This window comes from Bacillus sp. NPDC077027 (assembly GCF_050269555.1).
In the GTDB taxonomy this organism is placed as follows: Bacteria; Bacillota; Bacilli; order Bacillales; family Bacillaceae; genus Bacillus.
This window is the reverse complement of record NZ_JBNNIO010000003.1, coordinates 498,466-613,808: the sequence shown is the minus strand read 5'-3', so window position 1 is coordinate 613,808 and position 115,343 is coordinate 498,466. Positions and strand designations below refer to the sequence as shown.

The following is a 115,343-nucleotide window of genomic DNA, read 5'->3' as shown; positions in this document are numbered from 1 at the left end:
TAAATCCCGGTGTATCAGCTACGAGTCCATTTGCTGTATGAATGAGCTCAACATGCCTTGTCGTATGTTTCCCCCTGCCAAGATGGGAAGAGATGTGATTTGTTTTCAGTTCTAATTCAGGACTGATGGCGTTTAGCAACGAAGATTTCCCTACACCAGACTGCCCTGCAAATACAGTAATTTTTTGATAGAAATGTGGCGTGAGCTTTTCTAATCCATCCCCTTCAATGGTAGAGGTTAAATGGACATCATAACCGATGCTTCGATAATCTTCTGCATATGCTTGGATGGTCTTTCGTTCGTCTTCTGTCTTTAATAAGTCGATTTTGCTAATGCAAATAATGGGCTTAATGTCGTTTGCTTCTACAAGAACAAGGAAGCGGTCTAAAAGTGACGTGCTAAAGGTTGGCTCTGTTGCAGAAAATACGAGAACGGCTTGGTCTACGTTACTAATCGGTGGCCTAACCAACTCATTGGTGCGCTCTTTGATTTCGAGTAAGTACCCTTCTTTATCATTGTCTGCTTGGTAAACGACATAATCGCCTACAAGCGGAGTCACTTTATTTTTCCGAAAAATCCCTCTTGCTCTACATTGAATGATTCTGCCTTTTTTTTCAGATTCATCCAACACATAATAAAATCCGCTCAACGCTTTAATAATTTTGCCCTCAGGCATAAAGTCCCTCCTTTATTCATCATCAGGATATTCTATCGTTTTAGAGCTCACTACTTTGTCATCAACCGTCACTTGATAGTAGCCCTTTTGTCCAGGTTCAATTTTAAATTTAATTGTTCGCTGGGCTGGTGCTGTGATTTTAAAGCTTTCATATAAATCTGAAATGCTGTGCTCTGCATCATCAATCGATATTTGAACATTCATTTCTTGACCTTCAGTTTCTGGCTCATATGGAATTGTGATTTTTTCAGTCACGGTTTTCACCGGTTTTTCCTTCGGTCCTAAAGAGAATGTCACCTTTACCGTATCACCTGGTTTTACCTCAGTCCCTGCTTCCGGCTCTTGCTTCACGACCTCACCTTTTGGTACATCATCCGAATAAGCTTCTTTTTCATCAAGCTTTAAGCCATTGTCTTCTAGATAATTAGACGCAGCCTGTTTGCTGTATGTGGTTAAGTCGCGCAATGTAATAGCTGCTGGCCCGATGCTGACAGTTAATGTGACTTCTTCATCTGCTGCTACAAGCTCAGTTCCCGCAGATGGCTTCTGGTTCATGACAATACCTGATTCCGTCTCATTATCATTGACTTCCTCAATGATCACATGTTTAAACCCTTTTTTCTCTAACAATTCTTTCGCATCATCAATCTTTTGGCCTGTTACATCCGATAATTCTGTTTTTTCTTTTCCAGAGCTTTGATATAACTGAATTTCGGTTCCTTCTTTTACCTTTGTCCCTATTTTCGGATCCGTTTTTACAATAAGACCCTCTTCAATTTTATCATCTGCAACCTCTATTGGTTCAGGATCAACCGTAAAACCGGCTTTTAAAAGCGCTGTTTCTGCTTTTTCAACAGTCATTCCAGATACATCAACCACTTCTACGTCCTTAGGAAAAAGAAGTCCAGGGAACACTGTTACCGCGAGGATCACTGCTGTTGTTAAAATGAATAGTATCGACGCAAGCACCCACGGCCATTTTTTTCGCTTCTTCTTTGATTTTTCAGCTTGTTTCCCTTTTTTCTTTGGCTTTTCCACTGGATGTACTGCCGTTTTTTCATCATCTGTATCTAGCGGGTGATCTTTAATGATCGGTATCGCTTTTGTTGCTTCTTGATCCTCTTCGATTTTAAACCGCTTTTCGTTCAGTCTTGCAGGATCAAACACTGTTTTTAAGTCTTGCTGCATTTCAGATGCGTCTTCATATCTATAAAATGGATCTTTTGCCATTGCTTTTAGAATGATGTTTTCAACACTTTGGGGAACAGTTGGATTCCACCTTTTCACCGATGGCGGTTCGGATTGTAAATGTTTCAGTGCTACACTGACCGCTGATTCCCCTTCAAATGGCATCCGTCCTGAAATGAGTTCGTATAACACAATGCCCAATGAGTAAATATCTGATTTTTTCGTTGCAAGTCCGCCGCGCGCTTGCTCTGGAGACAGATAATGAACCGAGCCAAGAACAGAGTTTGTATGCGTAATGGTTGCTGAGCTAAGCGCCATTGCAATACCGAAATCAGTGACTTTAATGTTGCCCATATGGTCAATTAATATATTGTGAGGTTTGATGTCTCTATGGACGAGCTGCTTCCGGTGTGCTTCATCCATCGCTGATGTGATTTGTTCCATGATACGAACAGCTTCTTTTGGATGAAGTGGACCATTGGCATGTATGTATTCTTTAAGAGTCATCCCTTCGACATATTCCATCACAATGTAGTAAATATCATCTTCTTCGCCTACATCATAAATGCTGACAATGTTTGGATGATCTAGACTTGCAGCTGATTGCGCTTCCCGTCTAAACCGCCTAATAAAATCGTCATCACTTGCAAAGTCAAAGCGCAGAATTTTAATTGCGACTTCACGATCTAAGATCATATCCTCAGCCAAATAAACATTTGCCATACCGCCTCCGCCGATTACGCGAAGAATCTGATAACGGCCGCTGATCCTTTTTCCGATCAACACTTGCTGTCACCCTCTTCTTTTTGGGAGGAGATTTCTAACAGTACTGCTGTAATGTTATCTTCACCGCCGTTGTCATTCGCTGTTTGAATTAACTCGGTTACCTTCTCGCTAGGTGCAGTCATTTGCTTCAGGATATCAATGATCTTTTCCTGTTCGACCTTATTTGACAAACCGTCAGAGCAAAGCAAGAGCTGATCTTCAGGGTCAACTTCAAATGTATGTGCGTCAATTTGCACCAAATGATCTGTTCCAAGTGCCTTTGTAAGAACGTTTTTCCTTGGATGATATTCAGCATCTGCTTTGGAAATTTCACCTGTTTTGACAAGTTCATTTACAAGAGAATGATCCTCCGTTAATTGGGTTAACGCTCCTTCTCTCATTAAATAACAGCGACTATCGCCGATATGAGCAATTGTGACCGTTTGCAGATTGACAAGCGCGCATACAATGGTTGTTCCCATTCCTTGGCATTCTTCATTAGTTCTGGCGTGTTCATATACCTGTTGATTAATGTCGCCAATTTTAGAAATAAGCCAGGTTTCTTTATCCGCTGGCTTGTTTGGAATCATTGTTTCTTCTTCCCAATATTCTTTTAAAGAAGAGACTGCCATCTTGCTGGCAACATCACCAGCAAGATGACCACCCATCCCATCTGCAACTACAGCTAGGAGTGTATCTTCTTTTGCTTCAAAAATTCCTGCATTATCTTCGTTATGCTGACGGACTTTTCCTGTATCTGTTTGAAAGGCTGCCCTTATCAACATTCGTCACCTCGTCTCTTCCTGACGCTCCTTCGCTCTAAGCTGACCGCAAGCAGCATCAATATCGTGGCCTTGCTCTCTTCTAATTGTTACGTTGACTCCACGTTCTTTTAATGTTTTTTCAAAGAGGAAGATTTGTTCTCTAGGTGTTCTGACATAATCTCTTTCTGGTACATAGTTTACTGGAATGAGATTGACGTGGCATTTGATTCCCTTTAGTAATTCTGCTAATTCTTCAGCATGCTCAACCTGGTCATTTACGCCGCCAAACAGACCATATTCAAAGCTCACACGTCTGCCTGTTTTGTTGATATAGTATTCAATAGCTTCCATTAGCATTGGTAATTTGTATGCCTTATTGATCGGCATCAGGCGACTTCTAATATCCGTATTCGGTGCATGTAGAGAAACAGCAAAGTTGATTTGCAATTGTTCATCTGCAAATTGATAAATTTTTGGGATGATGCCGCTTGTCGATACAGTGATGTGACGTGCACCAATATTGAGGCCACCGTCATGATTAATAATTTTAAGGAACGCAAGCATTTCATCAAAGTTATCAAATGGTTCACCAATTCCCATGATGACAACCGAGCTTACTCGTTCATCTGTTTCATCAAGTGCTTGCTGCACTTTGACAACCTGCGCAACGATTTCCCCAGCTTCAAGATTTCGTTTTAAACCACCTAAAGTTGATGCACAGAATGTACACCCAATGCGACAACCAACTTGTGTTGTGACACAAACAGAATTTCCGTACTCATGACGCATTAGGACCGTTTCAATTGTATAACCATCGTACAATTCGAATAAAAATTTAATGGTGCCATCTTGAGATGTTTGCTTAATAACCGTCTTTAATGTCGTGATGACAAAATAGTCATTTAGCTTTTCACGCAGCTCTTTTGAAAGATTTGTCATCTTATCAAAAGATGCTACACGCTTTTCATAAAGCCATTCAAATATTTGTGTGGCTCTAAACGGCTTCTCTCCTTGCTCTTTTAACCATTCTTTTAACTCGTCAAGTTCAAATGAGTAGATGGATGGCATTTCCGTTCTCAGTTCTTTTCTGATTTTTTGTTTTTGTTCAGTCATTTTTTATCCCTTCTTTCTCATGCTGCAAATAAAGAAACCATCTGTTCCGAAATAATGCGGAAGAATTTGCACACTTCCTTGTTGAACAAACGGTGAAACCTTCTCAGGCAGCCGTTCATTGAGAGATAGATCGGGTTCGAATTCCTGGTGTTCTTGTAAAAAAGCATGAATCACTTGTTGGTTTTCTAGTGGTTCCATTGTACATGTACTATATACAAGGGTTCCACCCTCTTTTAATAATGGGGCCACTTCGTCTAATATTGCACGCTGAATTTCAGCAAGCCGTTGGCTATCTTCTGGCGTTTTTGTGTATTTCATATCCGGTTTTCTTCTAATAACGCCAAATCCTGTGCACGGGGCGTCTACGAGAATACGGTCAAATGTTGCTTCACTAAACGTTTGCTGTAGTTTCCTTGCGTCAAGTGCCTTCGCATCAATTTGAGTAAGCCCAAGACGTTTTGCCGCCTGCTCAATGAGCTTCACCTTATGCTGATGGAGATCAAGAGACACAATGCGTCCTTCATCATTCATGAGCTCTGCAATGTGAGTAGATTTTCCGCCTGGTGCTGCACAAGCATCAAGCACTGTCTCTCCAGGCTCTGGTGCAAGTGCTCTTGCAACAAGCATTGAGCTTTCATCTTGGATGGTGACAAATCCTTTTTGGAAAAATGGTGTTGAAACGATTGAGCCTTTGACAAGTTTTAACGCATCATCTGATACGTCACCAGGCTCTACTTCAATTTCAGCTTGCATCAGCTCTTTTTGCATAGTGTCTAGATCAGACTTCATACGATTCACTCGAAGTGTTTGCTTCGGTGGTATTAAGTGAATGCGGCAAATTTGCTCTGCCGCTTGAGCACCATAAGCAGATGCCCATTCCTTTACAAGCCATAAAGGGTGACTCGTTTCGATAGATAGCCTTTCAATTGGATCTTGAATGGCTTCAAAGGAAGGGACACCCTCTCTTTGGATTGAGCGAAGCACACCATTTACAAAAGAAGAAATGCCTTTATGTCCACGCCTTTTTGTGATCTCTACTGCTTCATGCAATATGGCACGATCTGGTATCTTTTCAAGATAAACCATTTGGTAAAGAGACATTCGCAAAAGCTGCATAACCCATGGTGCCACTTTTTGCGGTTTTTTTACAAATGGCTTAAGCATGTAATCAAGCGCAAGTCTGTTTTGGAGCGTTCCATAGACAAGCTCTGTTAAGAGTCCTTTGTCTGGATCATTTAGCTCTTTTTCTTTCATGACAGACTGGAGCAGTAAATTACTGTATGCCTGATTTTGATCGAGTTTGATTAAAGCATCTAGCGCCACTTCTCTTACATTATTTTTCTTCATTCGATAACCCTAATTTCTGTCCAATTTCGATATTTGCACCTCTAAGAAAGTCTTCTCCACTCATTCTTTTCTTTCCAGCAGGCTGAACACCTGTTAATAAAAGACCTTGGTTATTACCTGTTGCAATGATAGGCCCTTCTTTGCTGAATGCCACCACTTTACCAGGTTCATCTTGCTCTTCGAGTGTTACTTTTTTGGCTTCCCAGACTTTCAAATTCGCTCCGTTACATTCAGTATAGGCAACAGGCCAAGGATTTAAGCCACGCACCTGATTATAAAGCTCTTCGCCTGTCTTCGTCCAATCAAGTCGCTCTTGCTCACGCTTAATATTAGGTGCGTATGTTGCCACTTGTTCATTTTGCGGAATAGGTGAAATAGATTGATTCAACACATTTGGTACGGTGTCTCTGAGAAGCTGTGCACCTGCTATACTCAATTTATCATGCAATGTCCCTACATTGTCTAATTCATCAATTTCTACTTCAACTTTGCTAATCATGTCACCTGCGTCCAGCTTTTCTACCATATACATAATGGTCACGCCCGTCTTCTTTTTCCCTTGTAGGATAGCGTAGTGAATAGGTGCTCCACCTCTTAGTTCCGGAAGCAAAGAAGCATGGACATTAATACAGCCAAACTCCGGTTCATCAAGCAATCTTTTTGGCAAAATCTGACCGAATGCTGCTGTGACGATGAGATCCGGTTTTAAAGCGAGCACCTTGTCAATTTCTTCATCAAGCCGTACTTTCTCTGGCTGCAGGACAGGAATACCATGTTTTAATGCTTCCACCTTCACAGGGGGTGGTGTCAAAACTCTTTTTCTCCCTTTTGGACGGTCGGGCTGTGTGACAACTCCCACCACCTCATATCCTTCTGTGATTAACGTTTGAAGCACTGGTACTGAAAAATCAGGGGTTCCCATAAATACAATACGTGCCATTTCTTTCACCCTTCCATTTCCGCGAGTTCGTTTTCTGTATAATATTGAATGATCTTTGAAGTAAATAATATGCCGTCTAAATGGTCGATCTCATGCAATATCGCTCTTGCTAAAAAGCCTTCTGCTTCTATTGTATAAGGCTTGCCTTTTTTATCAAAGGCTTTTACCTTTACATAATTTGGTCTAGTGACTGTGCCGTACACGTTCGGAAAGCTAAGACATCCTTCGATATCTGTCTGCTCACCTTCCACCTGAAGCACTTCTGGATTCACAAGGTCGATTCTTCCTGATCCATCGTCAGTATCGACGACTGCCACTCTTTTTAAAATGCCGATTTGCGGAGCTGCTAGTCCAACACCATCTAGCTCAAGCATTGTATCATACATATCGTCGAGTAGTTTTTTTAACTTTTTATTAAATTGTTCCACAGCATCAGCCTTCGTCTCAAGCACATCTGCTGGATGAATTACTACTGGTTTTACTGCCACTAAAAGCCCTCCGTTTTACATCATCATATAAGGGTTCATATCGATTGAAATGGTTAGCTTTTTCTGTTCCATTTCTTTCTGGTAATGATCTTGAATTTTTCTTAATAAATCTGTCAGTTCGTTTTCCCTTTTGTATTTTATCACGCATTGATAGCGATATCTATCTTTGATCTTAGCAATTGGCGAAGCTGATGGGCCAAGTATTCTCGTGTTGGGGGCACAGTGCGTTTTTAAAAATTGTGCGATTTTTTCAGTTACATGTGCCGCTTTGATGACTTCCTCATGCGAAACAGTAATCATAGCAATGAAATAAAATGGCGGGTAGGACTGCTGCCTGCGATGATACATTTCCTGTTCAAAAAAGGCTTCGTAGTCATGCTGCTTGGTTAGTTCAATGCTATAGTGTGATGGTGTGTAAGATTGAATAATGACAGAGCCCGTTTTCTCATGTCGCCCCGCTCGTCCACTTACCTGTGTGAGCAACTGGAATGTTTTTTCACTTGAACGAAAATCTGGGATATGAAGAGATGTATCTGCACTTAACACACCAACAAGAGTCACATCTGGAAAATCAAGCCCTTTCGCAATCATTTGTGTCCCAAGCAAGATGTCTGCTTCTTTTCTCCCAAAAGCATTTAACAGCTTTTCATGAGCCCCTTTTCTTGAGGTTGTATCCACATCCATTCTGATCACTCTTGCTTCGGGAAGAACCTTTGCTAACTCTTCTTCGACTCTCTGCGTACCCGTCCCAAAATATCGAATATGCTCACTATGACATTCCGGACACTCATTTGGAACTAGCGCTTCGTGACCACAATAATGACATTTTAGCCGTTTTTGGAAACGATGATATGTCAGCGAGATTTCACAATGTGGACATTGGGTCACATACCCGCAATCTCGGCACATCACAAAGGATGAGTAGCCTCGTTTATTTAAAAAAAGAACGGCCTGTTCCTTTCTTTCAAGTACTGCCTTTAATCGTTCCATAAGTTCTTCGGAAAACATAGAGCGATTTCCATTACGCAGTTCTTTTCTCATATCAATCAGCGAAACGTGCGGCAACTGTTGTTGATTCACCCGGTGCTTTAGAGAAAGGAGGGTATACACGCCTTTTTTTGCTCTTGCAAATGCTTCAAGGGAGGGTGTTGCGCTCCCTAATACAACTGGACATTGATGACGTCGAGCTCGTTCGATTGCCACATCCTTTGCATGGTAACGTGGCATTTCTTCCTGCTTATATGAGGATTCATGTTCCTCATCGATAATAATCATGCCTAAGTTCTCAAATGGCGCGAATACTGCGGACCTCGCACCGACAACAAGACGCACTTCTTTTCGATGAATTTTTCGCCACTCATCATATTTTTCACCTGTTGAGAGACCACTATGAAGAACAGCCACACTTGAACCGAATCGCCCTTTAAATCGTTGAACCATTTGAGGTGTGAGAGAAATTTCCGGGACAAGGACAATGGCTTCTTTTCCTCGATTCAACACATTTTCAATCGTTTGCAAATAAATTTCTGTTTTTCCGCTACCAGTCACACCATGAAGCAAAAAGGTTTCATGCCGATGTTCATTGACAGCTTGGTGGATTTTCTGAGAAGCAGCCGCTTGTTCATCTGTCAAACGAAGTGATGACGTTTGTGCGAATTCACGGTTTTTGTATGGGTCACGGTAAACCTCTTCATACGATTCAGCTAACAGCCCCTCTTTAATAAAGGATTTCAAAGTTTGCGTACTTGCACCTGTTTGATCTTGTAGATCCTTCGCTAGAAAAGATACTCCTACTTTCTGATCAAGTAAATAAGCAAGTAACGTTTTTTGTTTGACTGCATTTTTTTTCAGTTCATTGTGCTTTTCTTCCAGTTTTTCCTTAGTTGCTACCACTCGAATCATGCGAACCTTTTTTTTAGTAGATTTTTGTGAGACATGATAGCGCACCTCTAAATGTCCTTGCTGAACATGTTTTTGAATGAGCTTTAAAGAGGGTGCATCAGGTATTTGTGAATACAGAAGGCTTTGTTGCTGACCGAAAAGCTCTTTCAATGACTGCGGAAGCGCTTCTTGCGAAATGACTTGAATCTCTTTTTCATACTTTGCCTTCATTGCAGCAGGCAACATGACTTGAAGTGCTGTAATATGATAGGACAATGTTTTTTCCGTCAGCCAGTGGGAAAGCTCCAGTAGCTCATCTGTTAATACTGGTGATAAATCAAAGATATCAACAATGTCCTTGATGCTCCCGCTTTTTACATCTGATTCGACTTTGACTGCTGTCACAAACCCTTGTATTTTCCTCGGACCAAAAGGAACGATGACCCTCATTCCTGCTTTTATCATTCCTTTTAGGTGATCAGGAATTCGGTAGTCAAAGGGTCGATCAATCGCTTTTGTTGTGACATCGACAATCACTTCAGCGTAATTCATTGTGCGTCACTGCTTTTAGGTAACAATTTTTCCGCCTCAAGTAAAATCTGATAAGCGAGGTCCTTTTTGCTCATTTTCGGTATGTCTCTTGTTGTACCGTCCGCTTTAAACAGCGTGACAACATTTGTATCAGAGGCAAAGCCTGCTCCAGCCAATGTGATATTATTGGCAACAATCATGTCTAAATGTTTAGATTCAATCTTCTTTTTCGCATAAAAGGCAATATCTTGTGTTTCCGCTGCAAAGCCAACGAGCACTTGATGTTCCTTGCGCTGACCTAATTCTTTTAAAATGTCTTTTGTCCTTGTAAATTCGAGTAAAAGTTCTCCATCCTGTTTTTTCATTTTTTGATCATACGTATGAACAGGCGTATAATCAGCAACTGCTGCTGATTTGACAACTAAATCGGCTTGACCGTATGCCTCAAGTGTCGCATGGTACATGTCATTTGCTGATTCAACCTGAATGACCTTGATACCTTGCGGGACTTCTAGCGATACAGGACCAGATATAAGGGTGACATCTGCGCCCATTTCTTTTGCTGCATTTGCAATCGCATAACCCATTTTCCCTGAAGATCGATTGGTAAAGAAACGAACAGGATCAATGACTTCTCTTGTGGGACCAGCTGTCACGAGCACTCTTTTTCCTGCAAGTGGTAAATCTTTTGGTTCTTTAAAAAATGCTGTGATGTGCTCAACAATTTTTTCCGGTTCCTCAAGTCTCCCTTTGCCAATGTAGCCACAAGCCAAATAACCCTCACTTGGCTCAATAAATCGATAGCCATCCTCATATAAGGTTGCAATATTACGTTTGACTGCTGGATGATCATACATATGCACATTCATTGCAGGTGCTATCCAAACAGGGGCAGTTGTTGCAAGCAACGTTGTTGTCAGCATGTCATCTGCAAGCCCTCCTGCCATTTTGCCAATCGTGTGAGCTGTCGCTGGAGCAACGATCATGAGATCTGCCCAATCTGCCACATCAATGTGAGCGATAACTTTTGGGTTATTTTCTTTAAAAGTATCAATGTATACTTCGTTGCGGGAAAGCGCTTGGAATGTCAGCGGAGAAACAAACTCACGTGCGGATTCTGTCATGATAACTTTCACATTTGCGCCCGCTTGTACAAGTTTACTAGTGAGTGCTGCTGCTTTATAGACTGCAATTCCTCCACTAACACCAAGCAAAATATTCTTTGACTGTAACATTTGGTTTGTCCCCCTTATACTGCTTCATTTGCATCTCCATCTACAATTCAAAAAAGTCAAAACCAATCATAGTTTTGACTTTTTGAAGCATACAGTATCTGCTATGGTAGAAACGATTCGATTATTCTTGGTCTTCTCTTTCAAATGTCAAAATACCAGCATCGATTTCTTCAAGTGCTTTACCTACATACTTATAAGATTTCGTGTTTTCGATCTGTTGGTCTTCGTTGATTTGCATTTCACGCGCCCGGCGTGCAGATACAGTTACAAGTGTATACTTTGAATCTAATTTGTTCATCAGTGAGTCAATTGACGGATCTAACATGGTTTATTCTACCCCCAGCATTTTTTTATATCTTGGTGCGACTCGATCTCTGCGCAAATGCTCCGCAAGAACAATCGCTTTAATTCTTTCACATGCAAGCTCGACATCATCGTTTTCAACAACATAGTCGTATGCATCCATCATTTCAATTTCTTCTTTTGCCGCAGCCATTCGGTTTTGAATAAGCTCTTCAGATTCAGTCCCACGAGTCACAATGCGGTTTTGAAGTTCCGAAAGACTAGGCGGTGCAAGGAAAATAAAGAGACCTTCCGGGAATGCTTCTCTTACTTGAAGAGCGCCTTGCACTTCGATTTCAAGGAAAACATCTTTTCCTTCACGAAGTGTCTGTTCCACATAGTCAACAGGCGTGCCGTAATAATTACCAACATATTCCGCCCATTCTAAAAGTTTCTTATGCTTCATCATATCTTCAAATTCTTCCCTGGTTTTAAAGAAATAATCTACACCATTTCTTTCACCTTCACGTGGTTTTCGAGTTGTAACAGAAATGGAGTATTCAAATTTCGTATCTTCCTGGGAGAAAATAGCTTGTCTTACCGTTCCTTTTCCAACTCCCGAAGGTCCAGAGAGAACGATTAATAGTCCTCTTTCTTTCATAATGGCGTATTACCCCTGCCCTTCATCAATAATTTCTTCTTTTACAGAAAGTCTTTGTGCGACAGTCTCAGGCTGAACGGCAGATAAGATGACATGGTCACTGTCCATAATGACAACAGCACGGGTTCTTCTTCCGTATGTAGCATCTATGAGCATGCCTCGATCTCTTGCGTCTTGAATCATTCGCTTAATCGGTGCAGATTCCGGACTGACGATCGAAATCATCCGATTCGCAGAAATGATGTTTCCAAATCCGATATTGATCAACTTTATGGTCATCTTCTTTCGTCCCCCTGTATGGATAAACGTCTCTAGTCTCGCCTAAAGAGACGCGCTGTAAACAGCATACACAATGACTATTCTATATTTTGCACTTGTTCTTTTATTTTTTCAATAGAACTTTTCATTTCAACAACAAGCTTCGTCATGTGATGATGATTTGCTTTCGAACCGATTGTGTTCACTTCACGATTTAATTCCTGCACGAGAAAGTCAAGCTTTCGTCCGGCAGCGCCTCCATTAGACAATATCTGCTGAAATTGCAAAAAGTGACTTTTTAGCCGAGTAACCTCTTCTGTGATGTCACATCTGTCTGCAAAAATGGCAACCTCTGTTACAAGGCGACTCTCATCAATTGCTTCTTGTGTCCATTCCTTCATTCTTTGGCTAAGCCGCTCTCTATACTGGCTCACGACATCAGGAGCAAACATTTCAATTTCCTCCGCAAAAGCTTTAAGCTCTGACAGTCTGAGTTCGCAGTCTTTTTGTAACGCCTCGCCCTCTCTATCTCTCATCAAACAGAGCTCTAAAACAGCTTCCTCACAAGCCTCTTTTAATAAGGCTTCAAGCTGCACATTGCGGCTGACTGACTCTTCAACTTGAATCGCATGCTCAAGCTGAAGTAGTTCATTTGCATGCTCGATACCCGAAATATGATAGCGTTCTTCAAAATCTTTTGCGACCTTCACATATTCATCTAGCAAAGTCCAATCGATTTGAAGTGACCGACATGCAAGCTTTCCGCCTTCAACCGAAACAAATAGCTCAATTCTTCCACGCTGAACATGGTTCAGGATGATTTTTTTTAACGTATCTTCGAAATATAGAAGCGGCCTCGGTAAGCGGGCATGAACTTCTTTAAAACGGTGATTGACCGATTTTAACTCAACTGACACTGTCAGTTCTCCATCCGTTTTACTCGCTTGCCCGAATCCCGTCATACTGCGTATCATGTAAAAACACCCAATTCTTTCATATTAATAAAATGAAAAAGGTAATAGCAGACACTATTACCTCAAAATTATACCATAACGAACTATTTTTTTCTTGTCAAAAGTGATCCTGCCAGTAAAAAAGTTGGCAATGCGGACATTCCGATGATAAGGAGCCAATCAACCGGTGTGATCGCAACTGTTTTGAAGATTGGTTGAAGTGGCGGATAGTAAATCACGACAAACATAAGTAAGAGAGAAGACAATACAGCACCAATTAAATAAACATTTCCAAATGGGTTGCGTTCAAAAATTGATTTCTCGCTACGACAATCAAATACATGAATGAGCTGTGCAAGAACGAGTGTACTAAATGCAACTGTTTGGGCATATTGAAGATTGTTTGGATCGCGGTGGTAGACAAACATAAACGCTAAAAGAGTCGCAATCCCAATAAGGAACCCTCTTGATATAACTTTCCAGCCGAGTCCTCTAGCAAAGATGCCTTCCTTCATATTTCGGGGCTTTCGTTTCATGACATCCTCTTCAGGCTGATCCATTCCAAGCGCCATGGCTGGAAGCCCGTCTGTGACAAGATTTACCCATAAAATCTGTATCGGAACTAATGGCAGCGGAAGAGCAAGAATCATCGCAAATAACATCACTAAAATTTCACCTACATTTGATGCAAGCAAATAACGGACAAACTTTCGAATATTTTCATAGATGTTTCGCCCCTCTTTAATCGCCGATTTGATCGTCGCAAAGTTATCATCTAATAAAATAAGTGAGGAGGCTTCTTTGGCAACATCTGTCCCAGTAATACCCATCGCAATGCCGATATCTGCCTGCTTAATCGCTGGTGCGTCGTTCACACCATCACCTGTCATGGCGACAATATGTCCATTTTCTTGATAGGCTTTCACGATTTTTAATTTGTGTTCAGGAGACACTCTGGCAAATACATACACATCATCCGCTACTTCCGCTAGCTCTTGCTGCGTTAGGTGATCTAAGGCTTTCCCATCTAGAACCTTCCCTTGCTTTGGGAGCAATCTTAAATCTTTAGCAATCGCCTTTGCTGTTTCAACATGATCACCTGTAATCATCACTGTTTTAATGCCGGCATCTCGGCATTCTTTAATAGCACGTCTCACTTCGGGGCGCGGTGGATCAATCATCCCTTCAAGGCCAATAAATGTCAGTTCCTTTTCTGCTTGATGACAGGAAGTCACCTTCTCGTTATGTTCAACCTTCTTATAGGCAATAGCGATTGTTCTGAGTGCTTGTCTCGCAAGGCTTTTAATCGCTTCTTCCGCTTCATTTCTATGCGTTTTTGTAAAAATAGCAGTGCGCCCTTCACTCACGATATGACTAGAGCAATTCATGAGGACATCTGGCGCTCCTTTTGTTATGACATAGCGCGCCTTCTGATTTGTCTCTACGACAACTGACATCATTTTTCTTTCTGAATCAAATGGAAACTCCTCTATTATTCGAAATCCCGCTTCAATAAATTGCTCAGAAAAACCTGCTTTACGGGCAGCAGTGAGTAGTGCACCTTCAGTCGGATCACCATCAAGCCTGAGCTCACCATCTTTTTCAACGATAGAAGACGCATTACAAAGCGCGCCATATAACAGTACTTTTTGTAGTGTCGGCTGCTTATCTACAAGAACGTGTTGTCCATTCAGTGTAAAATCGCCAGTTGGATCATAACCCGTCCCAGAAATATGCCACGTCTTTCCTTCAGCCCAAATATGAGTGACGGTCATTTTATTTTGTGTCATCGTTCCAGTCTTATCTGAACAGATGATTGAAGCACAGCCAAGTGTTTCGACTGCCGGAAGCTTTCTGACGATTGATTTCTGTTTGATCATGCGCTGAACACCAAGCGAGAGCGCAACTGTCACAATTGCCGGAAGTCCTTCTGGAATAGCCGCTACCGCAAGTGATACACCTGCCAGAAACATATTATATAAGTCCTGACCTTGAATAACCCCCATGACGACAACCAAAATAGTTAGAAGTAATGCGGCGACAATGAGAATTTTCCCAAGCTGTTCAAGCCGTCTTTGTAGAGGGGTTTCCATATTACCTGCAGATTCTAGCATACCCGCAATCTTTCCCATAGCAGTGCTCATTCCTGTACCAATGACAACACCTACACCGCTCCCTCTTGTCACAAGCGTTCCCATAAATACCATGTTCGTCAAATCTCCGAGTGAGACATGGTCAGATGAAAGTGGGTTTGCGTGTTTCACAGCTGGAATGGATTCACCAGTCAGCGCAGATTCTTCAATTTCTAAACTCTTTGTTTCTAGCAATCTAATATCTGCACCAATTCGATCTCCACTCGAAAATTTAACAATATCTCCTGGAACTAAATGCTTAGAGGGTATTTTCATCCACTCTTGATTTCTTCTCACATAAACGTGCGGGGTTGATAGCTCTTTAAGTGCTTGTAGAGATTTTTCTGCCCGTCGCTCTTGATAGAAACCTAACAATCCGTTAACCAGCACGATGGCAACGATAGCAGTTGCATCAATATATTCACCTAAAAAAGCAGAGATGATCGTAGCAGCGAGCAGGATAAGCACCATAAAGTCTTTAAACTGTGCTAAAAAGACAACAATTGCTGAAGCTTTTTTTCCTTCCTGGAGTTCGTTTTGTCCATGCTTTTCCAGTCGCTTTTGTACATCTTTTTCTGACAGTCCGTCACCTATCGATGTATTCATTGTTTTTAATAAATCGGTCTGGTTCAGTTCATGCCAATTCATTTAACCTCGTCCACTCCTCTTTTGTTCTCTCTCTTATGCAGTGTTCTATAAGCCAGTTTATTCAGACTCGTCCCAAATCATGCTATAATAATAAGACTGTCTAAAGAACAAAGGTACGTTGGTTCTTCAGCAAACTTGTGTTTAAGAAAAGGGTGTATACAACATGTCATTTGACGGCATTTTTACATATGGTATGACAAATGAATTAACAGAGAAGGTCACAGGTGGGAGAATTTCTAAAATTCATCAACCTTATAAGCATGAGCTGATCTTACACATTCGAGCACATGGAGCCAATCACAAGCTTCTCCTATCTGCTCATCCAAGCTACGCAAGAGTCCAGCTAACAGGATACCACTACGAAAATCCTAGTGAACCACCAATGTTTTGTATGCTTTTGCGCAAGCACCTTGAGGGAGGATTTATTCATCGGATTGAACAAATCGGTTTAGATCGTGTCATCGTCCTTCATGTAAGGAGCAGAAATGAAATTGGGGATGAACAAATTCGCAAGCTTTATATTGAAATTATGGGACGACACAGTAATCTCATTCTTGTTGACGGAGAATCAGAGCAGATTATTGATGGTTTAAAGCATCTTTCTCCATCAATGAATAGTTATCGAACGGTCCTACCTGGACACGAATATATCCTTCCGCCTGCACAACATAAGTTGCAGCCGCTAACAGTGACAAAAGAAGATATTTTAAAGCATTTACGATTCCAAGAAGGCAAGCTCGAAAATCAAATTGTCAATACCTTCTCAGGGGTCTCTCCGCTCTTTGCCAAAGAGGCAGTGCATCGAGCAGGGCTGGCTAATCAAGAAACACTCCCAAATGTACTCCTTGAGATGTTTGATCTGGTTCGTCGCCACGCATTTACACCTCAGCTAACGAAAAAAGAGGCAAAAGAAACTTTTTATTTGCTCACTTTAAAGCACTTAGACGAGGAAGCGAGAACGTTCGATACACTCAGCGAATTGCTCGATCGGTTTTATTTCGGAAAGGCTGAGAGGGACAGAGTAAAACAGCAGGCGGCTGATCTGGAGCGGTTTGTGATGAATGAGAAGAAAAAGAACGAAAATAAGCTGAAGAAACTAAAAAGAACACTAGAGGAATCGCAAAACGGCCACACATTTCAGCTATATGGTGAACTTTTGACCGCCAATTTATATGCCATTCAAAAGGGCGACAAAGAAGCGACAGTCATTAATTATTATGACGAAAACAATGGTGAAGTCACCATTCCACTAAAAACAAATAAAACGCCATCCGAGAATGCACAGGCGTATTTCACAAAATATCAAAAAGCAAAAAATGCGGTACAGGCCGTTCAGGAGCAGATGAGACGGACAAACGAAGAAATTGTTTATTTTGATGAATTGATTCAGCAGCTTTCCTCAGCATCACCGAAGGATTTAGAAGAAATAAGGGAAGAGCTTGTTGAAGGAAAGTATTTGCGGGCAAAACAAAAACGACATCCGAAAAAGAAGAAACAGACCCCTATTCAACTTGAAACTTATGAATCATCAAATGGGTTGATCATTTTGGTAGGTAAAAACAACAAACAAAATGAGTATTTAACGACAAAAGCAGCTGCTCGTGATGATATTTGGCTTCATACAAAGGATATTCCTGGTTCACATGTCGTCATTCGAGATAAAGAACCTGATGAACAAACGCTGTTAGAAGCAGCACAGATCGCTGCGTATTTTTCAAAGGCAAGAGAATCAAGCGCAGTTCCAGTGGATTATACGAAAATACGTCATGTGAAAAAACCTAATGGGGCAAAGCCTGGCTTTGTGACTTACGACCAGCAACAAACCTTGTTTGTCACACCTGATGAGGACGTTGTTTTAAAGCTTAGAAAATAAAAAACTGCACCCCAATTGCTAGACTGTGTCTAACATCTGGGGTGCTTTTTATTGATCATGAGCGTTCTTTTCGCTGTTTGTACAGCCTTTCAAGCTCATCCGTATTTTCATGTTGGAGTAGTGACTCGATCTCTGTTGAAAGGCGTTTCGTATGCGTAGGACTTGCACCGCTAGTAGAAACTGAAATGACGATTCTGCCTTTTCTTATGATTTTAGGCATGATGACTGATCCTAATTCAGCCTGGCTCACGCAATTCACAAGCTGATGGGGCTGAGCGATTTTTGTCACCCATTCATTCACTGTTGGATCATTTGTCGCTGCCACGATCAAAAAGGCGGAAGTTAAATCTTCACGTTCAACCGATTTTCTTTTCCACACAAGCTGATGCATCGTGATTAGCTGCTCCATTTGATCTGATAGCTCAGGGCTTACCACTGTAATTCGCTTCGTTTCGGGTAGTATGGTGGTTAGTCTTCTAAATGCAATCTTTCCGCCGCCAATAATGAGTACGCTTTTTTCTTTTAAATCAAGATGAACTGGCAGCATACGTCTCTCCTGAAAAATGAAATACTCCTTTTTCGTTATCAATGGTTTCCTTCACTCGTTCAATATAGGCAGCCCTAACATGTGGATGGAAACCAATGTATCTGCACACTTTTACGTTTTTTATACGCTCTTTCAATTTAGATGCCTCTGCCTCAATCTCTTTCATTAAGATCCCCGTAAACAGAAGGTATGGTACTAAATATACAGGAGAATCATCCGCTTCATTTAAACCTGCTAAAATGTCCTGATAATGAGGCTCACACGCAGTGATAAAACAAGGAATGACCTGTGCGGATGGCTTCATCACCTGAACTTCTTCTGCAATAGCACATATATCTCTCTTCACATCAGGGTCTGAGCTCCCTCTCCCTATGAGAACGATGCGCGCACATTCATCTTGATAGCCCGCTTCTTCTATTCTAGTCACAACGGCTTTTGTCACCTCTTGATTGACGCCAATTGGTCTTCCATATGTCACCACTACATGTGGATATCGACTTTTCACTTGATGAATTTCTTCTGGGATATCCGATTTTGCATGCATGGCGGTTAAAAGAAGAAGTGGAACAATCGCAATATGTGTTGCTCCTTGCCTTACGCATGCTGCAAACCCTTCTTCAATCGATGGTTCTGTTAGCTCTAGAAAACAAATCTCTTGAATCTCTGCATCTATATGAGGCATACAGCTTCTCATAAAAGAAATAGCCTTGTCCTGCGCCTGCTTCACCCTGCTTCCATGTCCTACATAAAGCACTGCTTGTTTCATCGTTCTCCCCCTTGCCACCATTTAAGTTTTGGTTCATTATATAAGCTTTCATCTGAAAAGTCACATATCGAAGATGACCAATCTTTTCTTTACTCAAAGGAAAAGACACGATCGAAATACGTGTCTTTTCACCGAGTTTATGTCCCTTCTGCTGAGCGTGTTGGTTCAAACCAACTTAATTTATGATGGAAATTGACGACATCTCCAACGACAATGAGACTTGGATGCTCAATCCCTTCCTTTTCAACCGTTTCAGAAAGGGTGCCAACTGTACAGCAAGTTGTCACTTGGTGGCTCGTTGTTCCCCAATGAATAAATGCGGCTGGTGTCGCTTGATCTCTGCCATTTTCCAAAAGTAGCCTTTGCACTTTTTTTACATTTTTCACGCCCATATATATAACCAGCGTATCAATGCCTGTCGCTAGTGCCTTCCACTTCTCTTCAAAATGCTCATCCTTTTGATAATGTCCTGTGACAAAAGCGACATTTGAGCTGACTTCTCGATGGGTAACTGGAATCCCTGCATATGCAGCAGCAGCAATGCCAGACGTCACCCCAGGCACTACCTCATATGGAATATGATGGTCTGTGAGACACTCGATTTCTTCGCCTCCTCTGCCAAAAACAAAGGGGTCTCCCCCCTTTAGACGAACGACAACCTTGCCTTCTTGTGCATGTGTCACAAGTGATGTGTTGATGGCTTCCTGCCTCATCGTATGATGATTCGGTAACTTCCCACAATAGATCAATTGTGCGTCATGCTTGGCATGGGCGAGAATGTCCTGATTAACAAGACGATCATATAAAATGACATCTGCCTGTTGAATCGCCTTTAGGGCTTTGAGTGTAATTAATTCAGGATCACCCGGTCCGGCACCAACAATATATACTTTCCCCATCTGTATTCTCCCCCTGCTATCAGGCGATTATCTTGTTTGTTCCTTTACATAATCGACAAGAAGCTGTTTCGATATTTCTCGTTTTTGCTCTCCCGTATTGAGAACAAGCTCAGGTTTTTCAGGCTCTTCATAAGGAGAGTCGATACCAGTGAAAAATGGAATTTCCCCGCTTCTTGCCTTTTTATATAACCCTTTCGGATCACGTTCTTCACACACATTTAAGTCACATTTCACAAAAACTTCATGAAATTCGCCTTCTTCAACAAGCTGTCTGACCGTTTCTCGATCCTCTTGAAATGGTGAAATAAATGCGGTAATCACAATGTTTCCTTGCTCTACAAAAAGTTTGGCTACTTCACCGATCCGGCGGATATTTTCTTTACGATCATCGTCTGAAAATCCTAGGTCTTTATTTAAACCGTGACGAACATTGTCCCCGTCGAGAACAGTGACTTGATACCCTTGTTCAAATAAATCACGTGCCGCAGCATTCGCAATGGTGGATTTCCCTGAGCCACTAAGACCGGTTAGCCATACAATACCGCTTTTATGATTGTTTTTTTCTTGATATTCTTTTTTTGTAATCGAAGCATCATGCCATACTATATGTTGGTTGCTCATGTCATTTCCTCCTCAAGATACGGTCGTTTTCAGGCCCTGAATTAATGTTTCAATAACTTCCTTGCGGCTGAATGTACTCGGTGGCAATTCACCATTTCTAAGCATTGTTCTGACCTTTGTACCAGAGAGGATGACATGCTGACTCTTATCATGTGGGCAGGTTTTTGGTGTTGCCATTGCCTCACATGTATTGCAATAGAAGCTATGCTCAAATTTAAGTGGTGTAATGCCAATTTCTTCACTTGTGAATTGTTCAAACAACTCTTGTGCTTCATAAGTTCCGTAGTAATCGCCAACACCTGCATGATCTCTACCCACAATAAAATGAGTACATCCGTAATTTTTTCGCACAAGTGCATGGAAAATAGCTTCCTTTGGTCCAGCATATCTCATCGCTGCCGGGAATACGCCTAAAAAGACACGATCTTTAGGATAATAGCCATCTAAAAGAACTTGATAGCTTTTCATTCTGACGTCAGCTGGAATATCATCTGATTTCGTCTCACCAACGAGCGGGTTCAAGAATAAACCGTCCACTGTTTCTAGTGCTGTCTTTTGAATATATTCATGTGCGCGATGAACTGGATTTCTCGTTTGGAAGCCAACAATCGTCTTCCAACCATTCTCTTTAAAACGTCTTCTTGTTTCTTCTGGTTCAAATGTAAACTGCGGAAACGGTTTTTCACTACGTTTGATGAGTGTAATTTTCCCGCCAATATACGTATCGCCACGTTCGAATAGCTTTTTTACCCCTGGATGATTTTGATCATTTGTTTTATAGACATTCACTGCTTCTTTTTCTTTATCTGGGGTGTATTGATCCTCGACTTCTATCACACCGTAAACTGTCCCATGATAAGAAAGACGAACGATATCTCCTTGATGGATGTCTGATGCCTTTTCCTTTGAAATTGGCAGTGTGATTGGAAGTGACCAAACGATTCCATTTGCTAGACGCATCTTGTCAACAACCGCTTCATAATCTACTTGTGTTAAAAATCCTTCAATTGGACTGTAACCACCAATGGCAATAAGCTCAAGATCTGCAAATGAAATGGCATCTAGCTCAATTTCTTTGGAAACAGTACTTATATCATAATGTTCATTGATACGATTAATTAAAATTCCACCATGTGGTGCTAAACTCATTTGTTTATCTTCCTCTCAGTGTTCATAGTTATTAGATCTTAATAGTCAGATTTAAGGTTATATTCCGCCGCCCTGCTCGTGAATGGAGCTACTTTCTTTTTTGACAACCTTCATTAGGCTAATAGCGCCTATAGAGGCAAACAAGACACTTATCATGATAAAAATAGAATAATAGTCTCCCTTTAAGAACAGACTGACTAATAAGTAGGATAAGCTTAATGAAAGAAACGGAGATACGATCCATACTTTCAGCATTTTCTTCACAACTTGCTTATGAAAGATGTTAGGTCCGCTTTTTGCCATCCCAAGTCCGATAATGGATGAGGATGTAATTTGTGTTAATGGGACGGGTAAACCGAATATGGAACTAACCATCACGAGACTTGCTCCTGTACTAGATAACAAGATGCCTTCTCCTGTTTGATAGCGTGTGATTTTCTTCCCGTTTGTCTCAAGAACTCTTCTGCCAAGCAGTAGTGCACCAAGTGCCACAAATAAACCACCGTAAAGCGTTCCTTGCCCCACTGATAAGACACCCGAAGCAACAAGAGGTCCAACCGCATTTGCAACATTATTCATACCAGCTGAAAAAGCTTCCAAAAAGCCACTAATAATTAATATGATCGAAAGAATGCCTGCACTTCTTTTTGACAACTTTCTTTTTGGAAGAAGCGCCGAAAGCTTAATCATGATATAAGTGAAAGCAAATGCAAAAAACGGAATGATGATCCAAAAAGAGACAATCACTAAAATTGATTTGACAAACAACACCTTGTACGCAATGGCAACACCAACCACTGCCCCAACAGTCACTTCGCTTGTTGATAGCGGAATCGCAATTAAATTCGCTATAAATAATGATAACGCAGCAGATGCAATGATAATACAAACGATCTCAAGCGTAATCACAGACTGTGGCATAATGCCTGAGCTAATGGTTTTGACGACCTCGCCTCCACCAATGATAGAGCCTGTTAAAATACCAAATGCGCAAAAAACGAGTGCATAAATAGGTTTTTTAATCGCACCTGATCCATAGGCAATTCCCATAGAAGCTGCCGCTCCGCTTGCGCCAATATTTAGGGCGAAAAATAGACTGAATAAAATCGCGGCGATTTCCATTAATACTCTCCCTTATTCATGCAATCCACACTCCGTCTTAGCCGTACCAGTCCATCTGCCAGAACGCAAGTCTTCCGCTGTGAAGGCCGGTTGTGTACATGGTGCACAGCCGATACTTGGATAACCTTGATCATGTAACGGATTATACGCAAGTTCTTGTTTAGACGTATATCTCCAAATATCTTTCCATGTCCAATGAATGAGAGGACATACCTTTACAGATTGAAACTTTTCATCCTTATTCAAAAAATTTGTCCCCGCTCTTTTCGGTGATTGCTCTCTTCTTAAACCTGACAGCCAAGCTGGATAACCTGACAGCGCTTGATGAAGCGGAATGACCTTTCTCATATGACAGCAGCTTTGTGGATTTGTCTCCCAAAGCTCGTTGCCATGTTTTTCATTTTGCTCTTCCACAGTAAGTTCAGGTGTTTGAAGAACAATATCTAAACCTGGATATCTTTCCTTGACCGCATCAATCGTATCGTATGTCTCCTTAAAGTGAAGTCCTGTATCTAAGAAAACGATCCTCGCGTCTTTTTTCACCTTATGAATCAAATCAATTAATACAATACCTTCAATGCCAAAGCTACATGCATAAATCAGCTGATCACCATAATGTCCATATGCCCACTTTAATACCGATAGTGCCCCTTTATACGTATCGTCCGCTTGAAATGTAATGGACGGCTCTTCCCAGTTATCATAAGTTAACATTTTTTCTCCCCTTCCGGAGCATTGTAAATTTCGCACGTATCATGCTGCTACTTCAGCCGAATTTTTTCATTTTTTTCTACTTGAATGAACAATCAATGTGTTTGATCCAAAGTCCATGCTTTTCATTAGCTCTTCATAATTGTTCTGCTTCACTTCAATCCCCTCTTCCTCCTCACCATTAAAATAAAAAAACTTCCTTTCATTCCGAAAGAAAGATGAGGAAGCTCACAAATTCCTTATCTTTCAAAATAGACTCATTTTGTAGGAAGTAGCACCTTGCTCAAATAGCAGGTTGCCGGGCTTCATCGGGCCAGTCCCTCCACCTCTCTGGATAAGATTTTTAATTTGTATTAAATATTAACACAATTCAAACAAAAGTCAACCCGACTTTATTGATAGGATTAGTTTTTTATCAATTTGAGTCTTTTTTACTATTTTTTAACATGGGGTGACCTACAAAAAAGCTGTGCTATCATCGCACAGCTCATTGAACAGTTTCCTCCATCCATGTTGTGGACGCAGGATCTTGTTTCCAACGCTTTAATTTATTCATATCCGCCTCTTGAATAGCACCAAGCTCAAGCGCCACGTCAGAGAGCGTATCGTAATCTGTTAGTGTGACATACGGTATGCCTTTCTTTTCAAATGCGGCTGTCGCTTTCGGAAGCCCATATGTGAAAATTGCAGCTACTCCTAATACATCACAACCTTCTGCCTTGAGCGCATCTACAACCTCAAGCACACTGCCTCCAGTTGAGATTAAATCCTCTACTACAACTACTTTTTGTCCAGGTGATACGACCCCTTCAATTTGATTTCCTTTCCCATGTGCTTTTGGTTTACTTCTGACATAACACATAGGTAAACCAAGTCGGTCTGCCGCAAGTGCAGCATGTGGAATACCTGCTGTTGCAGTCCCAGCTACGATATCAGCCTGCTTAAAATGTGTGTCAATCACATCTTTTAATCCTTGAGCAATATCGTTTCTTACTTCTGGATATGAAAGTGTAAGTCGATTGTCACAGTAAATTGGTGATTTGATGCCACTTGCCCATGTAAATGGTTCATCTGGCTTTAATGAGACGGCTTTAATCTGTAATAAATGTTTAGCGATTTTTGTTTTCATGCATCTACCTCTCCCACTCTGTTAAAATTTGTTCATAAGCTAATGTCGGATGATGCGCTTTCGTAATGGATCTTCCGACAACAATATGAGAAACGCCCTGCTTCTTGGCGTAAGCGGGTGTTGCTACACGCTTTTGATCATCTGTTTGATCATCTGCGAGTCGAATCCCTGGTGTCACTGTCAGAAAGGCTGGTGAAATGTGCTCATGAATCCACTTTGATTCATGAACAGAGCAGACCACACCATCCAATCCACTTTCATTTGCCATTTGTGCATAGTGAAGAACCGCTTCCTTTAATGGCCGGTCAATCAACAATTCTTTATTCATCATGTCCTCTGAGGTACTAGTCAACTGCGTTACTGCAATGATATTGGGACGTTTCCTACCTGCTTTCGTTCCGCTCACTAACCCTTCAACTGCCGCTTGCATCATTCTTTTTCCACCAGCTGCGTGCACGTTGACCAAGTCTACATCTAGGGTTGCGAGTCGGTTCATTGCTTTTTGAACCGTCGTTGGAATATCATGCAATTTAAGATCTAGAAAGATGCTACAGTTTTTTTGCTTTAGTTTGTCAATGATAGGAGGCCCTTCCTGATAAAACAGCTCCATGCCTACTTTGACAAACAAAGGTGCTCCTTGAAATTGATCCAAAAAAGCAAACGCCTCTTGACCCGTCTGAAAATCAAGCGCGATGATTGGCAACCGCTTCATGCTTCCAGCTCCTTCCGATACACTCCTCGACAGATGAGAATCCATAATTTGATAATACAGCAGGCAGTTCTTCGATGATGTCTGGACATACGTAAGGATTCACAAAATTAGCTGTCCCAACAGCAACTGCACTTGCACCCGCAAGTAAAAATTCCAGCACATCCTCTGCATTCTGAACGCCGCCCATCCCAATGATCGGGATATTTACCGCTTGACTTACTTCATAGACCATTCTGATGGCGACAGGTTTTATAGCAGGGCCTGATAAACCACCTGTTTTATTCGCTAAAATAGGTTGGCCATTTTTTAAGTGAAGACGCATTCCGATCAATGTGTTTATCATCGTAAGACCATCTGCACCAGCCGTTTCTATGGCTTTAGCAATCTCTACAATGTTCGACACATTTGGTGATAGTTTCACATAAACTGGAACAGTCGAAACTTCTTTAACTGCCTTTGTAAGCGTGGCAGCCATTTGCGGTTCAGTCCCAAAAGCGATACCGCCTGTCTTCACATTCGGACATGAAATGTTGAGTTCAAGTGCATGAACATTTTTAGCTTGGCTAATATGCTTTGCGACCTCTACATAATCCTCTATTTGTGAACCTGCTACATTTGCAATAATCGGTGTATTAAATTGTTCAAGCCAAGGCAGCTCATTCTCAAGAACACCCTTTAGCCCTGGATTTTGCAGTCCAATGGCATTTAACATACCTGCGCCTGTTTCTGCTACCCTTGGTGTCTGATTCCCGAATCTCGCTTCAAGTGTTGTGGCTTTGATCATAATGCCTCCAAGAACAGATAGATCATAAAATGAAGCAAACTCTTTGCCAAATCCAAAACAGCCAGAAGCAGGGATAATCGGGTTTTTTAACGATAAGCCCGGTAGTTCAATGTTCAACATTATAATGCCACCTCCTCAGCTTTAAACACAGGTCCATCGAGGCAAACTTTCACATACGATTTTTCGTGCTGATCCGTATGGCACACGCAGGCAAAGCACGCTCCGATACCGCAGCCCATTCGCTCTTCCATAGAAATATAGACAGGTTTATTGGGATACGCTTCTTTTAATGCTTTCAGCATTGGTGTAGGTCCACAAGAAAGAAGGGCATCAAAGTTGATTTGCTCCTGCTCAATTACATTTGTCACAAATCCCTTTGTTCCGGCAGTCCCATCGACTGTCGCAATAAATGTTTCACCAAGCGTTTGAAATTTCTTCTCATAAAACATGTCCTTTTCCGATTGGAAACCAAGAACATGTTTTACCTTGATGCCTTTTTTCGTCAGTCGTTTTGATAGCTCATATAATGGTGGAACACCGATTCCTCCGCCGACTAGAAGGGCTGTTTGCCCTGGCTTTACAACCGATGTGTCATATCCATTGCCAAGTGGTCCTAACACATCGACCTCATCACCCACTTGCTTTAGAGAAAGGAGCTTTGTGCCCTCTCCCTCAGCGCGGAAAATAATCGTTACTTCTCGTCTTTCCATTTGAATATTTGCAATACTGATCGGTCTTCTAAGTAAAGGTGTCATCGATTCGCTGACCTTTAAATGTAGGAACTGTCCAGCCGTTTGAAAAGATTCAACAAGGTCGCCTTTTAATGTCATTTCGTAAATATGGTCGGCGATCTCTCGATTGGAGACGACCGTCAAGTATGCTTTTTTCATATCGTTACTGTCACCTCAGCATTTGTTTTCACTACTGGCATTTCATCTGCTCTAAACGTCATGCTTTCTAGCACTCGTAATATCGCTTCTGCTGTGTCAAGTGATGTTAAGCAAGCAACACCATTTTCTACTGATTCTCTTCTAATACGGAAGCCATCTCTTGCAGGCTGTTTTCCTTTTGTCAGTGTATTAATAACAAATTGTGCTTCCCCGTTTCGAATGACTTCAAGCAAGTTCTTGCCTTCCTCACCAATCTTGCCTACAACACTTGATGGGATGGATGCTTGTTGTAAGTAGTTCGCCGTCCCTTCCGTTGCGAGGATGTGATAGCCAATGGCATGAAATCTTCTTGCAATCTCAAGGCCTTCTTCCTTATCTTTATCTGCTACAGTCAAAAGGACAGTACCGTCTTTTGGAATTTGAATGCCTGATGCAATTAAGCCTTTATATAGTGCTTTTTCAACCGTGATGTCTTTGCCCATGACTTCCCCTGTTGATTTCATTTCAGGCCCGAGCGTAATATCTACTCTTCTTAGCTTGGCAAAGGAGAATACCGGCACCTTTACATAAACACCTGCTTGTTCCTGATGAAGCCCTTCTTCGTAGCCATATTTTTTCAGCTTGTCACCTAGAATGACTTTCGTTGCGAGGTTTGCCATTGGAATGCCTGTGATTTTACTTAGAAATGGTACGGTTCGGCTTGAGCGTGGATTGACCTCAAGGACATATATTTCTCCTTTTGATAGCACAAATTGGATGTTTAACAATCCAACAATGTTTAGACCCTTTGCTAGCTTGATGGTGTATTCAGCAATTTTAGCTTTAATTTCTTCTGAAAGTGTTTGTGGTGGATACACGGCAATTGAGTCTCCAGAGTGGACACCAGCCCGTTCAATGTGTTCCATAATTCCTGGGATGACAACCGTTTCTCCATCTGATACAGCATCTACTTCAATTTCTTTACCAGTTAAATATTTATCGATTAACACTGGATGCTGAGGGTTAATCTTAACCGCATTCTCCATGTAATGTAGTAACTCGTTTTCTTGATACACGATTTCCATTGCACGTCCACCTAGCACATACGATGGACGAACAAGAACTGGATAGCCGATAACATTTGCAATGGCGACTGCCTGTGTGACAGATGTCGCTGTTTTCCCTTTTGGTTGCGGGATACCTAGCACTTCAAGGGTCTGTTCGAACTTGTCGCGGTTCTCTGCTCGATCAAGATCTTCAAGTGAAGTGCCAAGGATTTTTACACCTCTGTTTGAAAGCTCGTCCGCTAGATTGATGGCTGTCTGTCCGCCAAATTGGACAACAACGCCTTCTGGCTTCTCAAGATCAATGATGTGCATAACATCTTCTACTGTGAGCGGCTCAAAGTAGAGCTTATCTGAGATACTAAAATCTGTTGATACGGTTTCAGGGTTGTTATTGATAATAATTGCTTCATAGCCTGCTTGTTTAATTGCCCAGACCGAGTGCACCGTTGCATAGTCAAATTCAACCCCTTGTCCGATTCGGATAGGACCAGAGCCTAAAACAACCACACTCTTCTTGTCTGTTCTCTCCGATTCGTTCTCTTCTTCATAGGTGCTGTAGAAGTAAGGTGTTTCTGATTCAAACTCTGCTGCACACGTATCGACCATTTTATAAACTGGAACGATTCCCGCTTCTGCTCTCATTTGGTATAAGTCTGCCTCTTCCATATCCCATTCTCGACTGATATAAATATCAGAAAAGCCTTTTTCTTTCGCTTCTTTTAATACGTCAAGGCTGCCTTTGTTTTCTTTAAGCTTGCTTTCAAATGCGATAATTCCTGCAAGCTTATGAAGGAAAAAGAAATCTATTTTAGAGAATTCATGAATTTGTTCAACGGTGTAGCCTCGGCGAAGAGCCTCAGCGATGTAAAACAAGCGTTCGTCGCCTGCTTTTTTAATTCGTTTTTCCACTATTTCATTTGTGATTTCTGCTTCACCTTTTAATTCAATATGATGGACGTCTGCTTCAAGTGAGCGAACTGCTTTTAGCAATGATTCCTCTAGCGTTCTGCCAATGGCCATTACTTCACCTGTTGCTTTCATCTGTGTACCTAGTCGTCTGTTTGCTGACTCAAACTTATCAAAAGGCCAGCGCGGAATTTTAGATACAATGTAGTCAAGTGCCGGTTCAAAGGCAGCATAGGTTTTACCTGTCACAGGGTTCATCATTTCGTCCAGTGTAAGACCGACAGCAATTTTTGCTGCGAGTTTCGCAATTGGATAGCCTGTCGCTTTCGAAGCAAGTGCAGATGACCGACTTACGCGCGGGTTGACCTCAATAATATAGTAGTTAAAGCTGTCTGGATCGAGGGCAAGCTGAACGTTACATCCACCTTCAATTTCAAGTGCACGGATCAATTTTAATGAGACGTTTCGAAGTAGCTGATATTCACGGTCACTAAGTGTTTGACTCGGTGCTACGACGATACTGTCACCTGTATGAATTCCGACTGGATCGAAGTTTTCCATGTTACAAACGACAATCGCATGATCTCCGCTATCTCGCATTACTTCATATTCAATTTCCTTGTAGCCTGCAATGCTTTTTTCTAGTAAACATTGTGTGACAGGACTTAACTTTAGTCCATTCTCTACAATTTCTTTTAGTTCTTGTTCATTCGTACAAATACCGCCACCTGTTCCGCCTAGTGTATAAGCTGGTCTGACGATTACTGGAAAACCGATTTGGTTGATAAATGCCAATGCCTCATCAAGGTTATGAATGATTTCACTTTCAGGAACTGGTTCATTTAGCTCATTCATTAAATTCCGGAAAAGATCACGGTCTTCGGCTTTTTGGATAGCTGACAGCTTTGTGCCAAGCACCTCGACGCCGCACTCTGCTAGAACGCCTAGTTCGGATAGTTCAACAGCGAGATTGAGTCCTGTTTGTCCCCCAAGTGTTGGCAAGATGGCATCAGGACGTTCTTTACGAATGATTCGAGTTAAAAATTCTGGTGTTAAAGGTTCAATGTATACTTTGTCTGCCATTTCTGTATCGGTCATGATTGTAGCAGGATTCGAGTTCACCAAAACGACTTCATAGCCCTCTTCTTTTAGTGCTAGACATGCCTGTGTTCCTGCATAGTCAAATTCAGCTGCTTGTCCAATGATGATTGGACCTGATCCAATTACTAATATCTTCTTGATGTCTATGCGTTTTGGCATACTGTTTCCCCTTCTTTCTCAGTCTTTTGAATCATATCCATGAATTGATCAAATAAGTAGTTCGCATCTTCTGGCCCCGGTGATGCTTCCGGGTGATACTGTACGGTAAAGGCTGGTGCTGTTTTATGTTTAAGCCCTTCAATTGTGTTGTCGTTCAGTGCAATATGTGTCACTTCAAGAACTTTATCATTGATTTCAGATACGGTATACCCGTGGTTTTGAGAAGTAAGTGTCACTCTTCCTGTCGCTATTTCTTTGACCGGATGGTTTGATCCACGGTGTCCAAACTTCATTTTTTCCGTGCTTGCACCACATGCGAGTGCGAACAACTGATGTCCTAGGCAAATCCCAAAGAGTGGAACTTTGCCGATCATTTGCTGGATCATTTCGACTGCTTCAGGGACATCTGTTGGATCTCCTGGTCCATTTGAAAGCATCATACCATCTGGTTTAAGCTGCAATATTTCCTCTGCTGTAATATGATATGGAACCACAATGACATCACAATTACGTTTGTTTAGCTCGCGTAAAATACCGTGTTTCATCCCAAAGTCAACAAGCACAATTCTTTTCCCTCTGCCTGGACTTGGATATGCGTTTTTCACAGAGACTTGGCTCACTTGATCTGTCTGCAATTGCATATGCTGAAGGCGGTTGACCACTTCATCCACATGTTCATCTGGAGAAACAAAAGCACCTTTTAAAGTTCCAGCACTTCTAATCATTCTTGTTAATTTTCGTGTATCAATTCCGGCAAGACCGGGGATCTTTTTCATTTTTAAGTATTCGTCCAGCGAATAGGAAGAGCGCCAGTTCGAAGGCTTCTCGCAAAGCTCTTTGACAATCAGTCCTTTGACAAACGGTGTAATCGATTCAAAATCATCACGGTTGATTCCATAGTTTCCGATTAATGGATATGTGAGTGTGACAATTTGTCCGCAATATGATGGATCAGACAAAATCTCCTGATAGCCCGTCATGCCTGTATTAAATACAACTTCACCGCTCGATGACTCTAAGCTACCAAACCCTGTTCCTTCAAATACTGTTCCGTTTTCTAGCACTAAGCGTCTCTTCATTTTACAAGTCTCCCCTCTTCATAAACGACCTTCCCTGATGCAATGGTCATCACTGGCCAACCTGACACTGTCATTCCGTCAAATGGTGTATTTTTACCTTTTGATAAAAAGCTATCTTTATCAATTGTCGTCTCTTTGTTTATATCAATGAGTGTGATATCCGCTACATATCCTTCTACTAGTTTTCCATATGGAAGGGAGAAAGCTTCTGATGGTTTAATTGTCATATAGTCAATTAGCTCTTTTAACGTCCATTCACCTGTTTTGACAAAGCGGGTATAAAGGAGCGGGAATGCTGTTTCAAGACCGACAATTCCAAATGGTGCAAGCGACATACTTTCATTTTTTTCTTCTTCTGTATGTGGTGCGTGATCTGTTGCAATAAAGTCTATCGTTCCATCGAGTAACCCTTCAATCAGTGCTTCTCTATCTTCTTTTCCTCTTAGAGGCGGGTTCATTTTATAATTTGTATCCAGACCAGGAATGTCCGTATCGCAAAGAAGTAAGTGGTGTGGTGACACTTCAGCTGTAACACGTATTCCTGCTTTTTTAGCATCACGTACGACCCTGACTGATTCCTTCGTGCTAATATGGCAGACATGATAATGACAGCCTGCTGCTTCTGCTAAAAGAACATCTCTAGCAATATGCACCGATTCACAAATGGATGGAATCCCATTTAAACCATTTGCTTGAGAGTATTCACCTTCATGGACACTTCCTCCATAAATGAGGGAGTTGTCTTCACAGTGAGCTACGATCGCTTTGTCTATGCTCGCTGCCTTTTTCATTGCTTCATACATCATACCTGCTGTTTGTATGCCCACTCCATCATCTGTGAAGGCGAAGGCACCCGCTTCCTTTAATGCCTCAAAATCTGTCAAGTCATCACCGATTTGTCTCGTTGTAATCGAGGCATATGGTAATACACGGATGGAGGAAGTATCATTGATTCTTTTTGTGAGCCATTCCATTTGCTCCTTTGTATCAGGTACTGGTCGGGTATTTGGCATCGCTGCTACTGTTGTGTAGCCCCCTCTTGCTGCTGCTTTTGAGCCAGTTTCTATGGTTTCCTTTTTTTCTCCGCCAGGCTCTCTAAAATGGACATGTAGATCCACAAAACCTGGTGTTAATAAAAGCCCACTTGCATCAATGACCTTTTCTTGATTTGATCCCTCTAGGTGACCAATCTCTGTAATGACTTCTCCTTCGATTCTTACATCCTTTTGTACCTTTTCTCCATTGCTTGTTAAGATGAAGCCGTTTTTAATGAGATATGACATAGACAGAATCTCTCCCTTTTTGATTTAGTCTGCTGTTTTGAAAGGCTCTTTTTAATACAGCCATGCGGACAAATACACCATTTTCCATTTGCTTAAAAATTCTTGACTGCTTTGCTTCTACTAAAGAATCATCTATTTCAACACCTCGGTTAACAGGTGCTGGATGCATAATAATTGCATGCTTTTTCATTTTTGCTGCTCTATCTTTTGTCAAACCATACGTCGTTAAATAGTCAACATGTCCGATTTTTTCAGCATGTCGTTCATGCTGGATTCGCAAGAGCATGACGACATCTGATTGTTGAATCGCTTCATCTACTTCGACATATGTGCCATGAGGATTGTGTTCATCTTGAAGGTAAGAAGGACCTGAAAAAAGTACTGTTGCACCAAGCCGTGAAAGCACTTCAGCATTAGACCTTGCAACTCTGCTATGTCTCACATCACCATGAATGGAGATGGTTAAGCCTTCGAATCGCTCAAACTCTTCATAAATTGTGAGCAAATCAAGCAATGATTGTGTCGGATGCTGCCCACATCCATCTCCTGCATTGATGATTGGAATGCCAACCTTACCAATCAGATCCTGATAATATTCATCTGCACGATCTCGGATCACACATGCTTCTACACCAATGGCTTCTAAGGTTTTCACTGTGTCGTAAAGCGTTTCGCCTTTTTGAACTGAAGTGCTTGTGCCGTCTAAATTTAAGACGTTCATGCCTAGTTTTTTTTCAGCGACTTCAAAGCTAAAACGTGTTCTTGTACTTGGTTCAAAAAAGAGATTGGCTACAAATGCGCCGTTTAATCGATTTTCCTGTTTGCCATTTTTCAAGGCTTTTGCTTCTTCAATCAGGTCTAAAATCTCTTCCTTAGACAAACTGCTCATTGTCGATAGATGATTCATTTTTCTTCCCCCTCTAGTTTTCATACACTTTCAGGTTCAAAAAAACCCCAAGCCTGATCAGCTTAGGGTTCTCCAAAATAAGCAGCGGCATTTCATGCACTTCTGCTCATTCCAGAACCCTTGTCAGCCTCACTGGACTTCTTTTAAAAGGTTATGTGTATTCGATTCGTTTGACTTGTTTCCATCTGCTGCTATGTTTTTTGGCAGGATGAGATTGAGCAAGACACCAGTTATTGCTGCGAGTGCCATGCCAGATACTGTGAGATTGATTTGTTTAATTTTGATAAAGGCCCCTCCGATTCCGATGACAAGGATGACTGAGGCGATGATCAGATTACGTCTTTCTTCAAAATTCACTTTATTGTCAATCAGGATTCTCAGTCCACTTGAAGCAATGATGCCAAACAGGAGGAATGAGACACCTCCCATTACTGCTGCAGGGACGGTACTGATTAATGCTGAGATTTTCCCAACAAAGCCGAAGCAAATGGCGAACACTGCTGCTCCACCGATGACGAAGATGCTAAACACTCTTGTAATGGCCAAAACTCCGATATTTTCACCATATGTTGTAGTTGGTGGCCCTCCGATGAGAGAAGCAATGATCGTTGCGGCACTATCTCCTAAAATGGAGCGATGTAAACCTGGCTTTTTGATGAAATCTTGTCCTACGACCTTGCTTAACACCACTTGATGACCGATATGCTCTGACATTGTTACAAAAGCGACCGGAACCATTGCGGTGACGATGCCTAATGTTATCGTTGGCGTATAATCGGCAAACGGTACAACAAAGTTTGGTACTTCAAACCACTTGGCATCAACCACTGGCTGAAAATCGACGATTCCCTGTGTTAATGCGAAGAGATATCCACTAATGATTCCGATTAAAACAGGAATGAGGCTGAAAAACCCTCGCAAGAAAATCATACTAACGATTGTCACAAGCAGTGTAAACCCTGCTACACTTAGATGTTTGAGGCTGTATACTAGCTCCGTTGCATTTGAGTCAGCATACATGGCCATGTTTACTGCCGTTCCTGCTAAGCCTAGTCCAATGACGATAATGACTGGTCCGACAACGACTGGTGGCAAAAGCCGCATGAGCCAACCTGTACCAAGCCATTTGATAAATAAAGCAATCAGCGCATAAGCAACTCCAGCCATAAAGGCTCCAACCATTGCCGCGCCAGGTCCGCCTGTAGCTTTGACATTCAAAATCGGGGCGATAAAAGCAAAGGACGATCCTAGATAAGCAGGAATTTGTCCTCTCGTAATGATTAAGTAGACGATTGTTCCTATTCCACTTGAAATTAATGCAACCGCTGGACTCATGTCGATAATCTTTGGGACAAGAATTGTTGCACCAAACATTGCGAACAAATGCTGTAAGCTGAATGAAAGCCATGTGAATGGTTTTGGTATGTCTCGAATGCCTAGATTGGCTTTTTGCTGACTCATGTTTTTCCTCCTAGTTGTTCTTTTCTATCAAAAAAGCCTCTTTGCGAGTATGCGCAAAGAGGCCCAGAAAAGCAACACACTTATAGTAGGTGTGCGTTCTCGTATGTCCTCTTTGCAAACTCTCTGGAATGCATTTAAAAAGGTTTATTTTTCATATATGGCGACAAGGTCTTGTTGATCGACCTCAAGTAGCTGAACCATCACAGTTTCTGCCTTTGAGGTGGGGATATTTTTCCCGATGTAATCCGCTCTGATTGGCAGTTCTCTATGCCCTCTGTCAACAAGGACTGCAAGTTGAATGGAGGAAGGTCTTCCCACATCGACAAGCGCATCCATCGCAGCTCTAACCGTTCTACCTGTAAATAGTACATCATCGACCACAATCAGTGTTTTGTCATTAATATCGGCCGGAATATCCGCACCCTTGACAAGCGGGTCTTGATTTTCTGTCTTTTTCGTCAGGTCGTCACGATATAGTGTAATATCGAGTTCTCCGACTGTCACAGGATTCCCCTCAATTTGTTCAATGCGCTCTGCAAGGCGCTTGGCAAGATGTATACCTCTTGTCTTGATTCCAGCAAGGATGACATCCTTCATTCCCTTATTGCGCTCAATCATTTCATGCGCAATTCGAGTGAGAGCTCGTCTAATCGCTTGTTCATCAAGAATGACTGCTTTTTGTTCCATCTTATACACCTCTTTTTGACAAGTAAAAAGCCCCTTCTGCAAAGGGCAGAGAGGGGCGCTCATTTGTGTGCAAACACACAAATTGATCCGTCATCCTTCTCAGCCTCTCTGGACTGTGTTAAAGAATCTCAATTTCTTCATTTATTATTTCAAAAAAAGAACTGGCTGTCAATCGTTATTTCTTAATGTATCGATAAAATCCTGCATATCTTTAGGCATCGGTGCAGAAAATTCGACATATTCTCCTGTACGAGGATGATCAAATCCAAGAACACCTGCGTGTAGCAATTGTCCATTGAAATCAACCGTCTTTCTTGGACCGTATTTCGGGTCGCCTGCAAGCGGGTAGCCAATATACTTCATGTGGACACGAATTTGGTGGGTTCTTCCTGTTTCAAGACGACACTCTACGAGTGTTAAGTCTTGAAAACGTTCAAGCACATCAAAGTGAGTCACAGCATTTTTAGCATTTTCATTTGTGACTGTCATGCTTTGGCGATCTTTTTTATCTCGACCAATTGGCGCATCAATCGTACCTGTATCATGTTGAATGATGCCATGAACAAGTGCCGTGTATTTTCTAGTAACGGTTTTTTCAACTAATTGATTGACAAGTGATTCATGTGCCATATCATTTTTAGCTACCATTAAAAGCCCTGACGTATCCTTATCAATGCGGTGGACAATACCTGGTCTCATCACACCATTAATACCGGATAAGTCCTTACAATGAGCCATAAGTCCATTTACAAGCGTACCTGTCACATGACCTGGTGCTGGATGCACAACCATTCCACGCGGTTTATTGACAACAAGTACATCCCCGTCTTCATAGTAAATATCCAAATCCATCGGTTCTGCTTCAACATCAAGCACTTCTGGCTCTGGTACATCTACTTGAATATCATCTGTGGGTTGAACTTTGTAATTGGCTTTTACTTTTTTGCCGTTGACCTCGATGACGCCCTCTTTGACCCATTGCTGGACTTGAGTTCTTGACCAATCAGGTTTAGCTGTACTTAAGAATTTATCAATCCGTTCACTTTTTTGATCTTCTGGAACGGCAATGTTTAAACGATTCATGTAGTTGTCTCCTTATTTTTCTTTCCATCTAAAAGCATTTGAATGAAGAGCAGAATGACTCCTACACAAAGGGAAGAATCTGCAATATTAAAGATTGGGTAATGGTAATTGCCAAATACGAAGTGCGCAAAATCAACTACTTCTTGACGAAACACGCGGTCGATGAAATTCCCAATCGCCCCTCCGAGCATCAGGGCAAGAGCTACACCTAAAAGCTTGTCCTGTTGTCCATGACGCTGTAAGTAATACACGATACCTACGATAACAACGAGTGTGATCACATAGAAAAACCACATTTGTCCTTGAAGAATTCCCCATGCAGCACCAGAATTACGATGCGATGTAATATAAAAGAATCCATCAATCACTGGGATTGATTCTCCAATCATCATATTTTTGGCAATCAGCCATTTTGTCAATTGATCTAAACAAATAATAACGAATGCGATTATGTAATAGAACACACACGTTCCTCCATCTTCATACTTTGATCTTTAAGCATTTTATCAAGAAATCAGTGTGGAGTAAAGAAACTTTAGCTGACAGACAAAAACCTTCCCTACATGTGGAAGGCTTCATGATGAGGATCATTCATTTCATGGGGATAAGACGGGAGCGCTTTTCGTTCATATTGTTGCTGATACAAGAAATCATCAATCTTTCTGGCTGTAGGTAAAATGCGCATTTGTTCAAGTGACATCATTTGTCCTGTCACTTCACATATGCCGTATAGACCTTGCTCCATTTTTGCTAGTGCAAGTGTTACGTCCTGCAATTCTTCTTTCATATGATACAGCAGTGTTGTCTTCTTATCTTGATTCACCATCATCACATTCTCTGTAGGCGAACGAAATGATGCGTATTCAAACAGCCTTGTTTGAAGCTCGTCTTTCATTTGAAGGAGTTCCATGTAAATCGTGTCTAGGTCGCCATTCATGCCTTTCATTCAACTCCTGCCATGTCGTGATAATCATATTGTTACCTTGTACGTTTACTTTAAAGCACATAAGATTTTTCCTTTCGTTCTAAACGCTGTCAGTTTAAATAAGAAAAAGCGTCTGGCATAAGCCAAACGCTTTGATCGTATTTATTTCTGGAAAAATTGTAAACAAACGCTGATGTCATACAATGTTCAGCTTCATTTTAAAGATTTTCGTTTTGGTAATATTTCTCCACAATTTCTGCGTTCTTCAGTGACAGTGTTGGATACTTCGGATTTGCACCAACATCTTTAGAGATCCTGCGAGAACGTTCGCAAAGCTCACCTTCAGCTTTCTTAACGACAATCTGGCCAGAAGGATACTCAGATGCATCTTCTGTCGCGCTATTCGCATCAAGAACATTCAATTCAGAGATGATAAAGAGCAGTTTGACATCTTCTTTTATTGAAGAAAGAAGTGCTTTTACTTCCTCTGTCGCATAAAGGGTTACATTTGCTTCAAGTGAACGACCAATTACCTTTTCGTTACGTGCATTTTCGAGTGCCTTCAGCACATCGTCACGCACTTCCATAAAGCGGTCAAATTTCTCTTCTGCCATTTCAGCATTTGGAACTTCTAATCCATTAGGCATATCTGTCAGTTGTACACTTGGCTCATCTACAAATGTAAGATGGCTCCAAATTTCATCTGCTGTATGTGGAAGGATTGGTGCTGTCAGCTTCACAAGTGCCATTAACGTTTCATAGAAGACCGTTTGCATCTTGCGGCGATCTGGATGGTCCGCATGCTCGATATACACCACATCTTTTGCAAAATCAAGATAGAATGAGCTGAGTTCGATTGTGCAGAAATTGTGAATCGCATGATAAACGACAGCGAATTCATAATCGCCATATGCTTTTTTCACTTTATCAATTAGTTTGTTCAATTTCACTAAAATATATTGATCCACTTCACGTAACTCATGAACCGGTACTGCATTCGTTTTCGGATCAAAATCAAATAGATTTCCATGAAGGAAGCGGAACGTATTACGGATTTTACGATAGACTTCAGCCACCTGCTTCAAGATGTCATCTGAAACTGGGTGATCTGCTTGATAATTAACAGAAGAAACCCAAAGTCTAAGAATTTCAGCGCCTAGTTGTTTAGCTACTTTGGCTGGTTCAATGGTATTTCCTAATGATTTACTCATTTTACGTCCTTCTTTATCCAAAGTCATTCCATGGCTAAGCACTCCTTTGTAAGGTGCTTTTCCTGTGATAGCTACAGAAGTCGATAAAGATGAGTTGAACCATCCACGGTATTGGTCAGAACCTTCAAGATAAAGGTCTGCAGGGCGAACAAGGTCGTCACGTTCCTCTAGTACTGCTTGATGTGATGAACCAGAATCAAACCATACATCCATGATATCTTGTTCTTGTGTGAATTCACCATTTGGACTACCTGGATGTGTAAAGCCTTCGGGAAGCAGTTCTTTTGCTTCTTTTTCAAACCAAATGTTTGAGCCATGCTCTCTAAATAATTGAGATACGTGCTGAATGGTTTCGTCTGTGATGATAGGTTCACCGTTTTCAGCATAAAACACTGGAATTGGCACTCCCCATACACGTTGTCTTGAGATACACCAATCACCTCTGTCACGTACCATATTAAATAGTCGTGTTTCGCCCCATGCTGGAACCCATTTTGTTTCCTTGATGTTTTCAAGTAATGCTTCTCTAAAATCTTTAATTGAAGCAAACCACTGAGCTGTTGCACGATAGATGGTTGGCTTTTTCGTTCTCCAGTCATGTGGATAAGAGTGTGTAATAAATTCAAGCTTTTTCAAAGCACCTTTTTCCTCGAGTTTTTCTGTAATTGCTTTGTTCGCTTCATCATAGAATAAACCTTCAAATCCAGGTGCTTCTTCAGTCATGACCCCTTTTTCGTCTACAGGGCATAGCACATCAAGTCCATATTTTTGACTGATGATAAAGTCATCTTCCCCGTGTCCTGGTGCAGTATGAACGCAACCTGTACCTGCATCAGTTGTGACATGATCACCAAGCATGACAAGGGAATCTCTCCCATAGATTGGATGTTCAGCCACAATGTGTTCAAGGTCTTGTCCTTTCACTGTTTGGACCACCTCATACGATTCAATACCAAGTGTTTTTGCCACTTGTTCAGCAAGCTCAGATGCTACGACATAACGCTCTTCTCCAGTTGCAAGAACACTGTACTCAAGATTTGGATGAACAGCAATCCCAAGGTTTGCTGGAATGGTCCAAGGTGTCGTTGTCCAGATGAGGATTTGCTCCCCATTTTCAAGAACACCTTTTCCATCTTTTATTTTAAATGAAACGTAAATAGATGGAGAACGTTTATCCTTATATTCAATCTCTGCTTCTGCTAAAGCAGATTCACTTGATGGAGACCAGTTGACTGGCTTTAAGCCTTTATAGATGTAACCTCTCTTCGCCATTTCTCCAAAAACAAGAATTTGTTGCGCTTCATATTCAGGCTTGAGTGTGACATACGGATTGTCCCAATCTGCTCGAACACCCAATCGTTTAAATTGGTTTCGTTGCCCCTCAATTTGCTTCCAAGCATACTCTTCGCAAAGCTTGCGGAATTCAGCCGTTGACATTTCTTTACGATTGACTTTTTTGTTTTTTGTCAGAGCTGTTTCGATTGGCAGTCCGTGTGTATCCCAACCAGGTACGTATGGCGAATGATAGCCGTTCATTGATTTAAAGCGGACAATAAAATCCTTCAAAATTTTATTCAGCGCATGCCCCATATGGATATCACCATTTGCATATGGAGGTCCATCATGCAAAATAAATGTCTTTCTTCCTTTTGTTCTCTCTTGAACCATGCGATAAATGTCTTGCTCAGCCCATGCTTTTTGAATTTCAGGCTCTTTGTTTGGCAAATTCCCTCTCATCGGAAATTCTGTTTTCGGCATTAATAAGGTGTCTTTGTAGTTCATACCCATTCCTCCACATGCAAATTCTTTTTAAAGAAAACCAATAAAAAAAGCCCTTTCATCCCACAAGGGACGAGAAGGCTTATCTCGCGGTACCACCCTTTTAGATAAACAATTGATGCGTTTATCCACTCAAAAATCGTAACGTGATCTCACGCCTTTTCTTACTTCATTTCAGAAAAGGAACTAAAGGGGTGATCTCATATTCAGTGTCTCGTAATGTCAGGCTTCCACCGTCCCTGATTCGCTTTATTACGTATGTGACAACTGCGAGTGTCCCTTTCAAACGTTTGTCTCATTGTTAATTTATGATGGTATTATATGAAACATCATCCGCTGATGTCAAGGCACAGTTCTTATTCTTTTTCATCAAAGACTGCGTCTACCTCATATTCAAGTAAATGATCCCAATCATCGTTTTTGAGCAGGTCAAGTTGTGCTTCGATCAGCATTTGGAAACGAGTTCTAAAGACTTTAGACTGTTTCTTTAACTCTTCGATTTCCATTGCAATCTTCCTTGATTTAGAAAGGGCTTCATTAATAATACGATCTGCATTTTTCTCCGCTTCTCGAATAATGAGCTTTGCTTCTTTATCAGAATGACGCTTCACATCTTCTGCTGCTTCTTGTGCAATAAGAATTGATTTATTTAATGTCTCTTCAATTGTTGCAAAATGACGAAGTCGTTCATCTAGCTCGTTTACTTTGTCTTCAAGTTCGTTTTTCTTACGTAAAACAATTTCGTAATCTTTTCGTACTTGACTTAAAAACTCGTTTACTTCATCCTCATCGTAACCACGAAAGCTTTTTGTAAAGTTTTTATTGTGAATGTCATTAGGTGTTAATGGCAACTTGGCCACCTCCATTTTTCATGTTATGTCAGAAGTTCAAATGTCACTTTAAACTTGTCTTTTTTTGTCTTTCCATCAATGGTTTTTAAGCTAAACCTACCAAAACCACGTACTGATAACTGATCACCTTCACCAATTGTAAAGGACGGATCTTCTGTTACTTTCCAGTTCACCTTCACTAGACCATTTTTTACTAGCAACTGTGCTTTTTGCCGTGATTGTCTGCTAACTGCTGCACAAACGGCATCTAACCGTAGTGAAGAAATCGTATCTTCTTTGATGTCTGTATTACGCAGTTCAGGTTTTACTTGCGTGGGATCTATCTCCTCTAAAGAAACAGCGGCTCTCCCGACATGTGTGAGCTGGGCTCTGACAAAGTCAGCCACCTCATTTGTACAGATGAATTGTACCGCTTCTTCTGAAAAAAGCAGATCACCAAATTTTTGACGTTTTAAACCAATACCCATCAGCGAGCCGAGAAGCTGAGGATGTTCTATTGAAATGAACTTCTTGGCATAGTTCACCTGAAAATAAGTAAGCTCAAAATCCTCAATCCCAGCCTCTATATATTCAGGAAAAATGGCTGCCCTCTTTCGTTCCGCACCATCATATCCACCAAAAAAATGAATCTTTAGCTCATCTGAGTGCTGGATGACAGCTTCTGTAATAAACTGTTCTCTTGGATCAAGGAAATCCGTTAGCTTCATTCTGTATTGATCAAGTGCGATTTTTTTCCAGCCAAGCACTTGATCGACAAACGGCTGCTCATCTTTTCGAAAATGTTGGTAAATATCGCTCATTGTCTTCCCCTTTTTATGTAAAAAGGCTTGGATTTAGCCAAGCCCGGCAGCCGTATTAAATGATACGTTCAAGCATTTGATAGAGACCAGTTATTCCATAATTTGCTGCAAAACGAATAACAAGCAATGCAACAATTGGCGAGATGTCAATCATGCCAATCGGTGGGATAATTTTACGAAATGGTTCTAAATATGGTTCACAAATCGATGCCAAAAAGCGACCAATGCCCATTTCTCTGGCAGATGGGACCCATGACATGAAAATATAAATGATTATCGCGTATGAATAAACCGTTAATACAGTCTTTAAAATACCTAAGATATAAGCTAGAATCACTATGATTTACCACCTCTGAGGTTCTTCTTCTGTAAGTAGTTCTGATATTGTACCTGATACATCTACATTATCAGGTGTACAAAGAAAAATATTCGAGCCAATGCGCTGGATGTCTCCACCGATTGCATAAACCGTACCACTTAAAAAGTCGATAATACGTTTTGCTTGATCGTGCTGAATTCGTTGCAAGTTCACAACGACTGCTCGTCTATTTTTAATATGATCTGCAATCTCTTGTGCCTCTGCATATACACGTGGCTCACTTAACACCACTTTAGAGGATTTCTGTACGCTTTGCAAGCTGACCACATTTTGTTTTCCTGCCTGTTGACGCTGATGAAGTGCCGTCTTATCCTTTGTATCTTTTTCCTCTTGGGCGGGCTCTGCTTCTTCGTCAATATATTCGTATTCATACTCTTCGTCATCAAGAGTGAAGAAACTTTTAAATTTGTTCTTTATGCTCATGTCACACACCTCCCATTTCATTTCCAACAAGTGAAGAACCAATGCGAACAAATGTCGCGCCCTCTTCAATTGCAATTTTAAAATCATTTGACATGCCCATAGATAAATGCTGACAAGGTGCATTTTCTTGGTTTAACTGTTTCACTTCTGTACGAAGTTCTTTTAACATTCTAAAGCATTTTCTCACAAGGTCTTGATCATCAGTATATGGAGCCATCGTCATTAGCCCTGCGATTTCAATTTGTTGAAAATCAGCAAGCTGTTTGATAAAAGGAATGACTTCTTCACTCATCATTCCATGCTTTGATTCTTCAAGTGATGTGTTCACTTGTACAAAACAGCGAACCGGACGATCTGCTCTTTTTTCAATTTCCTCTGCTAACGATATTCTGTCTAGCGAGTGCAGATAGTCAATTGTATGAATAACAGACTTCACCTTTCTTGTTTGCAGACTACCGATGAAATGCCAAGTAATATGTCCACCGGTTATGGCTGCCTTTTTTTCAAGTAGGCCTTGATCACGATTTTCACCAAAATGCAAAACGCCAGCATCTTTTGCTTCTAACGCCCGTTCAATAGAGACATATTTCGTGACGGCAACAACGTGCACATCCTCTGGATTTCGTCCTGCTCTTTCACATGCTTCGTTTATTTGTTCATTTATTTGACTGAGATTCTCTCGTACACTCAATTGTAACTATGCCTCCTTAAAACCGACAAAAGACATCATGCGTCCTGTTTTTCCTTGATCACGTCGATGGGAGAAAAAGAACTCATCCTCACAACTTGTGCACATGGTACTTACCCGAATGTTTTCTTCTTTTATCCCTGCGTGAAGTAATATTAGTTTGTTTAGTTTTTTTAAATCAATTTTGTATTGACCTAATGAAATCGTTGAGTAAACACCCTCTGTTGAAAAAGGAAGTGTTTTCACCTGATCCATCACGTAGTCATCTACTATGTAGCAACAGCTACCAATAGCCGGTCCAATGATTGCTTGAATACGGTCTTTGGCAATGCCTTCTTGACTGCTCCACATATCGACCATTTTTTCACCAATTCGTTTGACTGTTCCTTTCCATCCTGCATGCGCAACCCCGATCAATCCATCCTCTGGGGCAAGAAAATAGAGCGGGACACAGTCAGCAAAGCAAAGGGCAAGCATGAGGTTTTTTTCAGAAGTGTATAATCCATCTGTTGCAGGTAAGGCTTCATTGTAATGAAGACTCCCCTTCCCTTGATGCTCCTTTGTTACTTTTATGATGTGATCTTCATGTGTTTGATCAGCAAATACCCATTGTTTAAGCGGCAATGCCGTTTCTTTGGCCATCAATTGACGATTCATTTGTACACTGGCAGCATCATCTCCAACATGGAGACCAGTGTTCATTGATCGATAAGAAGAGGTACTGACGCCACCATTTTTAGTCGTAAATCCAGCCAATATTTCTACGTCAGACTTGTTCGCCCAGTCATCAATGAACATAGCAGAAGGTGTTTTGAGTCGAAAGGGGTCATTTTTGTGTGTCAATGCTTGCTTCCCACCCTTCGCTTATCTCTTGATAATATCGCTCCTATTTTACCACAAGTAAAGTGCATACAGTTAGCGGGATTCATTAATATTACACTCAAATGTGCTGTTTCTTCATGATTTTTTTCAAATTGATATGAAAACGTAATCTTTTTGCAAGAAAAAGTATTGTTTCATAAGGTGGAGGTGTTAAGTAATGAAATGGTTGTTGTTTTATAGAGGCATTCATGAATGAATATTAGGATGACAAACGAACAAGAATCACATCTTCGCCAATTTTAACTATATTTCGCCACGGAACAATCATTTCCTCTTCTTTTCCGAAAAACCCCATCACTCTCCCTGTACCGCCAATAATAATGGCTTGAATTTTACCACTTGTCACATTGATATCAATATCACCGATTGTCCCAAGTTTCTTCCCACTTGAGACATCGACAACATCTTTTATTTGAAATTCAGATATACTCATCATGACAGATCAACCGCCTTTCTTTTACTACTATATGTATGATGGAAAAGCAGGCGAGCATTCCAATAGTTTCTGCCGATTACGCTTTACTGATATAAGGTCTGCCATTTTTCCACATGACATCGACTTTGAGCTCAAAAAATGAGGAGAGCATCTCACTTGTCATCATGTCATGTGTTGTTCCTTTTGCAAACACCTTTCCTTCTTTGAGAAGGAGGGTATGTTGAAACAATGGTAAAATTTCTTCCGCATGATGAGTTGTATAAAGAAGCGTTGGTGCATTTGGCTGACTGGCAATCAATTCAATTGACTCAAGGACTTGTTCTCTTGAGAGGAAATCAAGACCTGTCACAGGCTCATCTAAAATAAGCAATTCAGGATCATTCATTAAGGCTCTTGCAATCAATACCTTTTGCTTTTCCCCTTGTGAAAGAGTTTCATACCTGCGATTTGCATATTGAAACGATCCAAAAGCCTTCAGGAGATCGATGGCTTTTTCCCTGATTTCATCGGTCGGGCTTTCATAAAGACCAATGGAAGCAAACGCTCCGCTTAACACAATTTCAAACGCGTTATCATCCGGATACAATTTCCGTTCTAAGGCGGCTGATACAAGGCCGATTTTTTGTCTAAGCTTTTCACCAAGCGCTACCTTTCCAAATTCATGACCTAGTACAGTCATGTCACCAGTTGTTGGGAAATAGTATGAGCACATCATATTTAAAAGGGCGGTTTTGCCGGCACCATTTTGTCCATAGAGTACCCAGTTCTCCTTATTCTTCACCTCCCAGTTGATATCTTGTAAAATCTTTTTTCCATCTCGTTTTAGTGTGACGTGCTTTAATTCAATAGACATGAACATTTCCTCCTGTTGTCACTCGTGAAAAATCGAAATATACAATTAACTTATGTCATTCAGCATACCTTAAAATGGTTCGCGGGTAAACAACACAAAAAAGCTGCTCCAATGCAAGGAACAGCTCCTTTTTATACTATGAAATCTCGATTCGAACGCCCTCTTTAATATCTGGAAATGTATGAGGTGAAGCGAAAACAGCTCCTGGTAAAACGTCTTCAAACGGCTCCTGGAAATAAATTGAGATATGACCGAGTTCTTTAAAATTCTCGTTTGCCTTATTGCCAAGTGCAGTAATTGTATATGTGTGATCGCCAACTTGAATTGTTCCACCAAGTTTTAATGGCTCTTCTTCTAGGTGCTCAAATTCATGAATGACAGACATTTCTCTTAGTTCTTGTGGAGCAGCTGGTCCGAATAAAATAATTAACTTATCTTCTTTAAACTGCGGGACTAGAATTCCCACTTCTTTCACAACTGATTGTGTCACCATAGATCATAACTCCTCCTTCAAAACGTTTAATACATACCAAAGCTTGCAACATATGCAATGACGACTGATAGGACACCTGTAATGAGGCGGCTATATAAGACGGCGGGCACGCCGTACTGGACAGTTTCTGGTTTTGCTTCTCCTAGTGACAAACCAACTGGGATAAAGTCACAGCCTACTTGACCGTTGATGGCAAAGAGGGCAGGGAGTGCAAATTGAGGTGGAATATTCCCTAATGCAATTTGACTACCAATCAGAACACCGATGACTTGCGCAATGACTGCGCCAGGTCCTAAAACCGGGGATAGGAATGGCAATGTACATACGATAACGAGTAAGAGCAAGCCCCATATTGAACCAGCTAAAGGTGATAAGAAGTTCGCAATCAAGTCGCCTATTTTTGTATAATTGATTATTCCGATTAACATACTAACGAATGCCATAAAAGGGATGATATTTTTTAAGAGCATATCGACCGAATCACGACCGGCTTGATAGAACGTTCCTGTTACTTTTCCAATTCCTCTTGAGAATCTCATAAGGAAATTGCCTTTTTCCTGACGCGTGAAATTTTCCTGCTTCAGTTTCGAATACGTTTCTTTAAAGTTCTCTTGATCAATTGTTTCTGATTCATTAGATGAATCAGTTGAACTTTCAGAGGCACCACTACTGGATGCTTCTATAATTGTGATGTCTTTTTCTGTTACACCTGATACAAAGATGTCCTCTGTAATATGTTTAGCAAGCGGTCCAGATGGTGAAGAGGAAAGGACATCTACAGTTGGAATCCGTTTCATCGGATATAAACCGATACGCGCCGTTCCACCGCAGTCAATGACAACGCACATCATTTCATCTTCTGGAATCGAGTTTTTAAAGCCATCACATGCTTCTGTTCCTGTCATTTCAGCAATTCTTTGTGCTACTGGATGAATTCCTCCACCTGTGATTGAAACGACCTTTCTCTTTTTACCGGTTGGTTCAAGCTCAAGTCCTTTTCCCCATCCACCAGAACCTTTCGAAACAAATACTTTGCGATTTGCCATGAGTAATCCCTCCCTTATTGTGAATTCGCTTTCATTTTTCCTGCTAAATATTTTGTAATCCATTCAGTAATCACACCGCGAAGTAAGATGACAACAATACCAACTAAGAAGTAACGAACAGCGAGTTCGGACATTGAGTAGCCTGCTTCTTTGATCCCGTTTGCAATGCCTAGATAAACAAACAGTTCACCTGCGTTCGCATATGGAAAAAGTGATGTAACCGGATGAACAAAGGAAACTGCTGAATCATAGAATGCTGGTTTTTGTTTTTCTGGTAAAAAACGACCGAACGTATAAGCCATTGGATTTGTTAGAATAAGAACAGATAAAATCGGCATTAATGTATAACGCAAAATGGTGTACTTGGCCGCAAATTGAATGGCTCTATTCACACGCTCTTCCCCAATAAATTTCATGACGGCATACGTAAATGTTAGTAGGACAACAAGTGTTGGAACGATACCTGTGAAAAGACCCATGAATTGCTTTCCACCAGCTTCAAACATTCCAATAAAATGCTCTCCAAACCATTGAATCCATTCCATGTTTCATCTCCCCTTTCTTTAGTTCACATTTGTTATATTTTTTTTAGAGATGGAAAGAAGCGCCTGCTCAGCTGCCATTGAGATCGCTTGTTTCACGGCAGGCCCTTTTTTCCTTTTTTTCAAGGACTGTTTCATCATATGATGCTCGTCTAAAACAGCCCCTACATGCTTACCTTCGTATTCTTTTAATTCTTTAAATGTCGATAAGATCGAAATCCCACCAAGCACATGACACCTTTGAATGATATAAGATTCATCGACAATGATTAGTGCAATGGCACCAGGGCCAAGCTTTCGTCGTTCCATACCAGAGAACAAGTGGAATCCTTTTTTATCTTTATAATCATCCACAATGTTGTCCATGCTTTTTCTGTAATATTTAATTTGGATAAAAGATAACCCATACTGCACAATGAGAATGACGCATAATATGATGGCTAATTTCTCCATAGCATCACGTCCTTATGATTGAAATAGATGATCTTGTAATGAACGAAGCTTCCAAACCGTTGTTGCTTGATCCAACTGAACATCATCTAAAGTTAGGAATTGACCTAGTTTGATATCTTTTTTCGCCACGACTTTTCCACTAATAAGACCGATTGGAATATGTCCGTTTGTTTTCATTTCTTGATGTGTTTCAAGCACGCCTCTCACTGAGTATCCACCAATACCGTCGAGCGATTCTCCTGCTTTAATATCTTTTTTCGCAACAGCTACTGTTTCAGACACTGGTACGCCAATTGGATGAATAGAAGAGTCATGCGTCAGTACAGCTTTTGCAATCGTAACTGGTGTTTCTAGACTCGCAAGGTGGAATGGACGATAAAGTGTGTAATGTGGTCCTTTTCCAACTTTTAAGTAACGAAGCTCTTCATCAACTGGCTCAAGTTCACTTTTGACGATAACAAATACGCCAGGAGCAAGACCATTTACATATTCAACAACTCCAAAGTTGTCTAAGACACCGCCATTTTCTTTTTTATTTAATTTATCCGCAACGTTATCTAAATTCGCTTCTACGCCATGCATGCCAACTTTATCAGGCAAAAGTCCTGTAGCGTTGCTCAGTAAGTTCATTTCTGCCATGGTTTTTGTACCATCTTGGAAAGCTGCAAGCATATGTGCACTCATTTTTTTACTATCTGCTTCAGCTTTACATGTATCTGGGTTTGCTTCCGGGAAGAATGGATTATTTTTACCTTTCCCCGCAACAAGAACTTCAAGCCCCATTGTTTTTGCAAATTCGAATAACTCAAGTGTTGCCGCTGGCTCATCGCCCGCTGACCCAGAATAAACGAGTCCTGCATTTGTAAATAATTTGTGCATCACAAGGCCGATTGTGATATCTACTTCCACATTTAGAAGGACCAAATGTTTTTTTGAATTAAGCGCTTCCAAAGAAATGTTAGCGCCTACTTCTGGAATACCTGTTGCATCAACCACAACTTCAACATGATCTGATTGAATGACTTCTCGGTAATCGTTTGTGACGACCATTGCATGAGGTTTTGCATGCTGTTTGTAAAAGTTTGCCGCTTTTTCTGCTGCATCAAGATGAATATCACATACGCCTGCTACAATCATTCCTGGAATGTTAGAAATTTGAGATATGAGACCAAATCCCATTTGTCCCGCACCGATGATGCCCACTTTAATTGGTTCCCCGCTGCGTTCTCGAGCTAATAACTGTTGATAAATTGACATAGAAATCATCCTTTCAGGTGGTTTCTTCCAAAAAAAATATAGATGGATAGGAAAATATCTGAAAATTTTAACAAATGTTATAAATATTGACAAAAATCTAATTAATGTAACATTTGTGAATACGTTTATCATTTGTTATGAGTTTAGTTTAATTCAAGTGTCAACTTTGTGTCAAGCGCATTTCTATAATTTTTTTAATATTTTTGAGTCTAAAGACACAAAAAAACTGCCTATAGCTTATAGGCAGTTAATTTAATAATGCTTCTCCTGTACGTTCATCTGTAATCAAAACGTGGATGAGCCCTCCTTCAAGAGCAGCCCGTATCGCTTCAACTTTTTCCTCTCCACCTGCAACACCGATGACAAGCGGTATTTCTTTTAACTTTTTTGGACTGATACCCATGACTCGATCGTTCCATGGGTGTGGATACACTTTACCTTCTTTATCAATAAAATTATAACAAATGTCTCCAACAACACTTTTAGCTTGAAGAATATCTTCCTCACCGCTAGTCATATATGATTTCACCATCGTTGAGTGCTGTGGTACACCGCCAATCCCGACAACTGCGATGTTGGATCGTTCTCCTAGCTCAATCACTTTCTTGATAGAAGGCTGTCTAATTAAAACATCCTTGGCTTCTTTTGTATCAAGCATCACTGGCACATGCAAGAACTCACATTTTGATTTGAGTGCTTCTGTGCATCTGGCAATGATATAGTTAGCATGTATATCGACATCTTCATTGCCTACACCACCGACAAGTGGAACAAATGTGACAGATGGAAAAGGCTGTACTGATGTAAGCGTTTTCGCAATCTCATGCAAGGTCGTCCCCGAGGAAAAACCAATGATCTGTCCATCTTTCATTACTTTTATTAAAAAATTGGCAGCAGCTGTGCCAATTCGACTCTTCGTCGCTTCCCGACTTAGTGATTCAACACATACAACTTCACGCAATCCATATTTTCGCTCGATTTTTCTTTCTAATGATCCATATTGCTGACTGACTTCATCATGAATAATGATTTCCACGATTCCTGCCTCACGCGCTTTTGCTAAATATTTTGAAATGAGTGAACGACTAACCCCTACCGCTTCTGCAATCTTTGATTGGGTAGCGCCTTCTTCATAATACATATGCGCAACCTTAATGAGCAGCCTTCTTTCATCATGGAATGTCATAATAACCCTTCTTTCTTTACTTGAGTTCCTCCAGCACAAATGATATTCAAATTAACATTTGTTAAAAATAGATTAAATGAAAAAAATGACAGAGTCAATATAAAGACGCATATTCTCCTTTTCACCTGCCGCAACATATGAAAAAGCCGCTAAAACAAGTAGCGGCTTTAAAAAATGTTTTTATTCATTTGTTTGATGGCAGCTTTCTCTAGCCTTGATACTTGCGCTTGGGAGATACCTATTTCCTCAGCGACTTCCATCTGCGTTTTGCCTTGGAAAAAACGCTTGCGTAAAATCATCTTTTCTCGATCATTTAATCTGCGCATTCCTTCTTTTAGTGCAAGTTCTTCTACCCACTGGCTGTCTTTGTTCCGCTCATCACTGATTTGATCCATGACATATATCGGGTCGCCCCCATCATTATATATCGGCTCAAAGAGTGAGACTGGATCCTGAATCGCATCAAGGGCAAAGACAATTTCTTCGTGAGGAACCTCTAATACTTTTGCGATGTCTTCGGCAGTAGGTTCCTTGCTTGTCTCACTAATGAGTTTCTCTCGTACTTGAAGAGCCTTATAGGCAATATCTCTTAGTGAACGAGACACTCTAATTGGATTGTTATCACGCAAGTATCTGCGAATTTCTCCTATGATCATAGGGACCGCATAAGTTGAAAACCTGACATTGTGGCTTAGATCAAAATTATCAATTGATTTCATTAATCCGATACAGCCCACTTGAAAGAGATCATCAACATACTCGCCTCTGTTGTTAAACCGTTGAATCACACTTAAAACCAATCGCAAATTGCCGTTGACCAGCTTTTCTCTTGCTGTATCGTCACCCTCATCCTGCAGTTGTCTGAACAATATTCTCATTTCGTCGTTTTTCAATACTGGCAGTTTTGAGGTGTCGACTCCGCAGATTTCCACTTTATTTCTGGACACTTTTTTCCCTCCCTAAAGGAGCTGTTGTACAAAATTAAGTATCTCCCTGGGATGGAAAAATATGCACGGACCTACAAGAGAAAAATACGAAAAAAAGATGAGCCCTTGATACTGCAAGGATCAGACGCACAAATTTTTTTAAACCATTTTATTAAATTCTTTTTGTAATCGTTTAATAATCCTCTTTTCTAACCTAGAAATATATGATTGAGAAATGCCCAACATATCCGCAACATCTTTTTGTGTTTTTTCTTCCCCACCAACAAGGCCAAACCGCAGTTCCATGATTTGTTTTTCTCGTTCATTTAGTTGCTCTAGTGCTTTTTTAAGTAATTTTTTATCTACATTCGCTTCAATATCACGTGTAATAATATCATCGTCTGTCCCTAAAACATCAGAGAGTAACAATTCATTGCCATCCCAGTCAATATTTAGCGGTTCATCGAAGGATACCTCTGAACGAATCTTATTGTTTCTTCGTAAATACATTAAGATTTCATTCTCAATACAGCGAGAGGCATATGTAGCAAGCTTGATCTTTTTTTCTGGATTGAATGTATTCACAGCCTTAATCAGACCAATTGTCCCAATGCTAATCAAATCCTCAATATTAATCCCTGTATTCTCAAATTTCCTTGCAATGTAAACGACTAGCCGAAGGTTTCGTTCAATGAGGATGGCTCTAGCAGTCGGATCTCCCTTCGGCAATTTGCCAAGCAGTTCTTGCTCTTCATCTTTTGATAAAGGAGGAGGTAATGCCTCACTACCACCTATATAATAAATCTCATCACTTTTCAGTCCCAACTTCATAAGTAGTTTATACCAGAAGTATGTGAGTTTAAATTTTAATTTTTTCATCTTCTTCTCCCTTCTAAATTTCATTTTTACTTCGTATGATAAAAGACACAGCCGAAATTTATGACACACTTTGAATGATCTTTCCATCTAACATGTCTGGATGGACAATCGCCTGAAATTCATCATCTGCCGAGAGACCACTCAAGCTAATTCCAACGAAGCATTTCGCCGGCTGAATGACATGTGATTTTGTATAAAGTGAAACAACATCAGGTTTTAAACAAAGAAGAAAGCCGTGTTCATGTCCTACTGCTCGATATGGAACCAGTCTTAGTCGATTAAGGAGCGGAAAAGTGGTATCAAGTTGTTGCATCACTTCTACAGGATGCAGTTGCTTCATCAAATGATGAAAAGGTTCTCCGCAAATTGGCATAAGACATTCTGCTTGCACGATCATCACAGGCGTTTTTGTGATCGGATCGTAAAGCTGATTCCCGGAATCGACAAGGCCATGAAGACGAATGGTATGGTGATCGATTTGTACTTCAACGAGCACTCGTTCGTCAAACCGCCTTTTCTTTGCGCCTACCTCCCCCAATCTTTTTTTAGAGAACAGCCATATCGTTGGAAATCCAGCTATAATAAATAGCCAGCTAATCGGATCTCCAAAGCCCGAGCTTTGCGATATGAAGAGCCCATTTTGAATGATGACATTTGTTTGTAAAAAGGAATGAACCCCGATCATGCCCCCTCCCATTAAAAACGTCACAAAATAAAAAGCAAATAGGGTTTGAAAGAAGGAACGAAATCGCTGAAAGCCAAATGTCGCAAGCACGATGAAGACCGAGAATACTAGCTTCCCAAGTGGATGTGATACAAACATCGAAAAGGGTGTAAACAGCAGAAGGACAATACTAGATCCAATCAGCGCTCCCGCGATATATCGCCATTTCTTAACATTTCGTTTAAGAATAAATGCGGTTAGCATCAGTAGCAATAAATCAAAAGAAAAGTTTAAAAGCCATATCGCATCTAAATAAATGACCACCTTTTGCCCCTTTCACTTTTTAAATGATGAAAAACATTACTTGCACTCGTTTGTACCAGTATAAAACAGCATCTGTGGGAAAGTCTGTCAATTCCTGTTGGGGATGTTAGAGAACTTTTGGTGGATTATTATTGTTTTTGTCGAGGAAAGGAGGAGAGGATACTGTCACTATTTCAAACTGACAAGCCAAGAACACGCTGAGACAAGCTTTCAGCAAAAAAGCATTGTTCATTTACAGAACAATGCTTTGAAATCGTTATTTTTTTTCATTGATATACAGCTTACCTGTAGCCCTTTGTCTTGTTTCATTCCCATAATCATCACGAACGACGACCTCAATGACTGCCCCTTTTGCTTTTGCAGAAGAGGTGGCTGTCCAGTACCCTTCATATGCTCCTTCTGTCACTTCACGAATTGGTAGTTCTGTTGCATTTTGAAGCCCTGCTCTGGCATTTGTTAATGGCATATGGATGACAAATGTCGCATCGAGCTTTTTACTACTTTCAAATGAGATTTTAACTGATTCCCCCGAAGCTATTTCAATATCCTCACTTGGAGTAAGCCCTGATATGATAGGCTTATCGTAATTGACATCAATGCTGATCTTTTTGATTTTCTGATTGCCTGCAAGGTCTTTAGCGATAACTTCCAGCGTGTTTTTTCCATTACCAAGAAGGATTCTAGCAGAATACGTTCCATCTTTCACGGTTGCTTTCTTTCCATTTACAGTAACTTGATCAAGATGATCATCAGATACCTTCCCTTCTACAGTCACTGCTTCTTTATTTAATTTTTCACCAGATCGAGGTGTATCAATATTGAGGCTTGGTGCCGTTTGATCAACAAACACTTTCACCGGCTTTGATTTTTTGGTTGACCCTTTCTCAGCCACTGTAGCAGCAGTAAAGCTGTATTCACCTTCTTCAACCAATACTTTTTTCTGGAATTTTCCGTCTTGATCCGATTTTACTTTCGCAATTTCTTCTTTATCTTGATAAATCGCTACATTTGTTTCAGGTGAAGCCTTGCCTTCGATTTCGATGCTATTCTCGTTTGTGATCTTCCCGTCATTTGGTGAGGTGATTTCCGGGATGTCTGCCTCATAGTTTACAAGAGCCCTAATCATATAGTTTCCTTCCTCTTTCGGTGAAGGTGAAAAGGAACCGCTCGTCAGCTGCCAGCTTCTCTCTGCATTTGGTCCATCCTCATCTGTCGCAAGACCTGGCGACTCTGCACTTACCTTCGTCTGAATGTATACTAAGTAAAAATCACCATCGACTGTGATTGCTTGATCTTCTAAATCGACTTTTGTCCATTCACCATGACGAAGTGCAGTTGCCTTCAATGGCCCTGCTAGCTTTTCTCCTGGCGCACCATTTCTTCCTGTAGCATCATAGATTTCTACAGCGAATTCATCTCCACCTGGAGTCGGCCAATCTTCCGTCCAAAAACGGAATAATCCACCTGTCAGTTGTGCTGTTTCCTTTCCTTTTTCCAGTGAAAATTTCACCGCCCAGCCGTTGCCTGGCTCGTAAAAGGCACGCGCATTTTCTGGTGTACCATCATCATAGCCGATTTCACCAGGATAACCGATGAAGGGCTCCAGCTGAAGATGTGTTTCTACTGGCTTTGCTGTCACATCAGCCGTATAAGAATAGCCTTTAAAGCCTTTCGCGAATACCTTCACCGTATACACGCCACTCAGAGCCTCAATAGAGAACTCACCATCTGCGTTTGTCTTAACAGGCTCAATTTGTGCATCCTCGACTAGATAAACGGTCGCATCTTTCACTTTTTCTCCTGTAGCCTCATTTGTAATGCTGCCAGAAATTGTTCGTTTTTCTAACGGACTTAATGTAAAATGGGTTTCTGTTTTCTCACGTGATGCAACATGTACTTGCTGCGATTGAGATTCATAGCCATACGCTTCTGCTTTGACTGTATATTCCCCTGCCTCATGAGGAAGACTGAAAGCACCTGTCGCTTCATCTGTATACGTTGATTTCCCGCTTTCTAGTACACTTATTTGTGCTTTCATTGGGAGAACAGCAATAGATGGGGGATCAATTTCCGTTTTTTCTGCACGACTTGTATGTTTTTCCTTTTCTTTCGCAGGCTTTGCCAGTTTTGGATTGACAGGCTTTTGATCTTTTTGCGAACCTTTTTCACCATTGATAATCCCTAGTTGTTTCTTCGACTTCTGAGGTAGCGCTTGATCTGTTAACTTCACATCATCTAAATAAAAACCATCCTTTGTGACACTTCCATCGGTTTTCACATTAAATAGAATGCGAACTTTTTGACCTTGATAGTCAGATAAGTTAACTTCATCAGCGGTCCAGCGATTTGTTTTTCCAGTGTAGCGCACAGCTTGAACAGCCTCTTCCCCTTCTGGCTGAATGTACACATAAGCATAATCATAGTTTGTTTCGAGATCATGCCAATATTGATATTGCAAAAATAACTGACCAGATGCTGGAACAGAAATAAGTGGCAATGACAGATTCGCATTTGTTTGATTGTCATAGGTACCATTTAGATTTGTTGCATAGACGTTCTCACCTGAAAAAGCGTTTTTAGGTCCTGTTGTTGGAACTCCCCACTGCCACGGATCCTTCGTACCAGAACTGTACCAGCCGCTTGGCCACGATTCAAAATCCTGTGTATATCCTGTTGTAATTGATGTTTTAATTGGAATGATATATGGATCGGTCACCACATCGTTTTCTCCAAAGTCTTTAATGTGCCATTTGTATGTCAGTGATTCTCCCTCTAATTCCGGCACGTTCGCCACGTATACACCCTTCAAATGGTTGCCCTCAGTACGTTCGGCTTTTATAGCCTCCCAGTCACCATCATCAACTTGATATAAAAGGGAGACAGCCGTCACTGCGACTTTATCTTCTGCTGTGATTGTCAATGGAGTTGGACTTAAAGTAAATACTTCCTTTGGTCCATTATGTGAAAAAACAGGTGGATCTTTATCCTCTCCCTCTATCGTCACTTGCCCTTCAATGATGCCTCTGCCTTTTGTCAGCGAAACAACAGCAGCTCTAGCATCCACCAACCCTGCACCATATCCGTTGTTAGGTGAATCAGGGAATTGACTATCCGTTAAAGGCTGTGCGGTTTCTGTTAATATTTGCTCAATGTCTTCAACCGATAGATCAGACTGCACTTGACGAAGGAGTGCTGCCACAGCTGATACATGAGGCCCTGCCATTGAAGTACCATTCCATCCCCCTTCATATCCTTTTCCAGGGACAGAGGAACGAATGTTTACGCCTGGTGCCGCAAGATCTGGTTTTATTCCCCCATACGGTGAAGGTCCTTGCAGAGAAAACGAGCCCAATTTGTTTGAATTGTCTGTTGCACCTGTTGCAAAGGCTTCTTGATAGTTAGCAGGGTTAGCAATTGATCCTTCTCCACCTGGATTAAATAAATCGACATTTCCGGCAGAGAATTCAGGGAAAATATCAGCCGCTCTCCAAGCATTCATAACATCCTTATACCAATTATCAATACCTCGTCCTCCGCCCCAAGAATTATTGACGACATCTGGTGCCTGTTCAGGATGAGGATTCCCCGCTGCATCTTTTGGAGCAAGAATCCATTCCCCGGCATCTAGTAAATCAGCTTCCGTACCCCCATCATTTGAGAAAGCTTTTACAGCAATCCATTTTGCTCCAGGTGCAACACCAATTTGATGATCGCCGTTTGGTTCTGACCCAACCATTGTACCTGTCACATGAGTACCATGTTCAAGGTCATCATATGGCGTTTGCGATCCTCCCGTTGCATCGTACCAGTTAAATTCGTGATCAGGCTCATTCGGTTTACTCTGATCATAACCTCGGTATTTTTCCTTTAAAGCAGGATGATCCCATTCCACACCTGTATCAATGCTGGCAACCACTGTACCTGTACCGTCATATCCTAATGCCCATGCCTCTGGTGCATGGATTTGTGAAATATTCCATTCCACACCACCTTTTGCATTTACTTTCTTTTGTTTAGAAGAAAGCTTCATATCGATCGGGCGATGAATTTGACGGATTTCATTTGGAAGTACCTTTTCAACTTCGGGAAAAGAAGCGATTCGCTCCATCGTTTGTTTTGTCCCTGTGACTGCAAGACCATTCACAATATAATAAGAGTGAAAGTCTTTGACTTGTCCATTCTGTTTTTGTGTTTGCAAATAAGTCAAAAGAGATTCTTGTGATTCTATTGCAGTTGCTCTTAATTCTGACACAACAGCTGAGCGCTTTGCATACTGCGTTTGAACAGATGTTAGTTTTTGTTTTTTTGCTTTTATAACAGCCCCCTTAGCTGCTTTTTGAACATCAGCTTGTTCTTTCATTTTAATCAGAAAAGTAACTTGCTTTTTTTTCTGAAAGTGAGAAATAACTTTAGATGAGATTTTATCTTTTGATGTTTTTGAGGAAACAGCTACCTCCTGATATGAGGTGGTATTCGTTTTTGCTTGAACCGTCCCAAAGCTTGTCATAGTCAAGGCGCTAATCACCAATGCACTCACAAAACGATAAGCTGCTTTTTTACGAAATTTAACTGTCAATCAAACCCCTCCTCCATTTTAAAACACGTATTATCATTGATCCCTCCTTTTCATCAGATCTTTATGAAGATCAATGGTGTTCTATTTAATGTAGTCAAAGAAAATTGATTAATTTGTCACTTTTTGTATGACCCTTTCATTTTTTCTAAAATTGATTCTTTTAACTCAACCGAAGAATAAGTATATAAACCTATTCACTTGTAATAAATACCATTAACCATTACTTTTTTATTAGTTAGAATTATGTAATCCATCTATATAAAAAGGCCCCCTTCCAATAGGAAGGGGGCCTTTTTATATATGACTATCGTTTATTTCGATTTCTTAAGAAAGTTGGGATATCAAGTGCATCGTCACCTGTTTGCGTGTTTTGTCTTGGCTGAGATGTTTGTTGCTGATGATCATCTCTTTTGACTTCACGTTTTTGCGGAATTGATTGACTATGCTTTAATCCTTGATTTAATGAATTTCTTTGTGGTTTAGACACTTCAACTTCTTGCTCGATGAAACCTGTAGCAATCACTGTTACAACAATCTCATCTTTCAAATTATCATTAATCACAGAACCAAAGATCATGTTCACATCTTCATCAGAAGCAGAGGCAACGATATCAGCCGCTTCTTGCACCTCATAAAGGCTAAGGTTAGTTCCACCAGTAATATTCATAATGACACCTTGCGCTCCATCTATAGCCGTCTCAAGAAGTGGTGAAGAAATCGCTTTTTTCGCAGCTTCTGCCGCACGATTTTCTCCTGTTGCCACACCGATTCCCATAAGAGCAGATCCTTTATTCGACATGATCGTTTTCACATCGGCAAAGTCAAGGTTGATAAGCCCTGGAGTCGCAATCAAGTCAGAAATCCCTTGTACACCTTGTCTTAAGACATTATCTGCTGCACGGAATGCTTCTAACATTGGTGTGTTTTTGTCAACAATTTCAAGCAAGCGATCGTTCGGAATCACAATTAATGTGTCAACAGATTCTTTCATTGAAGCAATTCCTTCAACAGCTTGAAGTTGACGTTTTCTTCCTTCAAACGTAAAAGGACGCGTCACAACACCAACTGTAAGTGCGCCAGAATCTTTTGCGATTTTAGCAATTACAGGTGCCGCACCAGTACCAGTTCCACCGCCCATACCAGCTGTAACAAAAACCATGTCAGCGCCTTTTAATACTTCTTCGATTTGTTCTTTACTCTCTTCAGCTGCTTTTTTGCCGACTTCTGGATTTGCACCAGCCCCAAGTCCTCTCGTCAGCTTTGCACCGATTTGCATTTTTGTCTCTGCTTTTGAAAGATTTAACGCTTGAGCATCTGTATTTACAGCAATAAAATCGACACCTTGTACGTCATTTTCGATCATTCGGTTGACAGCGTTGTTTCCGCCCCCACCTACTCCGATTACTTTAATTGATGCTAGGCCGTCTATATTTGTTTCAAACTCCAACATGCTGAATCCTCCTAATCCGTCGAATCTAAATTCTATTCCCAGAACATATTAAATATTTTTTTCATTTTGCCCGGTTTTTTATTTGTCTCTTGTTGTGCTTTTTGCTTTACTTTTGGTCTTGGTTGCGCTTCTTTCACGTGCGATCCTGTAGAAACCGGCTCCATGGATGCGCCTACCTCTTGAAACGCCGCATCTGGCATCTGGAAACCAACCTGTCTGCCTTGAATTTTTGCATTGCGATAAGCAAAGTGAATAAGTCCAACCCCTGTCATATACTGAGGTTCCCTTACACCAATATAATTCGGACTCGCAATGCGCACATTGTTTTGCAGAACCGTTTGTGCCAGAGAAAGGATTCCAGGGATTGCTGCCTGTCCACCTGTTAAAACAAAACCGCCAGGCAGATCATTCACACCCATATTTATTACCTCTTCTGCAACAAACAACAAAATTTCTTCCAGTCGTGCCTCAATAATATTGGCTGCTTCAAGCTGTGTAAACGTCTGCTTTTGATCTGTTCCGATGACGGAAACTTCAAATGTTTCATCAGCTGATGCTTCATCATAAAACGCATGGCCAAATTCTTTTTTAATTCGCTCAGCTTCTTCAGTGGAAGTTCTTAACCCTATAGACAAATCCTTCGTGATGTTCTCTCCACCCAAAGGGATACTGTGAGTAGAATAGAGATGCCCGTTTTCAAAAACGGAAACTGTTGTAGATCCCCCGCCGATATCGACAAGTGCTACACCTAGATTCTTTTCATCTTTAGACAATGCTGCTGAGCCTGATGCAAGTGGTTGCAGACAAATGTCCATAATCTCTACACCAGCACGCTCTACACATCGAAGCCAGTTATGTAGAATCGTTTTTGATCCTGTAATGAGCGACCCATCTACCTCAAGTCGCACACCAAGCATTTTTTTGGGGTCTGTAATTTCATCTCTTCCGTCCACAATAAATTGCCTTGGGATGACATCTACAATGAGGTGTTCTTGAGGAATAGATACAACCTGTGCGGCATCTAGCACGCGCCTTACATCTTCAGCATGTATTTCTTTATTCTCACTTGATACTGCGACAACGCCGCTCGTATTTTGAATATGAATGTGATTTCCATTGATTCCGACAATCGCCTTTTTCAGTGGAAAGCCAACCATCCGTTCAGCCTGTTCAAATGCTTGTCTTATAGAATGAACCGTCTCATCTATATCAACAATCGATCCTTTTTTTAACCCCTCTGATGGGACATTTCCAACACCTATAATGTTAAGCGAATCATCCGCCATTTCTCCGACGATGACTTTAATATTGGATGTACCGATGTCAAGGCTGACGTAAATTTCATTGTTGTTCATTCCATGGCACCTCCTCACATATCAATACTTTCTATTCTATTATTTGCTGAACAACAATACAATGTATGTGTTTTTACAAGTGTGTAACAAAACGTAAAAAAATCAACATTTTTTATTAGGATTACTGAAAATATTCGTTACTTCGTATGTATATCCTTTTTTATGACTCACTTTTTTTCTTTTTTTCTCTAGAAGCTGTCCATTTTGTTAGTAGAATTCTTCGAATTACTGCTATATTTTGAAACAGTCTTACGCCGAACGCAAACATTCCTACTAAATACAAGTCTACACCAAGATGAACGCCCAGAAAAGCTAAACTTATTGCGAGTATAATATTAAAAAAGAAGCCTGACACAAACACCAGTTCATTATATGCCCCTTGCAGGTGTGCCCGAATTCCACCAATCAATGTATCAAGCGCTGCAAGTACAGCGAGGGAAAGATAATTTGAATACTCACTCGGTATCGTAAAATTCGTTAAAAAACCGAGCGCAACTCCTATTATTAAGCCTAGCACAGGAAGCCACATTAAGAATTTCCCTCCTTTACATCGTCAAGGGGCTTTAATCCATTTACTTGAATTGCACCATCATATGCTTTTAAATGTATTTTTTCTTTTGGTCTACTGATTGTAAGAGCAAAATTCTCCTGAGCAAATAAATCTTTAATGTCCGATACGTTCAAACGGCTATATAGCTTTTCAGCCTGACTGCTAATTATTTTAATATCAACTGTCTCACCATCTAGACTATATCCATCCATTTTTGTTGTGCCATTAATATCACGGATCACACTTGTATGAATCATTCGGTGATCATTAATCGTAATATGATCAGCTCCATACATATTCACTTCGTTAATTAACTTTTTAAACAAATCTGGAGGAATGTCTTTTACCTCTTCCCCTGTTAAATCCTTAGAAAAAAGCTGAGTGATCTTTAGTTCGATGCCGCTACCATTTACTTCTGTCAGTCCGGCTTTCTGTTTAAGCTCATTGAGCGTCTTTGTTAATTGTGTCTCTTTTGATTGATCTTCTTGATTTTGATACTTTTTGAGCATATCATCATATTTTTCAATTTCTTTTAGTAAATCCAATTCTTTCGTTTTAGACGCTGATAAATCCTCTCTTAATTCCCAAACATCACGAGTATCTCGTACTTCGGGGTTTTGTAATGAGTTAAATTGGATAGAGACCATCACGCCAAAAATAACCATTAAAACCGTCAGACTAAGCAAAGGCTTTTTTTTTCTCAACACCACTCACCTTTTCGCAGCATTATTCTTTATTTCTTAAAATAGCATTCATTTTCATGTTCTTTTTTTCAATATTAATGGAAATATGATCGCTCGTAAGTTGATCAACCACACCCCCAGCGATGTTTAAAGCTGGAATTAACACAGCTGGATCTCCAATTGCAGATATGATAAATGGCGCAGGATGCTGAACACCATCAACTGTGACAACCGGCCCATTACAATGTATGTATGAGTTATGTGTAATTCTTTGTCCATTAATTGCAACTGCTGAAGCACCGGAAATAAATAGTTCGTTTACCACATGAAAAATATGACTTTCATGAACAATGTAATTATTGACATTTTGTCCACTCGGGATATAAGACGCATCCTCTAGTGATACGTTGACTCCTTTTCCCTTCACACCAATTTCTCCTGTAAACATACGGTATTTCTCAACATCTTCCAAAACATTAAAATATTGTTCTTTTTCATTTTTCAAGTTGGATTCTGTCGCTTGTACATTTGACTGAAGACTATACAGTTTTTGTTCAAGCTCTTGATTTGTCTTCTCCTGTTTTGTTAGCTGGCTTTTTAATGAGTATTCTTTTTTCCATTGCTCTGTACGATCTACGTCTGCTCGATGTTGTTTTGTAAATTGATAAGAAAAAGAAATCAGAAACCCGAGGACAAGCATTACGATAGCGAAAATAACTGTTTTTCCTCTCAATTTCCATCTTCCTCTTTCATAGATTTAAACGTCTCAAAATAAGTAGCCACTTCCATATGAATAACTCCCTTTTCAGAGTTCTTGAGTTCTTTGACAATAGAAGGATAGCTTTTCATTTTATCTGCAAATGTTTTAATCGATGCGATCACAGTATAGCCATCATTCATATAAAATTTCACTAACCAGCGATTTGTACTGGTTGGCACATAATATACCTCAGAAATCAGTTCCTGAATTGATGCCGGTAGCTTATTAAGCGATTGAACTGCTTGTTTTAATTTATCTTGGTCATCCCAATTAACAAACAACGGTCCAGCATGACTAGGAGTGACTTCTTCAGATAAGGCCGTTCCGTTTTCAAGCAATTCATAGTACAGATTTCCTTTTTGAAGATAAGCAACGTTTGCGTATTCTTTTACTTCAATACTCACCTTATTTGGAAACTGTTTTTTAATCGTGACATTCTTAATTAGCTTGTTTTGTTTAATATGTTTTGCCGTCGAGTCTTTATTTAAATTCCAAAACTCTGTTTCTCCTTCTTTAATTTGAGACAGCTTGATTAGTTGTTTTGTCGACACATGCTCATTCCCAGTGACTGTTAAAGAGGAGATTTTGCTAATAGGTGTTTGCAAATAAACAATAATTAAGACCATGATGAAAAAAAGGAGAATAAAAGAGATCAATCGTCGATTAGCTTTCTGCTTTCTTTGTTCTTTGATTTTAGGAATACGTTCTTCTATATTGACGATCTTTTCATTTTCATGATCAGGTCGCATATATATTCTTCACCTCGTTCAAAGGTGCTTGTCCGCACTTTTGGTTAATACCTTCATTAAATATGGTGAGAAAACAAACGGCATTTATAAGATGCCGTTTGCTCACCATTATAGCATTATTCAGGAGTTAATGAACGGTTATTCAGCCCTCTTCCCCGATAATTTCTACCTCTGTATGCATTTCAACATCGTAATCCTCTTTAATTTTCTTTTGAATGAACTGAATTAACTCAATCACATCATGAGCTGTTGCTCCGCCAGCATTGACAATAAAATTACCATGCATGTCAGATATTTTAGCTCCACCAATCTGATACCCTTTTAAATTCGCCTTTTCAACAAGCTGTCCTGCATATTCTGGTAATGGATTTCTAAAAATACTGCCAGCACATGGGTGATTGTATGGTTGAGTTTCTTTACGATAGTTTTTATTTTGTTGCATTTTTTTAGTGATTTTCTCACGGTCATCCTGTTCAAGCTTAAACACGGCTTCAAGAACAACACCAGGTCTTTCCTTTTGAAGAATTGACGTGCGGTAACTAAAATTCATTTCATCTTTTGTTAACCAATCGATTGTTCCATCTTCAAATAATATACGTGCTTTCACAAGAATCCGGCTCATGTCTGATCCATGTGCACCCGCGTTCATGTAGACAGCTCCACCAATAGACCCAGGGATTCCAGCGGCAAATTCGAGACCTGAAAGTCCTTTTTTACTAATGGATGTTGCAAGCCGAACAACAGAATACCCGCCTCCGACTGTCAATTCTTCTCCATCAATTGTTAAATGGTCAAGACCTGCGCCAAGCTTTAAGACAACCCCTCTAATTCCTTTATCTAAAACAAGAAGGTTTGAACCCCTCCCAATCACTGTCCAATTGAGATGATGATTCTTTACAATATCCATAACAGCTTTCACTGCAGCGATATCTCTTGGAATAACCAGTATATCTGCAGGTCCACCAATTTTCATTGTCGTATGATTTGCAAGCGGTTCATTAGCAAGCACTTTCCCCACGTGTGCATCATTTAATTCTTTTATAATGTTCTCCATTTTGACCCTCCGCCTTACCTAATAATCCTTTAAATCAGTTTGTCAGTTCAGTTAATACATTGTATAAACGAGAGGCTGCATCTGGTACTCCAAGTTCCTTTGTCAAGCGACTCATTTCTTTTAATTTTTCGTCGTCGCCAGCAATTTTATCTATTGCGTGAAGCAGACTTTCTCCTGATAACTCTGATTCTCGCAAAACAATTGCTGCATCGTGTTTTTCAAGAGATCTTGCGTTAATCTCTTGGTGGTTGGCTGTTACGTAAGGACTTGGGATAAAAATTGTTGGAATTCCAAGTGCCGTTACTTCTGCAATTGTTGTTGCACCAGCTCTTGCCACAATCACATCAATTGATTTTAAGTATTCTGGCATTTGATGAAGGAAAGGTTTTGTCAGCATATTAGGTGCTACACCCTTCTCGTTTAATTCGTTCATTACTTTTTCATAATGTACCTCTCCTGTAATATACAGAAGCTGATAGTCTTTCGTTTTCAGTTGGTCTTGAAGCTCGACAACTGCTCTATTAATCGGTGCAGCTCCCCTGCTTCCACCAAAAACAAGCACAGTTTTTTTATTTTCATCAAGACCAAATTCGTTTAATGATTTCCCCTCTTTTATAGAGACGACTTCAGAAGCTCGTGGGTTTCCTGTAAAAACAACCTTTTCAGCAGGAAAATGAGTTCTTGCTTCTTCAAAACAAATCGCCACTTTGTCTACATACTTAGAGAGAAACTTATTTGTGATACCTGGCAAGCTATTTTGTTCATGAATAATAGTAGGAATTTTTAGCTTTGAAGCTGCATAAACCACCGGACCACATACATAACCGCCTGTTCCAATTACAGCATTTGGCTGAAATTCTTTTAAATAAGCCTTGCTTTTTTGAACACCTTTTAAAAATCGCATGATGGTTTTGACATTATCAAAGGATATTTTTCTCTTAAAGCCTGTGATTTCAATTGATTTAAAAGGAATGTTTTCTCTCTCAACAATTTTCTTTTCCAATCCATTGTCAGTTCCAATATATAAAAACTCTACATCAGGATGCAGTCTTTTTACTTCTTTAATAAATGCTAGGGCTGGATAAATGTGTCCGCCTGTTCCGCCTCCACTGATAACTATACGCATTATACCATTTCCCCTCAATATTTTTTCTTCTATCAACACAGTATAAACCCTGTTTTAAGCAACAGGGTTTCATCAAAACCTGTAAAGGAGAGTAAAAAATGAACAATTTCTATATAGAAACATCAATTTTCACTCTCCAAATATCTTTTTTGCATTTTTGCACAAAACTCAGGCTATATGATTTAATGGCAATAACTTACCTAATATCTTGAATATCTACTAACATTCAGCAACACACCAATTCCCATAAGCATCAAAGTGAGTGAAGAGCCTCCATAGCTAAGAAATGGAAGTGTAATTCCTGTCACAGGTATTAAGCCTGTCACAACTGCAATGTTAATCATCACCTGAATCGCTACCATAGAAATAATACCAACTGCTAAAAAGCTCCCATAAAGATCAGGTGCTCCAAGCGCAATCCGAATCCCTCTCCATAAAAGAACACTAAAGAGTAAAAGGATGAGTGATCCTCCGATAAAACCTAGTTCTTCAGATAGGATCGCAAAAATAAAGTCTGTTTGCGGCTCTGGAAGGTAAAAGAATTTTTGCCTACTTTGACCAAGGCCCATTCCAAATAGACCACCTGGTCCTACCGCATAAAGAGATTGAATAATCTGAAAGCCACTACCTAGCGGATCTTCCCATGGATTCAAATAAGAGGTAATCCTCTTTATTCGGTATGGCGCAGATAAAACCAGTGCAGCAAATCCACTGAGACCTACAAGTCCGAGAAATATAAAGTGAGCAATTCTCGCACCTGATACAAAAATCATCACGATACATGTTCCAACCATTACAGTACCTGTTCCAAGGTCAGGCTGTAGCATAATGATGGCAAAAGCTGAAAATACAATTCCTAATGCAGGTGCGAAACCTTTTCGAAAGGAGGTGATAGTTTTTTGTTTTTCAGATAAAAATTTTGCGAGAAACGCAATCATCGCAAGCTTCATAAATTCAGAAGGCTGAATGCTAAATGCGCCGACACCTATCCAGCTTCTTGATCCATTTCTCTCCATCCCTATGCCAGGAATGAGTACCAATAATAGAAGCAGGAAACAAATCGCAATCAATATCTTAGACCAGGTTCGCCAAGTCCAGTAGTCGACACGCATAATAAAAAACATTGCGATAACTCCGATTCCAGCAAATAAAAGCTGTCTTTTGGCAAAATAAAATGAATCATCAAATTTATACGATGCCCACACAGCACTTGCACTGTACACCATAATTAGACCAATCGTTAATAATAAAAGCGTAATGACAACAAGCAAAAAATCCGGAGAAGTTTTCTTATTAGTCAAGAGACCGACACCCCAAGCATCTTTTCATTTGGGCTGTCAGTCTAATAGAGAGACAAGCCCTTATTTAAGCATATGCACGGCGTTTACAAACATGTCTCCACGTTCTTCAAATGTTCTATGTTGATCCCAGCTTGCACAAGCAGGGGATAGTAAAATAACATCATTTTCGTCTGAAATGTTAAACGCCGCAGGTACTGCTTGTTCAACATTATCGACATGTTTTACATGATGTATTCCCAGTTCTTCACCAAGTTTCACAAACTTCGGTGCTGTTTGACCAAATGTAATGATTCCTTTTACGTTCTTCATGTAAGGCTTTAATTCATCAAATTCATTTCCGCGATCTAAACCGCCGGCTAAAAGGATGATTGGTTGATCAAATGCCGATAAAGCTTTACTTGTCGCAAGGATATTAGTTGCTTTACTGTCATTATAGAATTTTCTATTATGGATCGTGTCTACAAATTGTAATCGATGCTTCACACCACTAAATGTTGACAAAACTTGACTGATGGCTTCATTTGAACAGCCTGCATTTTTGACAACAGATATAGCTGCCAAAATATTCTCTAAGTTATGCTCTCCTGGAAGAACAACATCCTTAAGAGACATGATCTGTTCATTTAAGTAATAGATTGCATCGTCTTTAATACATGCCCCATGATCAATTGGTGTTTTCACAGAAAAGTAAACTTTTTTTGCTTTCGTTTTTTCTGATAGTCTTACGACAGTTTCGTCATCCATATTTACAATTGCAATGTCGTTTTCATTTTGATGTGCATATATTTTTTGTTTCGCTTTTTCGTATTCTACTCTAGTGTGATGATAATCTAAATGAGCATCAAAAATATTAAGAATTAAACTGATTTTCGGTCTGAAATGAACGGTGCCCATCAGTTGAAAAGAAGAAAGCTCTGTTACGATCCATTCATCCCCTGTAGCATTTGCTGCCACTTCACTTGCAACCGTTCCAATATTCCCAGCAACCAAAGTTTTTTGGTTGTCGGCTTTAAGCATTTCATAAATTAAAGTTGTTGTTGTCGTTTTACCATTAGAGCCTGTAATCCCTATAAAAGGAGCAGATGTTAAATGATACGCTAATTCTATTTCTGTCCAAACTGGAATTTGTCTTTTCATTGCTTCTTGTACCATGATATTTTCGTAAGGAATTCCAGGATTCTTAATTAAAATCGTAATTTGCTTCTCATCAAATATTGTGAGAGGATGACTGCCGCAAATCACATCTATTCCTTTTTCAGATAGACGTTTGGCAGGTTCATTTTCTTCAAAAGGCTTTTGATCGTTTACTGTTACCTTCACATCGTGTTGGTGAAGTATTGAAGCTGCTGCGTAGCCACTTTTAGCAAGCCCTAGCACTAGTACATTTTCATTTTGTAAGATATGCATCTTGTTCACTTATAACCACACCTCGATGTATATTCCTAAAACGGCAAGCAGTAAACCAGCTGTCCAGAAGGTTACAACAACTCTCCACTCAGACCATCCAACTAATTCATAATGATGGTGAAGCGGGCTCATTTTAAAAATTCTTTTTCCTGTTGTTTTAAAAGAAATGACTTGTAAAATAACAGATAATGTTTCGACTACAAATACTCCGCCAATTATAACAAGTAAAATTTCAAGCTTTGTTAATATCGCAATGGCAACGATCGCACCACCTAATGCTAGTGAGCCTGTATCACCCATAAATACCTTTGCTGGATGTGCGTTAAATACAAGGAAACCGAGCACAGCACCTGCTACCGCAACTGAGAAAATCGCCACATCGTACTGAGATTGATTCCAAGCAAGTATTGCAAAAGCCCCAAATGCAATGGCTGCCGTTCCAGATAATAAGCCGTCAAGACCATCCGTTAGGTTGACTGCATTTGATCCGCCTACAAGCATGAAGACGACAAGAATAAAGTAAGCCCATCCTAAATCAAATGTTAAATCAGTTCCTGGAATTCTAATCGTCGTTGCAAAGTTGTAATAATGGAATACGCCATAAAAAATGACTGCAATGATAATTTGACCGATCAATTTTTGTTTTGACGTAAGACCTAGATTACGTTTCATCGCTACTTTTATATAATCATCTAAGAAGCCTAATAGACCGTATCCTAACGTAACAAACAGAAGTAAAAACATCTCAGGACTAATCTCAGAAAATTTGTTGATCATAACAATCGTTGTAATCGTAATAGAGAAAATAATCATGATACCACCCATTGTTGGTGTACCTGATTTTTTTTGGTGAGACTGTGGTCCCTCTTCTCTAATACTTTGACCAAACTTCAGTCTTCTTAAAAACGGTATAAAAATCGGGGATAAAAGAACACTGATTAAAAATCCCATTAAAATTGTAAACAATATCACCTGTTCAAGCATTGTTCTTTACTCCTTCCGAATACCCATAGCCGTTTCCAATAAGAAAATAGCATTCATTATTATCATATTCACTGATATCTTTCATATGTTGTTTTTGCATAAAATGCTTCATTTCATTACACTCTTTCCGTCTTTTTAAGATTTATTTAAGTCATTAATTGCGCTGGCAGCTACTTCTGCATCATCAAAGTCAAACACATCATCACCAATCAACTGATACGTTTCATGACCTTTCCCAGCTATTAAAACTGTATCCCCCTTTTTCGCATTAGCAATTGCAAAAAAGATTGCCTGTTTTCGATTCACAAAACTGTGATAGTAAGCATCAGGCACGCCATTTTCCATGTCTTTTAAAATAGCAAGCGGGTCTTCACTTCTTGGATTATCCGAAGTGAAAACTGGTTCATCTGCGTATTTCACTGCTATTTGTGCCATCTGTGGTCGCTTCGTTTTATCGCGATCTCCTCCACATCCTATGACACAAAATATTTTCCCTTCTGTCAATTCCTTACACGTTGTTAATACGTTTTCTAAACTATCAGGCGTATGTGCATAATCAACAATAACCGGAAAATCTTGATTGTGGTTTACTAACTCAAATCTACCTTTTACACCTTCGAGTTCTTCTAAAGCACTCACAACAGTATCAAATGGCAAACCAACTGCTATTCCTACTGAGGCTGCCGCTAGGATGTTATACACATTAAACTTCCCGATAAGTGCGACAGTCATATTTTGTTTACCTATAGGTGTGACGAGGTCAAACTGTGTACCTTTTGGTCTAATTTCAATGTTTTTTGCCATCACATCTGCTTCATGTTCAATGCCATATGTCATGATTTCGGCTGCTGTCACTTTTTCAAAATCGCTAGATACCTCATCATCTGCATTCAAAATCGCGCGCTTTGGTTTTTGATGATGAAAGGCACTTCCAAGTTGAGAGAATAAAAGGCTTTTCGCATGTTTATATTCTTCCATTGAATTGTGATAGTCAAGATGGTCTTGAGACAGGTTGGTGAAAACTGCAATGTCATAGTCACACCCATGAACTCTACCAAGATGCAAAGCATGTGACGATACTTCCATAATTGCTGTATCAACTTCTTGATCAAGCATCTGTCTAAATGTTTTCTGAAGTGTCACACTCTCAGGAGTTGTATTCTTCACTTCTAGTGTTTCATCATTAATTTTCATGTACATGGTACCAATTAAGCCTGTTTTCTTTCCAGCTTTTTTCATGATTTGTTCCACCATGTGTGTTGTTGAGGTTTTTCCATTTGTGCCTGTTATACCAATAAGATTCAGCTCGTGTGTTGGCTGACCATAAAAGGCATCAGCGATTCTTGCAAGTGCTCTTTGAGAGCGTTTCACAATGATGACGGGTACACCTTTTACGTCAAGGTTGTGTTCAGCAACAATGGCAGCTGCCCCACTTTTAATCGCTTTTTCAGCATAATCATGTCCATCAACTGTATAGCCTTTTATACAGACAAAAAGACTCCCTTGCTTGACTTCTCTGGAGTCCATCTCGATCGAAGTGATTTCAGGGTTTTCATTTATCAGCTGTTTGTTCTCACTTTTAAAGTATGTTAGGAGTTCTTGTAGTTTCATTAGATATCAAACCTCTCAAATTCGTTCAAGTGTATGCCTTGTGAAAAAAACACACAGTCTATATTTTATCGTAAAAAAAAGGATACATCCAGCGTATTCATTAAGTTTCTCTTGGAAAAGCACACTTTATTATCTTTTTCTATTGAATATCTTCTTTTTCAACAAAAATAGGCAGCCGAATGAGCGTGGCTGCCCTCTGTTCATTCTTGTTTATTCGTCGTTTAAGTATATTCTGATCGTTGAGCCTTCTTTCACTTTCGTTCCAGCGGCAGGCGATTGTTTGATCACTTTGTTCCCTTTGCCTGATGCATCGATTCTCAAATTAATCAATAATGATTCAAGCTCAGAAATGGATTCGCCTACAATATTCGGTACTTCAATTGTTTTTGTGTCCAACCATTGGTATTTCTTTTCAATCTGCCCCTTTCTTTTTTGGACACCTATTTCTGGCAAACTATCTCTCATAATATGACCTACGATTGGAGCAGCTACCGTTCCACCAAATTGAATCGTGCCTTTTGGATTGTCTACCGCTACATAGACAACGATACTTGGATCATCTGCTGGAGCAAAGCCAATAAATGAAACGATATGGTTGTTTTCCATATACTTACCATCTTTTACTTTTTGTGCTGTTCCTGTTTTCCCTCCGACACGGTAGCCTTCAACAAATGCATTTCTACCTGTCCCTTGAGCTACGACACTTTCTAGCGCATATCTCATTTCTTTAGATGTCTCAGCAGAAATTACTTTCTTTTTTGCGATTGGCGATTGCTTTTTAACTACTTCTTTTGTGACAGGGTCAATCCATTCTTTTGCAATATACGGTGTATAAAGTGTTCCACCATTAACCGCTGCTGCTAGAGCTGCTACTTGTTGAATCGGGGTAACGGATACCCCTTGACCAAATGCAGTTGTCGCTTGCTCTACTGGGCCAACTCGATCAAGCGGAAATAAGATCCCTCTCCCTTCTCCCTGTAAATCGATGCCTGTTTTTTGACCGAATCCAAAATCCTTAATATAAGAAAATAATTTATTTTTCCCGAGTCGGTCGCCTAACTCAACAAAACCTGGGTTACATGAATTTTGAACAACTTCCAAAAAGGATTGTGAGCCATGTCCTCCTTTTTTCCAACAGCGAAGACGTGCACCATCTACAGTGACTGAACCTCTATCAAAAAAATGATCTCGTTTAAGGTTGACTTTATTCTCTTCCAGAGCAGCTGCTAAGGTAATAATTTTAAAGGTTGAACCTGGCTCGTACGTACTCCATACAGGTAAATTTCGATTAAAAACTTTCGGGTCAACAGATTGATAGTCTGCGGGATCGAAATCAGGGCGACTCGACATCCCTAATACCTCCCCATTTTTCGGGTTAAGGGCGATGGCAATCATTCCATCTGGATGATATTTTGCTGCAGCATTATCTAGCTCTCGTTCAATAATGGTTTGGACTTTCGCATCAATCGTCAGCTTCATATCAAGCCCATCTTTTGGAGGTGTATAGTCATCTGCTTCATCAGGCATTTTTTGACCCTTGGCATCGGAATAAAATTTCACAGATCCTTTTTCTCCTTTTAGATCACGATCATAGTATGCCTCGAGTCCAAGAAGTCCTTGATTATCAATTCCCGCAAACCCCAGTACATGTGAAAGGTAGCTGCCAAATGGATAATGTCTGATACTATCTTCGGCAACATAAACTCCTTCAAGATCAAGCTCTCTCACTTCTTTTGCTTTTTCATGAGAAATTTTTCTACCTTCCGGTGAGATACGTTCGATCGAAGTTTTTTTTGTTACATGCTTGTACGCTTTTTCTTCAGACATATTCAGAACAGCCGCAAGTTTTTTACTTGTTTCGGCAGGATCTTTAATTTGACGTGGCACAACCAAAATTGATGGTGCACTTTTGTTTGTTGCAAGCTCCACCCCATTTCGATCTAAAATGTCGCCTCTTTCCGGTTCAAAAGGGAGATTTCGACTCCATGAATCTTTCGCAAGGCTTGTCAATTTTTCCCCCATAATAAATTGAACATAACCTAACCTCGTATCTATAATGAAAAAAATGATTACCCCAAAAAGTAACACAAAAAGCAATCGTTTTCTGACTGTCACACTTGATACTCGCACGCACCCGTTCACTCCTTACATTTGGCTTGTTTCCATCATATGCATGTTTTACATTTCATAGAACGTAGCCTTATGCAAGAAAAATGAAAAAAGATCAGCAGAGCAAATCTGCTGATCTTTTTTATTGTGGATTCTTAAAGGTCACAGTGATGACTTGATCGCCTTTTATATTTGCACCTTTTTTAACGCTTTGTTTGACAGCATATCCTTGTCCATTCGTTTCAATGTGGACGCCAGCGATTGAAGCATATTGCAGGACTTCTCTTCTGGACCAGCCGTTCATATCTGGCATCTTGATCGTTTTACCGACTGTCTTTAGAAAGACCTTTTGACTTTCAGAAAATGCTGAACCTGCTTGTGGCCACTGATTTTTAATGGATAAACCATCACCGATGACAATAGGTGTGAGGTTTTTGTTCTTTGCTTCCTTTTCCGCTTGTTCTTTCTCTAAATCAAGGAAGGAAGGCATTGCTTCTTCTTTGATTTTTTGCTCATCTGATTTTTTATCATCCGTTTTTGTTGGTGCAATGTTTAAATACAGCAAACTATTTTTCATGACAGGATTAAAGATTTGTGAAACAGGTGCTGAACCCGTTTCTGTTTCTGACAATTGAGGCTGCTGAACTGCCACATAAATGAGTAGCTTCGGATCATCTTTTGGTGCCATGCCCATAAATGAGAAGACATAGTCATTTCTTCCTTGAAGATAACCACCTGCACCTCCGATTTGCCCAGTTCCTGTTTTCCCTGCAACATCAAAGCCTTTTATTTGATACGGTTGTCCTGTTCCAATTTCAGAGGATACAACTTCCCCCAAAATGTCTCTTACTTTTTTTGCAGTCTCAGCTTTAATCGGCTTACCTGCCACTGTTGGTTCGTGCTGAAGTACTGTTTTGTTTGTATTTGGATCTGTAATATGATCGATAACATATGGCTTCATCATCGTTCCGCCATTAGCAATGGCTGTTGCTGCTTCAATTTGCTGAATTGGCGTAATTGCTGATGCTTGTCCATATGCCGTGGATGCTTTGTCATATTCGTAGCGATAGTTAATTTTACTTGACGCCTCATTTGGAATATCTATTCCGGTTTTGTCGTAGAAATGAAACTTCTGCAAGTATTGTTCATATCGAGCAAAACCAAGTTTTTCCTTTGCCAATTTGGCAAACGCAACGTTAGAGGAGCGTAATACACCTTCGTGGAAATCTATTTTCCCCCAGCCATTTCCACCGTTATGGTCCTTGACTGTTCCGCCACCAACCTTATATGTGCCTGATTGATAATGATCCGAGCCGTTGTATACGCCCTCTTCAATTGCAGCTGCAAGCGTAAAGATTTTCATCGTTGACCCTGGCTCAAACGCATAAGAAATGACATCGTTATTATAGTTTGAGATATTTAATTCATTTAGGTTAAAGCTTGGTCTTTGTCCCATTGCCAGCACTTTTCCCGTCTTTGGGTCAACAACCGTTGCAATGATTTTTTTCGGTTTATACTTTTTAGCAACCTGTGACATGCTCTCTTCTAAGAAGGCTTGTATTTTTTGGTCGATGGTGAGCGTAACATCTTCTCCATCTTTTGGCGCTACAATTTCTTCCTGACTATTCGGCAATGCCCATCCACTTCTATCACTATTATAGGTGACGTACCCATCTTTTTCTTTCAAGAATTTGTTTAGTGCTTTTTCAAGACCCATGGCCCCTGACATTTCTTTTGTTGCCTCATCGAGTCTTGCATAGCCAATTAAATTTGATGCAAATACACCATTTGGATAGTAGCGTTTCGTGTCCTTTTCAAAAGCAATCCCTGGCAATTTTTGTTTTTCAATGTCTTCTTTTTTAGAAAAACTAATATCTTTTCCTGCTGTGCCAAACTCAACCTGAAACGCCCCTTTTGTATTCAGGCGTTTTAAAATTTCGCTTTCACTCATATCGATATATTTCGCTAAGGCTTTCGCTGTTTTCTCTTTGTCTACTACATGCATCGGCTTCTTTGGGTTTGCCGTCATCTTTTTATTTACAACCGCAATCAGTTTATAAACAGATGTATCCTCTGCGATGACAGCACCATTTCTGTCTAATATCGAGCCTCTTTTGGCTTCAAGTGTTTTTTTCGATTGATATTGCTCATTTGCTTTTGCCGCTAATACTTGACCATCGACTGTCCCCGTAATTTGAATGTAAATAAATCTAACAAGGATGACAAAGAAAAACAGGGCGAAGCAAATACTCGCAATTGCCGCGCCTCTGTTCATCATTTTATTCTTTTTGGGCATTCCCATATCAATCGACCTTCTTAACGTTTTTCGATATATTTAAGTCTGCCTGTTTTGCTGTTTTTATAATTCTTTCTGGCTCACTTAGCTTATCTTTCTCTTTTTGAAGCTCAGTCATTTTTTTTGATTCTGATGACACCTGCTGCTCTAGTTTTTGTACTTCAATATTGACACTGTAGACAGCAAATGCTTTTGAGATGATGAGAATTGAGCTACTCATAAGAGCCATTACAAACATGACAAGTAGTACTTTCTCGCCGAGTGTAATAGAAGCTCTTCTTCTGATAACAACCGATTGTCCTTGCTGCTCTGTTTGATTTTGCTTTGCCTCTCTTTGATAAGCCAAATTACTCATTAAGAAACCTCCTTTTCATAATCTTCTATGGTGTCATTTACTTTTTTTCTGCAATTCGGAGCTTCGCTGAACGTGCACGATTGTTATGTTCTAGCTCTTGATCTGACGCAACGATTGGTTTTCTCGTAATGAGCTTCAGTTTCGGTTCAAGTCCTTCTGGAATCACAGGTAGCCCGTGCGGAAGATCTGGAAGGGAGGACATCTCTTTAAAAGTGCTTTTACATATCCGGTCTTCAAGTGAGTGGAATGTAATGACTGAAATTCTCCCGTTCGGCTTCAGTAACTCAATTGCTTGCTGCAATGCTTCTTCAAATACTTTCAATTCGTCATTTACTGCAATTCGGATCGCTTGAAATACTCGTTTTGCAGGGTGTCCGCCTGTCCGTCTTGCCGGTGCAGGAATCCCCTCTTTAATAATATCTACGAGCTGACCCGTTGTTTCGATTGGTGCTTTACTTCTTGCCTCTTCAATTTTTCGCGCAATTTGCTTGCTGAATTTTTCTTCCCCATATTTGAAGAAAATCCGAACCAGATCTTCAAACCGCCAATCATTCACAACTTGTTTAGCTGTCAAATTGGCTGATTGATCCATCCGCATATCAAGAGGTGCATCATGGTGATAACTAAAGCCTCTTTCTGGTGTGTCTAGCTGCGGGGATGATACCCCAAGATCAAAGAGCACACCATCGACACTTGTAATACCTTGTTCATTCAGACGTTCTTTTAAATATCGGAAGTTGCTTTTTATAAAAAGAACGCTCGCTTTTGAGTCTGCGAGTTTCTTTTGAGCATGATTCAGGGCAGCGTCGTCTTGATCAAATCCAATTAATGTACCTTCTTCTGATAATTGAGATAGTAAATATGAGCTATGACCTGCTCCACCAAGGGTGCAGTCTACATATGTACCGTCTTTTTTGACGTTTAGACCGTCAACTGTTTCTTTTAATAATACTGTTTCATGTTGAAACATGATGTTATGGTCCCACCTTTTCAAATAGAAATGAATGTGTAGAAAGCTTGCTGCACAAGGGATTATTATATATCAAATCCGATCATGTTTTCAGCAATTTCAGCAAAAGAATCTTCTTGCTCTTCTGTATATTGTTCCCAGATCGACTTACTCCACAACTCAATTCGATTTGAAACGCCGATGACCACACATTCTTTTTCAAGTTTTGCATATTGGAGAAGATTTGATGCGATGTTAATACGCCCCTGCTTGTCCAGTTCACATTCTACTGCGCCTGAAAAGAAAAAGCGGGTAAACGCACGTGCATCCTTTTTTGTTAGTGGGAGTGCTTTAAGCTTCTCTTCGATCAGCTTCCACTCGCTCATGGGATAGCCAAATAAACAGTGGTCCAGCCCTCTTGTTAGAACAAATTGCTCTCCGAGGTCGTCTCTGAATTTAGCAGGGACAATCATGCGCCCTTTTGTATCAATCGTATGTTGGTATTCACCCATGAACATGATATCAGAGCCCCACTTTCTTTCCCTAACTCCCCACTATCCACCACTTCTCTCCACAGAACTTATTCTACACTGTTTTCAAACAAAAAAAAACCCTGAACTAGTCAGGGTAGGCGAAAACTTTATTTCAAATTTTGACAATTTGCTGCTGATTTTGAAATGAATATGGCATATCTTTGAATGTTTTGAAGAATTCTGGACCATATTTATTTAAAAAATACATGATATTCCAAATTCTTTCTTGCGGTGCCTGAAGTGGTTTAAGGCTATTTTCGATCCGCTCGTAGTCCCGCAAAATATAGCCTTCCTTTTCTTCTACTCGTTTTTCCACTTTTTGATAAACAAAGTTGAGCTGTTCTTCAATAAAGCGGGCATTTTTATGAAGTAATTGTTCAAAATTAGGCTCTATAAGTAGCGTTTCATGTCTTACGGTTTGATGAACTTGCTCCAGCTGCTCTTTTGCTGTTTGAATTGATTGAATAAAGCTGTCTGGAATACTTCGATCAAAGTGAGCAGCCTTCTTTTCTCCAACGCCCTTTGTCAGTACTTCTTTTAACGTAACATGTCGTTCTGGAAGTTTCTTTTCAATATGTCGTTCAAGGATAGTAATGTGCAGCCGCGGAAGGACAGGGGCCATCTTCAATTGAAGTAGCTCAAAAAGCCCTTTTAATTCTCCCCAGTAGTTGACCTCCCCATGTCCTGCCATAAATGCAAGAGTAGGTAATAAATATTCCTGCATGAGTGGACGAGTCACCACATTGTTGCTCAATCGTTCTGGATGTTTTTCTGCTTCGTTTAAAAGTTCTTCCTTCGTCCATGTCAGCCCTATTTCACTAATCTTGAAGCCTTCAGCCGTTTTCTCGATCAGAAAGCGTTCATCTTCATATTCATAAAATAAATTCGCCTGATTTGAACCAGCCTCGATAATTGGCTTGTACCCAGCATTTCTCATCTCATCCTGCTTTTCTTGCAGGCTACTTGTAACCGCATCGCTCTTTTCAATGATTGCTTTGAACAAGGGGCGTTCAAGTGGTTTAACCTGAAGATCACCCGAATTGAAAAGCACAAGACCATCCTCTTCAAAAAGGTCATACACAATCCACTCAAAGAAATCTGTAAATGTATCTGATTTGCGTAAACATCGGAGAAGCTTCGTATACAATTCATTTGTGTACTGGGATTCTTCATAGGTAGAAAAAACGTCTTTTAGCCACAATTCCGTTTTCTCTTTGTTCAACTCGGTTCTAGCTGCCGCACTCTTTTTTACAGTAGATGAACGAAGCTTTTGTTTTACAGGTTCTTTTTCTCCAGAGGTATAAACAAAATTAATTTCGTCTAAATCATGATCTTCGCCCGCCACCCAAAAAAGCGGAATAACTGGAATGCCAAGTTCAGCCTCTTTTTCCTTTGCGAACTGAATAATAGAAATGATTTTATGTATTGTGTAAAGAGGGCCTGTTAAAAGACCTGCCTGCTGGCCACCAATGACCATGACACTCCGCTCATCACGGATTTTCTCGATGCTTCTCTCCATTGCTTCTGATTCGAATTTGGCATGGTATGTTCTTAAATAGTCCGCCAAAGCTTCACGCGGGAAGCTTCTTGTCATAAGATCATCATATCTTCTTTTCCATATGTCCTCAGAATGTATATCATAATCAAAAAAAGCAGACATCTCTTTTTTCTCTTCTATATAATCACGTATGAATAAATTCTGACTTTGGATGGAAAGTTCAGTTAATTGCATATATAGAACTTCCTTTCTTCAATAAATAGTTAGTTACCCGAAAAAAGTATAGCATGTAAATTAGCTCACTCAAAAGATTTTGTTTGCTTATTTTCCAATACTTCCAAATTTCTATTTAAAAAGGATAGATGTGGGGTGTCAATTCCTAGCTCTTTAGCTTGTATTAAAAGGTAGCCTAGTATGGCGAATCGTTCTGTTTGACGATTTGCTTGAATGTCCTGAAGCATCGATGATTTGTTGTCAGCCGTTTTGGTACATATTGAAACGATATGATCCCACATCACCTCTTTTTGAGCGACTTCTAATACGATTGCAGCCTCTTCAAAAACGGTTCTCATCATATGGTAATAGGATTGGTTTGAGATCAGCTCCCCATTTTTTATATGCAGAATCGCTGTTAGTGGATTAATACAAACATTCACAATCAGTTTCTCTTCAAGAAGCTGACGCCAATTTGGTGAATAAGTCATTTGGAAATCTTCTGACATATCATGAAGCCATAATGGCAAATCAGTTTTTGCTCGCTCTCTTAACGACCCCCATTTGATTGTACCAAATCCAGTATGTTCGACAGCATCATCCTTTGTCCGCAGTCCTCCGTGTTCTACAACGCCAACGAAAAGCTGATGGGGTGACTTCCAATGCAACAAATCTAACACATGTGCCATACCATTTTGTAAAAACAACACTTGCTGCCGGGCTAACTGTGTCAGCTCAGACATGACTTCTTTTAACTGATAATATTTCACAGTCACAATGAGCAAATCATATCTACCTTTAATCGCCGCCATTGCCTGAACTCGGTACCGAGATACCTTTCCATTCGCTGTCAGCTCAATTCCATTTGCTTTAATTTTTTCTGCTTGCTCTTTTCTTTTCGTCAAAACTGTCACTTCATGTTGCTTTGATAAATAGCAAGCACACAATAAACCAACCGACCCACCACCAACAATTCCAATTTTCACAGATCCGCACTTCCTTTTCAGCATTTACTGTATCATATCAAATATTTTATCAGTTTAGTGTAATGATGCATAAAGGTGAGAAAATGCGATATATTTGAATTTTTTTAATTAAATAACTATAATAATAAGTGTAAAAACTTTTTAGGTGGATGGAATGTAAACGCATTCATTGGCGCTCACAAGAAGAAATGACGTGTGTAAGGGGGATTTATAATGACACAGGTAAAACGCCTTCTCATTAACTACAAAACATTAGAGGAGTTTAAACAATTTAAAGAATATGGCATTCAAGAGCTTTCTATGCTTGAAGAACTTGAAAGTAATATGATTGAAAATGACAGCAACTCTCCATTTTACGGAATCTATTTTGGCGATAAGCTCGTTGCACGAATGAGCCTGTACCAGGTAAATGGTTCTAAGACAACATATTTTGATCATGACCATGACTATTTAGAGCTATGGAAACTCGAGGTCCTTCCTGATCATCAGCAGAAAGGATATGGTCAGAAACTCGTTGAATTCGCAAAGTCATTTGGTCTTCCGATCCGTACAAATCCCCGTGTGAAATCAGCAGGATTTTGGGAGAAGATGGGCTTTGAAACAGTTAAATATGACATGGAACGCGACAGGGGAGAGAATCCACTCATTTGGGAGCCTGTTCATATGCAAGAAAACACAGGTGAATCCGCTTAATCATTTTATCTAAAACGCCCCTCTTATTGATTCTGAGGGGCGTTTCCTTATTTTGCGTATTCCTTCAAACTTATATTCTGCTTCACTCTCTCTACGATACCAATCAATGCCCGATAATCTTCTTCTGTGATTTTCAGTTGCCGCTTTAGACTTTCATTTTCCTCAGTTAAAGCTTTTAGTTTGCTATGTGTCTCTTTCAATTCTTCGCGTAAGTAGCTCGGTCCCGTTGGCTCATTTTCTAGCTGTTCTAAAAATTGAATGACATCCCGAAGTGTTAAATCTTTTTCTTTTGCTTGCTCTATCGTCACAGCGGTACTAGGTAAACCTGAAGAATGGATGCCAAGTTTTTTCCTTAATTCTTTTCGCTGTTTTTTGGCGAGTTCTATTCCCGCTTGATATTGTTTTCTCACATATGAATTCCAGCGAAATCCACATGCTGCCGCAGTTCTCGAAAGTGCTTTTCCTACTTCTTCAAAAGCTGATAATTGCGTTCCTCCATCTCGAATGTGCCTCAATACGACCTCTGCCAAAAGCAAATCTTCATCTTGTGTCCAAGCGTCCTGTCTTGTAATGGTCAATTATTCATCCCCTCCTGAATCTGAATACCACATCATATGCGCTTACTAGAGTAGATAGACTATTTACAGGACAGAAAGCTAAGAAAATAGACAAATAAAAAAACGCAAGGGAGATTTCCCTTACGTTTTTTTATGAATTAGTTGCTTTTTACGTCTTTGCCTTTGTAAGTTCCGCAAGATTTGCAGACACGATGAGAAATTTTCATTTCACCGCATTCAGGGCAAGCTACCATACCAGGTACTTGTAGTTTAAAATGCGTACGACGCAATCTTTTTTTCATTTTAGAAGTTCTTCTAAAAGGTACAGCCATTATTCCCACCTCCTTAAAGAGTTAAGATTCATTATTTTCTTCTAAGAGCTTCTTCAAGCCTTCCAGACGTGGATCAATTCGGTTTTGGTGTGCATCCTCCGAAATGACCGCCCAGTCATTACCTTCTTGTGGTGCAGCGCCTTTTACGTCAATAGCGTCGCAAAAGATTTGCATTGGCACTTCAAGGAGAATTTCTTCTTTGACAATAGGCGTTAAGTCAATGATATCGTCTTCTACAATCTGGACGTCTTCATCTTCTATATCGTCTGTCTTATGAAGTACAAACAGTTCTTTTGTTGAAATCGCAAATGGATAATTGACATCAACGAGCGTTCTTGAACAAGGCAGCGTCATTTCACCTGTGATGGTTAAGTCAAACGCGACTTGCTTTGATTCGATAACACATGTCCCTTTCACCTGTACAGGCGAAATGCGACGTATATCTGAATGGAGGCTAGTCAGTTCATTTAAATCAACCGTCTCATTAAATTCAAAGCTGCTTTTTGCCTTTTGATGTAACTGATAAACTGTCCATTTCAATCGTATCACCTCTAAGAGCAACAAACATGATTATAGCTTTCATCATGTTATTTGTCAATATTTTTTCTTTACAGCCATCTGCATTAACAAAGGGCTGTTTGACATCAGTTCACACAATGCCTACACTGAAAAAAATAGCATCATTTTTTTCTCTTATGCTAATGTAGCATAGACTATTTAACGATAGCAAGAAAGGCGGAACTTCTATTATGAAGGCAGTTGGTTTAGTTGTCGAGTACAATCCGTTTCATTATGGACATGCCTATCACGTGAGCGAAGCAAAAAAACAAACATCCTCCGATATAGCAGTCGCAGTTATGAGCGGATCTTTTTTACAGCGTGGTGAGCCTGCCATTGTCTCAAAATGGGACCGAACCAAGATGGCACTTGCAAATGGAGTAGACGTTGTTTGTGAGCTTCCATATATGTTTGCTGTACAAAAAGCAGAAACATTCGCACGTGGAGCTGTGTCCATTTTGGATCAATTAAAATGTGATGCACTTTTTTTCGGAAGTGAAGACGGAGATATCACCGCTTTTAAGAGAACTGCAGAGGCTTGGCATGCAAAGAAATCAGTCATTGATGAGTTGACAAAAGAAAACATGAAACATGGCCTCAGTTATCCTACCGCCGCTTCCCACGCTTTTAGTGAAGCGATTAAACCTGATCAGTTGCTTGATTTATCAAAACCAAATAACATCTTAGGCTTCCATTATGTGAAAGCCATACTTGATAAACAGGCTCGTATAAAACCTTTCACCTCAAAAAGAGTTGCTTCACAATATCATGACAACACACTACCAGACAAACAAATGATTGCAAGTGCTACAAGTATTCGAAAAGCAGTACGAGAGCAGAAATCTCTTGAAGCTGTCAGCCCTTATCTTCCATCAGCATCTATTCAGCAATTAATCGCCTATCAATCGTCGTATGGGCTTTTACATACACAAGAACACTATTTCAGCTATTTAAAACATTGTTTTCATACGATGGATACCAGCGATTTACAAGAGATCTACGAAATTGAAGAAGGGATCGAATATCGTATGCAAAAAGCCATTAGACATGCAACATCATTTGAAGAATATCTTTCATTACTCAAAACAAAAAGATATACATGGACAAGGCTTCAACGCATGAATACCCACCTTTTAATGAGAACGAAGAAGAGCGTGATGCATGAACTTCTCAAAAGTCAGCAAGCTCCATATATTCGCTTGCTTGGCATGACGCAAAAAGGGCAAAGCTACCTTTCAAGCATTAAAAAGCAGCTTGAGATTCCTCTCGTCAGTAAGCTTTCTTCCTTCTCACATCCTGCACTTGACCTGGATATCAGAGCAACATATGTGTACAGCCTCCCCCTCATGGAACCGATGCAGACTGCTTTCACCGAGAATGAATTTAAGACCGCGCCCATTCGATATGATGAAAAGGAATCACACTTTCTATAAATCCGCACGTATCTTAAAAGAGCTGCCCATTAAAAGTGGCAGCTCTTTTTCTACTTTTTATCTTTTAATTTGTTTAAATAATCAAGTGCATCCTGCATTGTATCAACAGGAACAATTTTCATTTTACTGTTGATGTCTTTTGCTGTTTTCACTGCATTTCGATAGTCGGAATTTTGATTACCTTTGTCATTAGGCGCAAAGAAGATGTCTTTTCCCGCTTTATCAGCTGCGACGACTTTTTGATCGATACCACCAATTGGTCCGACGGTTCCATCTGCATCAATGGTACCTGTTCCAGCAATAGCATAGCCATGCGTTTCATCCTCTTTTGTAAGCTGATTATAAATTTCTAGTGACATCATAAGCCCCGCTGAAGGTCCACCGATATTTTCAATATCAACCTTTACTTTTGGCGAGACTTTCACATCTCGATCCGTAAATAATGAGACACCAATACCGATTCTCTTCGGTTCATCTTTAAAGGGCTTGAGCTTTACTTTTACGCTTTTTTCTTTTCCATTTCGATCAAGCACAAATGTCACAGTTTTACCTACTTTTTGACTACCAATATATTCAACCATCTTATCAGCTGATTCGTAAGATTGACCGTCTACGCTTTTGATCCGATCTCCAACTTCAATTTCCCCATATGCTGGCATACCTTTCATGACATAACTGGCATACACACCATTAAACGTGTAATCGACCCTTTTGCCAGCTTTCGTATAAGCAGCAATCATGGCATTTTCCTGAGAGCTTTTCATTAGCTGGAGCTGTCTTTTCATATAATCCTCATCTGATTCACCGTCTGCCTTAATATTATCTTCAGAGACAATTTCATCGTATTTATTGAATTTTGCCAGTACATATGTATATGGATTAGCAGGACCGACCTTGATCGTCATAAGTGAGAAGCTCCCTTTCTCACTATATCCTCCATCTACTTTGATATGTGGTGCTATTTCAGTTGCCTCTCCTGGTTTTGTCACGTAGTAAGGCAGTTTAATAAAGGTTAAGGCAAATAAGACAAGAATGACCACAAAAAGGCTCATCCAGCGGATATTCATTTTTTTCATTCGATTAACACTCCCATTTATCAATTGCATCTTTCAGTTGAAACTTGATGTGATCAGCCGCTTGCTCACCCGCCTCAATCATCTCATGAATATGCGTAAACGCGCTCGAACTAAATGTTTCAAGTTGTGGGCGAATGATCATATCGGCAGCGATTGTTTGGTGGCGAACTAACTCATTTTGAAGTATGTCCAAACTTTGCATAATCACATCAGAAAGTCGAGTAGCCTTCTCCGTTTTTTTCACTCGGGACACATCAGATGCGATAATCAAATCTGCGCCCATCTCTTTCAAAACAGAAACAGGAATTCGATCGACTACCGCCCCATCAACAAATTGTCGGCCATCAATTTCATGCGGGACAAAAACACCAGGAATGCTAATGCTTGCCCTTACAGCTTGTGATATAGAGCCTTTATTGAAAATGACCTTCTCTCCTGTTTGCAAATCACAAGCCACAATAGCGAGTGGGATGTTTAGTTCCTCAATTTTTTTGCCATATGTAAATGTGTGGATAAGCTGCAAAATTCGGTTTCCTTTCAGAAGGCCGATTTTTGGCAGTGTATAGTCAGCATAATACTTTCTTCTGAAGACGAGTGCAAGTTTTTTCATTTTTTGTACGTCTTGTCCTGCCGCATAAAAGCTTCCTACGAGTGCACCAATACTGCTTCCAGCAATCATATTTACCTTGATCCCTTGTTTTTCAAGACTCGACAGCACGCCGATATGCGCCATCCCTCTTGCTCCACCAGAGCCAAGCGCTAGTCCAATGATGGGTCGTTTCATCAAGTTCCCCCTCCTCTTTCTATGCATATATACGAATCTGTAGGTCTAAACATGCCCCTACTCCTCGTATATTAATATTAGACAAGCAGAGAGCTAGGCTTTTCTGCTATTTTATCACGAGTTCCACTGAAACGGATCATTTGCAAGGGGCGAACACACATGAAAAAATGGAACACACTGTTTATCGCTGTCTTTTTTATCTTTTTGACTGCTACTGTGATTACACATCCGCAAGCCTCTTTACAAGCGTCTAAAAATGGACTTGCTATGTGGTGGGAGGTTGTTTTTCCTTCACTGCTTCCTTTTTTTATCTTATCTGAGTTATTAATTGGCTTTGGGATTGTCAGATTTGTAGGGGTTCTGTTAGAGCCATTTATGCGCCCCATTTTTAGAGTGCCTGGCGTCGGAGGGTTTGTTTTAGCAATGGGAATGGCGTCTGGTTTTCCGTCTGGAGCCAAGCTCACAACAAGGCTTAGACAAGAAGGACAGCTCACTCGAATTGAAGCAGAGCGTCTTGTCTCATTTACAAATTCATCAAACCCTTTGTTTATTTTCGGAGCTGTTGCTGTTGGTTTCTTCCACAATGCAGCACTAGGGATTGTACTTGCATGCGCTCACTATTTAGGAAATTTAACGGTTGGTATCACCATGCGGGGCTATCAAGCACATCACGATGAGCATTTAAGAAAAAAGAGAGGTTTTGTTTTCCCCTCCATTCGGGAAGCCTTTCGCGCCCTTCATAAAGCTAGGATGGTGGAAACACGACCACTCGGACAAATTTTAGGCGATGCTGTGATATCGTCCGTTCATACGCTGTTTATGATTGGTGGTTTCATCATGTTGTTTTCTGTTTTCAGTCGTATTCTATCTGTGGTCCACCTAACAGATATTCTCTCGTTTGGTGTTCGGATTTTGCTTGATGCACTGCACCTTCCAACCAATTTAGATCTCGCTGTCATCTCCGGTTTGTTTGAAATTACACTTGGAAGTCAGATAACAGGGACACAAGAAGCAGAACTCGTCGCAAAAACAATTGTTGTCAGCTTTATTTTAGGATTCAGTGGATTTTCAGTGCAAGCACAGGTTGCCGGAATTCTCGCTGCAACGGATATTCGTTTTAAACCGTTTTTTTTCGCGCGAGTTTTGCACGGTATTTATGCCGCATTATTCGCATTACTTCTATTCAAACCACTCTATATCACACTTTCAGATTCGACGCTTCCAGTCTCATCATTTCCAACCAGTGACACGATCGCTTCCTGGGGTGCTCTCCTTTGGAATCAGCTTGTTTCGATTGGACCTGCATTTACACTGTGTAGTTTGGTTTTATATATTATCCTTTCATATAAAAGACAAAAAAATGGATGAGGGCGCGGTGGCACTCATCCATTAAACTTTTGTTTTAGCGCGATTTCCACCTCTGTTGGAACAAGATCTTTAACAGCGCCATGATATTTCGCAACTTCTTTCACAATACTTGAACTTAAGAAAGAGTATTGATTGTTGGTCATCATAAAAAACGTTTCTATCTCATCGTTTAACACTTTGTTCATGGATGTACCCTGCATCTCATATTCAAAGTCAGTCACAGCTCTTAAACCGCGCAAAATGACATTCGCCTGTTTCGTTTTTGCATAATCTACAAGGAGGCCATCAAATGACTCCACCTTAATATTTGGCAAATCCTTTGTTACCTGACGAATCAGTTCACACCGTTCTTCAACGGTAAATAACGGTTTCTTTGAAGAATTGTTCAATACACAAACATATATCTCATCAAAGATTTTGGCTCCTCTTTTAATAATATCCAAATGGCCCAATGTGACTGGATCAAAGCTACCCGGACATACCGCTATGTTCCCCATCCACTAAATTCCCCGCTTTCTATAGATCGTGATGCCAGTCAACCCGTAAATTTCTTGTCTTGATATTTCTAGTAAACCAGATTCTTTTGGCAAAATCACGTCTTTATCATGCTCACACATGACAAAACCATCCTCTGATAGTAATTCCCGTTTTTCAATTAATTCAAGCAAGTGCTTTAATTTTTGATCCTTATACGGCGGATCAAGAAAAATCGCACGAAAGGACTCGTCTCTTTTTGATACGGCAGCAACGGCACGGTGGGCATCATTTCGAAACACTTCGCTTTGCTCTGTTAATTCTAGTGCGGCCAAATTGGCTTTCACCGTTTGCACTGCCTTCATATCTCGATCAACAAAAATACAATGATCAAACCCTCTAGAAAGCGCTTCAATCCCTAAACCTCCACTTCCTGCAAATAGGTCTAATGCCCATCCTCCATCAAAATAAGGCCCAATCATGTTAAAGATGGATTCTTTCACTTTATCTGTTGTCGGTCGCGTTGATTGACCTGGTACCGCCTTTAACGAGCGGCCTTTTTTCGTTCCAGAGATCACTCTCATATTCCCACCACTTTTTCTGCTTACTTAACATTTATGTATTGGTACAAAAAATCCAACATTATCTTACCATATACTCCTTTTGTGACACAATGAGACGTCTTTGTTCATTTTTTGTGTATAGTTTTTTTGATAAAGGACATACTTTTATTAACAGCATCTGATGTGGTGCTGTTGCCAACCGCGGAGAAGACTTACGTTTCCCCATAAGTTCTTCCTCCGGTTTCTCCTCTCCCTTTGCCTTCTCCTTAATGAATCATTAAGAATAGAAGGACCCCGCGGGTCATGCCGCGGGGATTTTTTTTAGGCTCTAAAAGCCCACCTTATAATCATACTCTTTTGCTTTATCAATTTTAGATTCGTATTCCAGTTTAATAAATGGCTTATATGAAGGCTCAACACGCTTCACAAACGGCAAAGAGCCCAGCTTCGCCATGTGGCGCTCTACATGATCCATATCACAATAGATGACAGCATATTTCATTTTTTTTGAAATATAGTGTACATTGCCAAACTTTCTAAGTGTTTTTGCCTGTTTAAGCGAATGCAGCCACACAACCATCCCTTGACGTTTTGTTTCCATTTTTCACCCGCCGCTCTTCATTCTTTCCTTTTTTATGTAAAAGACGAGACGTATCAGTCTCGTCAAGATACTTTACAGCCACAACTGCCGCCTGAACCACAGCCGCCACCGCATGAAGATAGACCATCAAAATAAGGGTTCCCTGTCGGAACTTTGATATATGTTGACACAGCTTGACCGATTTCAATACTAATTTCATCCAAAATGGATTGGATAGCTGTTTCTGCTTTTTTGAAATCAACCACTGTATCGTGAAGATCTAGCTCTCTTTTGATCTCTCGCATTTGCTTTGAGATCGTTTTATAGTCCGGATGATACTTACCGAACCGCTGCACTTCTTCGTATTGTTCCTTTACCTTTGTAAAAGATGCAATAATTCGTTGCGCTTCTTCGTCTTGCTGGAGACGCTTAAAGCAGCTGCGGTAATGTTCAGCCTCCTCCGACTGAAGAATCATGGCAGCCAATTGATTTGCTTCTTCTTGAAGCTCAACAGATTCAATTGTCGCATACATAAATGATGCACCTCCAATTCATAGTTTACCATGAAACACATCAATCGGAAAATGCTTAAGTGATAAATACATCCCATGTTTCTCGCTTCTGTTTAAACTTTGGATGCCTAGAATTCAGCTCTACGGTCATTTTATGTTTCCCCTTTGATAGATGCTTGACCACAAAAGCAGCAGTATATTCATTCCCAAGCCGTTTACCATCAACATATACAGTGAAATAACCCTTTTTTTCATCCGCCCTGCCAGCAGATGTATCAAAATGAAAGCCATCAAGTGTACTCTCAATATAAATGACTGAATCTTGCACTTTGTATTTCAACCAACCTTGCTGCTTCATGTTAATATGACTTAATTGAACTGTTGGTACAGCAGGTTCGTGTTGCTTGCTTTGATGATCGTCCTGCCACTTACATCCTGTTAGTAAAAAAAGCAATGCGCAAATTGAAAGCACCCACTTCATCATCTGATTCTCCTTTCGTTTACTTTCATAGGTTGCTCAGGAAACGAGTATCTTAGTCAACTCAAAAAAAGCCTACTCGGCTTAATTTTGATTGCGCATTGCCTGAAACATTTGAATCATCATTTCAGCCATTTGAACACTATTACTTAATTGATTGACTCGGTGCGGTATCGTTTTTTCATAAAAATTCATTTTATCTAGTTCAAACTGAGATAGATTCTCAGGATGACGGGCAAGTTGTCTGTACCATAGAGGACGCTGTCTAATAAACTTGAGCCGCTCTTCTTCAGCCATGACATACTCTAGTACTTCTCTGCGCACCAAAAGCATCCCCTTTCAATTAGTCTTTCCTGAAGGAGAATGGATGCTGATTGCCTCCAGAAGACCCTTGCTTTGAACCGTTTGACGAAAATTGCCCTAGTAAGCTTTGTAAAGAGGAAATGGATTGGCTCATTTTATTGATTTGTTCATTCATCTGATCTGCATCCATTTTCTTCACAGCAGAAACCATTTTTGACATAAAATCTATTTTTTCAGTTTGTGTAGCTTTTTCTTCTTTTTTTGTTGTGTCTTCACTTTTCAATTCACGGTAAGATGACCACATGTCATCCTCTTCTCCGAACATTACCCAGTTTTCATAAAGGTTCTGCCAGCTCTTTTCTTGTGCATGCACTTCTTGAATTAGCTTCGGATGGCGTCTGACAAAATCCTTGAATGCATCAATGGATGTTTGCTTATGTTTATTTGTCATATCCTCACCCCCATTTATACAAATGCCTACTATACTATATACAGACAACTGTGTTTTGGTGAGCCTAATTTCTTGAGACGTCAAAAAAACAGCGACCATATGGCGGCTGTTTATGATGGTGTTTTCTTAATGAAATTTTGTGTGTAATACTTCTGATTTACTCCTACACCAAGGTGAGTATAATCTTTGTTTAGCAAGGATTTACGGTGGCCTTCACTATTGAGCCAGCCTTCTACAGCAGCCGGACCATCCACGTAATTATAGGCAATGTTTTCTCCAGCAAGCTGAAAATCAACCTCTCCAGCTTCTAAGCGATCCTTTAACGTCCCATATTTCTTAGATTCATGAGAGAAATAGCGATGTTCACGCATATCTTCACTATGCAGAAACGCCACTTCTGATGTATCATCGTCCCACTCAAGTTTTGCGAGGTTAAATTTGTTTCGAATGACATTGGTCATATCAAATATTTGTTTCTCACTGGAAGACTCGATCTCTTTCCATTTTTCACCTGAAATTGGTTCTGGCTCGATCAATTGACCTCGATAGACAACTTCATACGGCTTTTGCTTTACAAATGTATCTGCATTAAATGCCCTAATGCTTGATAACGTACTTTCGAACTTATCCATGTACAATTGAACGTACACATCTTCTCCAGCTTTTACCGTCGGTCTTGTGTTCATATCATCTTCTGAAAACTCAAAGCGATATGAATTGTCGTCATCTTCTACATGAATGTAAGGTGCAATTTGCGTTTTTTTGAAAACCTCGCTTGTTGCTTGACCAATCTTAAATGGTTCTACATTCAGTCCGTCTCCAGTGGCAAATAATGTGACGACTCGACTATCCTTTACACCGATTTGGATATAGTGTTTTTGTGACTGATTGTAGATCCACCAATCATAATCATATGCAGAAGGATCGATGCGATCTGGTTCACCAAGCAGTTTCAGCACTTCATTTGTCGACTTCCCCATAAATGACAACAGCCCTTTTTTAGGAACATTGATTGGCTTGTCACTGGAAGTTTCCTCATTCGACACTTTCGGTTCATTCCCGTCGTTTTTTTCAGGTGATGATCCGTATTGAATAAACAGAACATACGTTCCGGAAATAATCAGGAGGATGAATAGTGTTTTGAGCACAGTTTTCAAATTGACACCTCCGCTAAATTGGCAAGATACATAAAATGCACCTACTACTGTCATTTAATCAAAACTTGTATGATTTTTCAACGACAATACAGCCTATTTAACACGAATTTAAAATATGCCCTTCTTAATGAAGAAATCCTTGCCCATTTTGTTGATCATTCTGGGAAATTTCAGTGAGTGCATCACCCGCTCGATCATTCGATAGATCTTCTACAGATAAATCACCGAGTGCCACGATTCCTGTTAAATTTCCATTCTTTACAACAGGTATACGACGCAGCTGATGCTCTGACATGAGTCTAACGATTTCTTCAAGGGATGCATCCTCATCTGCTGTGAGAACCTCTTTTGTCATGACAGCGCTAATTTCTTGTGAATTTGGCTTTTTCTCTGCAATTCCTCTTAATACCAAGTCTCTATCTGTGACAATTCCTATCAATTTATCTCCTTCAGTTACTGGAATGGCACCGATATCTGCCTCTTTCATTTTCACAGCGGCTTCATAGACATTGTCATCTTTTTGACATGTTAAAACTTTTTTCGTCATTAAATCTTTGATTTTTTTCGTTTTCATCGCTCTTCCTCCAAATCATTAATTTCTTTATTACTTTAACCAGCTTCACATAGAACATACGCTTCACAGTTGAAAGTTTAACGCTTTCATACTATGATTGTCAGTAAAGGGAAATTTTAAAAGGAGGGGTTTTGGGTGAAATTTGAAGGTATGGGGATAGAGCATGTTTCAGCAGACTTAAACAAAGTAGATTTCGTAATGGAGAGTGAAGGGTTTGTCAGAGCTGATCAGTGGGACTATGAACGTGTCACATATGATCGGAAATTCAGCATGGTGGAGGGAACGTTTTATTTACGTGTTTCCGGCTATGCGATCGAAGGAGATGTTGGTTCGGGTAAGGCTATCATTCAGCTTTTGACCCCGTTACTTGGGAAACATTATTATCCGCACGGAGTCGAGTACGGTGACGGAGAACAATTCCCTACATCACTTGTTCAATCAAGCCAAAAAACCTTACAACGCTTAAAGGAAAAACTTGAAGCTATCACAGCCGAAGCATAAAAAACAAGCACAGCCAATCAAATGGCTGTGCTTTTTCGTTACTCATACTTTGGGACAAGTGCATCTGGCACTGCATCTTTTGCTCTTTCTTTCCTTGCCCATTCAAAGAATACGACAGCAAGTATGGAACCATACACAATCTCTTGAATAATTTTCATCAAAATGGCACCAAGCTGCTGGTCTTCTAAAAGTGGCAATGTGTGGAACATTTCTGGTCCTGTAAGCGTGAGCCCTGTTAACATATCACTCGGTACGCAGAGATGTAGTGCTTGAATCCATGCACCAGCATCTGAGTATGTTGCATAGAGCGGCACCTCACTAAACATGATCAACGCACAAGCCGGTGTCATTAATATACCGTCAGCCATGATATAGCCAAGCTTTAAAATTCCTGTGATATGTGGTTGAGTAGACACTTTATGAACAAGTGGCCACCACATGAAAAAGGCAGCAATAAAAATGACAACTGTCATCACAGCATGATAAATCGGATCCGTTTTCACAAAATCAAATACGAGCGGGATGTGATAAAACGAAAAAAGACCGTTAAAACCAAGCAGTGCGATTAATGGCTTGGAAAACAAACGAAACACCGCTCGAATTCCAGGCGTTTGAATCATTCGCTCCCAAATCCCCGCAGGCAAACCTGTAATGAATAGGGGGGGAATGACCAAATAGAGGACAGCCATTTGCGCCATATGTGCACTGAACATAATGTGCCCCATCAAATCAATTGGACTTCCCTTGACCACATACAATAAAACGAGACCTGTCAAAAACAGCGTTTTTTCCTTAAACGTCGCCTGATGCTTCCCTTTTGTCACCAAAAGTAAGTAAACAAGGGCTGCTAGCGCGATGCATATAAAATAATATGGACTCCATAATGCGCGAAAACCGAAGATTTCTAAATTCTCCATTGCTGCGCCTCCTTCATGCAGAAAACGGTCTTACCACCAAATAATCGTCAAAAATGCCAACACTGTAATAAACGCAACAAACACACCTGAATAAAGAAACAGCGCTGGTGTTTCATGGCCTTTTTGATTCATATGCATAAAGTAATAAAGCTGAAAAGCCACTTGAATAACAGCAAGCAGTAAAATAAACGGAACGGCAAACCAATTTCCAATGTCATCAGATGCAATGGTCAAAAATGAAACAAAAGTTAAACCAATCATGAGGCCGAAAGAAATGAGCTGATGCTTCATTTCTTCGGCATTTTTCTTTCTCCGATAGACAAGGTCTACCTTCGATTGACCTGTATTTTTATTTTCCATATTTATCCCACCATTCCCATTAAATATACAACGGTAAAGATGAAGACCCACACGACATCAATGAAGTGCCAATAAAGGCTCGCTACATAATATTTAGGTGCATTGTACAAATTGAGTCCGCGTCTCATATTTCTAAAAATAAGAGCGGTGATCCAGCAAAGACCAAATGCAACGTGAGCTCCGTGTGTTCCTACCAATGTATAAAAAGATGAGCCAAGTGCCGAGCTTTTAATTGTAAATCCATACTCATGCACATAATGATAAAACTCATAAATCTCAAGTGCTAAAAATGATGCGCCTAATAAAACAGTAATCCCTAACCAAAGCTGCATTTTTTTAAAGGAGAAGTTTTTCATATGATACATGGCATACACACTTGTCAAACTGCTCGTCAAAAGAAGCATTGTCGCAACAAAGACAATTGTTAAATCAAATATTTCCGTTGTTTTCGGACCACCCGCATTTGAGTTTTTTAGTGCCAAATATGTCGCAAATAATGAAGCAAATAAAACGGTCTCTCCTCCGAGGAAAAGCCAAAAACCAACAAACTTATTTTTACCTTCTAACGTTGCTTTTTCTGGTGAAGCAGGAAAGGTTTCCGCAGTCATTTTTTGTGGTTCCATTATGCTTTCACCCCTTTATCGTCATCATCTGTAAGATCTTCTTTATGGATATGATATCCATGATCGTCGACAAGAGAACGGACAAGCATTGTCGCAAATGTGATACCAAGACCAATAAAGATGACTGGTAGACCCCAGCTATACTCTTGTCGATACATAAATCCAAATGCAGATACAAACAGACCGAAAGAAACAATGAAAGGCAAAATAGAATTGTTCGGCATATGAATATCATCTACAGGCTCTGATGCTGTCATGCCTTTTTTGCCATCCATCTTTTCAATCCAAAGTGCATCAAGTCCTCTGACAAGCGGCAGTTGTTTAAAATTATATTCAGGTGGTGGAGAAGAAACTGCCCACTCAAGTGTTCTTCCATCTCCCCAAGGATCACCAGTGACACGTTCTCCTTTTACAGCTGTCCAAATGATGTTGATGAGCATAATGACGACTGAAATGAACATAAGAAACGCGCCAATTGTACTCACAAGGTTTCCAAGCTCCAACCCTTGACCAGGAAGGAAAGTAAATACACGTCTCGGCATTCCCCATAGTCCTAGGAAATGCTGGATAAAGAACGTCAAATGGAATCCAACGAAGAAGAGCACAAAACCGATTTTTCCCATCTTCTCATTTAGTATTTTGCCAAACATTTTAGGCCACCAATAATGTACACCTGCTAAAATACCGAATACGACCCCACCGATGATGACATAGTGAAAGTGCGCCACAACAAAATACGTATCATGGAACTGATAATCTGCTGCAGCTGCGGCAAGCATAACCCCAGTTACCCCCCCAAGTAAAAAGGAAGGTATAAAGGCAACCGAATAAAGCATTGGTGTTGTGAACTTTACATTTCCGCCCCAAATGGTTAGTAGCCAGTTAAATACTTTAATGCCTGTTGGTACAGCGATCGCCATCGTCGCAACGGCAAAAATCGCGTTCGCTATTGGCCCTAAACCTGTTGTGAACATGTGATGCGCCCATACCATGAATCCGAGGAAACCAATTAATACAGTTGCAAAGACCATCGACGAGTAACCAAACAGTCGTTTTCTTGCAAATACTGGAATAATCTCTGAGAAGATACCGAACGCCGGAAGGATCAAGATATAGACTTCAGGGTGTCCGAAAATCCAGAAGAGATGCTCCCAAATGATCGTATTACCGCCAAGTTCCGGGTTAAAAAAGCTCGTTTCAAACAGTCGATCTAACATTAACATTGCAAGTCCTGCCGTTAAAGGAGGAAACGCAAACAAAATGAGTGCAGACGCCACAAATGTCGTCCATGTAAAAAGTGGCAACCTCATATAGGTCATGCCGGGTGTTCTCATATTAACAATTGTTACAAGAAAGTTGATCCCAGCAATCAATGTACCGATTCCGGCAATTTGTAAACCTAGGATATAAAAATCCATACCATGACCTTCAGAGTTCAACGCGAGTGATGCATAAGCTGTCCAACCCGCATCAGGTGATCCACCTAAAAACCAACCAAGATTTAAAAAGATTCCTCCGAAAAAGAATAACCAAAATCCGAGTGAATTTAAAAATGGAAACGCCACGTCTCTAGCACCAATTTGAATTGGTACAACTGCGTTCATTAACGCGAAAAGAAGCGGCATTGCTGCAAGGAAAATCATTGTTGTTCCATGCATCGTCATTACTTCATTGTAAAAGCCTGCACTGAGAAAATTACTTTCAGGAATGGCAAGCTGAATACGGATAAACATTGCCTCAAGTCCGCCAAGTAAAAAGAAAAATCCCCCTGCCACTAAATATAAAATGGCGATTTTTTTGTGGTCAACCGTCGTCAAGTAATCCCATAAGACAGCACCAAATCCCCGCTTTTTAGTTATTGTACTCACCATGAAATCCCCCTCTTATCTCCCATTTGTCCCTTTTCATTGTTCTGCCGTTTGAGCCAAGTACTGCACCCACCAAAGACAGGCTATTGATTTACTTACATGTAGGTAAGTGCCAGTGAACTGATTCCCTGACGTGGGCATTTCGGGATCCCTTAACCAAAACTTCACAATTCCTGCATTCATATCCCTTATCCTAGCAACTTACACATTTCAACTGTTCTTGCTGCCAGCGGCTTTTTTACTTATATACATGAGTAAAAGCTACAATGATCAACAGCTACTATTCTGTCTTAAGACCCTTTAAGTACTCGTATAGAGCATCTGCCTCAGAATCACTTAAGTTTGGATAAGTACCAGTCATTTTATTGCCTGGCTTAAAGCTTTCAGGATTTTTCAACCATGCTTTCACATTCTCTTCATTCATATCTTTGATCCCAGCAACCTTTGTTCGTTCACCAAACGTCGCCAAGTTCGGTGCGGTTCTTGCAGCTTCTGGTCTTTCATCACTTGGCTCAACTGCGTGACAACTTAAACAGTTCTTCTCTTTGAAAAGTTTTTCTCCCTCTAATGCTAAATCTGATGTAGAAGAAGGTTTTTGATAATCACTCATTTTTTTCGTCCAGCCTTTGAATTCATCTTGAGAAAGCGTTTTAACTTTAAAATCCATTAAAGCATGTGAAGGTCCACAAAGCTCAGCACACTTCCCATAGAAATAATCACCGGCATTTTTTGTTCGTTTGGAATCAAACACGAGATAAAATTTATTTTCATTATCTGTATTCGTATCAATTTTTCCACCTGCAGATGGAATCCAGAAGGAGTGTTTCACATCAGATGCTTTTAATTTAAAATACACTTTTTGATCTGTCGGCACGATCAATTCTTGACTCGTGACAATTCCATAATCAGGGTATTCAAATTCCCACCAGTATAAACTAGCTCTTACATTTACTACTAACGTCTTTTCTGGATCACGATTCTTCTTATCCATTGCGCTTGTATCCCCAAGTTCAAGCGTATATGCCACAACAGGTACCACAAGAATAATGAGAAGGACAATCGGAATTGCAGTCCATGTAATTTCTAGATTACGGTTCCCCTCTACTTGTTTTGGAATCGTATCTTCCCCAACTTTAGAACGCTTAAATTTAATAATGACGTAAAAGAAAATAATCGATACGACGATGACCACAAAAACCATAATTAATGTGCTCAACACTGTAAGGAAATATTGTTTATCTGCTACTTCCCCAACCGGTTTGAGCGTTGATAAAAATGGTTCTCCGCAGCCTGCCAAAGCGAGTGTTAGTAAGAGAAAAAGTGAAAAAACACGCCATTTTCTTATCATAGTTCATCCCAACCCCTTTGCTTGATCTCCTTTGCTTTTCGCTTTTAACAGCATTTATAAAATCACTCTTTTTACCATCAAAAACCCCCGCCTCTAATTAAAGCACTTACATTTCCTCATTTCATAAAAAAATGATGTTTTTACTCAAAATACCATCTATGTATAAACAGAAAGCCGCCTAAATAGAACAAAGTGTCCGGCGGCTTTCATAGTTGTTTTGAAATGTCGTGTTTTAAGTTATAGCCATTGTTTTGATGTCAAGATGAGTGTTTTTAATTTAGAATAATGTAATGATAATCATCGCAACGAAAAAGATCGTTAAATAATTTAATGAATAGACAAACATTAATGTTGACCACTTCATAATATCTTTCATTTTAAAGCCAAAGAGCCCAATGACAAGCCAACCGATATTAAGAAGTGTGCCCAGCGCCACAATTGGCCATCCTAACCCACCAAGGAAAAATGGAAGCGGAAGAAGACATGCTGTCCAAATAATAATTTGGCGTTTGGTGATTTCAAAGCCATACACAACTGGTAGCATTGGAATACCTGCTTTTCGATAGTCTTCCGTTTTCTTAATCGCAAGTGATAAGAAGTGCGGAATCTGCCAAATGAACATGATCATAAAGAGTACCCAAGCTGTTGTATCAATCGTACCTTGTACTGCTGTCCAACCAATTAATGGAGGAACTGCTCCAGATATACTGCCAATGATTGTGTTAATCGTATAGTGGCGTTTTGACCACATCGTATAAAGAACTGCATAAGTGAATACCCCGATAAAGCCAATAACTGCTGCTGTTACAGTTGTCATAAGCAACATCACAAGCCCCAGTACCACAAGCAGTATACCAAAGGCATACGCTTGACCTGGCTGGATTTTTCCAGTTACGGTCGGTCTATTCTTTGTTCTTTCCATTAATATATCAATATCACGGTCAAATGCATTATTAATTGCACAAGAACCGGCAATAATAAGTGAAGAACCGATCATTGTTAAAAGGACAATATCGAGATTCCCAAGGAAACTCATATCTGAAAAGTAAAAAGCAAGCCACATTCCTGTAAATGTTGTAATAAAATTGGAATTGACGATGCCCATTTTAATAAGAGCTAGAAAATCTCTCCAAGCTGTTGTTTCTTCTATTTGTCCATGAATAGCCGCTTCCGCCGCTGTTTTGGAATTTGCCACTTTGTATAACCTCCCTTGCCCAAACCTTCAGATTACATCTGAAAACATAAAATAGTTACAACTCTATCATACAAGATTACAGGCTGTAAAAAAACATCCTATTAAATAATAAATGACAAACTTGAAGATATTTGTGAACTTTTCGTGAATTTCTTAAAATGTACATGCTTTTTCAGAAGGCTTTGCAAATTGAAATAATCTCTCTTCTATTTCTATCAGACTGTAGTAGAAAGATCAAGCACTCTAATTCTGTAAACTTTGTGAACTAACATTTCATTTTTTTTGTGAACTTTGATCATAAAGAATTGCAACAGAACACTTATTTGCTTAAACTTGAGAGCATGTGAGGTTTTCTTGATTTATCGAAGTTTTTTAGAGAAGGTGAAACAATTTGATGAAATTTGCTTTAAGGCTATTAAGTGTTGTCACAACTTTTGTGATGCTTATCGTATTAATTGGTGGCGCTCTTGTCACAAAAACTGGTTCAAGCCTTGGCTGTGGACGACAGTGGCCACTCTGTCATGGTCGCTTTTTTCCTGAAATGAACACTGCTTCCATCATCGAATGGAGTCACCGAATGTCAACAGGGGTATCGACGATCCTTGTCGTAGCACTTGCAATTCTATGCTGGAAAAAAATCAGCCCTGTCTTTCGTGAAACAAAATTTTTAGTCGTGATGTCCATTATCTTCTTGCTACTTCAAGCATTGCTTGGGGCGTTAGCAGTTGTATTTGGTTCAAATGCACTTGTCATGGCACTACATTTCGGCATTTCACTTATTTCGTTTGCTTCAATCTTATTACTTGCACTTCTTGTCTTTGAAGCAACACGATCTGAAACAAAACTGATGAAGCCACTACAAATCGGAAAAACGATGCAATTTCATATTTTGGGACTTATCACGTATACGTATATTGTTGTCTATACGGGTGCTTATGTACGTCACACAAAATCAAGTCTTGCTTGCTCTGTCTTTCCGTTATGCTCAAAAGATGGGGGCGTACCTACGTACTTTAACCAGTGGGTCCAAATGTCGCACCGAGCTGCTGCTATTTTGCTGCTTGTATGGATTTTCATCGCAACATACCATGCAATTAAGTATTACAAAGATCAGAAACAACTATATTACGGGTGGGTCATATCAGCGATTTTGATCACACTTCAAGCTGTATCTGGTATTATGTCGGTTTACTCTCATCTTCAGCTTGGTTATGCACTTGCTCATTCATTCTTTATCTCTGGCCTATTCGGGATTCTTTGTTATTTCTGCTTACTCATCGCTCGTTATCGCTATGAAAGCAAAGAGCCCTTTAGGTAAAATCGAAGTCCCCCTTCCACTTAAAGTAAGGGGGATTTTTTTACATTCTCTTTTCCTGTTCATACATAGCAACCGCTTCTTTTCTTCTGACCTGATGATCTATCTATGGTTGGGAACGCGTATGTTTTTCCTAAAATACAGCCTGATTCGATTTGTTTATCTCTCGGCATTTTCCAAGGCTCATGTAACCTATGTTGCACGATAGAATTGATTCCTTTGCCTTAGCTAAAATCAATTTGCCCAAACCGCCGTTTACACTATTTAAGCAAATGCGTGCGTTGTTCATACCCTCTTTATGGTTTATTACGGATGACTCGATCAGATGCAAAAAACACTTTGTCAACTTTTATAACAGGTTGCTTCTCTTTCTTACGCCATGATTAATCATATGGAGTGAATACTTGATAATGGGTGCTATCCGCTTTTAAGACGTCTTTTGATCCATGTTAAATGAGCATCCATCCATAATGCAAAAAAGGCACATCTATGAAAGATGTGCCTACATGATTCAATCTGGTTTTAAGACGATCAACAAGTCACCTGTTTGAATTGATTCCCCGTTGTTCACATATATCTCTTCTACAACCGCCGTAAATGGCGCCTGAACTGTCGTTTCCATCTTCATCGCTTCGTTAATCATTAAGTGCTCGCCTTGACTTACCTTTTGACCTTTTTCGACAAGCAATTTAATCACCGTACCAGGCATTGAAGCGGCGATATGGTTCGCATTAGAACGATCCGCTTTCGTTTTCTCCTGCACAGACGATTTAATGCTTTCATCTTTAATGACAACTTCACGTGGCTGACCATTCAGTTCAAAGTACAGCACCCGAGTGGCATCTGGATTCGGTTCACCAACCGAAACAAGCTTAACAATTAACGTTTTTCCATGCTCAATTTCGACTTCGATTTCTTCTCCTAGTTGCATTCCATAGAAGAATGTTGGTGTATCTAGAACCGAAATATCACCATAGTTTTCAGCCGTTTGAACAAACTCAGAAAAGACTTTTGGATAAAGTGCATAAGCAATCGCATCTTTTTCCGATAAATTCAGTTCATGAGATTCTTTAAATTGTTGTTTAATTTCATCAAAATTCACTGATTCAAGCTTTTCACCTGGTCTGACCGTGAGTGGCTCTTCTCCTTTTAAAATCAGCTTTTGGAGTTTTTCAGGGAACCCGCCATGAGGCTGACCAAGATAGCCTTTAAACAATTCAACAACAGAGTCAGGGAAATCTAGCGTTACACCCTTTTCATAAACATCTTCTTCTGTTAAATCGTTTTGAACCATGTAAAGTGCCATATCCCCGACTACTTTAGACGATGGTGTTACTTTGACGATGTCACCGAACATATCATTGACACGTCTATACATTTCTTTCACTTCGTTCCAGCGCTCTCCAAGTCCAACACCTTTTGCTTGTTGCTGTAGGTTACTATATTGACCACCAGGCATTTCATGTTCATAAATTTCAGTATGTGGAGAATTCATTCCACTTTCAAATTCATGGTAATACTTTCTGACTGAATCCCAATATTGCGATAATGTTTCGACATGTTTGACATCCATCTGTGGCTGGCGGTTATTCCCTTCAAGCGCAAAATACAAAGAGCTTGCGCTTGGCTGTGATGTGAGACCTGCCATTGAGCTAACCGCTACATCCACGATATCAATTCCTGCGTCAATTGCTCTTGCATATGTGAAAATGCCGTTTCCACTCGTATCATGTGTATGAAGGTGGATCGGAATATTGATTTTGTCTTTTAATGCAGAAACTAATTCATATGCAGCTTGCGGTTTCAACAATCCAGCCATATCCTTAATCCCTAAAATATGTGCACCTGACGCTTCAAGCTCTTTCGCTAAAGAGACATAGTAGTCGAGGTTATACTTTGGACGAGTTGGGTCAAGTATGTCTCCCGTATAACAGATCGCGGCTTCTGCTACTTTTCCTGATTCACGCACAGCATCAATGGCAAGAGTCATGCCTTTCACCCAGTTTAGACTATCAAAGATACGGAATACATCAATACCTGAGTCTGCGGACTGTTTCACAAAGGACTTAATGACATTATCCGCATAGTTTGTATATCCTACTGCATTGGATGATCTAAGCAACATCTGGAACAGTGTATTTGGGATTTCTTTACGAAGCTGTTCCAGCCTTGCCCACGGGTCTTCTTTTAGGAAGCGGTATGCAACGTCAAACGTTGCACCTCCCCACATTTCAAGACTAAAGAGCTCCGGCCACAAACCAGCTGTTGGGTGCGCGATTTTTTTCAAATCGTTTGTTCTAAAACGGGTAGCTAGAAGTGATTGATGTGCATCTCTAAATGTGGTATCAGTTAGCAACACATTGTTTTGCTCTTTTACCCACTTTGCAAGCCCTTCAGGTCCTTGCTCATCTAATAGTTGCTTTGTTCCATAAGGAATGGCTTGATCAATAGCTAATTTCGGAATGTTTGGCTTATCAAAATCGGGCTTTTCTTTATTACCGATCCCAGGGAACCCATTAATGGTAACGTTACCAATATAAGTCAACATTTTCGTTCCACGGTCTTTTTGTTTAGGGAAATTAAACAGTTCAGGTGTAGAATCAATAAACGATGTATCGTATTCCCCTTTTAAAAACTTCTCATGCCTCGCCACGTTTTCAAGAAATGGAATATTTGTTTTAATCCCACGAATTCTAAATTCTTGCAAGTTACGTACCATTTTGGCTGCAGCTTGCTCAAAAGTCAGCGCCCATGTCGAAAGTTTCACAAGCAGAGAATCATAATAAGGTGTAATTACTGCGCCTTGGAAGCTGTTTCCTGTATCAAGACGAACTCCGAAACCTCCACCTGAACGGTAAGCCATAATTTTGCCAGTGTCAGGCATGAAATCATTTAATGGATCTTCAGTTGTCACCCTTGATTGAATGGCAAATCCATGTGTGAAAATATCCTCTTGCTTTGGAATCCCCACTTCTTTGCTGTGAAGATCGAGACCTTTTGCAACAAAAATTTGTGTTTGAACAATATCAACACCTGTGATCATTTCGGTAATGGTATGTTCAACCTGCACCCTCGGGTTGACTTCAATAAAGTAGAATTCATTGTTTGCAACTAGAAACTCTACTGTACCTGCGTTGATATAAGAGACGTTTTTCGCAAGCTTAACAGCAGCTTCGCAAATCTCCTCACGCAATTTTTCAGATATAGAGACACTCGGTGCAATTTCAATGACTTTCTGATGTCGTCTTTGCACTGAACAATCCCGCTCATATAAATGCACGATATTGCCATGCACATCTCCAATCACCTGCACTTCAATGTGTTTTGGATTTTCAATGAGCTTTTCAACATACACTTCATCATTTCCAAACGCAGCTTTTGCCTCTGATTTCGCACGGTCATATGCTTCATTCAGTTCTGCTTGTGTTCGGACAATTCGCATACCTCGTCCACCACCGCCTAAAGAGGCTTTAATAATGAAAGGATATCCATACTCTTCACCGAATTTTTCGACATCTTTGACAGAAGAAACAGGCCCGGGACTTCCAGGTATGACAGGAATACCGGCTTTTTGTGCCTCTGTTCTTGCCTTTACTTTATCCCCAAACATATCTAAGTGTGTTGATTTCGGACCAATGAATTGAATACCTTCTTCTTCGCATCGCCTTGCAAAATGAATGTTTTCGGATAAGAATCCGTAACCTGGATGTATCGCATCCACATCATTTCTTTTTGCAATCTCGATGATCCCTTCGATATCAAGGTAGGCATCAATCGGCTTTTTCCCTTCTCCAACTAGATATGCCTCATCGGCTTTATAGCGATGATAAGAGCCGGAGTCTTCTTTTGAATAAATAGCAACTGTACGTAAGTTTAACTCGGTACAGGCTCTGAAAACTCTAATGGCTATTTCCCCTCTGTTTGCAACTAAAACTTTTTGAATTGTTCGTTGTGACATTCTCACTCCCCCATATCCCTTAAAATTTTATATGTATTCTATAATAAAGGAAGAAGGGAAAACTGTACACTTTTGTTTTTCAAAGATTCAAAGTTTTCTGCATTTCATTTTTTTCCAGTGCTTCGGGGCTGAGTGTTTTTTTCTTTTTATATCGATCCTTATATTCAGTAAACATACTGATATTCAACAGAATTCCCATACATCCACAGAGTAAAATAATTGATGAACCCCCATAGCTTATAAATGGCAGTGTAACACCTGTAATTGGAATAAGTCCTGAAACGCCTCCTAAATTAATACATGTCTGGATCGCAATCATCGAAGAAATTCCTATTGCAAGCAAACTTCCAAACGGATCTTCACACTTTCTCGCAATGTAAAAGCCTTTGACGACAATAAATCCTAGTAATGCAAGAACAAAAAAGACACCAAAAAAGCCGAGCTCTTCTGAAATAATCGCCATAATGAAGTCTGTATGTGGCTCTGGTAGATAACCATACTTTTGCACGCTCTCTCCTAGCCCAAGACCGAAAAAGCCACCCGAACCAATCGCATAGTAAGAATTAATGAGCTGATGCCCTGTGTTACTCGCATCTTTAAACGGATCTTGGAAACTCTCAAATCGACCAAGTCGATTTTCGGTAAAAATCCAATCCCACGATATATAGATAAATGGAGTCAATACAAGCATTACCGCACCGAACAAGATCAACAGTTTGACTAAAGTTTTCCCGCTAAAACCCGAACAAAGAATCATAGTAAGTGCAATCATACCAATAATAAAAGCTGTTCCATAGTCTGGTTGTATAATGATGAATCCACATAAGATGGACACAACCACAATAGGTGGTGTCACTCCTTTAAGCAAATGATCAATATAATGCTGCTTCTTTGCATAAACAGCGGCTAAATACATAATGACCACGATTTTCACAAATTCTGCCGGCTGAATGCTAAAGCCCCCGATTTTAATCCAGCTTCTTGCATTTCCTGCGATATGCCCCAAAAAGTAAACATAAATTAAAGACACGATAGAAATGACGAGCATAAACATCTGAAATTTTTTATTTGCAAACAATTTATAAGGCATAATAGCAGTAAAAACTAAAATGACTGCACCTAACACCATAAATAAAAGCTGCTTCTTAAAAAAAACATCTGGTGTAGCATCGTACCTGATGACAGCAGTAATCATGCTCGAACTATATACCATCACCAAGCCGAAAGCACTAATTAATAAAATAGCAAATAACAATGAGTAGTCATACGATCTTAGCATTCTCTTTAACATGTAATCCTCTTCCTAACATCTGTTTCTATTATTCTTTGTATGTACCTAACTGAGCCTTTATTTTACTACATTTTCTCTGTTTCATCTCGTTTTACCTCTTTTATATCGTTCGGCTTTGATCCACACACAAAGTCCGTTTGTCATCAATTTGTTATAGAAACTTACACTTACAAAAAAACCCAAACTTTAAGTGGAAGTTTGAGTTTTCAATCATTATTTTTTTGTAAATGCATCGTGTAGTGCGGAGAGTTCTCTCTCAAGTCTATCGATTAGTTCTTTTCCTTCATTTACATCAACTAATCCAAGTCGGACAGCGAAGTCAATTTCCCTCGATAATCCAAACATTTGCGTATCTAAAACCTCTTCATAAAGAGGACATTGCGGCATCGTTAAGTTGTCCATTTGCACTCGGATCAATTTTAAAATTTTATCTGCATCCAATTTTAATAAAGACAGTGCTTTTTGTCTGTGATCGACTAAAATTTCTGACGCCAAAAGTATCCCTCCGTTCCCCAGGCGAGTACCTAATTCTTCTATTTATCATAAAGCGAATCGTCCAAAAATGCAAGCAGATTTATGCTGATCCCCTTTAAAAATAAAAAGAATTCAACAGTTGTTAAAAAATACTCATCTCATATTTTTCATTCATTAACTCAAGAAGCTTAATTCCGGCAATACTATTTCCTTTTGCATCTAAAGCAGGGCCAAAAATTCCAATCCCAAAATCATATGGCGCAACACCCATAATACCACCTGATACGCCACTCTTTGCTGGAATGCCAATGTTAATCGCAAATTCCCCGCTTGCATTGTACATGCCACAAGTCACCATAAAGGTTTTGCAAATCCGAGCCACTTCTTTTGTTAACAGTTGTTTACCTGTTTCAGGATGTCTGCCGTCAAGGGAAAATACACAAGCAATTTTGGCAAGATCTTGACTGTTCATCATGATCGCACATTGTTTTGTGTATAAATCCATTACTTCTTCTACATTTCCTTGAATGATATCATATTGCTTCATATAATAACACATCGCTCTGTTAATCATGGACGTTTCAAATTCTGAGGCTGCAGTTTCTTTGCTATATGTAATGCTTTGATCATTTGTCAGTTCTCTGATAAACCTTAATAAATAATCTAACCTAGATTGAGGTGTCGCTCCTTTTATTAAACTGGTAACAGCAAGGGCCCCAGCATTAATCATTGGGTTTAACGGTTTATTGGGACTTGCAGTCTCAAGCTTAATCATTGAATTGAATGGATCTCCAGTCGGCTCTTGACCAACATATTGAAATACTTTTTTTGTGCCTTCTTCCATTAATACAAGGGCAAGTGATAGCACCTTTGAAATACTTTGGAGTGTAAACTGCTTTCCAACATCTCCAGCGGAATGACATATATTTCCTACGTGATACACCGCAACAGATAAATCAGTTTTTTCCGCTTTTCCGAGAGCTGGGATATATGATGCCACCTTTCCATCGACTGCCACTTTTTTTGCTTCCTGCAAGAAGCCTTGAAGCTCTTCATTGTCACGACATGCCATGTTTTCTATCCTCCCAAATCACAACTTAAAAGTAGTGTGCACAAGGATGGGCTCATTTATGAAAGTGACAAAGTGCTTTAAACCTTCTATAATTTAATTGGAAAGGGGTTGTCTTCAAATGAGTATTATTCAAATTAAGGGGAACGTTCGTTACAACATTACCATTGATCCGAGCGTGTGGATTTTTGATGATCGAAAATTCCTCATGGATTCTTTTTTTCAAAAAGCAACAAATCAGGAAACTGATGAACTGGAGAATGAACTGGATCCTGAGCGTGTGATTAGAGAAGGGCAAACACTACCTCCTACGTTAAAAACAGAAAAAAAATTTGAAAAAGAAAAACTCATGACAGGCAGCTTTGGCATGAGACTTGGTGAAATGATTCAAAATGCTGAACCGTTCGAACATGCTACAGCTTGTGAGTTTGTCACTGGGGAAGAAACAATTACCGTCCCGCTTGAAATTGCAATGGAAAGTATAGCACATTTCAGTGAAAACGGTAAACCAGTCAAAGAAAAAGGACCCATCCACGTATACTTCCAGGATCAGTCCAATCTTCAAAAACCAATAACAGATGTAAAAGAATTGATCATTACATAATGAAACGACAAGGTCTGGGTTACAGAAGGTCTGCTGCCAACTGTGCAAGCCCGGACCTTTCTCCTTTGACAAGCTTGACATGTCCCGAAATTTGCTGTTCTTTAAATCGTTCTATGACGTACATAAGCCCATTATTTAAACTATCCAAATACGGATGGTCAATTTGTTCGGGATCACCCATCAGCACAATTTTACTCCCTTCCCCCACACGTGTGAGGAGCGTTTTCACTTCATGTTTTGTGAGATTTTGCGCCTCATCAATAATAATAAATTGATCTGGAATACTTCTCCCTCTAATATATGTGAGCGCCTCTACTTGAATGGAGCCAATTCCAGCTAAAATGGCATCTAATTCACCTGATTTTTTTGTGTTAAACAAAAATTCAAGGTTATCAAAAATGGGCTGCATCCATGGGCGCAGTTTTTCTTCTTTCTCACCTGGTAAATACCCCAAATCCTTGCCAACAGGCACAATGGAGCGAGCGACTATCAGCTTTTTGTACATCCCAAGATCCTCTGTTTGCATAAGCCCTGCTGCAAGTGCAAGCAACGTCTTACCTGTTCCCGCTTTACCTATTAAGGTCACAAGCGGTATATCCCGCCGCAAAAGCAACTCAAGCGCCATTGTTTGTTGAACATTTTTTGGACGAATTCCCCATACATGCTCTTGATCATAGACAAGGCGTTTAATTTGATTGCTCTTGTGATCCACCATCCCAATTGCAGAACCGCCCTCAGCACCCTTCATCAGGACAAATTGATGCGGATATAAAGGGTATGTGGAGACCTCTTCCACTGACAATTGATTTTGTTGATAGAATATGTTCATTTGATCTGTATCAATATAAATATCAAGATAACCATTATCAATGTCTTCATTTTGTACCACTCGATCACTTAGAAAATCCTCCGCTTGCAGCCCAATGGCATCGGCTTTTACACGGACAAGCACATCCTTGCTTACTAAAATAACAGGACGGCCATCTGGTTTTGTTTCTTCTTCTAAGCATAAGTTTTTTGCAACAGCCAAAATTCGATTATCATTCGTCTTCTCAACGAAAATCTCCTGAAGCTGATGAAAAGAACGATGATTCAGTTCAATGCGTAGAGTCCCTTTTGACTCTAACGTAATTTTCTCATGAAGTTTTCCCTTTGTGCGTAAGCCGTCAATCAGGCGTGAGACGCGACGGGCATTTTGTCCAACCTCGTCCATATATCTTTTTTTCGAATCGACTTCTTCTAACACGACAGCCGGAATAACCACCTCATTGTCTTCAAATGAAAAGATTGAATTCGGATCCTGTAATAACACGTTTGTGTCTAATACATAGATTTTACTCAGGTCCTTCGCCTCCTGATTGGGGTTTCATTCATCCTTGTCTTTTCTAAAACAATTGTTAAAATATATGTTTTCATGAATAAAGTTAGAAGGTTAATTCAACAATAAAATAAATATCGAAGTTTGTGAAGGAGGGACCATCAAATGCGTACGATATTGACGATAATGATCATTCAATCGCTTATCTTACTAGGTGCTTGTCAGCAACAAGAAAAACATGAAAATGCAAACGAAAACCGCACAAAGCTGATTCACGTGTCTGATTCTTCAAAGAAAAAAACAGAGAACTTTTCATCACAAGAGGTGGCTAAACACCTTGTCAGCGTCACAAAACATGTGGCAGATGTGAATGATGCAACAGCAGTTGTTGTTGGAAAATATGCAGTTGTTGGTATAGATGTAAAGGATGACTTAGACAGAAGCAAGGTTGAAACGATTAAATATTCTGTTGCAAAAGCACTTAAAAATGATCCAAATGGAGCAAACGCAGTTGTTGTAGCAGATCCTGACACAGTCAGCCGTTTAAAACAAATGGGAAAAGAAATACAAGAAGGTCGTCCTGTTAGCGGAATTATGGACGAGCTTGCCGCCATTGTCGGTCGAGTGATGCCAGAAATGCCAAATAATGAAATGAAACGAAATGAAAAAGACCCTACCAACGATGCCAATAATCAGCTAAAACAAAAGGATCAAAACAAACTAAAAGAGGATCAAAACGATCAGTCAAACCATCATATGAAGCAAAAAGATTAGTGTGAGCGGCTTATATCTGAACTGGTATAAGCCTTTTCTGTTGTCCATTTAATTTACAACGCAAAGCGTGCTATAATATGTACAAGTAAGTAAGTGGGGTGAAGACGGTGAGAGTGAAATGCTCGATATGCGACAAACTTGAAACCATTGATGACGATACATTAGTAGCCAAGCGGTTAAGAAATAGACCGATTCATACATACATGTGTTCTGATTGTCATGAGAGAATTAAAGTAAAGACTGAAAATCGGATCAAAACTGGCCATTTCTCCCTTTATCAAGATCCAACGATCAAAGAGAAGCCGAAAAGATTAAAAAAAGAACAACAAACATAAAAAAGACCTGATATTTTATCAGGTCTTTTTTACACGGTTCCCTCTTTTTTTGCACGATGCAAACGAATTTTATAAATAATTAAAATCGCCGCAGCCACAACAAGGCCTTCTGCTACTGGCAGGAATATGCCTAGAAATGTTAAGAACGTGCAACCAAATATAAGAAACAAATAAATAATTGCTGCTTTTAAAATCGGCAATCGTCTGGCGAATCCGAGCTTAAAAACAAGAATAGCTAAAGCAAGGATGGTTCCGTACAAGAACCACATCCCTGCTTGCGGATTTTCATCGACATGATATAACATGGCGAAAAATGACAGATTTTCACTTACTTCAGCTTCATTCAAAAAGATTCCCTCCCCTTTTGTTTTAAGGGTGCTATCTTTTTACTTCTGCATGAAATTAAGATAATCCTGCTATCTTTTTCTTCTTCGCTGATTTCTCACGCTCGTTTTTATCAAGGATTTTCTTTCTTAAACGAATAGATTCAGGTGTTACTTCACAATATTCATCTTCGTTTAAGTACTCAAGAGATTCCTCAAGTGACATAATACGCGGTTTTTTCATACTCACTGTTTGATCTTTTGTTGCTGAACGGACGTTTGTCTGCTGTTTCATACGGCTTACGTTAACGACTAGGTCATTTTCACGGTTATGTTCACCAACAATCATTCCTTGGTACACTTCTGTACCTGGCTCAACAAAGATCACACCACGCTCTTCTACACCTTGAATTCCGTATGCTGATGCTTTTCCAGTTTCCATTGATACAAGCACACCTTGACGACGTCCACCAACTTGACCAGACTGCATCGGCTGATAACTATCAAATGTATGGTTTAAAATACCAAATCCTCTAGTCAACGAAAGGAATTCAGTTGAATATCCAATTAAACCACGAGAAGGAACAGTGAAGATCAAACGCACTTGACCATTACCATTGTTGATCATGTCGATCATTTCACCTTTTCTCGCGCCCATGGATTCCATAACAGAACCCGTATGTTCTTCTGGCACATCAATTTGTACACGTTCAACAGGCTCACAGCGTACACCGTCAATTTCTCTTACGATAACCTCTGGTTTTGATACCTGTAATTCAAAGCCTTCACGTCTCATATTTTCAATTAAAATAGACAAGTGAAGCTCTCCACGACCAGAAACAACCCATGCATCAGGTGAAGCAGTAGGTTCAACACGAAGACTTACATCTGTTTGAAGTTGCTGTTGTAATCTCTCTTCAATTTTACGAGAAGTCACATATTTCCCTTCACGACCTGCAAATGGGCTGTTGTTAACGACAAACGTCATTTGAAGTGTTGGTTCATCAATACGAAGGACTGGTAGTGCTTCTTGATGTTCGACAGGACATACCGTTTCACCTACGTTAATATCCTCCATACCTGAAACTGCTACAAGATCCCCAGCTCTCGCTTCTTCAATTTCAACTCTTTTTAGACCTTGGAAACCGAAAATTTTTGTCACACGAAATTGCTTGACAGAACCGTCATTTTTCATTAAAGCAACTTGTTGACCTACTTTCATCGTCCCTCTAAATACACGTCCAATTCCAATACGACCAACATAATCGTTGTAGTCCAGTAGTGCTACTTGGAATTGAAGCGGTTCTTCATGGTTATCGATTGGACTTGGGATATGTCCAACAATTGCTTCAAATAAAGCTTCCATGTTTTCATCCTGTTTGCTTGCATTATTACTTGCTGTTCCATTGATAGCAGAAGCATAGACAACTGGGAATTCAAGCTGTTCTTCAGATGCATCTAATTCAATGAACAAATCGAGGACTTCATCTATGACTTCCTCTGGACGGGCAAAGTCACGGTCAATTTTGTTCACAACCACAATCGGTGTTAAGTTTTGTTCAAGTGCTTTCTTTAGTACGAAACGTGTTTGTGGCATACAGCCTTCATATGCATCAACGACTAGAAGAACACCATCAACCATTTTCATGATACGTTCAACTTCACCACCGAAATCGGCGTGTCCTGGTGTATCCAAAATATTAATACGAGTATCTTTATAATGAATCGCAGTGTTTTTTGCTAATATCGTAATACCGCGTTCACGCTCTATATCATTTGAGTCCATAGCTCTTTCTGCGATGTTTTCATTCGCGCGGAAAGTTCCAGCTTGATGTAACAATTGGTCCACAAGCGTTGTTTTACCATGGTCAACGTGGGCAATAATTGCGATGTTGCGAAGGTCTTTTCGAAGTTTCACATTTTCATCTCCTAAAATAATTAGATAACTTTCATATTATATCACACATCCCCTTTAAAAACCGACCGTTTTTCTGTAAACTTATATTAAGTCTAAAAAAAGGGATGGAGACAAATGAAACAATTAAAAATGCTTCTATTATTATGTGCTTTATTAGCAGTTGTCAGTATGGCTTTTATTGGGGTATCCATTGCTGAAAAAAACATGCTAGGAATCATAGGTAGTATGGTTTTTGTCATTATTTTTATGGGAACAGGATTTACATTAAAAAGAAAATTAAACGCGCAATCATAAATTTCTTAAAAACTTCTACATTTTACTGTAGAAGTTTTTCTTTTTTGTCAACTAAAACAAGTCCATTATCCTATGTTTTCAACTTTTTACTTATTTTACATAAGGTATACACTTGGCAAACATGAGAATTAAGATCTTTAACAAATTTCACCAAAGTGATTTATAGTTCTCCAATCATACACAAGATGTTACATTTACCCTATTCTTTTCATGTTGTATCCCGTGGTATATTGTTCTTGCAACAAAATTTAACAGAAAAGGGAGAGAAAAGAAACATGAAGAAGTTTTTGAGCAAGTCGCTCAGCTCTGTTGTATTTTTCGCTTTAGCAATCATTCTTACTTTCACAACAGTAGCTCCTGGGCAAGCACAAGCTGCAACATTCAAAGGGATTCCTTTTGAGCAGCAAGAAGCCATTAAGAATCTATTGGAGAAAAACGGTCGCGTTATCAACATCCTTATTAGCTCATTTGTTGAGGAGGACAACAGCTACACATTCGATGTAAACAAAGCGATTGAGCTTGGTCTTACTGAAGAAGAAGCTGCTACTGCAGAAAAATTCTTAGATCGTGCTGCTGTACTTACAATTGTTTTCAGTGAAAGTATCACTAAAAACGAAAAAGGAAAATTAGAATTTGACGCGAAAAAAGCTGTTGAGCTTGGTCTTACTGAAGATGAAGCTGCAAAATTTGAAAAACTTTTCAAATCAGTTTTCAAAATCGTTGATCTTGTTAGTGACGCACTAGTTCTTGACAAAAAAGGTAATGTTGTAATCGATTCTAAAGTCGCTAAAAGCCTTGGCTTTAGCTCAACTGAATTACTTGTGGTTAATCAACTTTTGAAAAAAATTCCACAAGAACAACTTAAAATGGCTTACGATGCAATTCAAATTGCTAAAGAAAAATTAAACTAAGCTCCCAACCCCCTCTCTGGTTTTCACCAGTGGGGGGGTTTTATGATTTGATCCAGTATAGAACGATCATCAAAAGAGATACACAATGTACCCCTGTTGCTTTGCGAAGTAACGAAGTAACTGCATGCAGGTAATATCGTTCTTCAACTATTATCCCCTATTCACCTCACGAACCAGCTCTTTAGCACTTTCAAATCATGATTTAGCTACCCTCATATTTTAAAAAATTGTTCGCCGCTTCTCTATAGCCCCCCTCTATATAGAGCCGCAGTCATTCTTCCATGAGAAAACAACTCATGATTTGAACTCGATTTCATATTCAGTTCTAACTCATTTCTTGATATACATGATGCATCGCTGAAAAATAGCTGCTTACCTATAAAATTTTATATTGTCTGATAAAAAAACACTTCATTAAAAAATGAAGTGTTTTTGCAGACTATGACTGCTTTTTGTTGCCTTTTACATAGTCATGAATGATTTTTTCACAGATTGTGCGGTTGCCTGCGACGATGCTATGTTTTTCAAGAAAACGAAGTGGCTCTCCGCGTATATTCGAGTATACAGCACCTACTTCATCAAGCAGCACACATCCTGCTGCATAATCCCATGGAGAGAGGCGCAAAGTGACATAGGCATCGCTTCTACCACTCGCAATATAGGCAAGCTCAAGTGCAGCTGAGCCAATGTTTCGTGTCCCACGTACGTCTCGGACGAGTCTTGCAAATGGCTTGGCATCAAACTTCGGGCTTTCAATGACCCAAGTTGGATTAATGCCTACGATTGCCTTTTCAATTAGCACGTTTTTTAACGGCAAAAGCTCTGTTTCATTCATATAAGCGCCTTTTCCTTTAAATGCATGGTATAGTTCATCATGAATCACATCATAGATGAGTCCGATTTTTCCGACACCATTTTCAAATATTCCAATTGAAATGGCAAAATTACGTTTTTGATGCACAAAATTCATTGTTCCATCAATTGGATCAATAATCCATACAATGCCATCGAGCGAGGTCACCTGTTCTCCTTGACCTTCTTCCCCTAAAATACGATGATCGCTGAATATTGATTGAATTCTTTCGATGAAAAACCGCTCTGTTTCCCTATCAATATTTGTAACGAGATCGTTTGGATTTGATTTTGTTTCGATTGATAGACCTTCTTGCATGGATTTTTTAATGCGGCTTCCCGCCTCTTTGACCCACTGCTTTGCAAGCCGGTCAATTTCCACCCAGTTTGTCATCTGCCTGCAAACCTCTTTTCTATGTATTTCCTATTTGTATTAGCATACTGATATTATGTACGTAAAAGCAAGAAAAAAGCAGCTGCATATAAAAACGAACCGATGTATTGGTTCGTTTTCACCTCACCTGTTTCAACCTTGAAGCTGCTCCCATTCTTTTCTTAGGCGCTCAAGCTTCCGTTTGCTTTGGTCAATTTGGGATTCGTTTTCTTGTTCGATGGCTTCATGGAGAGTTGAAAGTTCGTAATCAACCTCTAATCTCCAAACAGCGATGCGATTCGTTTTCTCTTGTCGGTACCCCTGCTTCACGATTTGCTTCATTGTTCAACGCCCCTTCCAGAGAATGATTCCTTCTTTGCCCTGTTCAATTAGCTAATCATCAGTCATATGAGATAAACAGTTCTTGCTTATATCGTATGAAGCTAACGGATAACCGTAACGTCATTCTGAAAATTGTGTTTTCACCTATTTTATCTGTACCACAAAACA

The 115,343-nt window shown here is 40.0% G+C and carries 113 protein-coding genes, 1 riboswitch and 1 other annotated feature (1 of these 115 running past the window's edge); of the genes, 11 read left to right on the top strand and 102 right to left on the bottom strand.

What is annotated here, in order from left to right; translation table 11 throughout:
• The 14 genes from rsgA to ACQKEZ_RS13515 all read right to left on the bottom strand — a co-directional run.
• A protein-coding gene (gene rsgA, locus ACQKEZ_RS13580; protein WP_427301553.1) for a ribosome small subunit-dependent GTPase A crosses the window boundary here: on the bottom strand, positions 1–676 show its 5' portion. 221 nt of this gene lie to the left of the window's left edge; 676 of the gene's 897 nt are visible here — the first part of the coding sequence; its start codon is at positions 674–676; its stop codon lies beyond the left edge, outside the window.
• Between the two features lie 12 nt (positions 677–688).
• Positions 689–2,650 carry a Stk1 family PASTA domain-containing Ser/Thr kinase gene (gene pknB, locus ACQKEZ_RS13575; RefSeq protein ID WP_427301552.1) on the bottom strand — a complete coding sequence of 654 codons (1,962 nt, stop codon included), beginning with the start codon at positions 2,648–2,650 and terminating at the stop codon, positions 689–691.
• Positions 2,644–3,414, bottom strand: coding sequence for a Stp1/IreP family PP2C-type Ser/Thr phosphatase (locus ACQKEZ_RS13570; RefSeq protein ID WP_427301551.1), 771 nt, complete (start codon positions 3,412–3,414; stop codon positions 2,644–2,646). The genes pknB and ACQKEZ_RS13570 overlap by 7 nt, the downstream gene beginning before the upstream one ends.
• A gap of 3 nt (positions 3,415–3,417) precedes the next feature.
• Positions 3,418–4,506, bottom strand: a complete 1,089-nt coding sequence (gene rlmN, locus ACQKEZ_RS13565; protein WP_427301549.1) for a 23S rRNA (adenine(2503)-C(2))-methyltransferase RlmN — start codon at positions 4,504–4,506, stop codon at positions 3,418–3,420.
• A gap of 3 nt (positions 4,507–4,509) precedes the next feature.
• Positions 4,510–5,853, bottom strand: coding sequence for a 16S rRNA (cytosine(967)-C(5))-methyltransferase RsmB (rsmB, locus tag ACQKEZ_RS13560; RefSeq protein WP_427301548.1), 1,344 nt, complete (start codon positions 5,851–5,853; stop codon positions 4,510–4,512).
• Complete coding sequence (fmt, locus tag ACQKEZ_RS13555) at positions 5,840–6,793, bottom strand: methionyl-tRNA formyltransferase (protein WP_427301547.1); 954 nt, start codon at positions 6,791–6,793, stop codon at positions 5,840–5,842. The genes rsmB and fmt overlap by 14 nt, the downstream gene beginning before the upstream one ends.
• 5 nt (positions 6,794–6,798) lie before the next feature.
• Positions 6,799–7,281, bottom strand: coding sequence for a peptide deformylase (def, locus tag ACQKEZ_RS13550; RefSeq protein WP_427301546.1), 483 nt, complete (start codon positions 7,279–7,281; stop codon positions 6,799–6,801).
• A 15-nt stretch (positions 7,282–7,296) separates the two neighbouring features.
• Complete coding sequence (gene priA / locus ACQKEZ_RS13545; RefSeq protein ID WP_427301545.1) at positions 7,297–9,714, bottom strand: primosomal protein N'; 2,418 nt, start codon at positions 9,712–9,714, stop codon at positions 7,297–7,299.
• Complete coding sequence (gene coaBC, locus ACQKEZ_RS13540; protein ID WP_427301544.1) at positions 9,711–10,928, bottom strand: bifunctional phosphopantothenoylcysteine decarboxylase/phosphopantothenate--cysteine ligase CoaBC; 1,218 nt, start codon at positions 10,926–10,928, stop codon at positions 9,711–9,713. The genes priA and coaBC overlap by 4 nt, the downstream gene beginning before the upstream one ends.
• A 121-nt stretch (positions 10,929–11,049) precedes the next feature.
• Positions 11,050–11,253 carry a DNA-directed RNA polymerase subunit omega gene (gene rpoZ, locus ACQKEZ_RS13535; protein WP_427301543.1) on the bottom strand — a complete coding sequence of 68 codons (204 nt, stop codon included), beginning with the start codon at positions 11,251–11,253 and terminating at the stop codon, positions 11,050–11,052.
• A gap of 3 nt (positions 11,254–11,256) precedes the next feature.
• Positions 11,257–11,871, bottom strand: coding sequence for a guanylate kinase (gmk, locus tag ACQKEZ_RS13530; RefSeq protein WP_427301542.1), 615 nt, complete (start codon positions 11,869–11,871; stop codon positions 11,257–11,259).
• 9 nt (positions 11,872–11,880) lie between these two features.
• Positions 11,881–12,150 carry an extracellular matrix/biofilm regulator RemA gene (gene remA / locus ACQKEZ_RS13525; RefSeq protein WP_008344898.1) on the bottom strand — a complete coding sequence of 90 codons (270 nt, stop codon included), beginning with the start codon at positions 12,148–12,150 and terminating at the stop codon, positions 11,881–11,883.
• A gap of 77 nt (positions 12,151–12,227) precedes the next feature.
• Positions 12,228–13,103: a YicC/YloC family endoribonuclease gene (locus ACQKEZ_RS13520; RefSeq protein WP_427301541.1), complete on the bottom strand. Its 876-nt coding sequence runs from the start codon at positions 13,101–13,103 to the stop codon at positions 12,228–12,230.
• Between the two features lie 83 nt (positions 13,104–13,186).
• Positions 13,187–15,862: a calcium-translocating P-type ATPase, SERCA-type gene (locus tag ACQKEZ_RS13515; RefSeq protein WP_427301540.1), complete on the bottom strand. Its 2,676-nt coding sequence runs from the start codon at positions 15,860–15,862 to the stop codon at positions 13,187–13,189.
• 163 nt (positions 15,863–16,025) lie between these two features.
• Here ACQKEZ_RS13515 and ACQKEZ_RS13510 point away from each other — a divergent pair, with 163 nt between their 5' ends.
• Positions 16,026–17,735: an Rqc2 family fibronectin-binding protein gene (locus ACQKEZ_RS13510; protein WP_427301539.1), complete on the top strand. Its 1,710-nt coding sequence runs from the start codon at positions 16,026–16,028 to the stop codon at positions 17,733–17,735.
• A 55-nt stretch (positions 17,736–17,790) separates the two neighbouring features.
• Here ACQKEZ_RS13510 and ACQKEZ_RS13505 read toward each other — a convergent pair whose 3' ends face one another.
• From ACQKEZ_RS13505 to ACQKEZ_RS13220, 58 genes are all read right to left on the bottom strand, one after another.
• Positions 17,791–18,282, bottom strand: a complete 492-nt coding sequence (locus ACQKEZ_RS13505) for a precorrin-2 dehydrogenase/sirohydrochlorin ferrochelatase family protein (protein ID WP_427301538.1) — start codon at positions 18,280–18,282, stop codon at positions 17,791–17,793.
• Entirely contained in the window at positions 18,263–19,048 is a 786-nt protein-coding gene (locus ACQKEZ_RS13500) for a sirohydrochlorin chelatase (RefSeq protein WP_427301536.1), read from the bottom strand. The genes ACQKEZ_RS13505 and ACQKEZ_RS13500 overlap by 20 nt, the downstream gene beginning before the upstream one ends.
• 137 nt (positions 19,049–19,185) lie before the next feature.
• Positions 19,186–19,947, bottom strand: coding sequence for a uroporphyrinogen-III C-methyltransferase (cobA, locus tag ACQKEZ_RS13495; RefSeq protein ID WP_427301534.1), 762 nt, complete (start codon positions 19,945–19,947; stop codon positions 19,186–19,188).
• Positions 19,948–19,974: 27 nt separating this feature from the next.
• Positions 19,975–20,568, bottom strand: a complete 594-nt coding sequence (gene cysC / locus ACQKEZ_RS13490) for an adenylyl-sulfate kinase (protein ID WP_427301532.1) — start codon at positions 20,566–20,568, stop codon at positions 19,975–19,977.
• A gap of 12 nt (positions 20,569–20,580) precedes the next feature.
• Entirely contained in the window at positions 20,581–21,717 is a 1,137-nt protein-coding gene (gene sat / locus ACQKEZ_RS13485; RefSeq protein WP_427301531.1) for a sulfate adenylyltransferase, read from the bottom strand.
• Between the two features lie 57 nt (positions 21,718–21,774).
• Complete coding sequence (locus ACQKEZ_RS13480) at positions 21,775–22,839, bottom strand: inorganic phosphate transporter (RefSeq protein ID WP_427301530.1); 1,065 nt, start codon at positions 22,837–22,839, stop codon at positions 21,775–21,777.
• Between the two features lie 12 nt (positions 22,840–22,851).
• Positions 22,852–23,553 (bottom strand): phosphoadenylyl-sulfate reductase, encoded by a 702-nt coding sequence (locus ACQKEZ_RS13475; protein ID WP_427301529.1) that lies wholly within the window; start codon positions 23,551–23,553, stop codon positions 22,852–22,854.
• Between the two features lie 233 nt (positions 23,554–23,786).
• Positions 23,787–23,891, bottom strand: a riboswitch (SAM riboswitch).
• A gap of 146 nt (positions 23,892–24,037) precedes the next feature.
• Positions 24,038–24,679 (bottom strand): orotate phosphoribosyltransferase, encoded by a 642-nt coding sequence (pyrE, locus tag ACQKEZ_RS13470; protein WP_427301528.1) that lies wholly within the window; start codon positions 24,677–24,679, stop codon positions 24,038–24,040.
• Between the two features lie 4 nt (positions 24,680–24,683).
• Positions 24,684–25,391 carry an orotidine-5'-phosphate decarboxylase gene (gene pyrF, locus ACQKEZ_RS13465; protein ID WP_427301527.1) on the bottom strand — a complete coding sequence of 236 codons (708 nt, stop codon included), beginning with the start codon at positions 25,389–25,391 and terminating at the stop codon, positions 24,684–24,686.
• On the bottom strand, positions 25,363–26,295 hold the full coding sequence (locus ACQKEZ_RS13460; RefSeq protein ID WP_427301526.1) for a dihydroorotate dehydrogenase: 933 nt from the start codon (positions 26,293–26,295) through the stop codon (positions 25,363–25,365). Before ACQKEZ_RS13460 ends, pyrF begins: the two co-directional genes overlap by 29 nt.
• Positions 26,295–27,065, bottom strand: coding sequence for a dihydroorotate dehydrogenase electron transfer subunit (locus ACQKEZ_RS13455; RefSeq protein WP_427301524.1), 771 nt, complete (start codon positions 27,063–27,065; stop codon positions 26,295–26,297). The genes ACQKEZ_RS13460 and ACQKEZ_RS13455 overlap by 1 nt, the downstream gene beginning before the upstream one ends.
• Positions 27,062–30,277, bottom strand: a complete 3,216-nt coding sequence (gene carB / locus ACQKEZ_RS13450; RefSeq protein WP_427301522.1) for a carbamoyl-phosphate synthase (glutamine-hydrolyzing) large subunit — start codon at positions 30,275–30,277, stop codon at positions 27,062–27,064. Before carB ends, ACQKEZ_RS13455 begins: the two co-directional genes overlap by 4 nt.
• The gene (locus tag ACQKEZ_RS13445) at positions 30,262–31,356 is read right to left on the bottom strand and encodes a carbamoyl phosphate synthase small subunit (RefSeq protein WP_427301520.1); all 1,095 of its coding nucleotides are present in this window, start codon (positions 31,354–31,356) and stop codon (positions 30,262–30,264) included. Before ACQKEZ_RS13445 ends, carB begins: the two co-directional genes overlap by 16 nt.
• A complete protein-coding gene (locus tag ACQKEZ_RS13440) occupies positions 31,353–32,639 on the bottom strand; it encodes a dihydroorotase (protein WP_427301518.1) in 1,287 nt (428 codons plus the stop codon). The genes ACQKEZ_RS13445 and ACQKEZ_RS13440 overlap by 4 nt, the downstream gene beginning before the upstream one ends.
• Positions 32,623–33,546 carry an aspartate carbamoyltransferase catalytic subunit gene (locus ACQKEZ_RS13435; protein ID WP_427301516.1) on the bottom strand — a complete coding sequence of 308 codons (924 nt, stop codon included), beginning with the start codon at positions 33,544–33,546 and terminating at the stop codon, positions 32,623–32,625. The genes ACQKEZ_RS13440 and ACQKEZ_RS13435 overlap by 17 nt, the downstream gene beginning before the upstream one ends.
• A 129-nt stretch (positions 33,547–33,675) precedes the next feature.
• A complete protein-coding gene (locus tag ACQKEZ_RS13430) occupies positions 33,676–35,007 on the bottom strand; it encodes a solute carrier family 23 protein (protein ID WP_427301514.1) in 1,332 nt (443 codons plus the stop codon).
• 144 nt (positions 35,008–35,151) lie between these two features.
• On the bottom strand, positions 35,152–35,694 hold the full coding sequence (pyrR, locus tag ACQKEZ_RS13425) for a bifunctional pyr operon transcriptional regulator/uracil phosphoribosyltransferase PyrR (protein WP_427301512.1): 543 nt from the start codon (positions 35,692–35,694) through the stop codon (positions 35,152–35,154).
• Between the two features lie 168 nt (positions 35,695–35,862).
• Positions 35,863–36,777, bottom strand: coding sequence for an RluA family pseudouridine synthase (locus ACQKEZ_RS13420; RefSeq protein WP_427301510.1), 915 nt, complete (start codon positions 36,775–36,777; stop codon positions 35,863–35,865).
• The gene (gene lspA, locus ACQKEZ_RS13415) at positions 36,774–37,241 is read right to left on the bottom strand and encodes a signal peptidase II (RefSeq protein ID WP_427301508.1); all 468 of its coding nucleotides are present in this window, start codon (positions 37,239–37,241) and stop codon (positions 36,774–36,776) included. The genes ACQKEZ_RS13420 and lspA overlap by 4 nt, the downstream gene beginning before the upstream one ends.
• A 95-nt stretch (positions 37,242–37,336) precedes the next feature.
• Positions 37,337–37,714: a TraR/DksA family transcriptional regulator gene (locus ACQKEZ_RS13410; protein WP_427301963.1), complete on the bottom strand. Its 378-nt coding sequence runs from the start codon at positions 37,712–37,714 to the stop codon at positions 37,337–37,339.
• A gap of 206 nt (positions 37,715–37,920) precedes the next feature.
• Entirely contained in the window at positions 37,921–40,695 is a 2,775-nt protein-coding gene (gene ileS, locus ACQKEZ_RS13405; RefSeq protein ID WP_427301506.1) for an isoleucine--tRNA ligase, read from the bottom strand.
• Positions 40,696–40,757: 62 nt separating this feature from the next.
• Positions 40,758–40,988: a binding site (T-box leader), on the bottom strand.
• Between the two features lie 60 nt (positions 40,989–41,048).
• A complete protein-coding gene (locus ACQKEZ_RS13400; protein WP_427301505.1) occupies positions 41,049–41,543 on the bottom strand; it encodes a DivIVA domain-containing protein in 495 nt (164 codons plus the stop codon).
• A gap of 23 nt (positions 41,544–41,566) precedes the next feature.
• The gene (locus ACQKEZ_RS13395) at positions 41,567–42,343 is read right to left on the bottom strand and encodes an RNA-binding protein (protein ID WP_427301503.1); all 777 of its coding nucleotides are present in this window, start codon (positions 42,341–42,343) and stop codon (positions 41,567–41,569) included.
• A gap of 55 nt (positions 42,344–42,398) precedes the next feature.
• The gene (locus tag ACQKEZ_RS13390; RefSeq protein WP_427301501.1) at positions 42,399–42,680 is read right to left on the bottom strand and encodes a YggT family protein; all 282 of its coding nucleotides are present in this window, start codon (positions 42,678–42,680) and stop codon (positions 42,399–42,401) included.
• A 6-nt stretch (positions 42,681–42,686) separates the two neighbouring features.
• Positions 42,687–43,145: a cell division protein SepF gene (gene sepF, locus ACQKEZ_RS13385; protein ID WP_427301499.1), complete on the bottom strand. Its 459-nt coding sequence runs from the start codon at positions 43,143–43,145 to the stop codon at positions 42,687–42,689.
• 1 nt (position 43,146) lies between these two features.
• On the bottom strand, positions 43,147–43,836 hold the full coding sequence (locus tag ACQKEZ_RS13380) for a YggS family pyridoxal phosphate-dependent enzyme (protein ID WP_427301497.1): 690 nt from the start codon (positions 43,834–43,836) through the stop codon (positions 43,147–43,149).
• Positions 43,837–43,842: 6 nt separating this feature from the next.
• The gene (gene pgeF / locus ACQKEZ_RS13375) at positions 43,843–44,631 is read right to left on the bottom strand and encodes a peptidoglycan editing factor PgeF (protein WP_427301961.1); all 789 of its coding nucleotides are present in this window, start codon (positions 44,629–44,631) and stop codon (positions 43,843–43,845) included.
• A gap of 283 nt (positions 44,632–44,914) precedes the next feature.
• Complete coding sequence (locus ACQKEZ_RS13370; RefSeq protein ID WP_427301495.1) at positions 44,915–45,151, bottom strand: YlmC/YmxH family sporulation protein; 237 nt, start codon at positions 45,149–45,151, stop codon at positions 44,915–44,917.
• Positions 45,152–45,227: 76 nt separating this feature from the next.
• On the bottom strand, positions 45,228–46,004 hold the full coding sequence (locus tag ACQKEZ_RS13365; RefSeq protein ID WP_427301493.1) for an ABC transporter ATP-binding protein: 777 nt from the start codon (positions 46,002–46,004) through the stop codon (positions 45,228–45,230).
• Positions 46,005–46,140: 136 nt separating this feature from the next.
• Positions 46,141–46,497, bottom strand: coding sequence for a PTS glucitol/sorbitol transporter subunit IIA (locus ACQKEZ_RS13360; RefSeq protein ID WP_427301491.1), 357 nt, complete (start codon positions 46,495–46,497; stop codon positions 46,141–46,143).
• Positions 46,498–46,523: 26 nt separating this feature from the next.
• Complete coding sequence (gene srlE / locus ACQKEZ_RS13355; protein ID WP_427301490.1) at positions 46,524–47,543, bottom strand: PTS glucitol/sorbitol transporter subunit IIB; 1,020 nt, start codon at positions 47,541–47,543, stop codon at positions 46,524–46,526.
• A gap of 14 nt (positions 47,544–47,557) precedes the next feature.
• Positions 47,558–48,088, bottom strand: coding sequence for a PTS glucitol/sorbitol transporter subunit IIC (srlA, locus tag ACQKEZ_RS13350; protein ID WP_427301488.1), 531 nt, complete (start codon positions 48,086–48,088; stop codon positions 47,558–47,560).
• A gap of 18 nt (positions 48,089–48,106) precedes the next feature.
• A complete protein-coding gene (locus ACQKEZ_RS13345; protein WP_427301486.1) occupies positions 48,107–48,538 on the bottom strand; it encodes a transcriptional regulator GutM in 432 nt (143 codons plus the stop codon).
• Between the two features lie 12 nt (positions 48,539–48,550).
• The gene (locus tag ACQKEZ_RS13340) at positions 48,551–49,795 is read right to left on the bottom strand and encodes an NAD(P)H-dependent oxidoreductase (protein ID WP_427301485.1); all 1,245 of its coding nucleotides are present in this window, start codon (positions 49,793–49,795) and stop codon (positions 48,551–48,553) included.
• Positions 49,796–50,042: 247 nt separating this feature from the next.
• Positions 50,043–50,981: a sugar-binding transcriptional regulator gene (locus tag ACQKEZ_RS13335; RefSeq protein WP_427301483.1), complete on the bottom strand. Its 939-nt coding sequence runs from the start codon at positions 50,979–50,981 to the stop codon at positions 50,043–50,045.
• Positions 50,982–51,148: 167 nt separating this feature from the next.
• Positions 51,149–51,928 carry an RNA polymerase sporulation sigma factor SigG gene (gene sigG, locus ACQKEZ_RS13330; protein ID WP_427301481.1) on the bottom strand — a complete coding sequence of 260 codons (780 nt, stop codon included), beginning with the start codon at positions 51,926–51,928 and terminating at the stop codon, positions 51,149–51,151.
• A gap of 138 nt (positions 51,929–52,066) precedes the next feature.
• A complete protein-coding gene (gene sigE / locus ACQKEZ_RS13325; RefSeq protein WP_427301479.1) occupies positions 52,067–52,786 on the bottom strand; it encodes an RNA polymerase sporulation sigma factor SigE in 720 nt (239 codons plus the stop codon).
• A 58-nt stretch (positions 52,787–52,844) separates the two neighbouring features.
• Positions 52,845–53,774, bottom strand: a complete 930-nt coding sequence (gene spoIIGA, locus ACQKEZ_RS13320; protein ID WP_427301478.1) for a sigma-E processing peptidase SpoIIGA — start codon at positions 53,772–53,774, stop codon at positions 52,845–52,847.
• Positions 53,775–54,030: 256 nt separating this feature from the next.
• Positions 54,031–58,350, bottom strand: a complete 4,320-nt coding sequence (locus ACQKEZ_RS13315) for a S8 family serine peptidase (RefSeq protein ID WP_427301477.1) — start codon at positions 58,348–58,350, stop codon at positions 54,031–54,033.
• 304 nt (positions 58,351–58,654) lie between these two features.
• On the bottom strand, positions 58,655–59,800 hold the full coding sequence (gene ftsZ, locus ACQKEZ_RS13310; RefSeq protein WP_427301475.1) for a cell division protein FtsZ: 1,146 nt from the start codon (positions 59,798–59,800) through the stop codon (positions 58,655–58,657).
• Positions 59,801–59,832: 32 nt separating this feature from the next.
• Complete coding sequence (gene ftsA / locus ACQKEZ_RS13305; protein WP_427301473.1) at positions 59,833–61,155, bottom strand: cell division protein FtsA; 1,323 nt, start codon at positions 61,153–61,155, stop codon at positions 59,833–59,835.
• A 160-nt stretch (positions 61,156–61,315) separates the two neighbouring features.
• Positions 61,316–61,684 (bottom strand): small basic family protein, encoded by a 369-nt coding sequence (locus tag ACQKEZ_RS13300; protein ID WP_427301472.1) that lies wholly within the window; start codon positions 61,682–61,684, stop codon positions 61,316–61,318.
• Positions 61,684–62,409, bottom strand: a complete 726-nt coding sequence (locus ACQKEZ_RS13295; RefSeq protein ID WP_427301470.1) for a DUF881 domain-containing protein — start codon at positions 62,407–62,409, stop codon at positions 61,684–61,686. The genes ACQKEZ_RS13300 and ACQKEZ_RS13295 overlap by 1 nt, the downstream gene beginning before the upstream one ends.
• A gap of 22 nt (positions 62,410–62,431) precedes the next feature.
• Complete coding sequence (locus tag ACQKEZ_RS13290; RefSeq protein ID WP_427301469.1) at positions 62,432–63,121, bottom strand: DUF881 domain-containing protein; 690 nt, start codon at positions 63,119–63,121, stop codon at positions 62,432–62,434.
• A complete protein-coding gene (locus ACQKEZ_RS13285; protein WP_427301467.1) occupies positions 63,118–63,897 on the bottom strand; it encodes a cell division protein FtsQ/DivIB in 780 nt (259 codons plus the stop codon). The genes ACQKEZ_RS13290 and ACQKEZ_RS13285 overlap by 4 nt, the downstream gene beginning before the upstream one ends.
• A gap of 142 nt (positions 63,898–64,039) precedes the next feature.
• Positions 64,040–64,951, bottom strand: a complete 912-nt coding sequence (murB, locus tag ACQKEZ_RS13280) for a UDP-N-acetylmuramate dehydrogenase (RefSeq protein ID WP_427301465.1) — start codon at positions 64,949–64,951, stop codon at positions 64,040–64,042.
• Between the two features lie 34 nt (positions 64,952–64,985).
• Positions 64,986–66,077, bottom strand: coding sequence for an undecaprenyldiphospho-muramoylpentapeptide beta-N-acetylglucosaminyltransferase (gene murG / locus ACQKEZ_RS13275; protein WP_427301463.1), 1,092 nt, complete (start codon positions 66,075–66,077; stop codon positions 64,986–64,988).
• A gap of 200 nt (positions 66,078–66,277) precedes the next feature.
• Entirely contained in the window at positions 66,278–67,378 is a 1,101-nt protein-coding gene (gene spoVE, locus ACQKEZ_RS13270) for a stage V sporulation protein E (RefSeq protein ID WP_427301461.1), read from the bottom strand.
• A gap of 60 nt (positions 67,379–67,438) precedes the next feature.
• Positions 67,439–68,785: a UDP-N-acetylmuramoyl-L-alanine--D-glutamate ligase gene (gene murD / locus ACQKEZ_RS13265; protein WP_427301960.1), complete on the bottom strand. Its 1,347-nt coding sequence runs from the start codon at positions 68,783–68,785 to the stop codon at positions 67,439–67,441.
• Positions 68,786–68,794: 9 nt separating this feature from the next.
• The gene (mraY, locus tag ACQKEZ_RS13260; RefSeq protein WP_427301459.1) at positions 68,795–69,769 is read right to left on the bottom strand and encodes a phospho-N-acetylmuramoyl-pentapeptide-transferase; all 975 of its coding nucleotides are present in this window, start codon (positions 69,767–69,769) and stop codon (positions 68,795–68,797) included.
• 135 nt (positions 69,770–69,904) lie between these two features.
• Positions 69,905–71,380: a UDP-N-acetylmuramoyl-L-alanyl-D-glutamate--2,6-diaminopimelate ligase gene (locus ACQKEZ_RS13255; protein WP_427301457.1), complete on the bottom strand. Its 1,476-nt coding sequence runs from the start codon at positions 71,378–71,380 to the stop codon at positions 69,905–69,907.
• A gap of 210 nt (positions 71,381–71,590) precedes the next feature.
• Positions 71,591–73,510 carry a stage V sporulation protein D gene (locus ACQKEZ_RS13250; protein WP_427301455.1) on the bottom strand — a complete coding sequence of 640 codons (1,920 nt, stop codon included), beginning with the start codon at positions 73,508–73,510 and terminating at the stop codon, positions 71,591–71,593.
• Positions 73,511–73,631: 121 nt separating this feature from the next.
• Positions 73,632–75,785 (bottom strand): penicillin-binding protein, encoded by a 2,154-nt coding sequence (locus tag ACQKEZ_RS13245; protein WP_427301958.1) that lies wholly within the window; start codon positions 75,783–75,785, stop codon positions 73,632–73,634.
• Between the two features lie 7 nt (positions 75,786–75,792).
• On the bottom strand, positions 75,793–76,140 hold the full coding sequence (gene ftsL / locus ACQKEZ_RS13240; RefSeq protein ID WP_427301453.1) for a cell division protein FtsL: 348 nt from the start codon (positions 76,138–76,140) through the stop codon (positions 75,793–75,795).
• Between the two features lie 37 nt (positions 76,141–76,177).
• The gene (gene rsmH, locus ACQKEZ_RS13235; RefSeq protein ID WP_427301451.1) at positions 76,178–77,110 is read right to left on the bottom strand and encodes a 16S rRNA (cytosine(1402)-N(4))-methyltransferase RsmH; all 933 of its coding nucleotides are present in this window, start codon (positions 77,108–77,110) and stop codon (positions 76,178–76,180) included.
• Positions 77,111–77,175: 65 nt separating this feature from the next.
• Complete coding sequence (gene mraZ, locus ACQKEZ_RS13230) at positions 77,176–77,607, bottom strand: division/cell wall cluster transcriptional repressor MraZ (protein ID WP_427301449.1); 432 nt, start codon at positions 77,605–77,607, stop codon at positions 77,176–77,178.
• Positions 77,608–77,734: 127 nt separating this feature from the next.
• The gene (bshC, locus tag ACQKEZ_RS13225; protein WP_427301447.1) at positions 77,735–79,354 is read right to left on the bottom strand and encodes a bacillithiol biosynthesis cysteine-adding enzyme BshC; all 1,620 of its coding nucleotides are present in this window, start codon (positions 79,352–79,354) and stop codon (positions 77,735–77,737) included.
• Between the two features lie 65 nt (positions 79,355–79,419).
• The gene (locus ACQKEZ_RS13220; RefSeq protein ID WP_427301445.1) at positions 79,420–80,319 is read right to left on the bottom strand and encodes a 2-dehydropantoate 2-reductase; all 900 of its coding nucleotides are present in this window, start codon (positions 80,317–80,319) and stop codon (positions 79,420–79,422) included.
• Positions 80,320–80,532: 213 nt separating this feature from the next.
• Between ACQKEZ_RS13220 and ACQKEZ_RS13215 the strand changes: the two genes are divergently transcribed.
• Positions 80,533–81,012, top strand: a complete 480-nt coding sequence (locus ACQKEZ_RS13215) for an N-acetyltransferase (RefSeq protein WP_427301443.1) — start codon at positions 80,533–80,535, stop codon at positions 81,010–81,012.
• Positions 81,013–81,059: 47 nt separating this feature from the next.
• On the opposite strand, the gene gerR is transcribed toward ACQKEZ_RS13215, so the two are convergent.
• From gerR to ACQKEZ_RS13200, 3 genes are all read right to left on the bottom strand, one after another.
• On the bottom strand, positions 81,060–81,590 hold the full coding sequence (gene gerR, locus ACQKEZ_RS13210) for a sporulation-specific transcriptional regulator GerR (RefSeq protein WP_427301442.1): 531 nt from the start codon (positions 81,588–81,590) through the stop codon (positions 81,060–81,062).
• A 137-nt stretch (positions 81,591–81,727) separates the two neighbouring features.
• Entirely contained in the window at positions 81,728–81,901 is a 174-nt protein-coding gene (gene rpmF, locus ACQKEZ_RS13205; protein WP_008354700.1) for a 50S ribosomal protein L32, read from the bottom strand.
• 21 nt (positions 81,902–81,922) lie between these two features.
• Entirely contained in the window at positions 81,923–82,441 is a 519-nt protein-coding gene (locus ACQKEZ_RS13200; protein WP_427301440.1) for a YceD family protein, read from the bottom strand.
• 209 nt (positions 82,442–82,650) lie between these two features.
• On the opposite strand from ACQKEZ_RS13200, the gene ACQKEZ_RS13195 reads away from it, so the two are divergent.
• On the top strand, positions 82,651–83,892 hold the full coding sequence (locus tag ACQKEZ_RS13195; protein ID WP_427301438.1) for a nucleotidyltransferase: 1,242 nt from the start codon (positions 82,651–82,653) through the stop codon (positions 83,890–83,892).
• A gap of 50 nt (positions 83,893–83,942) precedes the next feature.
• On the opposite strand, the gene ACQKEZ_RS13190 is transcribed toward ACQKEZ_RS13195, so the two are convergent.
• The gene (locus ACQKEZ_RS13190; protein ID WP_427301436.1) at positions 83,943–84,968 is read right to left on the bottom strand and encodes a SepM family pheromone-processing serine protease; all 1,026 of its coding nucleotides are present in this window, start codon (positions 84,966–84,968) and stop codon (positions 83,943–83,945) included.
• A 4-nt stretch (positions 84,969–84,972) separates the two neighbouring features.
• Positions 84,973–85,752: a patatin-like phospholipase family protein gene (locus ACQKEZ_RS13185; RefSeq protein ID WP_427301434.1), complete on the bottom strand. Its 780-nt coding sequence runs from the start codon at positions 85,750–85,752 to the stop codon at positions 84,973–84,975.
• 159 nt (positions 85,753–85,911) lie between these two features.
• Here ACQKEZ_RS13185 and ylbJ point away from each other — a divergent pair, with 159 nt between their 5' ends.
• The gene (ylbJ, locus tag ACQKEZ_RS13180) at positions 85,912–87,120 is read left to right on the top strand and encodes a sporulation integral membrane protein YlbJ (RefSeq protein WP_427301432.1); all 1,209 of its coding nucleotides are present in this window, start codon (positions 85,912–85,914) and stop codon (positions 87,118–87,120) included.
• Positions 87,121–87,134: 14 nt separating this feature from the next.
• Here the strand turns inward: ylbJ and coaD are convergent, their stop codons facing one another.
• From coaD to ACQKEZ_RS13130, 10 genes are all read right to left on the bottom strand, one after another.
• On the bottom strand, positions 87,135–87,617 hold the full coding sequence (gene coaD, locus ACQKEZ_RS13175; RefSeq protein WP_427301430.1) for a pantetheine-phosphate adenylyltransferase: 483 nt from the start codon (positions 87,615–87,617) through the stop codon (positions 87,135–87,137).
• A gap of 3 nt (positions 87,618–87,620) precedes the next feature.
• Entirely contained in the window at positions 87,621–88,178 is a 558-nt protein-coding gene (gene rsmD, locus ACQKEZ_RS13170) for a 16S rRNA (guanine(966)-N(2))-methyltransferase RsmD (RefSeq protein ID WP_427301428.1), read from the bottom strand.
• Positions 88,179–88,236: 58 nt separating this feature from the next.
• Complete coding sequence (locus ACQKEZ_RS13165; protein WP_427301426.1) at positions 88,237–88,383, bottom strand: hypothetical protein; 147 nt, start codon at positions 88,381–88,383, stop codon at positions 88,237–88,239.
• 102 nt (positions 88,384–88,485) lie between these two features.
• Positions 88,486–88,758: a YlbG family protein gene (locus tag ACQKEZ_RS13160; protein WP_427301424.1), complete on the bottom strand. Its 273-nt coding sequence runs from the start codon at positions 88,756–88,758 to the stop codon at positions 88,486–88,488.
• Between the two features lie 62 nt (positions 88,759–88,820).
• Positions 88,821–89,270 carry a YlbF family regulator gene (locus ACQKEZ_RS13155; RefSeq protein ID WP_427301422.1) on the bottom strand — a complete coding sequence of 150 codons (450 nt, stop codon included), beginning with the start codon at positions 89,268–89,270 and terminating at the stop codon, positions 88,821–88,823.
• 55 nt (positions 89,271–89,325) lie between these two features.
• Complete coding sequence (locus ACQKEZ_RS13150) at positions 89,326–89,733, bottom strand: hypothetical protein (RefSeq protein WP_427301420.1); 408 nt, start codon at positions 89,731–89,733, stop codon at positions 89,326–89,328.
• A 78-nt stretch (positions 89,734–89,811) separates the two neighbouring features.
• The gene (locus tag ACQKEZ_RS13145) at positions 89,812–90,051 is read right to left on the bottom strand and encodes a YlbE-like family protein (protein WP_427301418.1); all 240 of its coding nucleotides are present in this window, start codon (positions 90,049–90,051) and stop codon (positions 89,812–89,814) included.
• A gap of 19 nt (positions 90,052–90,070) precedes the next feature.
• Positions 90,071–90,481, bottom strand: a complete 411-nt coding sequence (locus tag ACQKEZ_RS13140; protein WP_427301416.1) for a YlbD family protein — start codon at positions 90,479–90,481, stop codon at positions 90,071–90,073.
• Positions 90,482–90,591: 110 nt separating this feature from the next.
• Positions 90,592–91,638, bottom strand: coding sequence for a CAP domain-containing protein (locus tag ACQKEZ_RS13135; protein WP_427301414.1), 1,047 nt, complete (start codon positions 91,636–91,638; stop codon positions 90,592–90,594).
• A gap of 124 nt (positions 91,639–91,762) precedes the next feature.
• Positions 91,763–92,212, bottom strand: a complete 450-nt coding sequence (locus ACQKEZ_RS13130; protein ID WP_427301412.1) for a CBS domain-containing protein — start codon at positions 92,210–92,212, stop codon at positions 91,763–91,765.
• Between the two features lie 135 nt (positions 92,213–92,347).
• Here ACQKEZ_RS13130 and ACQKEZ_RS13125 point away from each other — a divergent pair, with 135 nt between their 5' ends.
• Entirely contained in the window at positions 92,348–92,713 is a 366-nt protein-coding gene (locus tag ACQKEZ_RS13125) for a YugN family protein (RefSeq protein ID WP_427301410.1), read from the top strand.
• A 38-nt stretch (positions 92,714–92,751) separates the two neighbouring features.
• On the opposite strand, the gene ctaG is transcribed toward ACQKEZ_RS13125, so the two are convergent.
• The 6 genes from ctaG to cyoE form a co-directional block, all read right to left on the bottom strand.
• Entirely contained in the window at positions 92,752–93,630 is an 879-nt protein-coding gene (ctaG, locus tag ACQKEZ_RS13120; protein ID WP_427301409.1) for a cytochrome c oxidase assembly factor CtaG, read from the bottom strand.
• A gap of 30 nt (positions 93,631–93,660) precedes the next feature.
• Complete coding sequence (gene ctaF / locus ACQKEZ_RS13115; protein WP_427301407.1) at positions 93,661–93,990, bottom strand: cytochrome c oxidase subunit IVB; 330 nt, start codon at positions 93,988–93,990, stop codon at positions 93,661–93,663.
• Between the two features lie 2 nt (positions 93,991–93,992).
• The gene (gene ctaE / locus ACQKEZ_RS13110; RefSeq protein ID WP_427301406.1) at positions 93,993–94,613 is read right to left on the bottom strand and encodes a cytochrome c oxidase subunit III; all 621 of its coding nucleotides are present in this window, start codon (positions 94,611–94,613) and stop codon (positions 93,993–93,995) included.
• Complete coding sequence (ctaD, locus tag ACQKEZ_RS13105) at positions 94,613–96,484, bottom strand: cytochrome c oxidase subunit I (protein ID WP_427301405.1); 1,872 nt, start codon at positions 96,482–96,484, stop codon at positions 94,613–94,615. Before ctaD ends, ctaE begins: the two co-directional genes overlap by 1 nt.
• A gap of 277 nt (positions 96,485–96,761) precedes the next feature.
• Positions 96,762–97,829, bottom strand: a complete 1,068-nt coding sequence (coxB, locus tag ACQKEZ_RS13100) for a cytochrome c oxidase subunit II (RefSeq protein WP_427301403.1) — start codon at positions 97,827–97,829, stop codon at positions 96,762–96,764.
• A gap of 277 nt (positions 97,830–98,106) precedes the next feature.
• Positions 98,107–99,024 (bottom strand): heme o synthase, encoded by a 918-nt coding sequence (gene cyoE / locus ACQKEZ_RS13095; RefSeq protein ID WP_427301402.1) that lies wholly within the window; start codon positions 99,022–99,024, stop codon positions 98,107–98,109.
• Between the two features lie 394 nt (positions 99,025–99,418).
• Between cyoE and ACQKEZ_RS13090 the strand changes: the two genes are divergently transcribed.
• Positions 99,419–100,342 (top strand): COX15/CtaA family protein, encoded by a 924-nt coding sequence (locus ACQKEZ_RS13090; protein WP_427301400.1) that lies wholly within the window; start codon positions 99,419–99,421, stop codon positions 100,340–100,342.
• A gap of 508 nt (positions 100,343–100,850) precedes the next feature.
• Here ACQKEZ_RS13090 and pyc read toward each other — a convergent pair.
• From pyc to glsA, 4 genes are all read right to left on the bottom strand, one after another.
• Positions 100,851–104,297, bottom strand: coding sequence for a pyruvate carboxylase (gene pyc / locus ACQKEZ_RS13085; protein ID WP_427301398.1), 3,447 nt, complete (start codon positions 104,295–104,297; stop codon positions 100,851–100,853).
• A 79-nt stretch (positions 104,298–104,376) separates the two neighbouring features.
• Entirely contained in the window at positions 104,377–105,588 is a 1,212-nt protein-coding gene (gene ftsW / locus ACQKEZ_RS13080; RefSeq protein ID WP_427301396.1) for a putative lipid II flippase FtsW, read from the bottom strand.
• Between the two features lie 213 nt (positions 105,589–105,801).
• Positions 105,802–106,083: a YlaN family protein gene (locus tag ACQKEZ_RS13075; RefSeq protein WP_427301394.1), complete on the bottom strand. Its 282-nt coding sequence runs from the start codon at positions 106,081–106,083 to the stop codon at positions 105,802–105,804.
• A 121-nt stretch (positions 106,084–106,204) separates the two neighbouring features.
• Positions 106,205–107,134, bottom strand: a complete 930-nt coding sequence (gene glsA / locus ACQKEZ_RS13070) for a glutaminase A (protein ID WP_427301392.1) — start codon at positions 107,132–107,134, stop codon at positions 106,205–106,207.
• Positions 107,135–107,252: 118 nt separating this feature from the next.
• Between glsA and ACQKEZ_RS13065 the strand changes: the two genes are divergently transcribed.
• Positions 107,253–107,735 carry a peptidyl-prolyl cis-trans isomerase gene (locus ACQKEZ_RS13065; protein WP_427301390.1) on the top strand — a complete coding sequence of 161 codons (483 nt, stop codon included), beginning with the start codon at positions 107,253–107,255 and terminating at the stop codon, positions 107,733–107,735.
• Between the two features lie 19 nt (positions 107,736–107,754).
• Here ACQKEZ_RS13065 and ACQKEZ_RS13060 read toward each other — a convergent pair whose 3' ends face one another.
• Positions 107,755–109,077, bottom strand: coding sequence for a PhoH family protein (locus tag ACQKEZ_RS13060; protein ID WP_427301956.1), 1,323 nt, complete (start codon positions 109,075–109,077; stop codon positions 107,755–107,757).
• 141 nt (positions 109,078–109,218) lie between these two features.
• Between ACQKEZ_RS13060 and ACQKEZ_RS13055 the strand changes: the two genes are divergently transcribed.
• Positions 109,219–109,827, top strand: a complete 609-nt coding sequence (locus ACQKEZ_RS13055) for a YhcN/YlaJ family sporulation lipoprotein (protein WP_427301388.1) — start codon at positions 109,219–109,221, stop codon at positions 109,825–109,827.
• A gap of 107 nt (positions 109,828–109,934) precedes the next feature.
• Entirely contained in the window at positions 109,935–110,162 is a 228-nt protein-coding gene (locus ACQKEZ_RS13050; RefSeq protein ID WP_427301387.1) for a YlaI family protein, read from the top strand.
• A 29-nt stretch (positions 110,163–110,191) separates the two neighbouring features.
• Here the strand turns inward: ACQKEZ_RS13050 and ACQKEZ_RS13045 are convergent, their stop codons facing one another.
• Both ACQKEZ_RS13045 and typA read right to left on the bottom strand, forming a co-directional pair.
• Positions 110,192–110,467, bottom strand: a complete 276-nt coding sequence (locus ACQKEZ_RS13045; RefSeq protein ID WP_427301954.1) for a YlaH-like family protein — start codon at positions 110,465–110,467, stop codon at positions 110,192–110,194.
• Positions 110,468–110,564: 97 nt separating this feature from the next.
• Positions 110,565–112,403, bottom strand: coding sequence for a translational GTPase TypA (gene typA / locus ACQKEZ_RS13040; protein WP_427301385.1), 1,839 nt, complete (start codon positions 112,401–112,403; stop codon positions 110,565–110,567).
• 114 nt (positions 112,404–112,517) lie between these two features.
• Here typA and ACQKEZ_RS13035 point away from each other — a divergent pair, with 114 nt between their 5' ends.
• Positions 112,518–112,697: a DUF5325 family protein gene (locus ACQKEZ_RS13035; RefSeq protein WP_427301383.1), complete on the top strand. Its 180-nt coding sequence runs from the start codon at positions 112,518–112,520 to the stop codon at positions 112,695–112,697.
• 275 nt (positions 112,698–112,972) lie between these two features.
• Entirely contained in the window at positions 112,973–113,608 is a 636-nt protein-coding gene (locus ACQKEZ_RS13030) for a hypothetical protein (protein WP_427301381.1), read from the top strand.
• Positions 113,609–114,047: 439 nt separating this feature from the next.
• On the opposite strand, the gene ACQKEZ_RS13025 is transcribed toward ACQKEZ_RS13030, so the two are convergent.
• Positions 114,048–114,854 (bottom strand): inositol monophosphatase family protein, encoded by an 807-nt coding sequence (locus ACQKEZ_RS13025; protein ID WP_427301379.1) that lies wholly within the window; start codon positions 114,852–114,854, stop codon positions 114,048–114,050.
• 132 nt (positions 114,855–114,986) lie between these two features.
• Positions 114,987–115,175, bottom strand: a complete 189-nt coding sequence (locus ACQKEZ_RS13020) for a hypothetical protein (protein WP_427301377.1) — start codon at positions 115,173–115,175, stop codon at positions 114,987–114,989.
• Positions 115,176–115,343: the final 168 nt, after the last annotated feature.

Coding starts and splice junctions, on each gene's coding strand:
- ACQKEZ_RS13570 (WP_427301551.1), bottom strand. CDS start 3,414: ATGTTGATAAGGGCAGCCTTTCAAACAGATACAGGAAAAGTCCGTCAG.
- rlmN (WP_427301549.1), bottom strand. CDS start 4,506: ATGACTGAACAAAAACAAAAAATCAGAAAAGAACTGAGAACGGAAATG.
- rsmB (WP_427301548.1), bottom strand. CDS start 5,853: ATGAAGAAAAATAATGTAAGAGAAGTGGCGCTAGATGCTTTAATCAAA.
- fmt (WP_427301547.1), bottom strand. CDS start 6,793: ATGGCACGTATTGTATTTATGGGAACCCCTGATTTTTCAGTACCAGTG.
- priA (WP_427301545.1), bottom strand. CDS start 9,714: ATGAATTACGCTGAAGTGATTGTCGATGTCACAACAAAAGCGATTGAT.
- coaBC (WP_427301544.1), bottom strand. CDS start 10,928: ATGTTACAGTCAAAGAATATTTTGCTTGGTGTTAGTGGAGGAATTGCA.
- rpoZ (WP_427301543.1), bottom strand. CDS start 11,253: ATGTTAGATCCGTCAATTGACTCACTGATGAACAAATTAGATTCAAAG.
- gmk (WP_427301542.1), bottom strand. CDS start 11,871: ATGAAAGAAAGAGGACTATTAATCGTTCTCTCTGGACCTTCGGGAGTT.
- remA (WP_008344898.1), bottom strand. CDS start 12,150: ATGACCATAAAGTTGATCAATATCGGATTTGGAAACATCATTTCTGCG.
- ACQKEZ_RS13520 (WP_427301541.1), bottom strand. CDS start 13,103: ATGATACGCAGTATGACGGGATTCGGGCAAGCGAGTAAAACGGATGGA.
- ACQKEZ_RS13515 (WP_427301540.1), bottom strand. CDS start 15,862: ATGAATTGGCATGAACTGAACCAGACCGATTTATTAAAAACAATGAAT.
- ACQKEZ_RS13510 (WP_427301539.1), top strand. CDS start 16,026: ATGTCATTTGACGGCATTTTTACATATGGTATGACAAATGAATTAACA.
- ACQKEZ_RS13505 (WP_427301538.1), bottom strand. CDS start 18,282: ATGCTGCCAGTTCATCTTGATTTAAAAGAAAAAAGCGTACTCATTATT.
- ACQKEZ_RS13500 (WP_427301536.1), bottom strand. CDS start 19,048: ATGAAACAAGCAGTGCTTTATGTAGGACATGGAAGCAGGGTGAAGCAG.
- cobA (WP_427301534.1), bottom strand. CDS start 19,947: ATGGGGAAAGTATATATTGTTGGTGCCGGACCGGGTGATCCTGAATTA.
- cysC (WP_427301532.1), bottom strand. CDS start 20,568: ATGAGCAACCAACATATAGTATGGCATGATGCTTCGATTACAAAAAAA.
- sat (WP_427301531.1), bottom strand. CDS start 21,717: ATGAGTTTAGCACCACATGGTGGAATTTTAATTAATCGTATCAATGAA.
- ACQKEZ_RS13480 (WP_427301530.1), bottom strand. CDS start 22,839: ATGGAAATCGCCGCGATTTTATTCAGTCTATTTTTCGCCCTAAATATT.
- ACQKEZ_RS13475 (WP_427301529.1), bottom strand. CDS start 23,553: ATGTTAACTTATGATAACTGGGAAGAGCCGTCCATTACATTTCAAGCG.
- pyrE (WP_427301528.1), bottom strand. CDS start 24,679: ATGAAAACAAAAATCGCTAAACATTTATTACAGATTAAAGCCGTCTCA.
- pyrF (WP_427301527.1), bottom strand. CDS start 25,391: ATGAAGCGGTTGCCAATCATCGCGCTTGATTTTCAGACGGGTCAAGAG.
- ACQKEZ_RS13460 (WP_427301526.1), bottom strand. CDS start 26,295: ATGTTGAACATTGAACTACCGGGCTTATCGTTAAAAAACCCGATTATC.
- ACQKEZ_RS13455 (WP_427301524.1), bottom strand. CDS start 27,065: ATGAAAAAAGCATACTTGACGGTCGTCTCCAATCGAGAGATCGCCGAC.
- carB (WP_427301522.1), bottom strand. CDS start 30,277: ATGCCAAAACGCATAGACATCAAGAAGATATTAGTAATTGGATCAGGT.
- ACQKEZ_RS13445 (WP_427301520.1), bottom strand. CDS start 31,356: ATGAAGAGACGCTTAGTGCTAGAAAACGGAACAGTATTTGAAGGAACA.
- ACQKEZ_RS13440 (WP_427301518.1), bottom strand. CDS start 32,639: ATGTCATATCTCATTAAAAACGGCTTCATCTTAACAAGCAATGGAGAA.
- ACQKEZ_RS13435 (WP_427301516.1), bottom strand. CDS start 33,546: ATGAATCATCTATCGACAATGAGCAGTTTGTCTAAGGAAGAGATTTTA.
- ACQKEZ_RS13430 (WP_427301514.1), bottom strand. CDS start 35,007: ATGAGTCAGCAAAAAGCCAATCTAGGCATTCGAGACATACCAAAACCA.
- pyrR (WP_427301512.1), bottom strand. CDS start 35,694: ATGGAACAAAAAGCAGTCATTCTTGATGAACAAGCGATTAGACGAGCT.
- ACQKEZ_RS13420 (WP_427301510.1), bottom strand. CDS start 36,777: ATGAATCGTTTAAACATTGCCGTTCCAGAAGATCAAAAAAGTGAACGG.
- ACQKEZ_RS13410 (WP_427301963.1), bottom strand. CDS start 37,714: ATGAATGGCGACCTAGACACGATTTACATGGAACTCCTTCAAATGAAA.
- ileS (WP_427301506.1), bottom strand. CDS start 40,695: ATGAACTACAAAGACACCTTATTAATGCCGAAAACAGAATTTCCGATG.
- ACQKEZ_RS13395 (WP_427301503.1), bottom strand. CDS start 42,343: ATGAGCGATATTTACCAACATTTTCGAAAAGATGAGCAGCCGTTTGTC.
- sepF (WP_427301499.1), bottom strand. CDS start 43,145: ATGAGCATAAAGAACAAATTTAAAAGTTTCTTCACTCTTGATGACGAA.
- pgeF (WP_427301961.1), bottom strand. CDS start 44,631: ATGTTCATTGATGACTGGGCGAACAAGTCTGACGTAGAAATATTGGCT.
- ACQKEZ_RS13370 (WP_427301495.1), bottom strand. CDS start 45,151: ATGATGAGTATATCTGAATTTCAAATAAAAGATGTTGTCGATGTCTCA.
- ACQKEZ_RS13365 (WP_427301493.1), bottom strand. CDS start 46,004: ATGTCTATTGAATTAAAGCACGTCACACTAAAACGAGATGGAAAAAAG.
- ACQKEZ_RS13360 (WP_427301491.1), bottom strand. CDS start 46,497: ATGGTGACACAATCAGTTGTGAAAGAAGTGGGAATTCTAGTCCCGCAG.
- srlE (WP_427301490.1), bottom strand. CDS start 47,543: ATGGCAAATCGCAAAGTATTTGTTTCGAAAGGTTCTGGTGGATGGGGA.
- srlA (WP_427301488.1), bottom strand. CDS start 48,088: ATGGAATGGATTCAATGGTTTGGAGAGCATTTTATTGGAATGTTTGAA.
- ACQKEZ_RS13345 (WP_427301486.1), bottom strand. CDS start 48,538: ATGGAGAAATTAGCCATCATATTATGCGTCATTCTCATTGTGCAGTAT.
- ACQKEZ_RS13340 (WP_427301485.1), bottom strand. CDS start 49,795: ATGTCAATTTATCAACAGTTATTAGCTCGAGAACGCAGCGGGGAACCA.
- ACQKEZ_RS13335 (WP_427301483.1), bottom strand. CDS start 50,981: ATGACATTCCATGATGAAAGAAGGCTGCTCATTAAGGTTGCGCATATG.
- sigE (WP_427301479.1), bottom strand. CDS start 52,786: ATGAAAAAATTAAAATTTAAACTCACATACTTCTGGTATAAACTACTT.
- ftsZ (WP_427301475.1), bottom strand. CDS start 59,800: ATGTTGGAGTTTGAAACAAATATAGACGGCCTAGCATCAATTAAAGTA.
- ftsA (WP_427301473.1), bottom strand. CDS start 61,155: ATGAACAACAATGAAATTTACGTCAGCCTTGACATCGGTACATCCAAT.
- ACQKEZ_RS13300 (WP_427301472.1), bottom strand. CDS start 61,684: ATGTGGCTTCCTGTGCTAGGCTTAATAATAGGAGTTGCGCTCGGTTTT.
- ACQKEZ_RS13285 (WP_427301467.1), bottom strand. CDS start 63,897: ATGCGACCTGATCATGAAAATGAAAAGATCGTCAATATAGAAGAACGT.
- murB (WP_427301465.1), bottom strand. CDS start 64,951: ATGGAGAACATTATAAAAGAATTAAATGATGCACACGTGGGGAAAGTG.
- murG (WP_427301463.1), bottom strand. CDS start 66,077: ATGCGTATAGTTATCAGTGGAGGCGGAACAGGCGGACACATTTATCCA.
- murD (WP_427301960.1), bottom strand. CDS start 68,785: ATGCATATCTTACAAAATGAAAATGTACTAGTGCTAGGGCTTGCTAAA.
- mraY (WP_427301459.1), bottom strand. CDS start 69,769: ATGCTTGAACAGGTGATATTGTTTACAATTTTAATGGGATTTTTAATC.
- ACQKEZ_RS13255 (WP_427301457.1), bottom strand. CDS start 71,380: ATGAAACTACAAGAACTCCTAACATACTTTAAAAGTGAGAACAAACAG.
- ACQKEZ_RS13245 (WP_427301958.1), bottom strand. CDS start 75,785: ATGCCCAAAAAGAATAAAATGATGAACAGAGGCGCGGCAATTGCGAGT.
- ftsL (WP_427301453.1), bottom strand. CDS start 76,140: ATGAGTAATTTGGCTTATCAAAGAGAGGCAAAGCAAAATCAAACAGAG.
- rsmH (WP_427301451.1), bottom strand. CDS start 77,110: ATGTTTCAACATGAAACAGTATTATTAAAAGAAACAGTTGACGGTCTA.
- mraZ (WP_427301449.1), bottom strand. CDS start 77,607: ATGTTCATGGGTGAATACCAACATACGATTGATACAAAAGGGCGCATG.
- bshC (WP_427301447.1), bottom strand. CDS start 79,354: ATGCAATTAACTGAACTTTCCATCCAAAGTCAGAATTTATTCATACGT.
- ACQKEZ_RS13215 (WP_427301443.1), top strand. CDS start 80,533: ATGACACAGGTAAAACGCCTTCTCATTAACTACAAAACATTAGAGGAG.
- rpmF (WP_008354700.1), bottom strand. CDS start 81,901: ATGGCTGTACCTTTTAGAAGAACTTCTAAAATGAAAAAAAGATTGCGT.
- ACQKEZ_RS13195 (WP_427301438.1), top strand. CDS start 82,651: ATGAAGGCAGTTGGTTTAGTTGTCGAGTACAATCCGTTTCATTATGGA.
- ACQKEZ_RS13190 (WP_427301436.1), bottom strand. CDS start 84,968: ATGAAAAAAATGAATATCCGCTGGATGAGCCTTTTTGTGGTCATTCTT.
- ACQKEZ_RS13185 (WP_427301434.1), bottom strand. CDS start 85,752: ATGAAACGACCCATCATTGGACTAGCGCTTGGCTCTGGTGGAGCAAGA.
- ylbJ (WP_427301432.1), top strand. CDS start 85,912: ATGAAAAAATGGAACACACTGTTTATCGCTGTCTTTTTTATCTTTTTG.
- coaD (WP_427301430.1), bottom strand. CDS start 87,617: ATGGGGAACATAGCGGTATGTCCGGGTAGCTTTGATCCAGTCACATTG.
- rsmD (WP_427301428.1), bottom strand. CDS start 88,178: ATGAGAGTGATCTCTGGAACGAAAAAAGGCCGCTCGTTAAAGGCGGTA.
- ACQKEZ_RS13165 (WP_427301426.1), bottom strand. CDS start 88,383: ATGGGGAAACGTAAGTCTTCTCCGCGGTTGGCAACAGCACCACATCAG.
- ACQKEZ_RS13160 (WP_427301424.1), bottom strand. CDS start 88,758: ATGGAAACAAAACGTCAAGGGATGGTTGTGTGGCTGCATTCGCTTAAA.
- ACQKEZ_RS13155 (WP_427301422.1), bottom strand. CDS start 89,270: ATGTATGCGACAATTGAATCTGTTGAGCTTCAAGAAGAAGCAAATCAA.
- ACQKEZ_RS13150 (WP_427301420.1), bottom strand. CDS start 89,733: ATGATGAAGTGGGTGCTTTCAATTTGCGCATTGCTTTTTTTACTAACA.
- ACQKEZ_RS13140 (WP_427301416.1), bottom strand. CDS start 90,481: ATGACAAATAAACATAAGCAAACATCCATTGATGCATTCAAGGATTTT.
- ACQKEZ_RS13130 (WP_427301412.1), bottom strand. CDS start 92,212: ATGAAAACGAAAAAAATCAAAGATTTAATGACGAAAAAAGTTTTAACA.
- ctaG (WP_427301409.1), bottom strand. CDS start 93,630: ATGGAGAATTTAGAAATCTTCGGTTTTCGCGCATTATGGAGTCCATAT.
- ctaF (WP_427301407.1), bottom strand. CDS start 93,990: ATGGAAAATAAAAATACAGGTCAATCGAAGGTAGACCTTGTCTATCGG.
- ctaE (WP_427301406.1), bottom strand. CDS start 94,613: ATGGAACCACAAAAAATGACTGCGGAAACCTTTCCTGCTTCACCAGAA.
- ctaD (WP_427301405.1), bottom strand. CDS start 96,484: ATGGTGAGTACAATAACTAAAAAGCGGGGATTTGGTGCTGTCTTATGG.
- coxB (WP_427301403.1), bottom strand. CDS start 97,829: ATGATAAGAAAATGGCGTGTTTTTTCACTTTTTCTCTTACTAACACTC.
- ACQKEZ_RS13090 (WP_427301400.1), top strand. CDS start 99,419: ATGAAATTTGCTTTAAGGCTATTAAGTGTTGTCACAACTTTTGTGATG.
- pyc (WP_427301398.1), bottom strand. CDS start 104,297: ATGTCACAACGAACAATTCAAAAAGTTTTAGTTGCAAACAGAGGGGAA.
- ftsW (WP_427301396.1), bottom strand. CDS start 105,588: ATGTTAAAGAGAATGCTAAGATCGTATGACTACTCATTGTTATTTGCT.
- glsA (WP_427301392.1), bottom strand. CDS start 107,134: ATGGCATGTCGTGACAATGAAGAGCTTCAAGGCTTCTTGCAGGAAGCA.
- ACQKEZ_RS13065 (WP_427301390.1), top strand. CDS start 107,253: ATGAGTATTATTCAAATTAAGGGGAACGTTCGTTACAACATTACCATT.
- ACQKEZ_RS13055 (WP_427301388.1), top strand. CDS start 109,219: ATGCGTACGATATTGACGATAATGATCATTCAATCGCTTATCTTACTA.
- ACQKEZ_RS13045 (WP_427301954.1), bottom strand. CDS start 110,467: ATGTTATATCATGTCGATGAAAATCCGCAAGCAGGGATGTGGTTCTTG.
- ACQKEZ_RS13035 (WP_427301383.1), top strand. CDS start 112,518: ATGAAACAATTAAAAATGCTTCTATTATTATGTGCTTTATTAGCAGTT.
- ACQKEZ_RS13030 (WP_427301381.1), top strand. CDS start 112,973: ATGAAGAAGTTTTTGAGCAAGTCGCTCAGCTCTGTTGTATTTTTCGCT.
- ACQKEZ_RS13025 (WP_427301379.1), bottom strand. CDS start 114,854: ATGACAAACTGGGTGGAAATTGACCGGCTTGCAAAGCAGTGGGTCAAA.
- ACQKEZ_RS13020 (WP_427301377.1), bottom strand. CDS start 115,175: ATGAAGCAAATCGTGAAGCAGGGGTACCGACAAGAGAAAACGAATCGC.